This window comes from Psychrobacillus soli (genome assembly GCF_006861775.1).
Lineage (GTDB): Bacteria > Bacillota > Bacilli > Bacillales_A > Planococcaceae > Psychrobacillus > Psychrobacillus soli.
This window is the reverse complement of record NZ_VDGG01000008.1, coordinates 1-104,089: the sequence shown is the minus strand read 5'-3', so window position 1 is coordinate 104,089 and position 104,089 is coordinate 1. Positions and strand designations below refer to the sequence as shown.

General features: G+C 36.6%; 87 protein-coding genes and 5 pseudogenes. 80 read left to right on the top strand and 12 right to left on the bottom strand.

The window, feature by feature from the left end; translation table 11 throughout:
- The 5 genes and pseudogenes from FG383_RS05380 to FG383_RS05365 all read left to right on the top strand — a co-directional run.
- A pseudogene (locus tag FG383_RS05380) lies at nt 1-254 on the top strand (hypothetical protein); the annotation flags it as partial.
- Nucleotides 251-3,463, top strand: coding sequence for an AAA family ATPase (locus tag FG383_RS05375; RefSeq protein WP_142605827.1), 3,213 nt, complete (start codon nt 251-253; stop codon nt 3,461-3,463). The pseudogene FG383_RS05380 and the gene FG383_RS05375, both read left to right, overlap by 4 nt.
- A 36-nt stretch (nt 3,464-3,499) precedes the next feature.
- Nucleotides 3,500-4,051 (top strand): hypothetical protein, encoded by a 552-nt coding sequence (locus FG383_RS05370; protein ID WP_142605826.1) that lies wholly within the window; start codon nt 3,500-3,502, stop codon nt 4,049-4,051.
- Nucleotides 4,052-4,427: 376 nt separating this feature from the next.
- The gene (locus FG383_RS20840; RefSeq protein WP_185907856.1) at nt 4,428-4,598 is read left to right on the top strand and encodes a hypothetical protein; all 171 of its coding nucleotides are present in this window, start codon (nt 4,428-4,430) and stop codon (nt 4,596-4,598) included.
- 372 nt (nt 4,599-4,970) lie between these two features.
- A complete protein-coding gene (locus tag FG383_RS05365) occupies nt 4,971-5,519 on the top strand; it encodes a lysozyme inhibitor LprI family protein (protein WP_142605825.1) in 549 nt (182 codons plus the stop codon).
- A 280-nt stretch (nt 5,520-5,799) separates the two neighbouring features.
- Here FG383_RS05365 and FG383_RS05360 read toward each other — a convergent pair whose 3' ends face one another.
- A complete protein-coding gene (locus tag FG383_RS05360) occupies nt 5,800-6,102 on the bottom strand; it encodes a YciI family protein (RefSeq protein ID WP_142605824.1) in 303 nt (100 codons plus the stop codon).
- Nucleotides 6,103-6,372: 270 nt separating this feature from the next.
- On the opposite strand from FG383_RS05360, the gene FG383_RS05355 reads away from it, so the two are divergent.
- The gene (locus FG383_RS05355; protein ID WP_142605823.1) at nt 6,373-7,716 is read left to right on the top strand and encodes a cyclic 2,3-diphosphoglycerate synthase; all 1,344 of its coding nucleotides are present in this window, start codon (nt 6,373-6,375) and stop codon (nt 7,714-7,716) included.
- Between the two features lie 40 nt (nt 7,717-7,756).
- Here FG383_RS05355 and FG383_RS05350 read toward each other — a convergent pair whose 3' ends face one another.
- A complete protein-coding gene (locus FG383_RS05350; RefSeq protein ID WP_142605822.1) occupies nt 7,757-8,668 on the bottom strand; it encodes an EamA family transporter in 912 nt (303 codons plus the stop codon).
- Nucleotides 8,669-9,076: 408 nt separating this feature from the next.
- Here FG383_RS05350 and FG383_RS05345 point away from each other — a divergent pair, with 408 nt between their 5' ends.
- The 11 genes from FG383_RS05345 to FG383_RS05295 all read left to right on the top strand — a co-directional run bounded on the left by FG383_RS05345 (nt 9,077) and on the right by FG383_RS05295 (nt 24,356).
- On the top strand, nt 9,077-9,472 hold the full coding sequence (locus FG383_RS05345) for a hypothetical protein (RefSeq protein WP_142605821.1): 396 nt from the start codon (nt 9,077-9,079) through the stop codon (nt 9,470-9,472).
- Nucleotides 9,473-10,771: 1,299 nt separating this feature from the next.
- Nucleotides 10,772-11,800, top strand: a complete 1,029-nt coding sequence (locus FG383_RS05340; protein WP_142605820.1) for a Gfo/Idh/MocA family protein — start codon at nt 10,772-10,774, stop codon at nt 11,798-11,800.
- A 666-nt stretch (nt 11,801-12,466) separates the two neighbouring features.
- On the top strand, nt 12,467-12,964 hold the full coding sequence (locus FG383_RS05335) for a TRAP transporter small permease (protein ID WP_142605819.1): 498 nt from the start codon (nt 12,467-12,469) through the stop codon (nt 12,962-12,964).
- 1 nt (nt 12,965) lies between these two features.
- On the top strand, nt 12,966-14,261 hold the full coding sequence (locus FG383_RS05330; RefSeq protein ID WP_142605818.1) for a TRAP transporter large permease: 1,296 nt from the start codon (nt 12,966-12,968) through the stop codon (nt 14,259-14,261).
- A 50-nt stretch (nt 14,262-14,311) separates the two neighbouring features.
- Nucleotides 14,312-15,340 (top strand): TRAP transporter substrate-binding protein, encoded by a 1,029-nt coding sequence (locus tag FG383_RS05325; protein WP_342782128.1) that lies wholly within the window; start codon nt 14,312-14,314, stop codon nt 15,338-15,340.
- A 202-nt stretch (nt 15,341-15,542) separates the two neighbouring features.
- A complete protein-coding gene (locus FG383_RS05320) occupies nt 15,543-17,318 on the top strand; it encodes a sensor histidine kinase (protein ID WP_185907855.1) in 1,776 nt (591 codons plus the stop codon).
- Nucleotides 17,315-18,067, top strand: coding sequence for a response regulator transcription factor (locus FG383_RS05315; RefSeq protein WP_142605816.1), 753 nt, complete (start codon nt 17,315-17,317; stop codon nt 18,065-18,067). Before FG383_RS05320 ends, FG383_RS05315 begins: the two co-directional genes overlap by 4 nt.
- 53 nt (nt 18,068-18,120) lie before the next feature.
- Nucleotides 18,121-19,506: a glucuronate isomerase gene (gene uxaC, locus FG383_RS05310; RefSeq protein ID WP_185907858.1), complete on the top strand. Its 1,386-nt coding sequence runs from the start codon at nt 18,121-18,123 to the stop codon at nt 19,504-19,506.
- A 53-nt stretch (nt 19,507-19,559) separates the two neighbouring features.
- The gene (locus FG383_RS05305; protein ID WP_185907854.1) at nt 19,560-21,719 is read left to right on the top strand and encodes a glycoside hydrolase family 3 protein; all 2,160 of its coding nucleotides are present in this window, start codon (nt 19,560-19,562) and stop codon (nt 21,717-21,719) included.
- Nucleotides 21,720-22,016: 297 nt separating this feature from the next.
- Complete coding sequence (locus tag FG383_RS05300) at nt 22,017-22,982, top strand: Rpn family recombination-promoting nuclease/putative transposase (protein WP_185907853.1); 966 nt, start codon at nt 22,017-22,019, stop codon at nt 22,980-22,982.
- Nucleotides 22,983-23,135: 153 nt separating this feature from the next.
- Nucleotides 23,136-24,356, top strand: a complete 1,221-nt coding sequence (locus tag FG383_RS05295) for a multidrug effflux MFS transporter (protein WP_142605812.1) — start codon at nt 23,136-23,138, stop codon at nt 24,354-24,356.
- Nucleotides 24,357-24,553: 197 nt separating this feature from the next.
- Here the strand turns inward: FG383_RS05295 and FG383_RS05290 are convergent, their stop codons facing one another.
- The gene (locus tag FG383_RS05290; RefSeq protein WP_142605811.1) at nt 24,554-24,922 is read right to left on the bottom strand and encodes a cupin domain-containing protein; all 369 of its coding nucleotides are present in this window, start codon (nt 24,920-24,922) and stop codon (nt 24,554-24,556) included.
- Nucleotides 24,923-24,937: 15 nt separating this feature from the next.
- Entirely contained in the window at nt 24,938-26,503 is a 1,566-nt protein-coding gene (gene lsrK / locus FG383_RS05285) for an autoinducer-2 kinase (RefSeq protein WP_142605810.1), read from the bottom strand.
- A gap of 435 nt (nt 26,504-26,938) precedes the next feature.
- On the opposite strand from lsrK, the gene FG383_RS05280 reads away from it, so the two are divergent.
- The 6 genes from FG383_RS05280 to FG383_RS05255 are packed head-to-tail and all read left to right on the top strand — an operon-like array spanning nt 26,939 to nt 33,882.
- Nucleotides 26,939-28,474 (top strand): sugar ABC transporter ATP-binding protein, encoded by a 1,536-nt coding sequence (locus FG383_RS05280; RefSeq protein WP_142605809.1) that lies wholly within the window; start codon nt 26,939-26,941, stop codon nt 28,472-28,474.
- Complete coding sequence (locus tag FG383_RS05275; RefSeq protein ID WP_142605808.1) at nt 28,471-29,490, top strand: ABC transporter permease subunit; 1,020 nt, start codon at nt 28,471-28,473, stop codon at nt 29,488-29,490. Before FG383_RS05280 ends, FG383_RS05275 begins: the two co-directional genes overlap by 4 nt.
- Complete coding sequence (locus FG383_RS05270) at nt 29,462-30,466, top strand: ABC transporter permease (RefSeq protein ID WP_246096866.1); 1,005 nt, start codon at nt 29,462-29,464, stop codon at nt 30,464-30,466. The genes FG383_RS05275 and FG383_RS05270 overlap by 29 nt, the downstream gene beginning before the upstream one ends.
- A 32-nt stretch (nt 30,467-30,498) precedes the next feature.
- Entirely contained in the window at nt 30,499-31,572 is a 1,074-nt protein-coding gene (gene lsrB / locus FG383_RS05265) for an autoinducer 2 ABC transporter substrate-binding protein LsrB (protein ID WP_142605806.1), read from the top strand.
- Nucleotides 31,573-31,618: 46 nt separating this feature from the next.
- Nucleotides 31,619-33,319, top strand: a complete 1,701-nt coding sequence (locus FG383_RS05260) for a class II aldolase/adducin family protein (protein ID WP_142605805.1) — start codon at nt 31,619-31,621, stop codon at nt 33,317-33,319.
- A gap of 50 nt (nt 33,320-33,369) precedes the next feature.
- The gene (locus tag FG383_RS05255; RefSeq protein ID WP_142605804.1) at nt 33,370-33,882 is read left to right on the top strand and encodes a type 1 glutamine amidotransferase domain-containing protein; all 513 of its coding nucleotides are present in this window, start codon (nt 33,370-33,372) and stop codon (nt 33,880-33,882) included.
- A 288-nt stretch (nt 33,883-34,170) separates the two neighbouring features.
- Here FG383_RS05255 and FG383_RS20835 read toward each other — a convergent pair whose 3' ends face one another.
- The 3 genes from FG383_RS20835 to FG383_RS05245 form a co-directional block, all read right to left on the bottom strand.
- A complete protein-coding gene (locus FG383_RS20835) occupies nt 34,171-34,311 on the bottom strand; it encodes a hypothetical protein (RefSeq protein ID WP_185907852.1) in 141 nt (46 codons plus the stop codon).
- Nucleotides 34,312-35,473: 1,162 nt separating this feature from the next.
- Nucleotides 35,474-37,372 (bottom strand): BMQ_0737 family morphogenetic spore coat protein, encoded by a 1,899-nt coding sequence (locus FG383_RS05250; RefSeq protein ID WP_142605803.1) that lies wholly within the window; start codon nt 37,370-37,372, stop codon nt 35,474-35,476.
- Between the two features lie 546 nt (nt 37,373-37,918).
- Nucleotides 37,919-38,881: an aromatic acid exporter family protein gene (locus FG383_RS05245; protein WP_185907851.1), complete on the bottom strand. Its 963-nt coding sequence runs from the start codon at nt 38,879-38,881 to the stop codon at nt 37,919-37,921.
- A gap of 340 nt (nt 38,882-39,221) precedes the next feature.
- On the opposite strand from FG383_RS05245, the gene FG383_RS05240 reads away from it, so the two are divergent.
- From FG383_RS05240 to FG383_RS05225, 4 genes and pseudogenes are all read left to right on the top strand, one after another.
- The gene (locus FG383_RS05240; RefSeq protein ID WP_142605801.1) at nt 39,222-39,857 is read left to right on the top strand and encodes a YczE/YyaS/YitT family protein; all 636 of its coding nucleotides are present in this window, start codon (nt 39,222-39,224) and stop codon (nt 39,855-39,857) included.
- 386 nt (nt 39,858-40,243) lie between these two features.
- A pseudogene (locus FG383_RS05235) lies at nt 40,244-41,027 on the top strand (transporter substrate-binding domain-containing protein).
- Nucleotides 41,028-41,076: 49 nt separating this feature from the next.
- Nucleotides 41,077-41,598: pseudogene (locus FG383_RS05230) on the top strand (amino acid ABC transporter permease); the annotation flags it as partial.
- Between the two features lie 27 nt (nt 41,599-41,625).
- Nucleotides 41,626-42,354, top strand: a complete 729-nt coding sequence (locus FG383_RS05225; RefSeq protein WP_185907857.1) for an amino acid ABC transporter ATP-binding protein — start codon at nt 41,626-41,628, stop codon at nt 42,352-42,354.
- 215 nt (nt 42,355-42,569) lie between these two features.
- On the opposite strand, the gene FG383_RS05220 is transcribed toward FG383_RS05225, so the two are convergent.
- From FG383_RS05220 to FG383_RS21605, 3 genes and pseudogenes are all read right to left on the bottom strand, one after another.
- Entirely contained in the window at nt 42,570-42,737 is a 168-nt protein-coding gene (locus tag FG383_RS05220) for a DUF4188 domain-containing protein (protein ID WP_246096867.1), read from the bottom strand.
- Nucleotides 42,738-42,817: 80 nt separating this feature from the next.
- Complete coding sequence (locus FG383_RS21610) at nt 42,818-43,045, bottom strand: virulence activator alpha C-terminal domain-containing protein (protein WP_142605798.1); 228 nt, start codon at nt 43,043-43,045, stop codon at nt 42,818-42,820.
- Nucleotides 43,046-43,324: 279 nt separating this feature from the next.
- Nucleotides 43,325-44,542, bottom strand: a pseudogene (locus FG383_RS21605) (IS3 family transposase).
- A 352-nt stretch (nt 44,543-44,894) separates the two neighbouring features.
- On the opposite strand from FG383_RS21605, the pseudogene FG383_RS05205 reads away from it, so the two are divergent.
- The 6 genes and pseudogenes from FG383_RS05205 (at nt 44,895) to FG383_RS05180 (ending at nt 53,062) form a co-directional block, all read left to right on the top strand.
- Nucleotides 44,895-45,406: pseudogene (locus tag FG383_RS05205) on the top strand (type 1 glutamine amidotransferase domain-containing protein).
- Between the two features lie 752 nt (nt 45,407-46,158).
- Nucleotides 46,159-49,557: a hypothetical protein gene (locus FG383_RS05200; protein WP_142605797.1), complete on the top strand. Its 3,399-nt coding sequence runs from the start codon at nt 46,159-46,161 to the stop codon at nt 49,555-49,557.
- Nucleotides 49,558-49,568: 11 nt separating this feature from the next.
- Entirely contained in the window at nt 49,569-50,021 is a 453-nt protein-coding gene (locus tag FG383_RS05195; RefSeq protein WP_185907850.1) for a response regulator, read from the top strand.
- Nucleotides 50,022-51,239, top strand: coding sequence for a phosphorylase family protein (locus tag FG383_RS05190; RefSeq protein WP_142605795.1), 1,218 nt, complete (start codon nt 50,022-50,024; stop codon nt 51,237-51,239).
- A 171-nt stretch (nt 51,240-51,410) separates the two neighbouring features.
- Complete coding sequence (locus FG383_RS05185) at nt 51,411-52,001, top strand: protein kinase family protein (protein WP_142605794.1); 591 nt, start codon at nt 51,411-51,413, stop codon at nt 51,999-52,001.
- 446 nt (nt 52,002-52,447) lie between these two features.
- Complete coding sequence (locus FG383_RS05180) at nt 52,448-53,062, top strand: hypothetical protein (RefSeq protein WP_142605793.1); 615 nt, start codon at nt 52,448-52,450, stop codon at nt 53,060-53,062.
- A 395-nt stretch (nt 53,063-53,457) separates the two neighbouring features.
- Here the strand turns inward: FG383_RS05180 and FG383_RS05175 are convergent, their stop codons facing one another.
- Nucleotides 53,458-55,143: an Rqc2 family fibronectin-binding protein gene (locus tag FG383_RS05175; RefSeq protein ID WP_142605792.1), complete on the bottom strand. Its 1,686-nt coding sequence runs from the start codon at nt 55,141-55,143 to the stop codon at nt 53,458-53,460.
- A gap of 213 nt (nt 55,144-55,356) precedes the next feature.
- On the opposite strand from FG383_RS05175, the gene gmk reads away from it, so the two are divergent.
- The 13 genes from gmk (at nt 55,357) to spoVM (ending at nt 67,800) form a co-directional block, all read left to right on the top strand.
- Complete coding sequence (gmk, locus tag FG383_RS05170; RefSeq protein ID WP_142605791.1) at nt 55,357-55,977, top strand: guanylate kinase; 621 nt, start codon at nt 55,357-55,359, stop codon at nt 55,975-55,977.
- Entirely contained in the window at nt 55,978-56,202 is a 225-nt protein-coding gene (rpoZ, locus tag FG383_RS05165) for a DNA-directed RNA polymerase subunit omega (RefSeq protein ID WP_142605790.1), read from the top strand.
- A gap of 72 nt (nt 56,203-56,274) precedes the next feature.
- The gene (coaBC, locus tag FG383_RS05160; protein ID WP_142605789.1) at nt 56,275-57,483 is read left to right on the top strand and encodes a bifunctional phosphopantothenoylcysteine decarboxylase/phosphopantothenate--cysteine ligase CoaBC; all 1,209 of its coding nucleotides are present in this window, start codon (nt 56,275-56,277) and stop codon (nt 57,481-57,483) included.
- Nucleotides 57,480-59,891, top strand: a complete 2,412-nt coding sequence (gene priA, locus FG383_RS05155; protein ID WP_142605788.1) for a primosomal protein N' — start codon at nt 57,480-57,482, stop codon at nt 59,889-59,891. Before coaBC ends, priA begins: the two co-directional genes overlap by 4 nt.
- 23 nt (nt 59,892-59,914) lie before the next feature.
- On the top strand, nt 59,915-60,403 hold the full coding sequence (gene def, locus FG383_RS05150) for a peptide deformylase (RefSeq protein ID WP_142605787.1): 489 nt from the start codon (nt 59,915-59,917) through the stop codon (nt 60,401-60,403).
- Nucleotides 60,400-61,341 carry a methionyl-tRNA formyltransferase gene (fmt, locus tag FG383_RS05145; RefSeq protein WP_142605786.1) on the top strand — a complete coding sequence of 314 codons (942 nt, stop codon included), beginning with the start codon at nt 60,400-60,402 and terminating at the stop codon, nt 61,339-61,341. Before def ends, fmt begins: the two co-directional genes overlap by 4 nt.
- Nucleotides 61,338-62,687, top strand: a complete 1,350-nt coding sequence (gene rsmB, locus FG383_RS05140; protein WP_142605785.1) for a 16S rRNA (cytosine(967)-C(5))-methyltransferase RsmB — start codon at nt 61,338-61,340, stop codon at nt 62,685-62,687. Before fmt ends, rsmB begins: the two co-directional genes overlap by 4 nt.
- 56 nt (nt 62,688-62,743) lie before the next feature.
- Nucleotides 62,744-63,481: a Stp1/IreP family PP2C-type Ser/Thr phosphatase gene (locus FG383_RS05135; RefSeq protein ID WP_142605784.1), complete on the top strand. Its 738-nt coding sequence runs from the start codon at nt 62,744-62,746 to the stop codon at nt 63,479-63,481.
- A gap of 2 nt (nt 63,482-63,483) precedes the next feature.
- Nucleotides 63,484-65,475, top strand: a complete 1,992-nt coding sequence (pknB, locus tag FG383_RS05130) for a Stk1 family PASTA domain-containing Ser/Thr kinase (RefSeq protein ID WP_142605783.1) — start codon at nt 63,484-63,486, stop codon at nt 65,473-65,475.
- Nucleotides 65,476-65,487: 12 nt separating this feature from the next.
- A complete protein-coding gene (gene rsgA / locus FG383_RS05125; RefSeq protein WP_142605782.1) occupies nt 65,488-66,369 on the top strand; it encodes a ribosome small subunit-dependent GTPase A in 882 nt (293 codons plus the stop codon).
- Between the two features lie 2 nt (nt 66,370-66,371).
- The gene (rpe, locus tag FG383_RS05120) at nt 66,372-67,040 is read left to right on the top strand and encodes a ribulose-phosphate 3-epimerase (RefSeq protein WP_142605781.1); all 669 of its coding nucleotides are present in this window, start codon (nt 66,372-66,374) and stop codon (nt 67,038-67,040) included.
- A complete protein-coding gene (locus tag FG383_RS05115) occupies nt 67,037-67,693 on the top strand; it encodes a thiamine diphosphokinase (RefSeq protein WP_142605780.1) in 657 nt (218 codons plus the stop codon). Before rpe ends, FG383_RS05115 begins: the two co-directional genes overlap by 4 nt.
- Nucleotides 67,694-67,707: 14 nt before the next feature.
- Complete coding sequence (gene spoVM, locus FG383_RS05110; RefSeq protein ID WP_142537722.1) at nt 67,708-67,800, top strand: stage V sporulation protein SpoVM; 93 nt, start codon at nt 67,708-67,710, stop codon at nt 67,798-67,800.
- A gap of 99 nt (nt 67,801-67,899) precedes the next feature.
- Here the strand turns inward: spoVM and rpmB are convergent, their stop codons facing one another.
- Nucleotides 67,900-68,088, bottom strand: a complete 189-nt coding sequence (rpmB, locus tag FG383_RS05105; RefSeq protein ID WP_142605779.1) for a 50S ribosomal protein L28 — start codon at nt 68,086-68,088, stop codon at nt 67,900-67,902.
- A gap of 706 nt (nt 68,089-68,794) precedes the next feature.
- On the opposite strand from rpmB, the gene FG383_RS05100 reads away from it, so the two are divergent.
- The 34 genes from FG383_RS05100 to codY all read left to right on the top strand — a co-directional run bounded on the left by FG383_RS05100 (nt 68,795) and on the right by codY (nt 103,712).
- Complete coding sequence (locus tag FG383_RS05100; RefSeq protein ID WP_142605778.1) at nt 68,795-69,157, top strand: Asp23/Gls24 family envelope stress response protein; 363 nt, start codon at nt 68,795-68,797, stop codon at nt 69,155-69,157.
- 17 nt (nt 69,158-69,174) lie between these two features.
- Nucleotides 69,175-70,830, top strand: coding sequence for a DAK2 domain-containing protein (locus FG383_RS05095; protein ID WP_142605777.1), 1,656 nt, complete (start codon nt 69,175-69,177; stop codon nt 70,828-70,830).
- Between the two features lie 134 nt (nt 70,831-70,964).
- Nucleotides 70,965-71,627, top strand: coding sequence for an L-serine ammonia-lyase, iron-sulfur-dependent subunit beta (gene sdaAB / locus FG383_RS05090; RefSeq protein ID WP_142605776.1), 663 nt, complete (start codon nt 70,965-70,967; stop codon nt 71,625-71,627).
- Between the two features lie 12 nt (nt 71,628-71,639).
- Entirely contained in the window at nt 71,640-72,539 is a 900-nt protein-coding gene (gene sdaAA / locus FG383_RS05085) for an L-serine ammonia-lyase, iron-sulfur-dependent, subunit alpha (protein WP_142605775.1), read from the top strand.
- A complete protein-coding gene (gene recG, locus FG383_RS05080; protein ID WP_142605774.1) occupies nt 72,529-74,577 on the top strand; it encodes an ATP-dependent DNA helicase RecG in 2,049 nt (682 codons plus the stop codon). Before sdaAA ends, recG begins: the two co-directional genes overlap by 11 nt.
- Nucleotides 74,578-74,672: 95 nt before the next feature.
- The gene (gene fapR / locus FG383_RS05075; protein ID WP_142605773.1) at nt 74,673-75,239 is read left to right on the top strand and encodes a transcription factor FapR; all 567 of its coding nucleotides are present in this window, start codon (nt 74,673-74,675) and stop codon (nt 75,237-75,239) included.
- 16 nt (nt 75,240-75,255) lie between these two features.
- Entirely contained in the window at nt 75,256-76,251 is a 996-nt protein-coding gene (gene plsX, locus FG383_RS05070) for a phosphate acyltransferase PlsX (protein WP_142605772.1), read from the top strand.
- Nucleotides 76,244-77,194 carry an ACP S-malonyltransferase gene (fabD, locus tag FG383_RS05065; protein ID WP_142605771.1) on the top strand — a complete coding sequence of 317 codons (951 nt, stop codon included), beginning with the start codon at nt 76,244-76,246 and terminating at the stop codon, nt 77,192-77,194. Before plsX ends, fabD begins: the two co-directional genes overlap by 8 nt.
- Nucleotides 77,187-77,933 carry a 3-oxoacyl-[acyl-carrier-protein] reductase gene (gene fabG / locus FG383_RS05060; RefSeq protein ID WP_142605770.1) on the top strand — a complete coding sequence of 249 codons (747 nt, stop codon included), beginning with the start codon at nt 77,187-77,189 and terminating at the stop codon, nt 77,931-77,933. Before fabD ends, fabG begins: the two co-directional genes overlap by 8 nt.
- 57 nt (nt 77,934-77,990) lie before the next feature.
- Nucleotides 77,991-78,227 (top strand): acyl carrier protein, encoded by a 237-nt coding sequence (gene acpP / locus FG383_RS05055; protein ID WP_142605769.1) that lies wholly within the window; start codon nt 77,991-77,993, stop codon nt 78,225-78,227.
- A 144-nt stretch (nt 78,228-78,371) separates the two neighbouring features.
- The gene (rnc, locus tag FG383_RS05050; protein WP_142605768.1) at nt 78,372-79,130 is read left to right on the top strand and encodes a ribonuclease III; all 759 of its coding nucleotides are present in this window, start codon (nt 78,372-78,374) and stop codon (nt 79,128-79,130) included.
- 3 nt (nt 79,131-79,133) lie between these two features.
- Nucleotides 79,134-82,688 carry a chromosome segregation protein SMC gene (gene smc / locus FG383_RS05045; RefSeq protein ID WP_142605767.1) on the top strand — a complete coding sequence of 1,185 codons (3,555 nt, stop codon included), beginning with the start codon at nt 79,134-79,136 and terminating at the stop codon, nt 82,686-82,688.
- A 14-nt stretch (nt 82,689-82,702) separates the two neighbouring features.
- Nucleotides 82,703-83,725, top strand: a complete 1,023-nt coding sequence (ftsY, locus tag FG383_RS05040) for a signal recognition particle-docking protein FtsY (protein ID WP_142605766.1) — start codon at nt 82,703-82,705, stop codon at nt 83,723-83,725.
- Nucleotides 83,726-83,795: 70 nt separating this feature from the next.
- Nucleotides 83,796-84,125, top strand: a complete 330-nt coding sequence (locus FG383_RS05035; protein WP_425467626.1) for a putative DNA-binding protein — start codon at nt 83,796-83,798, stop codon at nt 84,123-84,125.
- Nucleotides 84,126-84,137: 12 nt separating this feature from the next.
- Nucleotides 84,138-85,493, top strand: a complete 1,356-nt coding sequence (gene ffh, locus FG383_RS05030) for a signal recognition particle protein (RefSeq protein WP_142605764.1) — start codon at nt 84,138-84,140, stop codon at nt 85,491-85,493.
- A 103-nt stretch (nt 85,494-85,596) separates the two neighbouring features.
- On the top strand, nt 85,597-85,869 hold the full coding sequence (gene rpsP / locus FG383_RS05025; protein ID WP_093263327.1) for a 30S ribosomal protein S16: 273 nt from the start codon (nt 85,597-85,599) through the stop codon (nt 85,867-85,869).
- A 14-nt stretch (nt 85,870-85,883) separates the two neighbouring features.
- A complete protein-coding gene (locus FG383_RS05020) occupies nt 85,884-86,117 on the top strand; it encodes a KH domain-containing protein (protein ID WP_142605763.1) in 234 nt (77 codons plus the stop codon).
- A gap of 44 nt (nt 86,118-86,161) precedes the next feature.
- Nucleotides 86,162-86,677 (top strand): ribosome maturation factor RimM, encoded by a 516-nt coding sequence (rimM, locus tag FG383_RS05015; protein ID WP_142605762.1) that lies wholly within the window; start codon nt 86,162-86,164, stop codon nt 86,675-86,677.
- Complete coding sequence (gene trmD, locus FG383_RS05010; RefSeq protein ID WP_142605829.1) at nt 86,677-87,411, top strand: tRNA (guanosine(37)-N1)-methyltransferase TrmD; 735 nt, start codon at nt 86,677-86,679, stop codon at nt 87,409-87,411. Before rimM ends, trmD begins: the two co-directional genes overlap by 1 nt.
- Nucleotides 87,412-87,532: 121 nt before the next feature.
- The gene (rplS, locus tag FG383_RS05005; protein ID WP_142605761.1) at nt 87,533-87,877 is read left to right on the top strand and encodes a 50S ribosomal protein L19; all 345 of its coding nucleotides are present in this window, start codon (nt 87,533-87,535) and stop codon (nt 87,875-87,877) included.
- Nucleotides 87,878-88,017: 140 nt separating this feature from the next.
- Nucleotides 88,018-88,578 carry a signal peptidase I gene (gene lepB, locus FG383_RS05000; protein WP_142605760.1) on the top strand — a complete coding sequence of 187 codons (561 nt, stop codon included), beginning with the start codon at nt 88,018-88,020 and terminating at the stop codon, nt 88,576-88,578.
- A 15-nt stretch (nt 88,579-88,593) separates the two neighbouring features.
- On the top strand, nt 88,594-89,445 hold the full coding sequence (gene ylqF, locus FG383_RS04995; protein ID WP_142605759.1) for a ribosome biogenesis GTPase YlqF: 852 nt from the start codon (nt 88,594-88,596) through the stop codon (nt 89,443-89,445).
- An 846-nt stretch (nt 89,446-90,291) separates the two neighbouring features.
- The gene (locus FG383_RS04990) at nt 90,292-91,059 is read left to right on the top strand and encodes a ribonuclease HII (RefSeq protein ID WP_142605828.1); all 768 of its coding nucleotides are present in this window, start codon (nt 90,292-90,294) and stop codon (nt 91,057-91,059) included.
- A 9-nt stretch (nt 91,060-91,068) separates the two neighbouring features.
- On the top strand, nt 91,069-92,916 hold the full coding sequence (locus FG383_RS04985) for a hypothetical protein (RefSeq protein ID WP_142605758.1): 1,848 nt from the start codon (nt 91,069-91,071) through the stop codon (nt 92,914-92,916).
- Entirely contained in the window at nt 92,913-93,206 is a 294-nt protein-coding gene (locus tag FG383_RS04980) for an EscU/YscU/HrcU family type III secretion system export apparatus switch protein (RefSeq protein WP_142605757.1), read from the top strand. Before FG383_RS04985 ends, FG383_RS04980 begins: the two co-directional genes overlap by 4 nt.
- A 132-nt stretch (nt 93,207-93,338) precedes the next feature.
- Nucleotides 93,339-94,499: an ADP-forming succinate--CoA ligase subunit beta gene (sucC, locus tag FG383_RS04975; protein ID WP_142605756.1), complete on the top strand. Its 1,161-nt coding sequence runs from the start codon at nt 93,339-93,341 to the stop codon at nt 94,497-94,499.
- A gap of 18 nt (nt 94,500-94,517) precedes the next feature.
- On the top strand, nt 94,518-95,420 hold the full coding sequence (gene sucD / locus FG383_RS04970) for a succinate--CoA ligase subunit alpha (RefSeq protein ID WP_142605755.1): 903 nt from the start codon (nt 94,518-94,520) through the stop codon (nt 95,418-95,420).
- Nucleotides 95,421-95,478: 58 nt separating this feature from the next.
- Nucleotides 95,479-96,360 carry a DNA-processing protein DprA gene (gene dprA / locus FG383_RS04965; RefSeq protein WP_142605754.1) on the top strand — a complete coding sequence of 294 codons (882 nt, stop codon included), beginning with the start codon at nt 95,479-95,481 and terminating at the stop codon, nt 96,358-96,360.
- A 122-nt stretch (nt 96,361-96,482) separates the two neighbouring features.
- Nucleotides 96,483-98,558, top strand: a complete 2,076-nt coding sequence (gene topA / locus FG383_RS04960; protein ID WP_142605753.1) for a type I DNA topoisomerase — start codon at nt 96,483-96,485, stop codon at nt 98,556-98,558.
- A gap of 18 nt (nt 98,559-98,576) precedes the next feature.
- Nucleotides 98,577-99,887: an FADH(2)-oxidizing methylenetetrahydrofolate--tRNA-(uracil(54)-C(5))-methyltransferase TrmFO gene (gene trmFO, locus FG383_RS04955; RefSeq protein ID WP_142605752.1), complete on the top strand. Its 1,311-nt coding sequence runs from the start codon at nt 98,577-98,579 to the stop codon at nt 99,885-99,887.
- A gap of 72 nt (nt 99,888-99,959) precedes the next feature.
- Entirely contained in the window at nt 99,960-100,853 is an 894-nt protein-coding gene (xerC, locus tag FG383_RS04950; protein ID WP_142605751.1) for a tyrosine recombinase XerC, read from the top strand.
- 49 nt (nt 100,854-100,902) lie between these two features.
- Nucleotides 100,903-101,451: an ATP-dependent protease subunit HslV gene (gene hslV / locus FG383_RS04945; protein WP_142605750.1), complete on the top strand. Its 549-nt coding sequence runs from the start codon at nt 100,903-100,905 to the stop codon at nt 101,449-101,451.
- On the top strand, nt 101,448-102,842 hold the full coding sequence (gene hslU, locus FG383_RS04940; protein WP_142605749.1) for an ATP-dependent protease ATPase subunit HslU: 1,395 nt from the start codon (nt 101,448-101,450) through the stop codon (nt 102,840-102,842). The genes hslV and hslU overlap by 4 nt, the downstream gene beginning before the upstream one ends.
- 90 nt (nt 102,843-102,932) lie before the next feature.
- A complete protein-coding gene (gene codY, locus FG383_RS04935) occupies nt 102,933-103,712 on the top strand; it encodes a GTP-sensing pleiotropic transcriptional regulator CodY (RefSeq protein ID WP_142605748.1) in 780 nt (259 codons plus the stop codon).
- The last annotated feature ends 377 nt before the right edge of the window (nt 103,713-104,089 follow it).

Below are 104,089 nucleotides of genomic sequence, written 5' to 3'. Positions count from 1 at the left end.
GTCATGAAATGTTAAAGGGAGGTCGACGTGTACAATTGGCGCTCGATTCCTTAAAGAAAATAGGAGCCATGGAAAGCCATCTAATATCTGACAAAGAAGATGCTTACCGTTTAACTGCAATTGGGGTTCATATGTTTTCAGATTCATTTTTACGAAGAACCGTAGAATTTAGTCATTCCAACCAATTGTCAAAAGAAGATGTGATGAAGTTTTTTAATCGGTACAACCTTTATGAACAGGAGGGAATGCTGTGATTCCTTGGCGTTTACAGTTTTCGGGTGTTCGAGATTACGGAGCAACAGAAATGAATTTAGAAAATGAAGATGATCATGTCCTCATTACTGGTCCAAATGGTGCAGGAAAATCGACTATTTCATTTTGTATGGGAGCTGTCTTGCGTTCGAGTAAAGTCGATATTGAAGGGTTGAAGTCTCAAAATCTACCGGAAGACCAAACTTGGAGAGCCGCGATACATTTTCTATTTAAAAATGATGGACCTTCCAGAATTGACGGGCCTCTCTATGTAGAATTTAGTTTATATTGTGAGCAGACCCCAAAGCAACCCTTGAAACTACGTTATGAAATTCGCGATGGCGATGAATTAGAAAATCTAGAACTTCGTCAAGCCTATCGCTCAGGAGATGCACAAAAAAATAACTTTACGGCGTATAGACGAGTGCTTCAATATAAATACAAAATTCATCCAGATCTCTATTATTTGATCTGGTACCAACAAGAAGTAAATCAATTCGCAGTGATGGCACCGGAAGAACGTTTCCGCATATTTAGTGAAATGCATGGAATTGACAAAATTCAAAAGGACTGGGAAACAAGTCTCGAGTCCGTCAAAGATGCACAGGATAATTTAGCGACAGCTACTATTCAACAAAAAGGATATGAATTTCAATTATCTTTAGCACGCAGTGAAAAAGAACGTTACGAGGAAAATAAAAGACGCCTAAATGAAAATGGCTACCAGTACGCATTTACGACCCATTTACTCCAATTGAATGCAGACAATGAACGGATAGAAATGGAAGCCTATATTGAAGCGCGTGAAATGGAGCTAGAAGTTCTAGCAGAAAAAGCAGAAAGTAACTCTGTACAGTTCGAAAAAGAGAACATAGAAAAAGAACAGCTTCAACAGCAAAATACTGCTAAAGAGCAACAGCACCAACAACTGGAACAACAACTAGTCGATAAGGAAAAGGACGCAAAAGAGCTAGAAGCAGAAGTAAGTGCACGCTCAAATGAATTAAGCGAACTGACAGAAGCGTATCGAAAATTGCCCTATCCAGAACAAGAGACGAAAGAAAAATGGATGCATGCCCAGAAGCAAGTCATCCATTTAAAAGAGAAAGAACAAGCGTTGGATACAAAGATAGAGCATACAGAAGCAGAACTGAATGACAATATGCGTAGTCAATCCAAAATAGAAGCCAGCATTGAGCTTTGGGAAGAACGAAGTAAAGGGGCACTTAAACTGATTACTCGTTATATATCTAGCTATGAGTTAAATGCTAAACTTATTTCGCTTAAGTTGTCACTACAATCTTGGGGAAATCAGCGAGATGAAAAGGCAAAACTGCTTCGTGTATACGAAGAAGAGCTAGAAATGCTCGAGCGTAATCAAATCGAATCACCACGGCAAAAAGAAGCCATTCGTCAGTTGAAAAAACAAAATATTCAAGCTTATCCACTTCGCCGTTTTATTCGGCTAATGGATAATGTAAGCATGGATAAGGAACGTCTCTTCGATGCTATTAAATATACTATTTTTTATAACGCATCCAAATGTCAGCCAGCAAATGATTTATACCATGTATCACTGAAAAAGATAATTCCTACACGCTCTCTAACAGAACTGCCGACGTTCGGACTGATGATGCGTGAAGGTCTCTCTACCGATGAACAAAACCAAGCTGCACGTGTTTTATGGTGGATTGAACAATTTTTCACCTCGGAGCAACCTCGAATCGTGGATGGCTTGCTAGTTGATAAACAAGGGGTAAGAGGTGCTCAAGAATCGAATGTGTATATTTTAAGTAAAAAGGCATTAGTAGAACAAAAGAAAATACTAGAAAAGCAAATTGGTATACTACGGGACAAAATAAAAGAACTAGACGGAAAATGGAAAAAGGAAAATGAAAAATACCATTTTTGGAACGCAGATGTTCAGAAAGTGGTTGAAGCAGAAGCATTTTTATCAACTAAAGGCGAGCAAGAATATCGAATTGAACAATTAGAAAACTTAAGAAGTACCTATCAGCAATTAAAAGATGTCAAAAAAGAACTAAAGCTAGAAGCAGGAGCGGTTTGGAAAGAAGCACATAGTTATGCCGAAGAAGAGAAAATGAGACAAGCAGACTTATTAATTTATGAACAATTTGGCTTACAAACAGAGAGAATACAGCTGCTACAACAATTGGAAAACGCATGGAAAGAGGCAAAGAATGACATCCTTCATCTTCGTCGTTCGATAAAAAGATTAGATGAAGAGTTGTACAATTTACAGCAACTGCTCCGAAAAAACCAACGAAATATGGATCATTTAGAAGAAGAAATCAACCGAAACGAGCGGGAAGTTCTACGTGTTTCGAACCAAAAGCGTGAAAAAGTAGAAGAACGTATTGCGATGGCTAACTTGGCAATGAAGTATAAAGAAGAATTAGACAATCTTCGGAAATTGGTACCACATCTTGTGGAAAAAGCATTGGAAGATCGGCAAAAAGATGAATCTAAGTATGACCTTCAACATAGACAAAACCAAGCAAAAGTGGAATTTACGAATGCACGAAACGAAAAAGATATCAATCCGAATGCCGTGGAGAATTTCCATACATTGGAGCAGGAAGTCACCCGTAAAAAGGATGAACTAGAAGCTGCCAAAAATCTATTAGAGGAAAACGAAGATCGTGCGATGCAAAACGAGCAACGATTAGAAACAGCTATTGCTATGCAAGTTCAAAAGATTAATCTTCTTTTTGAGCAATATATGGGGCTTTTTCAATTTGAAGGGCAAATCAATTATCAAAAACTAACGGACAAAAAAGGTCGTCCTGTGTTTAAGTTATTTATTCATGTCCGAAAAGAAGGACATCGAGGAAAATTAGAAGATGTCAGTTTAAAGGCAAGAGGGGGACGAGTCGGAAAAGGTGTTTCAGGTGGCGAGGAATCTTTAAGTTCTTTGCTATTTGCTTTAGCACTTCTGCAAAATTTAGAAAACCGAGCAGGCTTTATCGTCCTGGATGAATTTGATAGTGCTCTAGATGAATCGCGCAAAGCAAAAGTTTTTGAACTCTATGCAGAAGAGCTCGGGCGTAAATTGATCATCCTTTCTCCAAAAGGACATGAAGATGACTATTATAATCGATTCTCCAAAGCGTTTGTTGTAACGCATGATCCAATAGAATTGAAAAGTAAAGTAAGAGGATTGGCGATGAAAAAAAATGTGCATTCCTAGTGCGAGGCACAGAGAACAAATTTTAGGGGGATACCAATGGATCATAAAATACAAACGTATTTCGAAAACTTAGAAGCAAAGGACAAAGAACTTCAATACGAAGCTTTCGGGAACATTAAAGCAGCTACGAAAGAAAAAGTGGATTGGGCCTATGAAGTTTGGGATCAATTAATAGAATGGCTTACGGATCCAGACAATCACCGAAGATCTAGAGGTGCTCAGTTTCTGGCAAATTTAGCGATAAGTGATCCTGAAAAACGAATGTTAGGCGATTTTTCAGCGATATGGGAAGTGACAAAAGATCCGAAGTTTGTAACAGCTAGACATAGCTTACAATCTATTTGGAGAGTCGCATTAGCAGGTCAGAAACAAAAAGAAATGGTCATAAATAGCCTTGTAGATAGGTTCGAAAATGGTACTCATGAAAAAAATTATACATTAATTCGCTTTGATATTATTCAAGCACTTCGAAATTTATACGATGAAACAAAGGACGAGAAAGTAAAACAAATAGCATCAAATTTAATTGAAAAAGAAGTGGATCCAAAATATAAAAAGAAGTATGCAACTGTTTGGAAAAAGGCTTAATTTCAGGCTAATAACAAACGCTAGAGCGCTTTTTAAAAGAATAAAGTATAAAAATTAGTGTGCCATGAACCAAGTGTTCCTGGTATTTTACAAATTGGGTACTATGAAATGATCCCGTTTATAGGACACTAATAAAGTGATGTTCAAATAATTTTTTTGATAAGGTATCCGCTAATAGGATTCAGCTGGCCCTGTTCGCCTTCCCCATTAGCCTGTCTGTGCAGGAATAAGAGGTAATGTTTATTTTTAGTTACTTTGGCATATATATTCTAATGAGTAAATACAGTGGTATCGAGTTCCAATTGGTTTGTGCATGCATTCACGAAGAATAAAATCCTCTATCTAGAGCAAATTAGACTCTAGGAGGTGATGACTAATGAGTAAAAATAGTAATAAGAAAATGAATGTTCGAACGCATAATAGTTACGAACTGTATAAAAATCCTACGAATAATCCTGACGAGGAATTTGCCGAGGAATTTATTGCAATATCTAAAAACAAAGTAACGAAAGAAATGAATAAAAATAAACCTAAAAAAAGGGATTAAACCAGTACATGAAAGGTGAGTGTATAAATGCTCACCTCTTCCTAGTCCATCCATTTGTATATAACCCTTATTTTTTGTATTGGTAATATAACAATTACAAACTAATTGCAAAACGCTCAGATCAATCGAATGGAGAGATTATCCATAAATTCGATTGATCTGAGCTTGTTTTAATTAGGGAGTTTCTTCTATATCCCCTAGAGTTTAATATGCTCAGTATAGATAGTCTTATTCAAAATGATTAGTTTTTTGCAATGCTTAAATGAAATTGGAAACCGTTAGTCAAAAAGATAAATTAGCATTGTACTTTAAGCAATTTTTACTTGGATGATGTTAAAGTATTGTATGATTTTCAAAGAGGAGGCTTTAAAAATGAATAATAACAGAAAAATATTAACGGTAATATTTATCCAGGTACTATTCATATTGGCTGCTTGCGGAAACTCGTCTGATGAGCTAAGTACTAAATCGAAAACCAACTCGACGGAGAGTACAAATGACGATTTTTTGAAAGCAAATACAACAGAAAACTCTTCAGAAGGTGCTGACAACAGGGAACTAAACACTGAAAGTAAAAAGGAAGAATATCTCAAGAAACTTAATGAGATGGAAGAAGCAGATAGAAACACAGAAGCTGGAACAACAATGGTAGAGTTGAAGGAACAAGAGGCGGAGAGATATAGAAAATGGGATGTGGAGTTGAACGAAATCTACGGAGTGTTGAAAGAACAGCTTAGTACAGAACAGATGGATAAATTAAGAGAAGAACAGAGGAACTGGTTAATACGCAGAGATGAAATTGCCAAAGAAGCATCGCTAAAGTATAAAGGTGGTTCGATGGAATCATTAGAATATGTGGCTACACTAGCAAGTCTCACAAGAGAAAGATGCTATGAGTTAGTTGCAAAGTATATGAAGTAATAGAAGTTAGTTCATATCCATCGTCTGGATATGGCTACCATCCCATATTGTTTCGAGTTCTTTTACCAGTAAATATAATGTATAACAGCAGCCGAAATTGCATCTTCGGCTGCTTGCTTTATCTAAAGAATAGAATCTATTCTTTCATTCCCAACAAGAACTAAATCAATTTGGTTCATATTATTGTAAGAATGTGGTAAGTGGCTAATGGGTTTTAAAACAAGTATGAATTGTTTCAGAACCTAGTATCAAAAACAATTTGTATTTATTAAGCATCGCTTTACTTTTTGTATAAAGCAACCCGGTAAGGAAATAGTTGGGCTTCCATGATTCCTTCTTTTACTGCGGGATCATTATTCATCAGTTCAACTGCTTCTTCCTCCGTATCTACTTCTAAAATGACGATTCCCATTGGATCCATGTTCAAAGTTCTACCAGCTAAAAGGAGCTTTCCTTCTTCTTGCAAGTTTTGTAATACTTCAAAATGATGTTGAACAATTGAATTTTCTTTATCCGTCCGACTAGATTGATCTAACAGGGAAGGAATGAGTTTCAGTTGATATAAAAACTGCAATTTTTCCATTATGGGCCTCCTAACAAGGGCAATGTAGAGTTGTATTTCATCCTAATTGTATCAGAACATATAGAGTTAGTTAATTAGTAATCTATCAAATATTTAGATAGATTAGTGGGGGAAAGGCCTGTACAATACGAGTCAGGCAGTCGTTGCGTTATGAAGAGAAATCTAGTATTGATATTACTAAACTTCCAGTATCTTTGAAATTGCTATTGTATTAATATTCATTAGTAGGTATAATCATAATAATTTAATGTAATTATAGGAGTGAGTGCCATGAATAGAAAAAATATTATTATTATAGGTGCGGCAGGAAGAGATTTTCACAATTTTAATACGTATTATCGTAATAATGAATCATATAATGTTGTTGCTTTTACAGCAACACAAATTCCAGATATCGATGGACGTAAATATCCGAGTGAATTAGCAGGGGAACTATACCCAGAAGGGATTCATATTTATTCACAAGATCAACTACCAGAGTTGATTAAAGAGTTGCAAGTGGATGAATGTGTTTTTGCATATAGTGACATTGGTTATGAAGATCTAATGGGCGTAAGTGCAATCGTGAATGCAGCGGGTGCCAATTTTACATTGCTAGGTCCAAAGGGTACCATGTTAAAAAGTAATAAGCCTGTCATTTCTGTCTGTGCTGTACGAACTGGAACAGGAAAAAGTCAAACATCGAGAAAAATTATTGAAACGCTATTGGAGCATGATTTAAAAGTTATTGCAGTGAGACATCCAATGCCTTATGGCGATTTAAATGCACAGCGTGTTCAGCGGTTTGCAACAGTGGAAGATTTAAAGAAGCATAATTGTACAATTGAAGAGATGGAAGAATATGAACCACATGTAGCACGCGGTAACATTGTATATGCTGGTGTCGATTATGCAGATATTTTGGCAGCGGCTGAAAATGACCCAGACGGCTGTGATGTTATTTTATGGGACGGGGGAAATAATGATTTCTCTTTCTTCCAACCAGATCTAGCTGTTACTGTATTAGACCCACATCGCCCAGGTCATGAGCTTAAATATTATCCCGGCGAAGTTTGTTTAAGAACAACTGACGTGGCTATCATTAACAAAGTAGATAGCGCGACAGAGGAAGCTGTTCAAATCGTAGAAAATAATATCAAATTTGCAAATCCAAGTAGTACGATTATTAAAGCGGAGTCAACGATTACAGTCGATCATCCGGAGTATATTGTAGGGAAGCGTGTGTTAGTTGTTGAAGATGGTCCGACATTGACACATGGAGAGATGAAACTTGGTGCAGGTACAGTTGCAGCGGAACGTTTGGGTGCGAAGGAAATCATTGACCCACGTCCATTTGCAGTAGGAACACTAACCGAAACGTTAAACAAATACCAACACATTGGAAACGTCCTTCCAGCGATGGGGTATGGCGAACAGCAATTGAAAGATCTAGAAGAAACGATAAATAATTCTGACTGTGATGCAGTAATTATTGGAACACCAATCGATTTAACTCGTATCATTTCGATAAATAAACCGTCTACACGTGTACACTATGATTTAGATGAAATCGGCGATTCAAATTTAAGCAATATATTAAAAGATTTTATCCAAGAACATAAGCTTGTACGATAAGCAAACGGTGCCAATCAAATAAGTAGAAAAAGACTAGCCATCAGTGGCTAGTCTTTTTAAAATGCTCTCTAATTCGGAAAAAGTTAGTACCGAGTTCATTTAATCCAATTGCGACTAGTATAATAGCCGTACCTACCCACTGAAGAGGTGTTACTGCTTCTGCCAAAATGATGCTAGCGGAAAGAATCGCGATAGGTAATTCAATGGATGTTAATATATTTGCAATTCCCCCCGATACTAAAGGGGCGCCAACTGCGAAAAATAATGGTGGGAGGACTGCTCCAAATAACGAAACTCCAATGGCAGTCGTTAATAAGTCTTTCTCCAAAGGCAGTACAGTAGGGACGTCACGCATGAATAGGATAAACACCAGTATAGTTGATCCTGTTACCATCAAAGAGCTCCGTGTCCATGCATCCACATTTACAGCGACCTTTCCACTGAAAAAAATAAATCCAGCATAAGTGAATGCGGAAAGAATTCCATAAATGAAACCTTTAAGCGGAAGCCCCTGAATGTCTCCATTTAAAATATTCGAAGCAAAAAAGACGCCTATTAAGATTAAAATGATGGACAATACGGTTACAGGGGCAGGTTTTATTTTACTGAAAATCCATTCTAAAATGATCCCTATCCAAACGAATTGGAACATTAAAATAATGGCCAATGAGGCGGGTAGATATTGCATTGAACCATAATAAAAAATACTAGTTAAACCGATAAAACAACCGGTAATCATTATTTGAAGAACATTCTTCTTATTAAGCCCTTTGAAACTGGAGCGCTTAAGTAGAGTAAAAGACCATAATAAAAATAAGGATATTACCATTTGAACGATATTTATTTGTCCAAGTGAGTAGCCGTAGCTAAATCCCAATTTAGCAAATATCGGTGTAAAACCAAAAAATGATGCACCTAATAAAATAAATAAAATACCTTTATTAAATTTCAATATGAGACCTCCTTGCTGCTCAAAACGAACCTAACTATTATATCATAAATAAGCAGAAAATGGGGTGTCCCTATCCCAAATGATATAGGAGAAAACTCTTCAAGCAGTAAACAAACTCGAGTGGTAAGTCAATAATAAGAATAGATTGGAATCGACAACAAGCTGTAAGGAGTCAGTTTTATTCAAACAAATACAGACTAAATTTTTCTAAGATTGGGTAAACTGGAAGTGACTTGAATGTAGAGGAATTAATATCCAACAATAGGTGCCTGTCATTCAGCCCGTACTTGTCCATATTTCTGTATGGTGAAGTGTTATCTCTTTAATTTAATGAATATAGTAATGTTATGGAGACAGATGACCTGAAGGATTAGAAACATATCAATATAAAATGAGAGAGGTGAACAAATGAGTTTTAAGATTGGCATAATTGTTTGTTTAATCTTAATGAGTCTTATAGCATGTATTACTTACTATCTTGGTAAAAAGGTTTCCAAAAGCCTAATGAAATATATTCCAGTGTTTTCTTTAGCGATAGGTGTACTCTTCTTTTATATCAAACTCAATTTTATTCCTTATCCACCGAATTCCTACGATAGCATTTACGATATGATTATTCTTACTATACTAATTATTGGATGCAGTTTAGGATTTTTAGAAACAATCATCATTGATATTGTAGAAAATAGTAATCTATTTGGGAAAAGCTATATGGCTATAAGAAACAAATTAAAATTAGTAAAGGTGAATAAAGCGTTTAAGTTTAAAATGCCAAGTCGTATTGTCAAGAAACTTAGGAGCTGAATATATTTATTATTACGTGGGGTATATGTTAAAAGTAGCATTTTACTATAATAAAAAAGTCCGTTTAGTATTATAGCATCCCACGTCTGTTGATTAACCAATTTCCACCATTGAAATTTAACAAGAAACATTCAAAGATCCTAGTTTCAACTTGTACGTTTTCAGTTCGCTTTGGACTAAATAATCACTACATCATTACCGCGGAAGAAGTGAAGCAGGAAGTGACTGCTTCATCATTTTCGATAATCTTGTTGTGAATATTTAAAGGAGCGCAGTCTAAGTACGCGCTCGTCGTGTCGCAACGACTGTGTGACCTGCATCGTGCAGGCCTCCGTCACGTACCTACAACGTTCAAAAGAAAAAGGCAATTGCTTTTCAAAATGAAAGAATAGCTACCTTTCTATTCGTAGTGGAAGTGCCCGAAGATGCAATTTCGGGCACTCTATCGCTTTCTATCATGCATTCCTTGCTTATTTTTGCAAAGTTCATGCTGGTAATATGTTGATACTATATAGAAAAGAAAAGCTTCCTTCCAATCGAAAATGCGAAAATACTATAGAGAAGGACTGAGCAGCCAAAATTGCATCTTTGGCTACTTTTATCTAGATAGGAAAGTGGCTATTCTTTCATTACCAACAGCTTTGGCACTTTGATTACCCGTGCTTTTGGAGTGCGACGGACGAACGACGACCACACGATTATCGAAAAAATGCGTAGGGATGCGACAAAGTCGCATCCCTACGCATCAAGAAGTTTCGGTAATGGTGTAGAATTCGTTCAGTTCAAAGCAATCTAAAAGCACCTATACATAGAGTACCTTGTGTGTTATCACGCTCTTAACAATCAAATTAAGGGATACTTTTGGTTAATCAACACGTGTGATAGCATTCAATATAATAGGCGGTTCCCTTAAGGGCAACGGCTGATTGCTAATATTAACCCATCTGAGCCTTACCTCAATGGTGGGTTATTTTTTATGGATAAATGAGACATCATCCTAACCAATGGCGCGTAAGCTACTGCAAACAGAAATGCTTCGTAAATTAATATCGATACTATCTCCGGATTAATAGTAAGAGTATTCAAATAGTTATTGATTTCCAACTTTTAATATGTATAATTAATACAAATCATGCCTTCAACTATACACATGTATCCAAGGAAATCACCCCCTTTATTATCTTTCAAAAATCCCCACAGTATCAAAAACATGAACAACTATTCAAGCAAATAAACCTATTGTTAAACCCTTAGATACAAGTGCATCTTAAATTTAAATTCTCCTGGAGGTATAAGACGATGAAAAAAACGTTAAATTTCGGAATAATCGGTAGTGGAAATATTGTAGAAACACATATTAGAAGTATTCAAGACGTGCCGAATGCGGAAGTAACAGCTATTTTTTCTAGAAATAAGGCAACTTCTGAAAAATGGGGGAATCAATATGGCCTTCAAGTTTACAGCGATTATGAGGATTTTCTAAGAAACGATAAAATGGATATTGTCACGATCTTAACGCCAAGTGGGACACATGCTGATCTAGGGATATTGGCGGCGAGACAAGGGAAACATGTCGTTGTGGAAAAGCCAATCGATACATCACTAAACAAAACGAACGAACTTATTCATGCTTGTAGAGAAGCGAATGTTACGTTGAGCTGTATTTTTCAACATAGATTTGATGATGGAATAGTAGATATTAAAAATGCTATGAATCTAGGTGAATTTGGCCAACTGAATTTCGGAGCTGCACGTACTACTTGGTATCGTTCACAAGAATATTATGATAGTGGTGCATGGCGGGGAACTTGGGAACTTGATGGTGGTGGCGCATTAATGAATCAATCCATCCACTATATCGATCTTCTTCTTTACTTAATGGGTCCAGTCGAAGAAGTTCATGCGTATTGTGCAACTCGCGCGCATGAAAGAATAGAAGTAGAAGATATCGCGGTCGCCTCATTAAAATTCAAGTCAGGTGCCCTTGGACTGATTGAAGGGAACACAGCAGCCTTTCCAGGATATAGTGCAACGCTTGATATCTTCGGTAATAACGGAAGTGTAATCATTGAAAATGACCTAGTAAAAGAATGGAATTTTAAGAATGGAAATGAATATACAAAAGCTTCAAAAGAAGTAGTGAAAACAAGTGCATCATCAAACAAAATGTCTTCTTATGAGTCCCACAAAAGACAATATGACGATATTGTTCATGCAATTTTGGAGAAAAGAGATCCGCTAGTTACAGGGGAGGAAGCAAGAAAATCACTCGTATTAATTTTAGCGATTTATGAATCTGCTAGAAGTGGAAGTCCTGTTAAATTATAAAAACAAAAAACGTAGTGCCTTGATCATAAAAAGGACTACGTTTTTTATAAATGAAAGTATATAAAATTGATGTGCTATGAAAGATAGGAAATTTAGTGGATATTACATAAGGTAAGGAGGATAGACCTGTTAGCTAGTAAGAATCTTGAAGAAGAGCAATTCTGCTAATTATCTTCTACTCGTAAAAGAGTAGAAGATCAAAGAATAGTTAGCATCTATTGTATAGAGAAGTACTAGAGCACCCGAAATTGCATCTTCGGGTGCTTCTTTTATGAGTAGGAAAGCATCTCTTCACTCATTATCTAAAAAAATCTTAACCTTATTCGTATTGTTGAAGGAGGGCGACGGATAGACAAATGCCATAAGATTACCGAGAAAAGAGGGGTTGGTCGTGACGCTAGTCACGACCAACCCCTCAAAAATCAAACGGCAATAATATGGAAAAAAAGTCTGTCCAAAAGCCTCCTAAAACGATATAAAACAGGTTCTGTACTTAGAAGATGTTTGCACTTTACTTATTGATGAATAATAGAAATACACCTGATCGATTATAAAACCTAAAAAAAACACAAGTTTTTCATAAAAAATAAACATTCTAACAATTCTGAATAAAAAGTAATATGTAGAGAGTACGAAGAAGTAAACGCTTTCTTGAGGAGGGAAGATATGAATCTAATTAAAAAGCTGTATTCATTCATTGATAATATATTTGAAAATTTTACCCTTTTATCACTCATTTTTTTAGTATTCATCGTCACCATGCAAGTTATCACCAGATATTTTTTCAACTTTGTCTTCTTTTGGTCAGAAGAAATCACCTTACTTTTATTAGTATGGTTTGGATTTATGGGAATAGCGATTGGATTTCGTGAATACATCCATTTAGGAATTGATTCATTTACTAATCTGTTTCCAAAAGTATTTAATAAAGTGCTAGATAAAGTGATTCTTGCCATTGTCTTTTTATTTGGAATCTATCTAGTAGTCCAAGGTTGGCAATTTACGGTTCTTATGTTGGAATCTACTCTACCTGCAACAAAACTACCAAGCAGTATTACCTATATTGTCATGCCAATAACGGGAATCATGATTTGTTTATATGCACTTCTACAATTATTTAATATCGATACAGCTAAGTATAAAGACATAGAGGAGGGACATTAGCATGACAAGTACTAGCATAGCAGTCACCATTTTACTCGTAAGTTTTGTTGCTTTAATCATGCTACGTTTTCCGATAGCTTTAACACTTGTTATATCATCCTTGCTAACGATCATGTTTTTAGATATCCCGTTACCCATTATTGGACAGCAGATGATTCAAGGTGTGAATTCTTTTTCCCTTCTCGCAATACCATTTTTTATCCTAACTGGACAAATAATGAGTACAGGTGGTCTTGCTAATCGGATTGTAAATCTGGCAATTCTTTTAGTCGGCCGAATCCGTGGAGGTTTGGCTATGGTAAATAGCGTAGCCTCGCTATTTTTTGGCAATATTTCTGGCTCTGCGGTCGCAGACGTTTCATCTGTTGGTTCTGTTATGATTCCAATGATGAAAAAGAATGGCTATGAAGCAGATTATGCGGTTGGCGTTACGATTGCATCCGCTATACAAGGAGTTGTAGTACCGCCCAGTCATAATCTCGTATTGTATTCATTAGCAGCAGGTGGCGTTTCTATCGCTAGTTTGTTTATGGCTGGTATCGTACCAGGCGTTATTATGCTAGTCGCACTATGTATTACTGGTTATATCATTGCAAGAAAAAGAGGGTATGAAAAGGCAGCTCCCGTGCCAAAATCACAAATTGCAAGTACTCTTATACATGGAGTATTATCTCTAAGCCCAGCAGTTATTATATTGGGTGGGATTATGAGTGGAGTTTTTACGGCGACAGAATCAGGGGCATTAGCTTGTTTGTATTCTTTTGTTCTAGCATTCGTTATTTATAGAGAAGCACCACTTTCCAGTGTGTGGCCAATATTAAAACGTACGTTGAAAACGGTTTCGATGGTTTTTTTCCTAATCGCTGCTTCCGCTGCGTTTGGTTGGGTATTGGCATACTTACAAATTCCATCTATGATGACTAGCTTATTATTAAGTATTTCTGATAATCCACTTATTATATTATTAATTATTAATATATTATTACTTCTCCTTGGGGCGCCAATGGATATGGCACCAATGATTTTAATCATGACACCAATTCTTCTTCCAGTTGTCACAAGCTTTGGTATGGATCCAGTGCATTTCGGGATTGTGCTTATATTAAATGCTGGAATAGGCTTATTGACACCACCTGTAGGGACTGTTTTATTCGTCGGTTGTGCGATAGGAAAGATTTCCATTGCGCAAGGCACGAAAGCTATGATGCCATTTTTCTATGCACTACTAGTAGTTCTGTTAATTATCACCTATATACCTGAGGTAGTAATGTGGCTTCCAAATTTGATGGCTGACTAGCTTTGGTGATAGGTAGAAATTATAAAAAATATTTAAGGGGGTTTGCAATAGTGAAGAACAAAAAATTTATAGGGTTATTAACAGCTGTACTTTTTATCACAATAATTCTAGCAGCATGTGGTAAAAAGGAAGAGGTCGCAGTGGAGAAGGATGAAGGTACAAAATCAGAAGCACCTAAAATTACTTTACGTCTAGCAGACAACCAACCAGCTGATTATCCGACTGTAATTGGAGATCAAAAGTTTGCCGAGTTGGTTAGTGAAAAATCTGACGGTCGAATTACCATTGAAGTGTTTCCGTCTGGGCAGCTTGGCGATGAAAAATCCGTACTAGAACAGGTTCAGCTTGGAGCTATTGACTTTGCTAGAATCAATGCTAGCCCACTTGCAGAATTTAATGATGATTTTACTGTTTTCTCCGTTCCTTATTTATTTAATAGTGATGAACATCTGTGGAATTTTTTAAATGGGGAAAAAGGCACAGAGTTGCTAGATGGTCTGCAAGCAGCGAAAATGCAAGGTCTTGCATACTACGATTCAGGTTCTCGTAGTTTTTATTCTACTAAACCTTTAACAAGCATTGAAGATTTAAAAGGGCAAAAAATTCGCGTTCAGCAAAGTGAAATTAATATTAAATTGATGGAAGCATTAGGAGCAAGTGCTACTCCAATGCCATATGGAGAAGTATTTTCGGGTCTTCAAACTGGTATCATCGATGGAGCAGAAAACAACCTTCCGAGCTTTGACTCATCAAACCATTACCAAGAAGCAAAATATTTGATTATGGATCACCATACTAGAGTGCCAGAAGTATTGTTAATGAGTAAAACGGCTTGGGAAAAACTTTCAAATGAAGACAAAGCGTTAATCAAACAAGCTGCATTGGACTCAGTCGAGACCCAAAGACAAGCTTGGGCTGATTATGAAGAAAAATCTCTAAATACATTGAATGATGCTGGAGTAACTATTACAGAAGTGGAAGATATATCTCCTTGGCAAGCGGCAGTGCAACCTATTGTGGATGGGTTTTCTAAAGAGTATCCGGAGCTAGTAGAAGCAATCAATTCAGCAAGTCCGTAATAACTTAAAGACTATCTATGCTTTGTATTAGCATTTACCCTACCTAGTTGGGTTAAAATTTACTAGGTAGGTCTTTTCCATTAAGATTAAGTGGGATATAATACTCATCAATACTTATTGGAAAGGAACTTCGATGAAAAAGCTGTGGAGTAAAATTATACAATTTTTTAAGCGCTATATTCTTTTTGGAAATCAGACACTTATGGTAAAACTTTGTGTCTTTTCTAGTGTGTTAGTTATATTACCTGTACTTTCTGTTGGAATCATCACTTACACATATTCCTCTTATGAACTAGAAGAAGAGTTCAAGCAATCCAGTCAGAAAATAATAGAACAGGTAGAATTACATGTAGAATATTATTTGCAGGATTTTGAAATAGCGAGTTTAAAAATCATCAACTCACCTGAAATGGGAAGTTTATTAAGACTAGAGACAAATGGCAATGAATATGATCCTACACTTACAGAAAAGGCATTTAAAGTCCTTAAAAATTCAGAATATTCCAGAAATGATATTTCGAATATTACTGTTTCATTAGATAATGGCATTATTATAGATTCGTTGAGAGAGCGAAATTACTATCCTGCCAAAAATATTAAAGAGGAATATTGGTATTCATCGGTCCCACAAAACGGGATGGTTTTGCTTGTGAGTAGGACATTAAAATTGAAAGACAAGGAGCTACCGGTTATTTCCTTGGTTAGGCGTTTATACAATCCGCATACACTTAAGCCGGTTGGTATGCTCATTATTGATATCAATTTTAAGAGAATCGAAGAGATATCTAAAATGGTCACTTTTGATAAGAATGGTTATTTTTTTATTTTGGATTCTAGCGGTCATTATGTCTATCATCCTAATTATACAAAGCTTGGAGACAAGGTAGAATTCAAGCAGTTAACTAATCTTGAAAGTGAAAAAAGCGGTTCCGTGCTTATCGATAATAATCGCAAGGAGTTTGTTTCCTATTCTTTTTCTCCAAACGTTGGCTGGAGCTTTTTTACAGCTGCACCATATGAGGATTTGAGGGTCGGTATCGAACAAATAAGAACTGCCATAATATGGACAATTTTTATTTCTTTATTGTTTGCATACTTAGTAGGTTTTTATGGTATTTCCAAAAGTATCGTTCGTCCTATTCATCGACTTCGCTCTTTTATGAAAGAAGTGGAAATTGGTCATTTAAATGGAAGAGTAAAAGTGGAGTCCAATGATGAAATCGGACAACTGACAGCAGGATTTAATAAGACCGTAGAAAGACTATCTAATTTACTCGAAGAAGTGTATGTTTCCAAGCTGAAGGAAGCTGAAATGACGCTTAACAAAACAGAAACAGAATTAAAAATGCTCCAATCACAAATCAATCCTCATTTTTTATACAATTCACTTGAAACAATTAGAGGAATGGCTTTGGAAGAGGGCAGGGAGAACATCGCTAACATGTCATCTTCTCTAGGGAAACTGTTACGATATAACCTTAGGAATAGTATACCTACTGTTAGTTTGCGAGAAGAGATTAAGTTTTGTGAGATGTATCTACAAATTCAAATGTTTCGTTTTGAGGACCGTTTTGACTATTTATTTGATATACCAGATTACTTGATGGGCTTAGAGGTTGTTAAATTTTCTCTCCAACCAATTGTGGAAAATTGTTTTATGCATAGTATTGGTGAAAACTCGAAGAAAATAAAAATTACGATAACTGCACAACTTCTATCTGAATCTAAGTTTGTCATTCGAATTACTGATACAGGGATAGGAATTAAGGAAGATGTTTTAAAAGAATTAACGGAGAAATTAAAAGAGAATTCAACTTCCCTAGGTGGACAACATATTGGGATTATGAATGTTCATCAGAGAATTCGCTACTTGTTTGGCTCCGAGTATGGAATAACAATCACTAGTACAAGAGGTTTAGAAACAGAGGTTAGTATTCATTTGCCGATTGTAGATGTTAAGGAAGTGAAGAAAGCATGAAAAGAGTTTTACTAGTGGACGATGAGAGATGGGTAAGGAAAGCTCTTATGTGGTCGATTAAAAAGTTGAACTTATCCTTACAAATCGTACATGAATGCGCCAATGGATTAGAGGCTCTTGACTGGGTTAAACAAAATGAGGTTGATTTGGTTTTAACAGATATCCGTATGCCGGTTATGGATGGTATTTCTTTGGTGAAGGAACTTAACGAATTAGAGAGAAACGTGGATTGTATCGTCATTAGTGTTCATGATGAGTTTCAAATTGTTCAGCAAGCAATCCGGAGCGGGGTAACGGATTACCTCCTTAAACCAATTGAAGAAGAAGACTTAAAAAATTGTTTGGAAAAATGGCTTAATAAACGAAAAGGGATAGTGGAAGAAAGTAAAGTACCTACCATTTATGGTGAAGTAATTCCTACTTCCACAATAGATCAAGTGCTGGCTTATATTGAAAAAACACCATTAAAACAAGTAACGCTAACCGACGCTGCAAATAGTGTGCACTTGAATCCAAGTTACTTAAGTCAACTGTTCAAACAGCAACTAAATACTAAATTTGTGGATTACTTAACCGAACTTCGCATTCAAGAAGGGAAACGTTTATTGCTGAACACTACATTAAAGATGACCGAGATTGCCGAAAGAGTGGGGTACTCGGAAGTGGCATACTTCAGCAATAACTTCAAAAAAATGACTGGATATTCTCCATCTGAATTTCGTAAATCTACAAAATCCCAAAAAATATAGGAGTAAGCGTGCGTGAAATTTTCGGAAAGCAGGTGAAAGACTTGAAAAAATTTATGGACGAAACCTTTTTATTGTCAACCGATACGGCTATGTCTTTGTACAATACATTTGCAAAGGATTTACCAATCATCGATTATCACTGCCACTTAAGCCCAAAGGAAATCTATGAAAATAAAACGTTTCAAAACATTACAGAAGCGTGGCTATACGGTGACCATTATAAATGGAGAGCGATGAGAGCTAACGGAATTGATGAAGCGTTTATTACCGGGGATGCAACGGATTATGATAAGTTTTTGGCCTGGTCCAAAACGATTAAGATGACTATTGGTAACCCCTTATACAATTGGACTCACTTAGAACTTCAACGTTATTTCAATGTACATGACATTTTAAATGAAGAAACTGCGCCAGGCATATGGGAAGAAGTAAATAGAAAGCTTACAAGTGAGGGTTTTGGTGCAAGAGATTTAATGAAGATGTCAAAGGTTGAAGTAGTTTGTACAACGGATGATCCAATCGATACATTAGAATATCATGCGAAGATTAAAGACGAATCAGATTTTGACGTAAAGGTGCTTCCGAGCTTTCGACCGGATAAAGGGTTAGAAATTAATTTGGATGGCTATTTGCAATGGGTTCAGAAACTTGGAGAAGTGTCGGAAGTACAAATTTCCAACTATGATGACTTCCTAAATGCATTACAGACAAGAGTGGAGTATTTTCATTTAAATGGCTGTTGTGTGTCTGATCATGGGCTAAATATGTTGATGTATGAGGAAACTACAAAAAAAGAAGCAGAAACTATTTTTGCAAAAGCATTCACCGGAGAAAAAGTATCTCCAGATGAAGAAAAAAAGTATAAGTCTTACACATTATCTTTTTTAGGAAAACAATATGCGAAGCTTGGATGGGTGATGCAATTCCATATGCAAGCATTACGAAATGCGAATACAAAAATGTATAAACAATTAGGACCTGATACAGGTTTTGATAGCATTAATGATGGGCAAATAGCGGAACCTTTAAGTCAATTGCTAGACGGTTTGGAACGAGAAGATGCTCTTCCAAAAACGATATTATATTCTTTAAATCCGAAAGACAATTACGTGATTGGTAGTTTAATTGGTAGTTTTCAAGGAGAAGTGCCAGGAAAAATCCAGTTTGGTACTGCTTGGTGGTTTAATGATCAAAAAGATGGCATGCTCGAACAAATGAAAGCGCTAGCAAATCTTGGTCTATTTAGCCGTTTTATCGGAATGCTGACGGATTCGAGAAGTTTTCTTTCCTATACAAGACATGAGTATTTTAGAAGACTAGTATGTGAATTGATTGGAGGGTGGGTAGAAAATGGCGAAGTGCCAAATGATATGAACATGTTGGGGAGTATTGTGCAGGGGATCTGCTATCAAAATGCAAAAGAGTATTTTGATTTTTGATGAATAAAAGATATTGTATGCAAACATTTATTTATGGAAAAGGGAGGAAAAATATGGGCTCAATTTTGAAAAGTCTAATGAAAGACAAAAAAATGAAAAAGGCAATAACTGGTGTCCTTGCATTATCTCTTATTACATCAATCGGTATTCAACAAGTAGGGGCAAATGAAAACTTAGGGTATGTAGATCCAAGCACGAATACAAACCCTGGACATTCAGGGACTAACGTGGAGACTTATCGTATTCTAGCTAACAGTGAAACCGGGCAACCAGAAATCGAAGCAGCAAAAAAAGGCGTTCTTTCATTAGATGGGAAACAGTTCAAAGACTTAAATGGTAACAAGAGTCTAGACTTGTACGAGGATTGGAGAAAACCTGTTAATAAGCGGGTAGCCGATTTAGTATCAAAAATGACACTTGCTGAAAAAGCAGGATTAATGTTGATCAACACACATACTCCAATCGCGAATCCAACAGATGGAAAATATGTTAAGTCAGATGATCCACTAATTGTAGGAAAGAATATGCGATATGTCATTTTCCGTCAAACTCCTACTGTTGATGTAATTGCTAAATATACAAATCAGTTACAAGAATTAGGTGAGTCTTCAAGATTAGGAATCCCAGTAGTTGTTACTTCGAACCCGAGAAACCATGCTTCCACGGACTATACGAATATTGCTGCAACTAAAGGACAGCATTCGTTCTGGCCAGGACCATTAGGATTTGCAGCAGCGGGTGACACAAATGCTGTGAACGAGTTTTCTGAAATAGCGGCCAAAGAATGGAGAGCAGCAGGAATTCGTAAAGTTTACGGATATACTGCAGATATCGCTACAGATCCACTTTGGGCGAGAATTGAAGACACATTTGGTGAAAATCCGATTGTTGCTTCCAATATGATTTATAACGTCATCAAAGGATTTCAAGGTGAAAAGCTTGGTACAGAAAGTGTTGCCATAACGGTGAAACATTTTCCAGGAGGCGGAGCACGTGATAACGGGTTAGATCCTCACTTTGTCGAAGGTAAATTCAATCCATATCCAACGGAAGGAAGTTTGCTTAAGTATCATATTCCTCCATTTGCAGCAGCGATTAAAGCGAATGTATCGTCAATCATGCCATATTACGCGTACCCGAGTAATGATAGTGCTGATCAAGGATTGCCATGGTATAGTAAAGACCAGCAATTTGAAGAAGTTGGCTTCGCTTTAAACGAACCAATTTTAAATGGCTTCTTACGAGGAGAACTTGGTTTCAAAGGTTATGTAAACTCGGATACTGGTGCGATAGGAGATAATGCTTGGGGTGCAGAGAGTCTATCCCCGGAACAAAAAGTGGCAAAAGCAATCAATGCTGGCACCGATATTATTTCAGGATCATCTGAACCACAGTTAATTATCGATGCAGTAAAAAAAGGTTTTCTATTGGAAAAAACAGTGAATGAATCTATTACATTATTGTTAACAGAAATGATGCATTTAGGTCTATTTGAAGACCCATATGTAGATGCACAACATGCACTTGATGTAGTAGCAAATCCAAAAGTACAAGAACTAGCATATGAAGCACATCTTAAGTCACTAGTTCTTTTACGTAATGATCAAAATCTATTGCCTTTAAAGGATGCAAAATTAAAAGAAGTAAAACTGTATGTGGAGATGTTCCCTGGTGGTACAGATGGAGCAAGTACAAAGGGATTAATAGACACAATCAAAAAGCATGATCCTTCTATTACAATTACGAATAAACTAGAAGAGGCAACACATGCGTATATTTATGTAAAACCTGTTCAATCAAACTGGGATAATAATCCACGTATTACAGTAGGTCCTGAAACAGGAATTACTAATGTGGATCGAATTGTCACTATACAAAAAACGGTGCCTACTATTACGGCAGTAAACATGACCAATCCATGGGTACTGGATAAAATCGAGCCAAATGCGGCAGCATTAATCGGTACTTTTGGCACGAAGGCTGAAGCTATAGTAGATGTTATTCGTGGTAAATTTAATCCAACCGGAAAGCTCCCATTTGCACTACCAGCAAGTATAAAAGCCGTAGACGATGAAGTTGGAGATGTCCCTAGTTACGCACCAGAAGAAGATGCTTCGTATTCCTATGTAAATAAATCTGGTGATGCATATAAGTATGGTTTTGGTCTTTCGTATAATCAAGGGAAAGCAAAAGAGAAATCTAATAAGAAATAAAGAACTTTAAAAAATCGGCCGGAAGTGACAAAGTCAACTTCCAGCCGATTTTTTATTGTCACAGAAAATAGTACGTAGTTAGAAACAACTGGGCCACTATTTTGAATTGTTTTGATGCCTGTACACTATTTTCAAAATTTTATTTTGAAGCGGCAAAAGGTTCGAAAATTCCATTTTGGCTCTATTTTGCTTTCAAAATGGAATAGACATGTTTTATATCCAATTATGACAATTTACTTCCAATTTAAGTTGTTGTATCTTTGGCTGAAGCGGTATAATACAGCTAATGACGATGAGGTGAATACGATAAATTCAAAAGCATTAAGTAGAATTCCACTACCGGAGCTAATGGACTTAAAGGTTGATTTTGCTTTCAAGCAAATGTTTGGAAGCGAAAAAAACAAACAAATAACCCTCGTTTTTCTGAACGCCATTTTACAAAGAACAGGCAGAGGCACGATCAAAGAAGTAGAGTTTGTCAACCAAGAAGTTGGTGGAGAATACAAAGATTATAAGCAATCCCGATTAGATATCGTTGTGCGCACGCAGAGCAATGAGCTAATAAACATCGAAATACAGCTAACAGATGAACACGACATGATCAAACGAACGTTGTTTTACTGGTCAAGGCTTTACAATTCTCAATTAGAAAAAGGAAAAGGCTACCATACTCTGGTTCCAACAATTACGATTAATATTTGTAACTTCACATTATTTAAGAACAATACGTATTTTCATAGCACCTTTCATTTATACGAAGATTTCACAATGCAACGCATAGAGTCAACGGATGACGTATTAGAAGTCCATTTTATTGAAATGAATAAGTTTTTGGACTTATGGAAACAAAATGAACTGAATGTATTAGACGATATTCTCATCAGATGGTTATTACTACTAGGAATGGTCGATGTACGCAAAACCAAAGTATACAACGAAATCTACCAAGAGCTGGAGGACTTAGCGATGACAGACGAAAACTTATCCAAAGCATTTACCGCTTGGGAGGAATTAAGCAGATCCAAGGAAGATATCCTCGCCTATGAATCTCGATTGAAGTATATATTAGATGAAGAAGGAAAATTAGATGATGTGAAATATAAGGCGGAGAAAAAAGGGAGAGAAGAAGGATTAAAAGAAGGGAAACGAGAACTTGTTGAAAATTTACTTTCCATGAATATTGAAATAGAAGTCATTCAAAAGGCAACCGGATTATCTGCTAGCCAAATAGAAGAAATAAAAGCAAAGTTAGAAGCTAAATAAAGTTTCTATTTCAATTTGGTAAATTGCACCAGGTTATTTTGTATTATTACAGATAGTCCTCATTATGACATCGAGACTTTTATAAGGGGGATTCCAGATGATTAGAAACAATCAAGATGGAAAAAATGCGGTTGAAAGGAATTATATTACTTTATGAATAGATTAGAAGATGATAGTAAAGCTCCGAAATCCTTATCCAAAGTATGGATTGTGCTCCTATTAGGTTCACTCACTGCATTCGGGCCATTATCGATGGATATGTATTTGCCAGCACTACCGATTGTTGCTGGTGACTTACAAACGACAACCTCCCTGGCACAATTAAGTATAACCGCTTGTTTGTTGGGACTTGCAGTTGGTCAGCTAATATTTGGTCCGTTAAGTGATATTCGGGGAAGGCGCAGACCACTTGTATTTGCACTAATTGTTTACGTACTCGCCTCCATATTATGTGCGTTTAGTACGCATATTTGGGTCTTTATTGTTTTCCGTTTTGTGCAAGGGGTGACAGGGGCAGCAGGAATCGTGATTGCCCGTGCGTCGGCTCGTGATTTGTATTCGGGTAAAGATTTAACAAAATTTATCGCATTGCTTGCACTTGTAAATGGTGCCGCACCGATTCTAGCACCGCTTGCCGGTGGGATAGTTTTAAACTTTACCTCGTGGAATGCTGTGTTTATTATTTTAGGAATTATCGGGCTGATTATGTTTTTAAGTGTACTGATCTTTTTACCAGAGACGCTAACTACAGAAAAAAGGTCGGAAAGTAGTATGTTGGCAGTCGTTAAGACATTTCGTGGTTTATTGAAGGATCGTCTGTTTATGGGGATTGCATGTACACAAGCACTTATTATGGCGAGTATGTTTGCGTACATTGCAGGTTCACCGTTTGTCTTGCAAAATCTTTACAAAGTAACGCCGCAACAATTTTCTATGTTGTTTGCACTGAACGGGATTGGGATTATAATCGCAGCCCAAGTAACAGGAAGACTTTCTAGTACCATTGGGGAAGTGAAATTACTTTTCAGTGGTGTTCTATTGTCATTTATAGGAAGTCTTTTTTTGTTCGTAGTGATTATATACAAAATGCCTTTGTTCGCAATGGCTCTTGCTTTATTTTTAGTCGTATCAAGTGTTGGGATGGTTTCCACTTCCGCGTTTTCGCTTGGAATGCAAAGGCAAGGGAAATCGGCAGGAAGTGCTTCTGCGTTCCTTGGGTTACTTCCTTTTATCTGTGGAGCGATTGTTTCTCCGCTCGTTGGAATAGCAGGTGATCAAACGGCTTGGCCGATGGGAATCATCATTGTTTTTTGTAGTGGTATTGCTTTGGTGATTTTTATGTTATTTGTGAGAAAAAGTGAATTAAAAGATTAAAGAGTACTTAGGTAATTTCAGCTAAAAAGAAAAATATATCCTATCTATATAAGTGTCTTTATTACGGATAAAATAATAATTCTAGAACGAATGTTTACTGAATATAAAATAAGATAAAACCTTGAGCGATTAGGAACGTTCAAGGTTTATTTTAACTTTCAGCCTTGATAGATTGCCGGAACTCTTATGTGAAGAAGTTAATCTCTCGCATTTTGAATAATAGGATTATCTACGTTTACTACATCTCTTTCTAACATATGTGGGGATTTAACAAAAAGGGCTTTAAAGTCTTTATCCGAGGTGTTTGTCAAATAATGTGTATCTCTAGGTGCGCACTGGATCATATCACCAGGTCTAGCTTGTATTTTTTCAGTATTAATATAAAAGTCAATTTCACCTTCTAGAATATAAAAGATTTCTTCACATGTAGTATGATAATGGTTCTGAAAATCTTGACCAGGTTTTAAGACGACGATCCCTACATCTACATTAGGACCTTTTGTTAAATACTTTGGGCCGTGATCTTTAAAACGAAATTCAAAATCATTTTCATTTACTTTTTTCATCACAACTACCTCCTATCAAATAGTTAGACCTGGCGCTCGCCACATATGCTCGGTTATTTTTTTGTCTGCCAATTTTAACTGCTCTACATACACGCTACGCCAAGTTTTGTAGAGTTCCTGATACAATTGATGGTGCTCCATATTTGGTATAAAAACGCTTTCGAATTTGACAACCTTTTGAACGACATCCGAAATATTATCAAATATTCCTGCACCTACTCCGGCATATAATGCAGTTCCTAGAGCAGCTGCTTCCTTTATTTCTGGGACTTTCACGGGAATTCCCAACATGTCTGCTAGAATTTGAGTCCATAACTTACTATTAGATGCTCCACCTGCAAAAATGATTTCTTTCGGATAATGTCCAGTCACTTCTTCGATAATTTTAAAATTACCTAATGTCACCATCGCAGCATTTTCCTGTAGAGCCCTAAATAGCACATGCTTACCAGACTTTTCGGGATCTAAACTTAAGTTAATAAAGGAAGGGGCAGCGTGTCTCCATGAAATATAATTCATGACATCTGAAAAAATGGGAATGACCCCATATGATCCAGCAGGTACATCTTTCATTTTTTCTTCCATTAGTTCATAAAAATTTTTCCCTAATTTTTTAGATTCCTCTACCTCTTTGTCACAGAAACTATCTCTAAACCACTGGACTACAAGTCCTGGGAAAAAAGCAATTGTTTCTATTTGCCACAAGTCTTGTATTGCATGACAATTGATACGAATTCGACTGTTTACATCATAGATTGGCTTATCAATGTTTAATTCTTGTTGCCAAAAAGATCCACCAGACACAATAGCTTGACCATTTTCAATTGCACCTACGCCAACGGACGCTAATTGAGCATCACCACCACCAGCTACTACAAGTGTTTCCTCGCTTAATCCAGTTAGTTTTGCTACATTCCCATTAATATGGCCGATAACTGTACCTGCTTCATTCACCGTAGAGAACATCTCTTTATCTATGTCGTATAAATCGGTTATTTCGTCAGACCAATTTCTCCTCGTCAAATCAAACAATCCAGTTGTACATCCGTTAGAAGGATCTGCTTGCAGTACACCGGAGAGTTTATACAAAATCCAGTCATTGATCATGGTAATCGCGGAGACTTTCTCATATATCTCAGGCTGATTATTTTTCAACCACATTAATCGTGGTACTGCACCTAAAGCAAAAGTTTGACCGGATAATTTGTAACTCTTATATTCTAGGTCACTATTTTGTCTTTTGAGCGCTTCCACTTCTTGACCCGCACGTGCGTCTACATTTGCACACGCCCAAATTTCACGACCACTTTCATCGTATAGCACAAATCCTTCACGCATACTTGTTGCACTCACAGCTTTTATAGATGTTGGACTAATCGCTGCTTTTGTTAAAACTTCTCTAATACACTGTACGATTATTTTCCAGTTTTCGGTGTAGTCAAAATTCATTGATCCTGGATAATTGGAGTCGGGAAGATGGGTCCATGCTTGTTGAGCGACACAAACCTGCTCGCCGTTTTCATTAAATAAAACAGCTCTAATACTACCGGTCCCTGCGTCAAATGCTAGAAGAAAAGCCATCCAGTTTAATCCTCCTTGAAAGTCAGTAATTGTGACGCCGTTTCTTCAACAGTAATCAAGTAAGTTTGATTCATACCCTCCTTTTTTGTGCGCTATTTTGTTTTCCACAGCACCCTATTGGATCGTTTTAATAGTAAGTAGAAGAATTTCTTTGTCGGTCGCTTCAGGTAGAAGTGATAAAGGGGAGGGACATCGCATAAATTAGACCATTAAAAGCCCTGATGGCTCTCGCTATTAAGCATATTCAACTATCAAACTAAATATTTTATAAATGAAGTAATTCCAAAAAATAATTGTTTGGCTATCCATAAATGTAAGCGCTTTATATATTGTTGACTTAATACATACGTAGCATTTTCACGATTCAGAAATTGATCAAAAGTAGTGAGTATTTGATATTATACGATTTTTGGAATTCGGAGGAGGGAAGCTACCTTGTCGGAAGAGCATTTATTAGAAATTGAAAATTTGCATAAACGATTTAATGGGAATCATGTATTATCGGGGATTGACTTTACGCTGAAAAAAGGGGAAATATACGCAGTTGTTGGAGGAAATGGCGCTGGAAAATCAACCTTAATGAAAATTATCACAGGTTTATATAAAGCAGATAGTGGAGAAATGAAAATTAATGGGAAAAGAGTTCGCTTTGCAAATCCTAATGATGCTCATAAAAACGGGATCTATTTAGTCCCACAGGAGCCTTTAGTTTTTCCAAATATGACGATTGAAGAAAATATCACGATGGGGCTCAAAGGGAATGAGAAACAAAAAGAACTTAGAAAGAAAATACTACAAGTAATCGATCGGGTTGGATGGAGCATAGACATAAGCCGATTAGGGTTAACTCTGTCCATTGCTGAACAGCAACTTGTGGAAATTTTACGTGGACTTGTTCGAGAAGCGCAAATCTTAATACTAGATGAACCTACTTCCACCTTAACGCACAATGAAATCGAATCTCTCTTTGATACGATTAAGCAGCTTTCTGATAACGGAATTGGAATTATTTATATTACGCATCGATTCTCCGAAATTTTTGAGTTATGCCACTCAGTTGCAGTCCTTAGAGATGGAAAGGTATCTGCCCAAGGACTTATTTCAGAATTTTCCTACGAACGCTTGTTAGATGGTCTAGTGCCTACAAATGTGAAACAAAATTTACTTAAAAAAAATGAACAAAACAACGAGACTTACGAAGAAAATGCTATTCAATCCTCTATAGAACAAATGGGAGAGATCGTATTAGAAATAGATGCTCTTTGCGGAAATAAATTTCGGGATATTTCTTTTTCTATTCGCGAGGGGGAAATACTGGGGATTGCTGGTGTTGTTGGAGCAGGAAGAACAGAGCTAGCGGAAGCGATTTGTGGTATTGAAAAATTCGACTCTGGCACCATTAAATTGAACGGCAAAAAAACAAAAAATCTTCCCATTCGAAAAGTGATCGATCTTGGATTGGCATATGTTCCTGAAGATCGTCACGCACATGGAATTTTCAAAATTACTTCTGTACGAAAAAACATCACCTCTACGATATTAAATAGACTACATGGATTATTTATTCCTATTTCGAAAGAAAATTTAATTAGTGAAAAATACGTGAGTGATTTAAAAATTAAAACAGAAGGAACTAGTCAAGCGTTGGGCGATATATCTGGTGGCAACCAGCAAAAAGTAGTACTTGCAAAATACTTAGTAACCGAGCCAAAAGTAATCATTCTCGATGAACCTACACGAGGAATTGATGCAAGTGCAAGAGCAGATATTTACCGCATTATCAATCAACTGAAAAAAAGAGGATTAGCAGTTTTGCTCATTTCTTCAGATACAGAAGAAATTGTAGAACTTAGTGACAGAGTACTCGTTATGCATGAGGGGAAGATCAACAAGGAAATAGAGAAAGAAAAACTTACGGTTAATAACATTACTTCTGCAGCCTTTGGTGTTAAAAAGGATGTGATTTCATGAAATCATTACTATATAAAATGATTAAAGTAAGAGAATTATCCATTCTCATCTTAATGGTAGCTTACTTCCTTTTCGTTGGATCTATCAATAGCCAGTTTACTAACTTAGACACGATTGTATTGGTTGTAAATGGAAGCATCATATTACTTGTTATGGCTGTTGGACAGTCGTTTGTTCTTCTTACTTCCAATATTGATGTTTCTGTTGGTTCTATTATGGGATTGTCAGCAGCAGTTTGTGGAACGCTTCTCGCAAGTGGAGCTAATTTAGGAGTAGTGGTTTTTTCGGTTATATGTGTTGGGGCTGTCATTGGGTTCGTAAATGGAATTGGTGTGTCTTATTTGAAGATCCCTGCCATTATTATGACATTAGGAATGTTGGGAGTAGTTCGAGGTCTCATGCTCCTATATACAAAAGGAATGTGGATTGAAAATATTCCGAATTACTATAAAAAAATTGCAAGAATAGAAATTCTGAGTATTCCATTTCCTGTTTGGATTGGTGTAATTTTAGTTTTAATTGCGTACCTTTTTCTAACCAAAACAAAATTCGGTAGATACTTTTATGCAGTTGGGGATAATACAGACGGTGCACAATTACTAGGCTTGCCGGTTAACGTTGTAAAAGTTCTTGCTTTTATGTTGTCTGGTATATCTGCTGCCATCGCCGGTCTGATTTTTGTCATGAATATTGGATTCGTTTCAAACCAGACAGGTAGCGGAATGGAACTTCAAGTAATTGCAGCTGCTGTATTAGGAGGAGTTGCGCTAACTGGTGGAATAGGTAGTGTCATAGGAGCTGGATTAGGAGCTTTTTTCTTCACAGTTATTAATAGTTCTCTAGTATTCATGAAAATTCCAGCGTATTGGAATAGTGCTATTTCAGGTTTTTTACTCATTTTAATCGTTGTTGGCGATTCAAGGTTCCAAAAATATCTGAAAAAGCGATCACTTCAAAACCAGAAAAATAGTTTGGAGGAAAATGACCGTGAAAAGCAATCTAAAGCGATTCCTTAAATGGGAGCTTTTCCTGTTTATTTTTTTAGTAGGAGAATTAATCTTTTTCGGTCTACTGACACCAAGTTTTTTAAATGTACAAAATTTGTTATTTAGTATAAATGATTTCGCTTATATTGGGCTAGCTGCAATTCCAATGACCTTTGTTATCATTACTGGTGGCATTGATGTCTCCGTAGGATCTATTATGGGGCTTTCTTCCATTACTGTGGGTGTGCTATGGGCTGGTGGTCTCAATATTTGGGTTGCACTTATCATTGCTTTAATTGTCTGCGCATTAGCAGGCTTACTCAATGGTTTAATTGTAGCGTATACGGATGTGCAACCGCTCGTTGTAACATTGGGTACTATGTTTCTGTTCGCAGGAATCGCTCTTGTTATTTCAGGTGGTTCCAGTGCTACAGGATATGAAGGAATTAGTGGATTTCCGAATTCCTTTGTTCAAATTGCAAACGGAATTACGTTAGGACTTCCGAACTCCATTTGGTTAATTCTTTTTTTCTTACTCATTTTTGGCGTTTTACTTCACTTAACCAAATATGGACGTAATGTATATTTAGTTGGTATTAATATGAAAGCTGCTAAATATAGTGGTATTGCTACGAAATGGATTGTAATGAGCACCTATATGCTAGCGGGTTTAGGAGGTGGTATTAGTGGCATTATTTTAACATCTTATTTCAGTTCTGCTAGATCTGATTTAGGAGCACAAGCCATTTTGCCTGTCATAACGGCAGTCGTGCTTGGTGGAACCAGTATTTTAGGGGGAAGGGGTACAGTTTTAGGAACTGTAATTGCAAGCATAGTCGTTGGTATGATGAACTACGGTCTCCAACTTTCTGGTATGACCAGCGAACAAACAACCATTATTGTTGGAGGTATGCTAATTGTAGCAGTTGTCATGAGACGTTTTAATATAAATTATGTGAAGAAGTGGTTTGTTGCAAATGGAAGTACTACAACAAAGGGTAGTTGATAGGAGAGTATACTAGAGGAGGAATTTATAGGATGAAGAAAAATAAACTGTTTTTGGTATTCATCTTTGCTCTAATACTTGTCATTGCATCTGCTTGTAGTAATAAAGGAAATGAAAAAGTAACAACAAGTGGCACAGGAACAATGAATAAAGAAGATGTTAAATTAGCTTTTATCCCAAAATTGACTGGTGTAGGATTTTTCACTTCTGGAGGACTAGGCGCAGAAGAAATGGCAGATTCATTGGGGGTAGAATTCAAATACGATGGACCTAGTGAAGCATCGGTTGCCGAGCAAGTAAAGTATATTAATAACTTTGTGAATCAAGGATACAATGCAATAATGATTTCGTCGACTTCGGTGGATGGGTTGAATCAGGCATTGGATCGTGCTAAAGAACGTGGCGTCAAAATTCTTACATGGGATTCCGATGTAAGTCCAGAACATAGATCTTTTTATATCAATCAAGGAACTCCGAATCAACTAGGAGAATTACTCGTCAATATGGCTGCTGATCAATTAGACAAGGAAAATGCGAAAGTAGCCTTTTTCTATTCAAGTCCGACTGTTACAGACCAAAACCAGTGGGTGGAAAAAGCAAAAGAATACATTGCTGAAAAACATCCAGGGTGGGAAATTGTCACTACACAATATGGTGAAAATGATGCGCAAAAATCTTTAACAATAGGGGAAAGTATTTTGACAACATATCCTGATATCGATGTCATCTTAGCTCCAGACGCAACTGCCTTACCGGCGATGGCACAAGCAGCTGAAAATCTGGATAAAGCGGGAGAAGTAATTATTACAGGATTTTCTACTCCTAATGTTATGAGAGATTATGTAAAACGTGATACAGTGAAACAATTTGGTTTGTGGGATGTGAAACAACAAGGAGCCATTGCTACTTATGTTGCATACTTGATGACAGTGGAAGGAAAAGAACTAAAAGTTGGTGATTCCTTTGAAGTACCTGGAATTGGAGAAGTTACAATAGAGCCAAACTCCATTCAAGGGTATGAATATACATCCGACGATAGCGGAATCATTTTACTTCCGGAACGAGTTACATTTACAAAAGATAATATCGATAATTACGACTTTTAATTGAATTTATATCATAGGGTAGAAATAACGCACTTATTTTTACCCTATGAGTCGTTATTTTTGGTGGCAATACTGTGTTGATGATCATGTAGGAGGGGTTTTTATCGTAAATGAGCGTTTTACCATTCAAGGTGACAGTGAAATTAGTAAGTTAGTGAATAGGTCTAGATTACTCGGAAAAGATCCAAGCCTTGTTTTATATGGTGGAGGAAATACCTCTAGTAAAATGGAGGAAACAGACCACTTAGGGAGAAAGCGTACAATTCTTCGGATAAAAGGAAGCGGTTGTGATTTAAGGACAATTACTGAACAAGATTTTTCTGGTCTTTATTTGGAAGAATTACTCCCTTTAATAGATTTAGATAACATGTCTGATGAAGATATGGTGGATTATCTGGGTCGCTGTATGGTAAGTGCTGCAGAACGAAGACCTTCCATTGAAACATTACTCCATGCATTTATCGAGGCATTACATGTCGATCATGTGCACTCTGATGCAATTTGCACATTAACCAATTATGAAAATGCGGAAAAAATCATCTACGAAGTATTAGGGAAAGACGTTGCATTTGTTCCATATTGCAGACCGGGATTTAAACTTTCTAAAATAGTTCAACAGTTCTCAAAAAATTATGCTGTTGTATTGGAACATCATGGACTTGTTACGTGGGGAAATACACATGAAGAATCTTATTTAAAGACAATCGAATTAGAAGAGAAAGCAAAAGAATATATTAACAATCATAAGTTTAAAAAAGAAAAGAATCGTCTAGATACCTTAAAAATGGACTCACGCACAACACTCCTTCTTCGTTTACGTGGACAACTTTCTCAAAAACAGAAACAAATTTTGACGATTGATGAAAATCAGCTGGAGCTAGCGAATCGAAAAGATGTAGAAAAGATTGCCACTGGCGGAAGATCCACATTAGAACATATTTTAAGAATAGGTAAAGATTCACTTGTGGTTTCGGACAGCGCTGATTGTAAACAGGCCATTCAATCCTATCGAGAAAGCTATACAAATTTCTTCCATCAGTTCCAACATAGACTACCAAAAGGTTTCAACATGCATGAAAATATTGATCCAAAAGTAGGGTTAATACCTGGTGTAGGCTGCTTTGGAGCAGGAATCTCTCTTGCTACTGCAAAAAGAAATACAGAAATCGCAAGGCATACTCATGAAGCAATGGCAAATGTGCTCGACCTTTTTAACACGTCAAAAAACCTTACAGAAGAAGAAGCTTTCGATATTGATTATTGGCCATTAGAATTATACAAACTAAGTTTATCCCCCACAGTTCCAAATATGGCAGGGTACATTTTTGCTTTTTTTGGCATAAATAATGAGCATGAAGGATTAATTTTAGAAAAACTGTTGAAAAAAGGGGCACATGTAATAGTAGCTTCCCCATATACAGAAAGACTTGGCGATATGTTAGATACTTATAAAAACCAAGTAGTATTAACGGGTAATAACCATTTTGAAGAAGCTATTCAAAAAGCGATCTTGCATTTCGGTGGCTTAGACGGTGTATTCATGGGTGAAAAAGCAACGTTATCTAATGAGCAAGTGAATAAATTAAATGAGGTATTTGAAACACAAGCAATTACAGGGGTCATTATTAAAGCGAATGAGCGCTCATTGAATATGGATGGTAGTCATGAGTTGAACTCTACTAGTGTTATAAGTGCATCCGCAAATCAGACTGCATTAGCAGGTATTCTTTCGATTTTAGGAAATTGATATTTCATAGGAAGTTAATTGGCAAAACAGAAAAGGAGTGTATCAAGTAAATAGCGAAAATCGCGGCGTTGATTACAAATTTGTTCGAGGACTCAGAATTTACGGAACCAGCAAAAGCGTTTGAAGATGCTGGACACGAAGTTTTTACCATTGAAAAAGAAGAGGGAGTAGAAATAACAGGAAAGAAAGGTGGAACGCTCACAATCAATTATGGGATAGACGATGTGACACCTGAGGACTTCGATGCACTTCTTCTCCCAGGTGGTTTCTCACCAGATCTTTTGCGTGCAGATGACCGTTTTGTGGAATTCACAAAAGCATTTATGGATAATAAAAAACCGGTTTTTGCGATTTGTCATGGACAGCAATTGCTAATTTCTGCAAAAAGTTTAGCTGGTAGGGAAGCAACAGGCTATAAATCGATTATCGTTGATTTGGAAAACGCTGGTGTAAAGTTCCGAGATGAAGAAGTGGTTGTTTGTCAAAATCAGCTTGTGACAAGCCGAACACCTGCTGATATGATTGCGTTTAATCGTGAATCTCTAAGGTTGCTTGAAGAATAATTAAATAGAAGCAACAATGGGATAAGTCTATAAAACTAGTTTTTTTCTGCGTGGGAATTAAAAAGCTGCTAAAGGAATTTTTTTAGGATTCCTTTAGCAGCTTTAATATTTAAGGTGAAAGTAATATAGAAATTGCCTATTATCTGATTTAGGAATGCGTATCGTGAAATGATTTAACGTTATTTAATAGCAGCAAAAATGCTCAGATAAATCGAATTAGGAAATTACCCATAAATTAGATTCGTCTGAGCGTGTTTTAAATAATGGAGTTTCTTCTATAAAGTTATATTATTGATTCTGTTGATTATTTTGTTGTGCGTTATTTCGTTTAGCTTGATTTAAATTATGTTCTTCTGCAAATTCTTCACGAGTGTCTTTTCTTGAATTAGGTTCTTTTTTCTTAAAGTTTGGTTTATTTTTCTTTACCATTGTATCGTCACCTCCTAGAGTTTAATGTGCTCAGTAGAGATGGTCTTATTCATGTGATTTTTGTGGTTGGAAGATGTCCAGAGTGAAAAATAGTTCCGAGTCTTTCGGTAGGCTCAGGACGTGGTCAAGGGCCATTTTTGTCCGTTTTTTCTTATTCTCTGGTTAAAGATCTAGCAGATGTGTAAACCAAAACAAACATGAATTCACTTACTGACAAGGATAGTTCTATTCTTTGTATGTCAATTTTCCCTTCATTAGACGACATAAGCAACATAGACTCCTAGAATATACTTAGTGTGGAGTTGTGCCTGAATTTTTCGTTATTTTGAAAAAAAATAACCCATCCTTGAGTTAGAGCTAAGATGGATTAATCCTATTTGCTAGCCAATCCCTTTGAGGGAACCGCTATAATTGACCGTTTGATGTAGCAACATCTTGGGGTCTTTTTTATTGTATTCAAACCTTAGATCTAGTATACGCGTGAAATATTGGGGTTTCAACTGTTTACAACTATTCCAAATCAGTCCTTGTGTTAGAAAAAATTGATACTAGTTTGTAATGTTTGGAATCGTGTCTAACACAGGGAAGTTTTATTATGGAAGGTACAGGGCATATGCTTCAGTGGGATGAACCGGATCGAACAACTTATGAAATTAAGAAATGGATAGCAGTTAAACAAAGAAAATGAGGTGGGAATTATAAAAGTTTGCAATACTTCAAATAAAATTTTAAAGTAATCTGTTATAAGGGTTAATGGATTTTTCTTTTTTTCATCGTTAGGATGCGATACGGGGAGCCGTATCATAAGTAAGTGAGGTATAGATATAAAAAAATTCAGTAAAACGGTCTTATTATAATCATGTAAACTCACTAACATTGCATTAAAGTAAATTCAATTTCGTGAATTTCCAAAACGTCCAATAATTTTTCCTCTCACATAAAAAAAGTCCATAATATTGGATAAAGTCAGGTGGTAGCCCGTCTCAATCCACTAAAAAGGACCAAACTCATGGACAAGATTACCCGAAAAACAACATTTGAATATCAAAAGTCCTATGGCCAAAGCGAATGGGCCATTTATAATCAAGTGTACATCGCACTCATCGTTTATTAATTGAAGGTCATTCAATTTTTCATTGAAAGACCCATATTAAAACACCTATCATACAATAGGTGTTGAGACGTTACCCACAAGATTAAAAGCATTTAATGACATGGTTACTGGTGCAAAAGTTGTATTATAACCAACTGGATCACTTGGAAAAACGACGTCATAAACGGGTACGAGGGGTGCCACCAATCCCCAAGGTAAGGCGACATTAAAGATGTTGTTATGGACTTGTATTTGGCCATTTGCTGGGATGGATGTCGGGAGCCCAAGTGTGTAGGTGTAGTCCACATAAACGGATAGGTTACTTGATACATTAAATGGGTTTGGATCATCAATAGGTGGATTGGGATTCGTAATTTGATTATTTTCAATGAGAATAGGTGTAATTGTGGAAAAATTGAATGGTGTTGTAGGAGGAATAAATGTAATGGTCGGTCCTGGTCGATCTAATTGGTTAACGACATTGTTGGATACATTAATAGAAATATTTGTGTTAGCCGCTAGGTTAAATAATACAAAATGTGAAAATCGTGTCATGGTGTTATTTTGGATAATAAAAGAGGCATTGGTAAAAGTGTCTGTAGGTGTATTAACCTGAAATATAATGGCGTCTTGGCTACTTGGCCCACCTGAAAAAGTGTTGCCAGAGATATTCATTGTGCCTGTTCCGCTTCTTAATTCTATTGCGTGACGATTAAAAGTATGAATAAATGTTGAATTTAGTATAGAGAGGTTTGAAGCATTGATAATGGAGAGACGCTTTGTTCCTCCTTCAATAATTACGTTATCAAACGTAATATTATCATATAGACCATTTCCAGGAGCATGGTTGATTCTCAATAACGATACATCATCAGCACCTGTAATGGTCGGGCTATTAAAATGAAGATTTTTAATCGTTACATTATTTGCAGCAATATAGAAATTCGATTCTACCGGTGGATTTGGAAACTCAACCACTGTATTCAGTGCGGAAAGGCCTGTAATTGTTAGCGACTTATTCACAGTAATAGGAGAAGTTTCAGTAAAAGTCCCTGGAAAAACAATAAGAGTATTTCCTGAATTGGCGCCATCGATCGCTGGTTGAATGTCGTTATAAAAGACGCCTTTATTAACGTTAAGTACACGTCCACTTGGTGTGGTACGTACAAAGTCTGATGGGAGAGTAAGTCCACCTACAGGGCAAAACATACAGTCGGTAGAACTACTAGTTAAAAATAATGTACAACTTTGATTACTACAAATTAAAGTCTCTTCACACATACCTGTACAGGGTTCACAAATAATATCTCCTACGGCAATTCCATTACAAGTTCCAGTAGTGGCCGCCACTTCGTAAACACAAGAAAAAGGGACATTAATCTGTGGAATATTAATCGGCTTGGTTACCCAATCATATACTTTAGGGACTTTTATGCATAGATTTTCATTTTGCTGATGCGCAAATGTTTTTGGATTTTGATCGAATGAATTTGAGGGTTGCTGACCTGGAATAATACATTTTGATAGCGAAATATTTTGCCTGGGTTCACAAAACTGACTTTCCATACTAACAACAATGTCAAATGAAGATTGAACTGATAAACAAAAATCAATGGTAATTAATAATCCTTGGAATATGTCATCCGAAAAAACGGCCATAGAGAAACAATGAAAATCAGTAAATTTACAGGTTACTTGTGTCCTATTAGGTGCACATAATAAGATTTGTATTGTTTTGTCGAAAGGTTCTGTATGCTTTGTTCCGTTATCCAGTACGGTAGTCACATAACCCTCGATGAGAATCTTTACTCGTTGGAGTGTGGCACGTGATCCATTTGGAAGAACTACACTTTTTTCAGGTCGTGAGTTTTCTGAGGTTAACTCTTTACAATTGATGCTTCCTGGTAAATTTGGATCAAGTGGAAGCCCGTTTTCATCGGATAGAAAACAGGATACGACTCTCACCATGATTCTTCACTACTGGGTTTAATTTTCTTTACATGTTTCATAAAACCGCTCCTTTTTTCAATAATTCAATCTTAAATATTGTATGCAAGTTGCTAATATTTGATAGGTTATTAGCCTAGTTTATGCTCTATTTGCTTTAATACCCAAATAAAATCTAGATCCATAAAGAAAAGATGACTTGTGATACACGAAAGATCTATTCTTGATAGGTTAATTATAAAAATGGAGTAAATTAACAATAAAAGCAGCTACCTTAAAATTTTCGTACGGCGATAATAAGACAAAAAATGTTTATGTTTACCGCATTTATATGCGATACGGGGAACCTTATCATAAGTAAATGAGGTTGTTTAAAAAGTCATCTTTTGTATGAACAAATAGTGTTGCTGGCAATTCGTAAAGATAGTTTACTTCGATACATATCATCAATGCTATGTCTCAAAACAAGTTATTGTAGGGAAACGCAGCGGGGACAGATTCCTAGGCTTATTAAGGCGAGAAACCTGTCCCCGTGACCATTGTTAAGATAATGACTAGCCTCTAGACCTAATCTTTACTTCTTTTATATATATTTTTCTTAATAATTAAGTAGTTCTTAATCTCGAAATTTAAATAGAAAAGATTTGCTCTGACTTCAAATTCTTCCCTTGACTTCGGTAATTCTGTTTCACGTATGGACTCCTCGTATTCCTCTAATAATTTTAATGCAATGGTTGTATCTCCCGAATCCACATGTTGACTGATGTACTGAAAGATATTAGCAAGCATTCCTCTTTGTTTAACGTCTAACTCCGATGAAGAAACAATGCTTAGGATGTCTACCATCCGTTTGAGGATTTCAAGTTGATCCTCTCGCATTTCGAGATAATAATAATCTTTGTTTTCTTTTCTTAACAGATGATTTTCTACATCTTGTATAGTAATGTTTTTAGCTTGATTAAGAATATTTTCTACTTCGACTAACTCTTTACCGTCCCACTTTTGTTCACTTTCTTGTAAAAATGCAGAGAATTGGGAAAGAATAACACTGAATTTATTTTCGATTTCTGTTTTATATTTTTCAATTTCTTTTTTAAAGCTTGGCATAATGCTGTTTACGAGTACGGCGATTCCTATACCAATGAAAATAATATAGAGTTCATTCAATAAGTTTTCTAGGTTGGCTTCCTTGACTGTATAAATGTGTGAAATAATAACTATGCTTGTAACAAAACCTTCCTGAATACGTAACTTTATAAGGATTGGGACAAACAATAGGATAAATAGAGTTAAGACAATGGGATGATATCCTAATACTTCAAAACATATGGAACCAAGTATTAAAGATAATAGAGATGCGAAAAACTTTTTCTGGATGGAATGTAATGTCTTTTTCTTTGTCTTTTCAATACACATTATAACGATTATGGCTGCAAATGATCCAAACTCCAAGTCGAATAAACTAGCAATCCAAATTGCTAATCCTGCCCCTATTGCTGTTTTAATTGTCCGATATCCCATTCCGATCATATGCATCATCCTATTTTTTCTATATTTATTATTACCAGTAGTTATTAATTCTAACAGAAATTCATGGGGACGTGAAAGGAATGGGACAGGATTCTTGGCTCAATATGATTAAGTACCTGTCTCCGTGGTTTTTTGCATATACATTTATTTATAAAATTAGTGAGGAGAGGTCGTAAAAATGCTTCTCTATTTGCCTTAGTCAGCTTCTCCGTTATTCTCCTTTAATAAGAAAATGAAAGATATGATTTGGGATGACATTTTGGAAAATATAGATTATAAATTCTGTCCAAATTTAATGTTATATTAATAAAAAAGTATGATATAAGATTGAGGAGCAGTTATGAAAAAGGAATGGATTTTACGTTGGTCTTTTTTTGTTTTTGGATTAATGGTGTTAGCATTTGGTATATCTTTAACCATTGAAGGAAAGTATTTAGGGATTGGACCATGGGATGTTTTTCATTATGGTCTATTCACTAAATTTGGCTTTACTATTGGAACTTGGTCGATAATAAGTGGATTTTTCCTTTTGTTGATCAGTTCAATTTTCAATAAGGCATGGCCAAAAATAGGGGCTTTTCTGAATATGTTGTTATTAGGATTATTTATTGATCTTTTTAATTCGATTTTACCTAGCATTGATAGTTTAATAGGAGCAACAATTGCCTTTATCATAGGTGTTGTTTTAATTGGGTACGGTATTGGATTATATGTTTCCGCTGATTTTGGAGCAGGTCCTAGAGATAGCTTTATGTTTTTAATCATTGAAAGAACGGGATGGAGTATTCCGCTAGTTAGAAATGGAATAGAAGTACTCGTTTTTCTTCTTGGTTGGATGCTAGGGGGGCCAGTTGGAATTGGAACAGTGTTTATTGCGTTTGGATTAGGTCCAATTTTAGGATTTTCTATTCCTCAATGTAAGAAACTGATGGCATATTTCCTTGTTCAAAAGGATCGCCTGTTTACGCATATGTAGACAACTAAAAATAAATAAATACGATGTATAGGGATCCCTTTGTGGGGTCCCTTTCAATTTTCAAAAGTATTTGCTAGTCCTGCTATGAGAAACCTCATTTAGATATTCTATGGAGTACCGTATCATAAGTAAAAGAGGTATTATTACAATTTTTCTCCATGTAGCAGAAAAGAGGCAGAAGGTACACCCTCTGCGAAACAACCCCTTTTACATAAATGAAATGTGTATGGTATGTGTTATACAAAGTGTGTCAGGCACCATTATAGGTGCCTGACACTATTTGTTTATCTGGTAATAATGGGGTTATTTACCATTTATAAGCAAGCTACTTAGTTAGCTAGAAGTATTGTAGAAATAAATAAGAGTGAAAGGGATTGATAGCCAGCATGTGGTTAAATAAAAAGTTTATATTGGTTTTTGGTTTGATCGTGGTCTGCTTTTTATCTGCTTGTGCCGAGAAGGAGAAGCTTGCCGACGGATCCAAACTAATACATAAAGGTCAATTTGTTTTTGCTGCTTCTGGTGAGTTTAGGCCATTTAGTTATATGAATGATGATCTCACCATGTCAGGCTTTGATATTGAGGTTGGCGAAGCCATTGCAAAAGAAATGGGGTTTAAGCCAGTTCAGAAGCGAATTAAATTCAAAGGGATTGTAAGAAGGGGTAAAAACAGGGTGTGCGGATGCAGCTGTTGCTAGCCACACGATTAATCCGCAGCGGAGCAAACATGTTTCTTTTACTACTCCCTACTATTATTCTGGTCCGCAAATTTTTACTAGACCGGACAGTGAGATTAAGACTGTCGATGATTTAGCGGGAAAAGAAGTAGCTGTAGCAAAAGGTTCGACTTATGCTGATACAGCGGCTGAGTATACAGACAAAATAAAAGCATATGACAGCGATATTACAGCTTTACAAGCGTTAAACAGCGGACGTCATGATGCGGTAATCACCGATTTTTTTACCGGAAAAAATGCTGCAAAGGAAGGGTTTGAGATTAAAGAGCAGCAGTTAATTGAGCGTAGCGAACAAGCCATCGTGCTGCCTCAGGATAACCCAAAACTATTGAAGCGTGTAGATGAAGCACTGGAGCAGCTCCGGCAAGATGGAACACTAAGTGAGATCAGCATCAAATATTTTGGTGAGGACATTACCAAAAAACCGGAATGAGCCAACGCTATCGCAAGAAAGGAAGTAGATACATTGCCAAGTTTTTTACTCTAAAATAAAAGCATTAGAATTCATTTCAGATGCATATGTCTATTTAGTCCGCGGAACACCACTGATTGTTCAAATATTTATCCTTTACTTTGGAATTAGCGGGCTTTTCCTCCTTCCTGATTTCTGGGCCGCTTCCTTGGCCTTGGCGTTACATAATGGAGCATATATTTCGGAAATCCTTCGAGGAACGATACAGGGAGTCGATAAAGGGCAGATGGAGGCAGGGCGCTCTTTGGGGATGACAAAAGTACTGACATTAAGAAGGCTTATTCTTCCATAGGCATTCCGCCGAGCGCTGCCGCCTTTAGGCAACCAATTTATCATCGGTTTAAAGGATTCTTCGTTAGCCGCATTTATTTCCATGAATGAGCTGTTCAATGTGGCGACAACACTAGGGTCCAATAATTTTGACGAAATGACCTATTTACTCATTGTAGCAGTCTACTATTTATTGCTAGTGGCGCTGTTGACATTCGTAGTGAAACGAATTGAACTGAAATTAGCAGTAAGTGACAGATAGGAGATGAGATCATTGGATACAAAGGAAATGATCAAAATAAATCAATTGAATAAATCATTTGGAGATTTACATGTATTAAAAGGTATCGATTTGACCGTTTACGAGAGCGATGTTGTTTGTTTAATAGGAGCGAGCGGCTCAGGAAAAAGTACTCTCCTTCGCTGTTTGAATTTTTTAGAAAAAAAGGATAGCGGCAATATTATTATTAAAGGAAAAGAAGTCGACCCAAATACCGATAACCTCAATAAGATTAGGGAGAAGGTAGGAATGGTGTTTCAGCATTTCAACTTATTCACACACAAAACTGTTTTGGAAAATATTATCGAAGCTCCTATCATGGTAAAGGGTGTTGCCAAAGAGGAGGCTATCTCGAAAGCAAAACAATTACTAAATAAAGTAGGCTTGGAGGATAAGTTAGATGTCTATCCTAGTAAACTATCAGGCGGGCAAAAGCAACGGGTGGCGATTGCTAGAGCACTTGCGATGGAACCAGAAATTATGCTTTTTGATGAGCCAACATCGGCACTCGATCCTGAGCTTGTGGGAGAGGTTTTAACAACCATGAAAGAATTGGCTGAAGAAGGAATGACAATGGTTGTTGTTACCCATGAAATGGATTTTGCTAAAGAAGTCGCGGATTGGATCGTTTATATGCACGATGGAAAAATTGTCGAACGCGGCAACCCTGAGCAATTTTTCAGCCATCCGAAAGAGGAGCGAACGCAGGAATTTTTAAAAACAACCATTCTGAAATAAATATGCGAGGTCCTGTATGTATGTTAAGGCAGGACCTTGTGTTTTGATTAATTTGTGCCTGTACACTCGTGACTTCAGTAGTTGAGAATATGTCCCTGTGTTAGAAAAAACTCGGACGCTATTCTGAATTGTTTTGAATTGTGTCTAACACAGGGAAACTTCACTAATTATTTTGTCGGGTGCCAGGCACTATACAATATTTTTTTAGTCGTTTACTAGCAGAATTTTGTTCTACCGTAACGGGAGTATGGTTCAATGCCTTTCCTAAGCCATAGTGAGGCATATTGGTATAGTTCCTCTTTGTTCACATAAAGCTCTTTAATCATCCCAGGCATGGTGTTAAAAACGGGTAACCACTTCTGAATTGCAAGTCGCTTGTTCATCCTCATGCCAATTATGAAAACTACAATATCCTCCGTATTATCAACCGTGTAACTCCCAGTAAAAATTTGTTTGACCATCATTAATCCACCTTCGTAGAAAGCTTATCAAGAGTAAAATCGCACCATTCGATAGCAGCCTTTGTGGTTCTTTTTCCATAATCTAATGTAAACAACCTATACAATGATTCCTCACTATTATCTTTGTAATTGCTAATTGCCTGTTCAATAGAAACATAGGTATTATAACGTCCTTCCAGCTCTTGCTTATAATTCTGTAGAAAAATAAAGAATGTAAGAGAGGAATGCAAGTGGAATTATCTGAATAGGTAAAAATAATCTGGTTTTAGAGGATAATAGGGCAAAAGGAATAGTAAATTCTTTTTATCTACCGTTTATCAATCATTCATAGTTTTTCAAAAAAGGTTATCAAAGCGACTAACAAAGCCGTTTTGATAACCTTTTCACATTTCTTCATCTGTCTAATCTTCTCTTCATCCGGCGTAACAAACACCGTAGTCTGCTCAAAATAAATTACAAACCCCGGCTTAGTAAAGTGTACCCTTTGTAAAGGACATTTTAAAAAAACCTTAGGCAACTTGAAGAAGACGATGTCTGTATTGTGCAGGCGTCATCTTTTTTAAGTTCCACTGACCCCGATAATGATTGTAATAGGTCATATAACTCTTAATTTCTCGTATTACATCTTCTAATGTTTCGCATGACTTAATATGTATTTCATCCTTAAAATGTCCAAAGAATGATTCTTGTGGTGCGTTATCCCAACAGTTGCCACGACGTGACATGGATTGACCTAATCCCATTTTCTTTAGAAGCTTTTGGAATTGAGGATTTGTATAGTGAAAGCCTTGATCTGAATGGATGAATGCACCCTCAGCTAGTTTTCTACCATTCTTCTTTAATTTCTTTAATGTATTTAGGGCGATATCTAGTGTTATTTTCAATGACTCCTTGCTTAAACTGGCGATTTAATAGATTTGGTAATGTTCGATGTTCCTGTGTCGCCTTTGCCATTCTTCTATAAGGATTCGCTTTTCGAATTGGACAAACGATATCAAACTTTTTCATAATACGACGAATTCGTTTTAGGTTATATGTAATGGAATACTGATTTTCTAACGTCATTTTTATCTGACGTGCACCTTTTTTTCGACGGCGGAAATGAAACGCTTTTAGAATAATTTCTTTTATTTCTTCATCAGCTAACTTGCGCTCTTCACGGTTTTGTATTGCTTTTTCAGTGAAATAGTTGTAGTAGCCCGAGCGAGATACGCCAATTAATTCACACAGAAAACGGATCACTCGCTTTAATTGATATTTTTCAATCGTGTCGTGGATCAATTGAAATTTCTGCTCGGTTATGAGTTTTATCTCTTTTTTATCATCTGCCTTTCGAGTAGATCGAGCTTTTTTAGGAGTTCATTTTCTGCTTGTAATAATCGATTCTGCACCTCTAAGCGTGCATATTTTTCCTCTAAACTCAGTTCTCTCTCTAAAGGCCGACCATTATTCGTTTTCCTCGTATCTTCTAATCCGCCTATCCCTTTTTCACGATAGGCAGCTCGCCAACGCTTACCTGCAGATTTAATACGCTCCATACCAATTAACTCTACATCAAAGCCAGCTTCCTCAAAAATAGCACGAGGTAATTTCCCCATTTCATTCTCAGAAATAAATTTACGTTTAAATTCATCTGTATAGGTAATTCCTTTTTCACTAACTGCTTGTACATTAGGATTGCATTTCAGCAGGTCTATTTCATTTTTAGTAAATAATCTTATTGTCATGTTCATCCGCCCCAACTTGTTTTTACTCATTATAAACAAAAGTACCCCATAGGATAGACTTTTTTAAGTGTCTATTCTATAGGGTACACTTCAATAGCCCCACTAGGCTTTTTCACTTGCTTAATCATCGTATAATCCACAGGAATCGAAACAGACTCCCGAGCTTTACTAAAATAAGCTACAAAGTGTATGCTCCCTGCGTTAGAAGCTATTCAGAATTGTTTATAAGTTGTGTCTAACACAGGCAAGCTTTACTAACAAGACTGCATTTGAGGGTATTCTTTCTATTTTGGAAAATTAATGTTTTCATAACAAGTTAATTTGCAAAAAACAAAAGGAGTGTATCAAGTAAATGGCGAAAATCGCGATATTGATTACAAATTTGTTCGAGGACTCGAAATTTACAGAACCGGCAAAGCGTTTGAAGATGCTGGACACGAAGTTTATACCATTGAAAAAGAAGAGGGAGTAGAAATAATAGGAAAGAAAGGTCGAACGCTCACAATCAATTATAGAATAGACGATGTGTCACTCGCGCACTTCGATGCACTTCTTCTCCCAGGTGGATTCTCACCAGATCTTTTGCGTGAAGATGACCGTTTTGTGGAATTCACAAAAGCATTTATGGATGATAAAAAAACGGTTTTTGCAATTTGTCACGGACAGCAATTGCTTATTTCTGCAAAAAGCTTAGCTGGTAGAGAAGCAACAGGTTATAAATCGATTATCGTTGATTTGGAAAACGCTGGTGCAAAGTTCCGAGATGAAGAAATAGTTGTTTGCCAAAATCAACTTGTGACAAGCCGAACACCTGCTGATATGCTTGCTTTTAATCGTGTATCTCTAAATTTGCTTGGAAAATAATTATACAGTCAAAATAATGTTATAAGGAAGAAAAGAATAGGGAATTAGTTTTTTCTATAGTACGCTTTGTGGAGCTTTTTCAAATAGTAACGATAATTTACTACAACTTTAAACAGCTGCTAAAGGAATTTGTGATTCCTTTAGTAGCTGTATTTATACTAGGCTATGTTAAAGGAAAAGGAATTATCTTAAAATGATATGACTACACCTGCTCTCCATCTAATGTTTTTTAAGAATAAATTTATTTATATTGGATATATATGTTAAAATATCAACAAGATTGTGAAGTTTTTTAAACTAGAGTGCAGACTAGTAGAAAGAAAGGGAGAGATTGAGAATGTACACTTCAGAGGAACGAAACTTTTATTTTGATTCCTCTTTTGAGATCTTCGTCACGGCTTCTTTTATTTGATGGTATTATACACCTCATTATTTTTTCTTTTTGATCTTGTGTGCAACGTATTCCATTTTGTTTTATCATATCACTCGACCTCTGTGTAATTTACTTAATCATATTCACCTTAGTCACGTACGGCATCTATTCTGAATCGCTTCAGAGAATGTCTGAAATTGCATTTTCATATCATCTTCTTATATTTCTTAATATAATAAGTAAGAATATCCCGGTATTTTTTTGTGTGGAAAAGGTAAGTGGATTTTAATGATCTAAGGTAGAGCTTAAAATATTGCTAAGATAGATTTATCAAGATTGAAAGGTTTAAGCAATTATTAAAAAAGGAGATTGAAAATAGATGAATGTTATTAAACTTTATTTATCAGAAATGAAAAAAAATGGCCCACTATACGCTTTAGAATTCATAAAAGGAAAAACTAAGGTTAAAGATGTTAACAGTTCCGTAGATAAATTATTTAATAATCCGATTTCTAGAAAATCATTAGTTTATAAAGCATTTCCACCAACATTTGATAATATGAATAAAATGTTAAATTATTATTATCAACTTGATGACTTTAAAAAAGATTTATTATGGCATTCAAGAGTGTTCTCAAAAATCCATAAGGAAATTAATGAAATATTAGAGTATAAAGCTAAAATTTTTAATTTTTTATTCCATGGTGAAATTCAACCGGTATTAGAATTATTAGGGGAGTTTGAAGAAAAATACGGAATTAATTTGTGGGTTATAGAAACTAAATTAAAGGTTTATCAAGAATTTTATGGATTTGATAAACAAAAAGAATACAGTTCGAAAGTTCTAGAAAATAGTAATGTTCCCGACTTATACAAGCTTTTAGTAAAGCATTTTAGCGTTAAAGCAGAGGGTACTGTTACTCCTAGTAAATATGAGAGAGACGTATACAAAACAATCTATGAGCTAGCTGAAGGGGATTTAGAAACGGATATAGCAATATACTTATCGAACAAATTAAGTCTCAATTACATTCAATCCCAGAGCGTAGGAGTATTATTGGCAATAGATTCGAGGCTTCCAATGTTGGATAGATATGATTCTTTTGTGAAAGTGTTATTAAATTATTTAAAAAACGAAGAAATAGACGAAGTATTTATTAGTAATGTATATGAAAATATAAGAAACATTAATGATCCCGAGTTTAAAAATCTTTTTCTTCCGTATATAACAGATAGTCAACTAAACGACTATCAGCTAGATTTGAAAGCAATAGAAATTATCGATAGTTATACTCTTGGAGATTATGAAAAGACTATTCTTTTGTGTGAAGAGTTATTAAAAGAAAAGCCTTGGTGTGTTGATTTTTATGAAGTTTATGTGAAATCACTTGTATACATGAAAAAAGATACAGAACGCAAATTTACAGGCCTATTAGCTAGAATTATTGAATTGTTTTGTAATTTTTATAAACAAGAAAAAAATGAAATTGAATATTTGGATGATATCATAAAAATATCATATGATTATTCTCTTAATATATGGGCATGGAAATTAATTGCAATGGCATTCCAAACAAAAATAAATTTACAAGAAGTGAAAGAATATGGTCGGGTATCAGATGGATTTAAATTTTATTGGTTAGTGAAGCCTCAAATATTTAACGAGATATTTCCTGAGAATAAATTAGAAAAGATTTTGAATCGTAAATTTGCTAACGTAAAAAGTCTAACTAATGATTTACACAATGCTTTTTTATTTAAAAACATAGAAAAAATTAAAAAATTAAATATCTCTAATGAAAGAAAAAATAAATATACAGCGGTTATTAATCAACGAGTAGGAAACTATGAGGAAGCTTTAAGATTTTATGATATTATTCAGTTGGATAATACTAGATTATCAAAATTTGAAATATTGGTAGAGAAAATCAAGATATATCAACATTTAGGAGAATATGGAAAATCCACCAAAGTAATCATCGATAGTTTTATTGAAGGTTTTAACTTGATAGATGATGTAGATTTGAAAGAGATTCTTGATCACTTAGAGATTATCGATAAAGATAATAGCAATATCGACTATCCTATAGTTTATGAGTTGTTTACAAGATATGTAGGTTCAGAGAAAGAGGAACTACGCAGTGATATTTTGGAAGATTTTTTAAATAGTTTTGATGTCGAATTAGTTTCGGAGTTAAAAGAAATAGAATTGAATATATTTGATAAAAATAAATTGATATATTTTTTAAAAGAAGTTTGTGTTATTGATGTGCTTTCAAAGTTATGGAATATTGATACAGAACACGAAGCTGAGGAAGAAAGAATAGCTATTTGTAATTTGTTAGCTAAGATAGATTCTAATAATGTAGAAGTTTATACTGAAGAAATTAAAGAAATTACTAGAATTAAACGTATTAAAACCGTTAAAAGAGCAATTGAAACAAGTAAGATTTATATTGATGAAAATGGATTGAAAAATTTATTAAAAAGAAGTTTAAAAGAAACTTATGTTAGGTTTGAGAATTTTAAATACAAAGAAGGTGGACTACTAGATGAAGTTTACCAATTTTCGATGAACTCTTATATAATATCTATGCCTAAAAATGAAAAAATAGATATATTTGAAGGTATGGTAAAAGAAATAAGGGACCAATTTGTTTTCAGTAAAGAATATGGTTTAGATGGATATTTAAGTGTAGGTATTAGACATGGGACTTTAGTTGGTCAGTTAAGGGGAGCATTAGAAAGTTCAAAATTAATTACAATAAAAGATTCTATATCTAACCAGTATGTACCTAATGACTATTTGATTGAACTAGTCGATCCTATAGATGAATTAAATAAAGAAAAATTTATATCAGCGCTGAATAAATTCTCTGAAAATTTCGATGACATTGTTGGGAGTTTGAAAGAAGAAAAAGTCCAAATTACTACAGAATCGAATTATAAAGAAGATTCATATTTTAACTATACTATTACTAAAAGAATGATAAATAGCTTATATATTTCTTTAAACTTAAATAATGGAATGAGCTTAGATCAATTTATTGATCACATAATTAATTATATTTGGTTTAGAACAGAGCGAAATTTAGAAATGATAAAAAAGTATATAACTAGTGAATTTTTAAATTTAATAAATAGCTATTTTGATCAGCTATTAGTTGATATTGAAAATATTAAGGTTAGAGGTAGTCTGACAGATTTGAAGCGTAAAATTATTGAAACGAAAACAAATATGACTCATGAAATTGATGAAGTTTCTAGTTGGTTTAATAGAAGTGAAGGTCTGAATGTTAAAGAGTTTGATATAGATTTATCCTATGAAATCGGATTGGAAGTTTCTAATAAAATTAATATGAATAAAAGTATTAAATTTAAAGTGGAAAATTCACTGTCACAACCCATAGAAGGGAAAAAACTAAGAGGTTTCGTAGATATATTTGTAATTATCTTTGATAATATTTTTAAAAGAAGTGGACTGTTAAAAGAAATTCCTGTTCATTTGAAATTTATTGAAGAAGACGACCATTTTGTTTTAGAGTGTAAAAATAAAGTTTCCTTTGAAAATGAGTCATTGGAAGAACGTTTGACTAATATCGAAAAAAATAGAAAAGTAATTAGCGAATTAGATTATAGGTTAGTTAGTACAGAGGGCGGATCGGGATTATTAAAAATATTAAAGATATTGAAAATCGATTTAGGATTTGTTGATAGCTTTATAGATTATAAGATTATTGATGACGAATTTATACTTACTATAAAAATGAAATTTTAGGAGTGAATTTATTGAATGTCTTGATTATTGAAGACGATCCGAATAAGGCAAAGCAGTTAAATGAATTTTTTTCTAATATCAAAGACGTTAAATTGATTACTAGTAAAAAATCCTATAAGACCGGCCTAAAAGAGATTTTTAGAAGTAAGTATCATTTTCTGGTTTTAGATATGAGTATGCCTACCTTTGATATTTCAACAGAAGCTGGTGGAGGAAAGGTTATGCATTTTGGTGGGAAGGAAATATTGAGGCAATTAAGACGAAAAAAAGTTAGTATACCTACAGTAGTTGTTACTCAATTTGAATCTTTTGGAGAAGAAAAGAAAATGACTCTAGATAAATTAAAAGAAGAACTTCAACTAGAATTCTCTGATAATTATATAAAAACGATTTATTATAATCCCGCAGGTATCGAATGGAAACACGAGCTTCAGGATGTAGTGGATAATTTCGGGGTGAAGTAATTGCTCAAAGTATTAGTAATTGATGATGACGGACATAAAACTGGAACTATTAGAAGTGAACTTTCAAACTTTGATTTTTTAAATGACAGTGATATTGAAACAGTGCAATGCTCTGTTGCAGGATTAAAGGCACTTAGAGAGTCTCAGTTTGATGTAATTATTTTAGATATTAACTTACCTTATAGATTTGGAGATACTCCAGATCCCGAAGGTGGATTAAATTTATTAAAGCGTACAATGGGAAATAGGAAAAAATATAATCTCCCAAAAGAAGTTATTGGTCTAACAGAATATGATTCTAGCATGCAATTAGTCGAACAATATTTTGGTGATAATTTATTTTCGTTGATAAAATATGATAGAACAAGTTTAAAATGGGTTGAACAAATAAAAAATAAACTTTCGTATATAAAGAGTATTAAAGAAAGTTCTCAAACAAACCTTTATATATTCGATGTTGGTTTTGTTTGTGCATTATCATCTCCAGAATTAAGTGAAGTGTTAAAAATTGAAGCTAACTGGGTTAAACAAAGTTTTGAAGATGATAATTTAATTTATTATATTGGAAGCATATTTGCGGAAGAACAACATTTAAAGGTAGTCGTAGTAGCGGCTAATCAAATGGGATTAAGTGCGGCTGCAGTAACTACGATGAAAATGATAAATTTATTTAGGCCGAGATTAATGATTATGCCAGGTATTATGGGTGGAGTTAAATCTGAAGTGAATATAGGTGATGTAGTAATTTCTGACCCAAGTTGGGATTACGGGGATGGGAAATATGTAGTAGAGGAAGGAAAGACAGTATTTAAACAAAGTCCTCTACATATCAGATTGAACAAAACTTTAGAAACAAAAATAAATTTATTAATAACTGATCGAGACTTAATTATGAGTTTATACGATAGCTATTGTGAACAAAAACCAAGTAATATGTTTGATGTTCATATTGGTCCAGTTGCAAGTGGATCGGCAGTGGTTGCAGCCTCTGAAAAGATAAAAGCTATTAAACAACAACATCGTAAGTTGTTAGGTATAGATATGGAGATTTATGGTTTTATGTATGCAGTAGAAAATACAAATGGCATTAAACCTTTAGGTATAGGGATTAAAGGTGTTAGTGATTTATCAGATGAGGATAAAAATAGCGATTATGCTCAATATGCTGCTAGAAATAGCGTAATGATCTCATTGGAGTTAATGAAAAAATTTCTATAGCCGATAAATTGTTTAAATTCTTAGTTAAACGTTTTTGTTTCATTCAGGACACGTTCTTTCAATTTACAGGATAGAAACTTGACTAACTTGTGTCCATACAGCACAATAAATAAAATTTTTCTTTTGTAAAACATTTAAATAATAGGCTCTTAATGGACCGGAGGAAGTAATTTGCAATCTATGATAGATAATTTTTTAGCTCTTGAACCAAAAGATAAATTTACCTCACTTGGAGTAATATTCACAGCCATAATTGGTTTAGTGACTTTGTTTTTTTCTGTTTTGAATAATCAAAGGAATGTTTATGCTAGCACAATACTAAAAGAAAGGTTGGACTCTTTAAATAATCTCAAGAAAAATTCAGCGAGTTTTATAGCCTTAATTCTAGCAAGTACAAAGGGGAATTCTTTAGAGCATAGTTATAAAGAAATAAAGTATTTAAGTAATCTTATAGAATATCAATTCAATGTTTCTAAAGGGGAAGAAGTAATTGTATTAAATAAAATCAAATATTTATTGAGACTAATTCGACTTAGAATTGAAGAAAGAGACATTGTTCAGATAGGAGATTTCATCCAAAAATATGATATGGAATTTTTTAGAGGATTAAATCTTGCTCATTATAATGTTCAAACCCTAAGAAAGTTAATGGATAAAATAATATATGAAAGTACCGAAGAAATTGAAGTTTTATTGAAAAATCATATAAAATCAGAATGGGAAAAAATTAAATATAAACAAAGAAGCTTAAGATTTAAATAATTATTTCAATAAAAGTTGTTGAAATATATTTTTTGTTTATGTCTTTGGACTAGTCTAAAGTGATGGGACCTGCCCCTTCTAACCTACAAGTTTGCCGGTATTGTACCGACGACTGATTGATTAATTTGGTTTGAATGCGTGAATTGTTAGAATAATAAATATGTTATCTAGCGATGTGATCTACAATATTTCTAATTTACCTTATGAGTAAGCTATAAATATACTGTGTTTTTTCAAATTCCTAATCGATCATTCAAAGTAACCTAAATGTTCTTTGGTGTAGATACAATCTGTAAAATATAATGTATTAACAAAATACTAGGACTGGTTAAATGATCATGATTGGAAATTTATAGTGATTTTAAAATAAAATGTTAACTAAGTTATAACGTTCATCTGTCTGTAAACTCGTAAAAAAATATTACCATCAGGAAAGGGAGTCATAAATGATTGATAATATTATAGAGAATTATAAAAAATATCGAAAAAAAACACTAAAAAAGGGATATCAGATAGTTGGAATTCCATTAACGTTAAGTTTTTTTGGTCTATTGCTCATTACCATATTAAATTTCTTTTTGATTTTGGAATACAACAATTGGTTGATTCTAATAGAAATATTTTTAGTGATTATCCTGTGGAGAATTAATAAAAAAGTAGACAATTTACTTAGAATAAGTTGGTCAAATAATGAAGGAAAGCTAAAAGATTATATCGCCTGTTACTTAAAAGATGAGGGTTTTATTCGTTCTCAGCAATTTAAGGATTTCTCAGTTATTTTAAGAGAAAAAAGTAAACAAAAACATAAAAAATATGACTTAAACCCCTATATAGCAATGGTTGTAGCAATTATTATTTTTACATTAAGTCTCCTAACGAACGATAGTTTAAGACCTTTAATTGTTACAGTAGCAATTTGCTGTATTTTTATAGTTATTAGTATCAATCCTATGGTAAATACATTTACAAATATATTTTTAAATAGAGATAGCGAGATAATTTATGAACTAGCAAACATTGTAGATGAACTCTATTTTGAAGCTTCAATAAAGGAATTGTAAAAGAATCTTTATAGGGGTTTTGATTAGATGGCATTTGAAACCGGAGGAACCACCGGTAAATTATGCAATTGAAATGAGAGATGCTGGGTAGTTACGATTTTTAAGAATATTAAAAGAAAAATATCTTTGAGAATAATGGTACATTATTAATAAAAGCTAGCAGCATATGCTAGCAAGTACGTTGTACTGGAGCTGTAGAGTAGTCATGTACGGTGAAAATTGATAACTGATATTAGAAAATATGTAATATTAAAAAGCAAAGTAGCAGCCGAACTTGCATCTTCGGCTGCTTTCTTTATGAATAAAAAAGAATCTATTTTTTTATCCTCTCAGTAAAGGTATATTAGATTAGCAATCCTAAGCAAACTGGGAACCATATCGTCTCGAAGAAACTTCTATTTTTTCATCAACCGAATCTTCTCCTCATCCGGCGTTACAAACAGCGTAGTCTGCTCAAAATAAATAACAAACCCTGGCTTAGCCCCACTAGGCTTCTTCACCTGCTTAATCACCGTATAATCCACGGGCACAGAAGCAGATTCCCGAGCTTTACTAAAATAAGCGGCAAGATTCGCTGCTTCTAGCAGTGCTACTTCAGATGGATCATCAGAATGTATAACTACATGGGATCCAGGGATATCCTTAGTATGAAGCCATGTGTCTGACTTTTTGGCTAGCTTGAATGTGACGAAATCATTTTGTTTATTGTTTTTACCAACTGAAATTTCTGTTCCATCGGATGCGATGAATTTTTCTGGTGTTGGTTTCAACGGTTTTTTCTTCTTTTTTGATGCTCTTGCTTTTAATAAGCCTTGCTCCATTAGTTCTTCTCGAATTTCTTCGATGTCGGTTGGAGATGCTTGCATGACTTGTTGGAGTAGTAATTCGAAATAGGCAATATCATCTTTTGTTATTTCAAACTGTTGTTCAATTTTTAGTAATGCTGTTTTTGCTTTTGTGTAGCGATTGTAATAGCTTTGTGCATTTTGGGTTGGTGTTTTTCGGTTATCTAGCGGGATGATGACTGTTTTTTCATCCTCATCGTAGTAATTCACTAGCTCAACTTCTTTTAGCCCTTTTTCCATTGCGTATGCATTTGCCATTAATAGCTCTCCGTACAATTGGAATGTATCTAGTTTTTCGGCTTGTTCGAAGTCTTTTTGGAGTTTTTTCATTTTTAGCTTCAATTTATTTAATTCGTTTTGAAGCCATCTTTCTAAATCTCCTGCTTGTTGTTTTACACGGTCGCGCTCTGCTTTGGCGAAATATACTCTGTCAAGTAAATTTCCTAGCGTTTCTTCGCTAAATTTGTCGCCATCTAAATGAGTTAGTTCATTCGGTGAATAATACGTTTTTCCACCAAATTCGACAAGTTGTTTCGCGATACCACCTTGTTCAAATTCCTGCATATACGACTTGTAAATTTCGACACGATTCGCTCCACTTTGGAAGCGATGCAGTATTTCTTTCGCATGTAATGGAGAGAAGCCGGAAACTTGCTCGACGATTTCTTTCGATTCATTTACTGATTGAATCACATTTAACAGTTCCTCCGAATATGCTAAGGGATGGAGCTTATTTTGAGCAGGTGGTGCAATATAAGGTTGCCCAGGTAAGATCGTCCGGTAGCTATTCATGGAAGGAGACAAATGCTTAATACTTTCCAAAATTAGATTTCGACTTGGGTCAACTAATAGTAAGTTACTATGACGACCCATTATTTCCATATGGATTTCTCGCGTAATGTCATCGCCAATTTCGTTTTTACTATGAATTTGGAAGATAATAATTCGATCTGTTTCATGTTGTCGAACAGATGAGATGATTCCACCTTCTAAATGTTTACGTAATACCATGCAAAATAGTGGAGGTGTTGCAGGATTGTCAATTGTTTCATTCGTAATTTGCACGCGAGAATAGGAAGGGTGAACGGAAAATAATAATTTATAGTTTTGCCCCTGTGCCCGAATTTGCATTAAAATTTCTTGCGCGTTTGGTTGATGTATTTTAGAAATACGTCCTGAAACTAATTGTTGCAGTTCTGTTGTCATTGCTATTGTAAATAAACCATCAAAAGCCATATTAGTATCCTCTTTCAAAACAATTTTGGGCCCGCACGACTTGGGTCACGCAGTCCTTACGACACGATGTCGCGAATTTAGACTGTGCTCCTTTCAAATAGGCACCAATGCTTTTCTTTTTATCTTATCATTTTAAAGGAAACTTGTGTTATAATCAGTAAAGTATATAATGAAACAACGAAACGGAGTAAGCATATATTTGAAGGAGACGTTATGCGAAGAGAAAAAGGTATATTAATCGTTTTATCAGGTCCATCTGGAGTTGGTAAAGGGACAGTGAGAAAAGAATTATTTTCCGAGCCTGGCACAAATTACGAGTATTCCATTTCTATGACTACAAGACTTCCTAGAGAAGGCGAAGTAGACGGGGTGGATTATTTCTTTAAACAGAAAGAAGAATTTGAACAGTTAATCGGACAAGGGAAGTTATTAGAATATGCCTCGTATGTCGGCAATTATTATGGTACTCCTATTGATTATGTAAATGAAACGCTCGATTCTGGGCGAGATGTATTTTTAGAAATCGAAGTACAAGGAGCAGCCCTTGTACGAGAAAAAGCACCAGATGCACTTTTTATATTCCTTGCACCTCCAAGTCTGTCCGAGTTAGAGCAAAGACTAATAGGTAGAGGGACGGAAACAGAAGATGTGATCAATTCAAGAATCCAAGCTGCAAGACAAGAACTAGAAATGATGCATCTGTATGATTATGTAGTGGAAAATGACGAAGTTGCAAAAGCATGTGCGAAAATAAATGCCATCGTTGCTGCAGAGCATTGTCGACGTGAACGTGTTGAAAAAAGATATTTAGCAATGTTGGAAGGGGAATTTTAAATGTTATATCCATCAGTAGACCAATTAAAAAATAAAATCGATTCAAAATACTCGTTAGTAAGTGTGGCTTCTAAAAGAGCGCGACAGTTACAAGAAGAAGGCGGCGAACGTTTAACTTCATACGTATCTGCAAAACAAGTTGGGAGAGCGTTAGAAGAAGTTGCAGCTGGCGAACTAGCGATTGAGTCATCTAACGAAAACATAGTTTACGAAGACGAAGTGTAATAGGAAGAAGGAACACCTCCCAAAGAATGAACGGTTCTTTGGGAGGTTGTTATTTAGAGGGGAGAAATTAAGATGTTAACTTCTAAAAAAATTATTGTTTGTGTAACTGGTGGGATTGCCGTTTATAAAGCGGTTGCACTTGTAAGTAAACTTACGCAAGCGGGTGCGAATGTCAAAGTCATCATGACGAAATCCGCGATGGAATTTGTACAACCACTGACTTTTCAAGCGATGTCTCGAAATGATGTGTATTTCGATACATTCGATGAAAAAGATTCGAGCGTGATCGCTCATATTAATTTAGCGGATTGGGCAGATTTAGTCATTGTGGCTCCTGCAACAGCGAACGTTATTGGCAAACTGGCGAACGGAATTGCGGACGATATGGTGACAACAACCTTACTTGCAACAACAGCAAAAGTTTGGATTGCGCCAGCGATGAATGTACATATGTATGAAAATGCAGCGGTAATACGTAATATAGATCAACTTTCAAAAGACGGATATTCATTCGTAGAGCCTTCTGAAGGTTTTTTAGCATGTGGTTATGTTGGAAAAGGTCGCCTGGAAGAACCGGAAAAAATTGTCCAACTTGTAGAAGACTATTTTTCACCGAAGGATTTACTGCTTAAAGGAAAGAAGGTTGTTGTAACAGCTGGTCCTACGAGAGAAAGAATTGACCCTGTTCGCTTTTTGACGAACTTTTCCAGTGGGAAAATGGGCTATGCAATGGCGGAAGCAGCGGCTAGTTTAGGTGCAGAGACGATTCTTATTTCGGGACCTGTTTGTATTAATCCGCCATCTAATGTCACGCTTATTTCGGTAGAAAGTGCGAAAGAAATGTATGAAGCCGTCATAGAGCAGTTTGAAACAGCTTCTATCGTTATTAAAACCGCGGCAGTTGCGGATTATAAACCGAAAGAAATACATGACCAAAAGATGAAAAAGCAACCGGGTGAAGCGACGATTGTCCTGGAGCGAACAACGGATATTTTAGCAGCGATTGGTCAAAGAAAAACGACGCAATTATTAATAGGGTTTGCGGCAGAAACGAATGACGTTACTCATTATGCAAAAGGGAAACTAGCAAAGAAAAATGCGGATTATATTATTGCAAATGACGTAACAGAAGAGGGTTCAGGATTCGGTACGGATACGAATTCCGTAACGCTAGTTGGGAAAAATGATGTAGAAATTCATTTTGATCATTTACCGAAAAAAGAACTTGCTTTGCAATTACTACAAACGATTATGAAATTAGAAACAGCTGAGTCAAAATGATCGTAGAAGTAATTGTCGATGTTGCTGCCTATCCAATTGATCGTCCCTTTGACTATATAGTCCCGCAAAGATTGGAGACCCTCGTTGAACGAGGAAGTCGCGTGCATGTGCCTTTCGGGCCTCGTAAAGTGCAAGGCTTTATAACGAATATTAAAGAAGAAACAGATTTAGATAAGTCGAAGCTAAAAGAAGTGCACTCCCTTATGGACGTGGAACCTGTTGTAACAGAAGAGCTTTTGCAATTATCCAAATGGCTGACCAATAAAACACTATGTTATGAAATAGATGCCTTGCAAGTAATGCTTCCAGCGGCTTTGCGTGCTTCGTATAAGAAAAACATCAAGTTAATCGACTCGTCTGCACTGGAGGAAGATTTTTTAGCTTTGTTCGGTAAAAAAGATATCGTTTCCTATGAAGTTATTGAAAAAGCTGGTTTATTGCGTGCAATGAAAAAGTACTTAACAGATGGGGCTGTTCAACTAGAAACGGTTATCAAACAGCATGCTAAAGCAAAAACAATTGTGAAATATAAAGTAACAGCAGATAGAGAATTTCTTGTCGAACAGTTAAACAGTTTAACAAAACAAGCAGTGAAGCAAAAAGAGTTAATCGAATGGCTATTACAGCAAGAACAAACTACTTTTACGATGCAACAATTGATCGAACGAGCAAATGCAAGCAATAGTACAGTAAAAGCATTAATCGAAAAAGGTATTTTAGAAAAAGAAAAGGAAGAAGTTTATCGGGAGATTTCTTCTTTGGAATATCATGACAAAGATCAAAGATTCCAGCTTACAGAAGAACAAACGAATGCACTAACGGACATTAATCATGCACAAGAACATGCAGAAAATACGACATTTCTTCTACATGGAATTACTGGTAGTGGAAAAACAGAAATTTATTTAAATGCGATCGAAAATTCTATTTTAAAGGGAAAGCAAGCGATTATGCTAGTTCCAGAAATCTCGTTAACACCCCAAATGACTCGTCGTTTTAAGCTTCGTTTTGGTGATCAAGTGGCTGTCATGCATAGTGGTTTATCCACCGGTGAAAAATACGATGAATGGCGGAAAATATGGCGTGGGGAAGTAAAAGTCGTTGTTGGAGCTAGATCAGCTATATTTGCTCCATTTAAAGATTTAGGAATTATCATCTTAGATGAAGAACATGAATCAACTTATAAACAAGAGGACAATCCTAGATACCATGCAAGAGATGTAGCGATTTGGCGCAGTGAGTTTCATCAATGCCCGGTTATTTTAGGAAGTGCCACACCTTCTCTTGAATCTTACGCACGCGCATCTAAAGGAGTTTATTCTTTATTGACATTGAATATGCGTGCAAAAGAACAAGCGTTACCAACCGTAAATGTTGTAGATATGCGTGCAGAGTTGAAAAACGGAAATCGTTCCATGTTTAGTGTAGATCTTGCAGACGCTGTAAGAGAAAAACTAGATAAAAAAGAACAAATTGTCCTGTTTTTAAATAAACGAGGGTTTTCATCTTTCGTCTTATGTCGAGACTGTGGAACAGTAGTGGAGTGTAAACAATGTGATATTTCTCTAACGTATCACCGTGCAGGAGAACAACTAAAATGTCATTATTGTGGATATGAAGAACCAGTGCCGACAACATGTCCTGAATGTAGTAGTGAGCATATACGTTTTTTTGGTACCGGCACACAAAAAGTCGAAGAAGAAATTGCGAAGTTATTTCCGTATGCAAGAGTACTGCGAATGGATGTAGACACAACTAGAACGAAAGGTGCACATGAACGTATTTTAAAGCAGTTCGGAGACGGTGGGGCGGATATATTACTCGGTACGCAAATGATTGCCAAAGGGTTAGATTTTCCAAATATTACGCTAGTAGGCGTATTAAATGCGGATACAACGCTCCATTTAGCAGATTTTCGAGCAGCCGAAAAAACGTTTCAATTGATGACCCAAGTAAGCGGCAGAGCTGGTAGACATGATAAAGAAGGACAAGTATATATTCAAACATATACACCCGAGCATTATGCGATTGAATTATCCAAATCGCAACTTTATGAACCTTTTTATCATACAGAAATGCTCACTCGAAAACAGTATGGATATCCACCTTTCTATTTTCTAACATTAGTGCAAGTAACACATGAAGATGTCATGCTCGCTTCTGAATATGCAAAGCTTGCGACAGATTGGTTAAGGGCGAATTTATCGTCCACGACTATGGTCGTTGGTCCTACCGCAAGCGCTATTAGTAAAATACAAAATAGATATCGCTACCAATGTTTGATAAAATACAAAAAAGAACCATTATTAATCGAAAAACTACAGCAATTAATAAAAATATACCGTACGGAGTGGATAAAAAAAGGCGTTATTTTAACGATTGATTTAGACCCGTCTACGATTTTATGAGCTGTTTGAAATGAGGAAAAGACATGGCAATTAGACCAATTATTACACACCCCAATGAACTTCTAACGACGAAATGTCGTACAGTAGAAGTTTTTGACGAAAAGTTAGCGACACTACTAGATGATATGTATGACACAATGATTGCTTCTGATGGAATTGGCATCGCAGCACCACAAATTGGAGAAACGATTCAAGTGGCAATTGTTGACCTAGGAGAAGGTCAAGAAGTGATCGAAATGATTAATCCGGAAGTGGTTGAAATCGGAGGTTCTGAAATAGAAGTGGAAGGTTGTTTAAGCTTTCCAGATATTTATGGGGAAGTAGAACGCCCGTTTTATGTAAAAGTAGAAGCACAAGATCGTGATGGCGCTTTATATGAACTAGAAGCAGAGGATTATGAAGCAAGAGCTATTTTGCATGAAATCGATCACTTACATGGGGTTTTATTTACATCTAAAGTGATTCGTTATGTAGATTTAGAGGAATTGGAGAATGAGGAGGAAGAAGCATGACTAATATCGTTTTCATGGGGACACCTGCTTTTTCAGCGCCGATACTACGCATGCTTGTCGAAGAAGGCTATAACGTACTAGCGGTCGTGACGCAACCAGATCGCCCAGTAGGCAGAAAAAAAGTATTAACTGCTCCTCCTGTTAAGGAAGAAGCTGTGAAACTGGGACTACCAGTCATCCAACCGATAAAGCTAAAAGGTTCACCAGAACTAGATGAAATTATTGCACTAGCTCCTGATTTAATCGTGACGGCTGCATTTGGGCAACTGTTACCGAAAGAGTTACTCGATGCGCCAGCACTCGGTTGCATTAATGTGCACGCATCTCTATTACCAGCCTACCGCGGGGGAGCTCCGATTCATCAAGCAATTATCGACGGGCAAGACAAAACGGGCGTAACGATCATGTATATGGAAGAAAAGCTAGATGCTGGGGATATTATTTCTCAAAGTGAAATCCCGATTGCCCATTCCGATGATACAGGATTACTTTTTGATAAATTAAGTAAAGTTGGTTTGGATTTATTAAAAGAAACATTACCTTCGATTATTTCCAAAACAAATAACCGGGTAAAGCAAGATGAGTCTCAAGTAACTTTTGCCAGAAATATTTCACGTGAGCAAGAGCGAATCGATTGGAACAAATCGGCGTTAAATATACACAACCAAATTCGTGGTTTACATCCATGGCCCGTCGCATATACAACGCTTGCAGGGCAAACGGTGAAAGTGTGGCAAGCAGATACAATACAAGTAAAGTCAAAAGAATTACCAGGAACTGTTGTGAAAATTGAATCGGATTATTTTGTAGTTCAAACAGGTTTGGAAGAAGCAATTCGAATAAATGAATTACAGCCAGCTGGAAAAAAGAAAATGTCCGCAGAAGATTATTTGCGTGGCGTTGGTTCGAAATTGCGAATAGGGGATACATTTGAATGACAAAAAAACAAGAAAAAATTTGGACAGGTAATGTTCGAGATGCAGCACTCAATATACTAATGGCCGTAGAAAAGCAACAAGCGTATAGCAACTTATTATTACATCAAACGATTGAGAAATATGAAATCGACGATAAAGACCGCGCATTATTAACCGAATTAACATATGGGACACTACAATATAAAATGACATTAGACTATTATTTGGAACCATTCATTAAAGGGAAATTAGATGATTGGGTTAAACAATTACTTCGTCTTTCTTTATATCAAATTCATTATTTATCTCGAATTCCGGATCATGCTGCGGTAAATGAAGCGGTGAATATTGCCAAAAGAAGAGGCCATAAAGGAATTTCAGGGGCAGTAAATGGTATTCTTCGTTCTATTTTAAGAGAAGGTGTTCGTTCAACCGAAGAAATAAAAGACGAATTGGAACGTCTTTCGATTGAAACGAGTCATCCACTTTGGATGGTGAAACGATTCGAGTCGGAGTACGGTTTTGAAACAACTGCGAAAATGCTCAAGGAAAACAATGAGCAACCTGTGACGACGCTTCGTGTGAATTTATTTAAACGAACGGTGGATCAAGTGTTGCATTTGTTGACGCAAGAAGGGTATGTTGTAGCACGTAGTGAAGTTATTCCGGAATGTATTTATTTATTCAACGGTCAGGCAGCCAAAACGACGGCTTTCCAAAATGGGTTCGTCACGATTCAAGATGAAAGCTCGATGATACCAGCATATGCACTTCAAGCAGAGCCGGGTATGACGGTGCTAGATATGTGTTCCGCTCCAGGTGGAAAAACAACGCATATTGCAGAGAAAATGCGTAACACTGGAAAACTGATCGCGATGGATATTCATGAGCATAAGTTAAAACTTGTAAAAGAAAATGCAACTAGACTTGGTTTCGATTTTATCGAAACGGTGCAAATGGATGGTCGTAAATCATCTGAAGCATATGCTGCAGAATCATTTGATCGTATATTAGTGGATGCACCATGTAGTGGTCTTGGGGTAATGAAGCGTAAGCCGGATATTAAATATACGAAACATGAAAAGGATTTCGCATCTCTAAAGCCAATACAAATGAATCTACTAGACGAGGCGTATAAGCTATTAAAGCGAGATGGACTTTTAGTGTATAGCACTTGTACAGTAGACCGGGAAGAAAACGAAGGGACTACCAAGTTGTTTTTAGAGGCTCATCCAGATATGGAACTTCAATCGTTTCCGGACGTTATTAAAAATATAAAAGAACAAGAACAGGAAGGAATGCTCCAACTTTTCCCACAAGATCTAAGAAGTGATGGATTCTTTGTTGCAATTTTCAAGAAGAGGTAAGCTTCTAAAAGGAAAAATTGTATTTTCTTTTCATTTTAAACGAGGTGAAGGAAGAAATGAAGTTCGTTGTCGAAACTGATGTAGGGTTGAAAAGGACAGTAAATGAGGACCGGGTAGATGTGTTCGTCCGCGATGATCATCGATTGCTTGCGGTTGTTGCAGATGGTATGGGTGGGCATAATGCTGGAGATGTGGCGAGTGAACTTGCTATATCTGAGTTCAAAAAATATTTTACCACGTATAATCCTGCTGTTATTAAAGCAAAAGATTGGCTCACTTACACATTTCAATCGATCAACCAATCCATTGCTAGACATTCGTCTATAAATGCTGGTTGTGAAGGAATGGGGACGACATTAATTGCTGGACTATTTGACAAGCATAAAGGAATCATCGCTCATGTCGGCGATAGTCGGGTTTATCACATTACGAAAGAAAAAGTGGTTCAAATAACAAGGGACCATTCTTATGTAAATGTATTAATCGATTCAGGCGAAATTAGTGAAGAACAGGCGAAAACGCATCCAAAGAAAAATGTATTGATGAAAGCGATTGGTACAGAACAAACGATCCAACCTGATTTTTACGATGTAGAATTTATTCCAAACTCTTACTTTTTGTTTTGTACGGATGGATTAAGCAATAAATTAAGCGAAACCTTTATACAATCCCTCCTGTATTCGGATAAAACGCTCGAAGAAAAAGCGAAGAATTTAGTGGAGGAAGCTATTCAATCTGGTGGGGAAGATAATATTTCCTTAGTCTTGCTATCGAACAATGAAGAGGAGGTGTGAGGATGTTAATAGGCAAACGAATTAGCGGCAGATACAAGTTGCTTGAAATGATTGGTGGCGGCGGTATGTCCAATGTTTACTTGGCGCATGATATGATTTTAGACCGTGATGTTGCGATCAAAATTTTACGCTATGATTTTTCCAATGAAGAAGAATTGCGCCGCCGCTTTCAACGGGAAGCATTATCTGCAACAAGCCTTACACACCCAAATATAGTAAATATATATGATGTAGGAGAAGATGGTGATATTCACTATATTGTCATGGAGTATGTGAAAGGGGAAACATTAAAACAATACATACAACGGAATGCTCCCGTTTCACCTAGAAAATCAGTAACGATTATGAAACAGCTTACTTCCGCGATTGCAAATGCACATAATAATCATATTATTCATCGGGATGTTAAACCTCAAAATATTTTGCTGGATGAAGAAGAGAATATTAAAATAACGGACTTTGGAATAGCAATGGCCCTTAGTGCAACTTCCTATACACAAACGAATTCTGTCTTAGGAACAGTCCATTATTTATCACCAGAACAAGCGCGTGGTGGTACAGCTACGAACCAATCCGACATTTACGCCCTAGGGATTGTTTTGTTCGAACTACTAACTGGTAAGCTCCCATTTTCTGGTGAATCTGCTGTATCAATTGCATTAAAACATTTGCAAACTGAAACGCCTTCTATTCGTGCGATTAACCCATCTATTCCGCAAAGTCTAGAAAATGTTGTATTAAAAGCAACTGCAAAAGATCAAAAAAATCGATATCGTAGTGCAGAAGAAATGGAAGCAGATTTAGCAACGGCTTTATCACCAGAAAGAGCGGAAGAGGCGAAGTTTGTTGTTGCGGTGGATGATGATGCAACGAAAGTTCTGCCCGTTATTAAAGAACCCGTTTCTTTTGAAGAAGTTTCCGATACGAAAAAAATGGCTGTTCCAACCTCGGAAGTAGTAGAAGAGGTAAAGCCGAAAAGTAAAAAGAAAAAAAGAAAGATTATCGGTGCGATCATAGCAAGTATCGTAGTGCTCGCACTGCTAGTTATTATTGTTTTTCCTGGAATGTTTAGACCGAAAAAAATGGAAGTGCCAGATGTATCCAACCTAGAGCTTCGACTTGCAATTGAGGAATTAGAAGCGAATGGCTTTACTATTGGTGAGCAAACATTAGAGATTAACGAAGAAGTAGAAGAAGAACATGTCATTCGAACATCACCGGAAGCTGGAAAAATGAGAGATAAAAATACGGAGATCCACCTCTTTGTCTCATCTGGTAAAGAAACTTCTGCAATTGGAGATTATGTAGGACAAGATATTGAGCAGGTGAGAACACTACTTCAAAATCAAAATTTGCTGGATATTGATGAAGAAGAGAGATTCGATTCGAAACCCGCTGGGACAATTTTAGAACAATCACCAGTTGGTGGTACAGAAATTATTCCAGTTGAAACAGTATTAGAATTTGTCGTAAGTAAAGGTCCCGACTTAAGAACGGTAAATGATTTAACGAATTACAATGAAAAAGCATTAAAGGATACAGAAAAGTCTTCTGGATTTAATATAAGAATAGTGGGTAAAGAAAACCATGATACGATTCAAAAGGGCAATGTGATTAGGCAAGATCCAAAACCGAATGCTAAAGTAGCACCTGGTAGTACAATTGAAGTCGTGATCTCAGATGGACCAAAAGAAAAGCCAACTAAATTCTTTACCAAAACAATTACGATTCCATATACACAACCGAATCCAAGGGAAGAAGAATCTGAGGATGGACAGCAAGAAGAAGAAATAGAAGCGCAACCTCAAGTTGTACGTATTTATATACAAGATAAAACGAGGTCACTTGCAGAGCCGGTAGAGGAGTTTCTATTAACGGAAACAACAGAAAGACAACTAAAATTAGAAATTAGTGAAGGACAAAAAGCAGTCTATATTATTAGGGTGAATTCGAATGTAATCGTAGATGAAACAATCAATTATGACGACATATAAAGGAGGTTTCGGATGCCACAAGGTCAAATTAGAAAAGCATTAAGTGGATTTTATTATGTATATGATGATGGAAAGATCATTCAATGCCGTGCTAGAGGAGTTTTCAGGAATAGAGGAGAATCTCCTTTAGTAGGTGATTTCGTAGATTACACGGTGGAGGGAGCTAATGATGGGACGATTACCGTCATTCATGAGCGAAAAAACAACTTAGTTCGCCCTCCAATCGCCAATATTGACCAAGCAATTTTAGTATTTTCGATTAAAGAGCCAGATTTCAATACGATTTTATTGGATCGCTTTTTAGTAGTGCTTGAATCATTCTATATCGAACCAATCATTTGTTTAACGAAAAGTGATTTAATGGACGAACAAATGGAAAAAACGATGGATGCGTATATAAAAGATTACGAACAAATTGGTTATCCTATTTTGGTCACATTCAAAGATGATCCGGCGATAGATGAAAAAATAGCCCCACTATTAAAAGAAAAAACGACCGTACTAGCAGGCCAATCTGGTGTCGGGAAATCTACGTTATTAAATACCATTTTACCTTCCTTAGATTTAAAAACAGGCGTTATTTCCAATGCCTTAGGTCGAGGGAAACATACTACAAGGCATGTAGAGCTTATTGAAGTTTGCGGTGGATTACTTGCTGACACACCAGGTTTTAGCTCATTTGAGTTTGATTTAATGGAGAAAGAAGAACTATCCAAATGTTTTCCAGAGTTTGTTGAAAAACAAGATGCATGCAAGTTTAGAGAATGTATGCATGTGAAAGAACCAAAATGTGCTGTAAAGGATGCGGTAGAAACGGGCGATATTAAAGAATACCGTTATAAGCATTATTTACAGTTTTTAGATGAAATAGTAGAAAGAAAGCCGAGGTACTAATTATGGTGAAAATAGCCCCATCCATTTTAGCTGCAAATTTTGCGAAACTTGGAGAAGAAGTATTAGAAGTTGAAAAAGCAGGAGCAGATCTTATTCATATCGATGTGATGGATGGTCATTTTGTTCCAAATATTACAATGGGACCAATCGTTGTGGAAGCATTACGTCCACTTACAACTTTGCCACTTGATGTGCATTTAATGATTGAAAATGCAGATCAATATATCGAAGCATTTGCAAAAGCAGGTGCAGACTATATTACGGTACATGTGGAAGCTTGTCCTCATCTACATCGAACGATTCAATTGATCCGTTCTTTTGGTGTAAAGCCAGGTGTAGTTTTAAATCCGCATACACCAGTTGAGTCTATAGGGCATGTGTTAGAAGATATTGATATGGTCCTCTTTATGACGGTAAATCCGGGATTTGGCGGACAAAAGTTTATTCATTCAGTCGTTCCAAAAGTGAAGCAACTAGCGGATATTATTCGAGAAAGAAATCTTTCTATTGAGATTGAAATCGATGGCGGTATTAATGAAGAAACGATTAAACCTTGTGTAGAAGCTGGAGCTACTGTTCTAGTAGCAGGATCTGCTATTTACAATGCACCGGATAAGGGAAAAGCTTTGCAATCGATTAAAGAAGCAGGTTTAAGTGTACTCGCGAAATGAAACGAGTAATTGTTTGTTCTGGGGGTCCAGTAGAGGAAGTTGTTGATTTTGAACAGCTTCCTCTTTTGAAAGAAGAGACTGCGTTTATTGGCGCTGATAGAGGTGCTCTTCATTTATTGTCAAAAGGAATCGTGCCTACGGAAGTAATCGGTGATTTTGACTCGCTTACAAAGGATGAATTTCAGTTAGTAAAACAACAAGTAAGCAAAATGACCGTGCTGCAAGTAGAAAAAGACGAGACGGACACACATATAGCAATCGAAAAAGCGTTAACTTATCAACCAGATGAAATTATTTTGACTGCAGTAACTGGTGGAAGGTTAGACCATTATGAAGCGGTGTTACATGATTTATGCCGTTTTCAAATGGACTATCCGAAAATTCTTTTCTCCATTCAAAATAATCAAAATATCATCCAATTTTTGTTACCTGGAACTCATGAAATCGAGCAAGACGTCCATTATAAATACATTTCCTTTTTTTCTTTTGGTGAAAAAGTAGAGAAAATTTCTTTAAAAGGTTTTTTATATAATGTTACAGAAGAAACGATTGCGGTGGGCAATGCAAAGTTCACGAGTAATGAACTAAAAGACCGAACAAGTACTATCTCTTTTATAGCTGGCATATGTTTAATGATAAGAAGCAGTGACTAAAAGGGAGGAATTGTGTGAAGGTCTACACATTTAGATTGCCTAAATCCGTCAGTAGTTTGATGAAAGTTTGTATTCGTCTGTTTAAAAAAGAAGAAGTGAAGAAATGAAGTGCTTTAATGACTCCATATGTATTGGGGTCATTTTTTTATAAAAAATAAAAAATACCAAACCGACAATTGTCAGCTTGGCATTATTTACGAGAGCGATTAAACGCGCTCAATTTTTCCTGATTTTAAAGCTCTAGCAGAAACCCATACACGTTTAGGTTTACCGTCTACAAGAATACGGACCTTTTGAAGGTTTGCTCCCCACGTACGTTTGGTAGCGTTCATAGCGTGAGAACGAGCATTACCAGAACGAGCTTTACGCCCAGTGATTGCACATACTTTTGGCATTATATTTCCTCCTCTTAAAAGAAGCTGAAAGATTTTTCAGTTCGATATTTCACATACTTTAATAATTTACCACAGACTTTTATTATGCGCAAGCCTTATCAAGAAAAAAACCTTTACAGACAAAAAGTGTACACTATTGAAAAAGTGAGTATTTACGAGGTTCTATTAAGTGACCGCTTTGATTTTCGTTGCAGTCGGACGCTTTCCGCCGGGTGAGCGATGAACTATTCCCGCCGCTTGCGCGTACGTTGTGAAATCTCATTTGCCCACTTAGGAACAAAGGCTAAGAGCGCCACATCGTGTGGCAATGCCTTCGTAACCAACATCCTGTTGGCCTCGGATGGAGTCGCCGCGTGCAGCGAAAATCATAGGAAATTGCTTATTTATTCAGTATCGACTCCCAAAAAACAAAATCTTCTTCAGTATTTCGACTGTGTGAATCCAATAAATGGATTAGAGCAACCATTCGGTCATGGAAAGCANACCATTTCTATTTCGAAAGCAATCAAATCAACATGAGAGCAACCAAATTCCTGGTGAAAGCAACCAACGCTTAAAATAGTAAGTTTACTTGGATTGAGACGACAATGACTACGACTCATTATCCCTAAAAAGGGAATCTCTAGACGAAATGAAACGTTTCTTTTATAATTTCTAAGGGTGTAGTAGAATAAAGGGTAGTCAAAAAGACTTGGGAGGTTTCAACATGTCAATTGAATTGAAAAATGAATTCGGACAAATTGATATATCACAAGATGCAGTTGCTCAAATAGCTGGCGGTGCTGCAATAGAATGCTATGGAATTGTTGGTATGGCATCAAAGCACCAAATTAGAGACGGACTAACAGATATATTAAGAAAAGAAAACTTCACAAAAGGTGTAGTAGTTAGACAAGAGAAAGAGCATTTACATATTGATATGTATATTATTGTAAGTTACGGGACGAAAATTTCGGAAATAGCTTATCAAATACAATCGAAAGTGAAATACACACTGAACAAATCTCTTGGAATGTCCGTGGAATCCGTAAATGTTTATGTACAAGGAGTTCGCGTGGCAAACGTGTGAATAAGGGAGAGAACATAATGAAATTAATCAATGGAATACAATTTGCAGATATGGTCAAGATGGGAGCACATCATCTTTTTCAAAATGCAGATTATGTAGACGCACTAAACGTATTTCCAGTCCCAGATGGTGACACGGGAACAAATATGAATCTTTCCATGACTTCGGGTGCGAAAGAAACTGCGGCACATACAGGAGAACATATTGGGAAAACAGCACAAGCTCTATCTAAAGGACTACTTATGGGGGCACGTGGAAATTCAGGCGTTATTTTATCCCAATTATTTAGAGGTTTTGGAAAATCAGTTGAGCAATATGAAACTTTAACTGCCAACCAATTTGCACAAGCATTGAACTATGGTGTGGAAACTGCGTATAAAGCGGTAATGAAACCTGTCGAGGGCACCATTCTTACTGTGGCAAAAGATGCAGCGAAAAAAGCGGTTGAAGTGAGTGAAACAGAGGAAGACATTCCAACGTTAATGGCAGCAATTGTGGAAGAGGCGAAACTATCATTAAACCGAACGCCGGATTTATTGCCAGTGTTAAAAGAAGTAGGGGTAGTAGATAGTGGTGGGCAAGGGCTTGTTTTCGTCTATGAAGGCTTTTTAGCTAGCTTAAAAGGGGAAGCGCTTCCTGAAAAAACAGTAAGTAATTCGATGGACGATTTGGTAAGTGCAGAACATCACAAAAGTGTACAAGGATTTATGGATACGGCAGACATCGAATTTGGTTTCTGTACGGAGTTCATGGTTCGTTTAGAAGAAGGAAAAAAAGCGTTTGATGAAACACAATTCCGCAATGATTTAAGTGCTTACGGCGATTCTTTATTAGTCATTTCGGATGAGGAAGTAGCGAAAATCCATATTCACTCCGAAACACCGGGTGAAGTATTAACTTATGGTCAACAATATGGTGATTTGATCAAAATTAAAATCGAGAATATGCGCGAACAGCATTCGGAAATCGTTGGTGATAATTTCACTAAAGAAGTACCTTCGAAAAAAGCAGAAGTACATCCATATGCAGTAGTTACAGTTGCAATGGGAAGCGGCGTATCAGAACTACTGAAAAGTTTAGGTGCATCTGCTGTCATTGAAGGTGGTCAAACGATGAACCCATCTACAGAAGATATTGTAAAAGCGATTGAAGCTGTTGGTGCAGAACGCGTATTAATATTACCGAATAACAAAAATATTATTATGGCTGCTGAGCAAGCTGTTGAAGTGTTAGGAATCGAAGCTGCGGTTGTTCCGACAAAAACAATCCCACAAGGAATGGCAGCGATTTTAGCATTTAATGCACAAGCAACTGTCGAAGAAAATCAAAAAAATATGACGAACGCATTTGCACATGTTAAAACAGGACAAGTTACTTTTGCTGTTCGCGATACATCTATTGACGGTGTGGAAATTAAAAAAGATGATTTCATGGCAATTGCAGAAGGAAAAATTATTTTATCCAATCCTTCTAAAGAAGAATCTGCGACAAGCTTAGCAAAAGCATTGATTGATGAAGATGCAGAAATCGTTACCGTTATTTATGGGGAAGATGTGTCAGAAGAAGAAGCGAATGATCTTGCTGCGTTCATTGAAGCACAATTTGAAGATGTAGAAGTGGAAGTTTACAACGGTAAACAACCTCTTTATCCGTATATTTTATCTGTCGAATAATACAATGCCACGGGAAAAAACAGTTCCCGTGGTTTTTTAAGTCTTGTAATACTTTCCATGATAATATTTTTGTTTAATATAGCTATTAAGTGTAAAATAGAAAGAAAATATATAGTTAACTGGAGGTCTATGCATTGAAATTCAAATCTGTTTTTGACATAATTGGACCTGTTATGATTGGACCGTCTTCTTCCCATACGGCAGGAGCAGCACGAATTGGTCGAGTAGCAAGAGATTTATTTGGAAAACAACCTACATGGGCGAAAATACATTTATATGGTTCTTTTGCAGAAACGTATAAAGGACATGGTACGGATGTAGCAATAATTGGCGGATTGCTTGATTATGATACATTTGATGAACGCATTAAAACAGCATTTGAAGATGCGAAAAAAGCAGGACTTTCCTTTGAATTTATTCCTGAGACAGCTAATACAGAACATCCAAATACCGCGCGTATTGTTATTGGTGATGATAAGCAAGAAATGTCAATGGTCGGCATTTCGATCGGCGGCGGGAAGACGGAAATTACAGAGTTAAACGGATTTCCACTTCGACTTTCCGGTAATTTAGCAGCCATTTTAGTAGTGCACGAAGACCGATCTGGATGTATTGCAAATGTGGCTAATTGCTTGGCGAAGTACGATATTAATATAGGTCATATGGAAGTTTCTCGAAAAGAAAAAGGAAATATGGCGTTAATGGTTATAGAAGTGGATCAAACAGTAGAAGAGGATATACTTGAGGAAATTGGAAAACTACCGAATATTACGCAAGTAACGAGAATAGCAGATTAAGGGGGATTTCATATGGAAGTGTTATTTCATAATGTTCGAGAGTTAGTAGATAGAGCAAATAAAGAACAAAAATTAATTTCAGAAATCATGATTGAGCAAGAAATATTGATAACGGGTCGTTCCCGCGCGGAAATTATGGCGCAAATGGATCGTAATTTAACTGTGATGGAAGAAGCGGTTGAAAAAGGTCTAAATGGAGTACGCTCCACTTCTGGGTTAACTGGAGGAGATGCAGTACTGCTGCAAGCTTATATGAAAAAAGGAAACACATTGTCTGGTGAGTTAATGCTAGATGCTGTCAGTAAAGCAGTAGCTACAAACGAAGTAAATGCGGCAATGGGGACCATTTGTGCTACGCCAACAGCCGGTTCTGCGGGTGTCGTACCTGGTACGTTGTTTGCAGTGAAAAATAAATTAAATCCAACGCGAGAACAAATGATTCGTTACTTGTTTAATGCGGGTGCATTTGGATTTGTAGTTGCGAATAATGCTTCTATTTCTGGAGCTGCTGGTGGATGTCAAGCAGAAGTTGGCTCGGCAGCTGGTATGGCTGCAGCGGCAATTGTAGAAATGGCTGGTGGATCACCGGAACAAAGCTCCACTGCATTTGCGATTACGCTGAAAAATATGCTTGGTTTAGTTTGTGACCCTGTAGCGGGGTTAGTAGAAGTTCCTTGTGTGAAGCGAAATGCTATGGGTGCTTCGAATTCATTGGTAGCTGCTGATATGGCACTTGCTGGTGTTACTAGTCGAATTCCTTGTGATGAAGTCATCGATGCGATGTATAAAATTGGGCAAACAATGCCGACAGCTTTAAAAGAAACAGCTCAAGGTGGGCTTGCTGCAACTCCTACTGGAAAATGGTTAGAAGCGAAAATATTCGGCGGAGCAGTTGTGAGTAGTGGAAACTAAAAAAGAGGAGCTTGTAACTTCCTTAAAAGGAGTGGGAAGTGGGACGGCTACTGCCCTATCGGATTTAGGAATTGACACACTAGAAGATTTAGTGATGACATTTCCTTACCGACATGAAGATTTTCGTTTGAAAAATATCGCAGAAACCCCACATAATGAGCGCGTAACAGTTGAAGGAAGGGTTGAAAGCGAGCCTTCTCTTCTTTTTTTAGGGCCAAAAAAATCACGAATGCAAGTTCGTTTACTTGCAGGTCAGCATCTAATAAAAGCAGTATTCTTCAACCAAGCCTATTTAAAAAATAAAATTATTCCTGGATCAATCGTTACAGTGACTGGCAAATGGGACAGAGGTAGACAGGTTATTAATGTGACTACTTTTTCAGCTGGTCCCAAAACGGATCAACAAGACTTTGAACCGGTTTATTCTTTAAAAGGTTCTATTAGCCAGAAAGTTTTCCGTAAATTTATGCGTCAAGCGTTAGATGAAGTGAATGGGCATTTACTCGATCCTTTACCCGAATCGATTCGGGAAAATTATCGACTGCCACATATATCGGAAGCTTTAGAAGGGATTCATTTCCCGCAAAATGTAGATCATTCGAAAAATGCTCGCAGGCGTTTTGTATACGAGGAGCTGCTTATTTTTCAATTGAAAATGCAAGCAATCAAAAAGGTCCGGAAAGAACAAAACGTTGGAAATAGTATCGCATTTGATAATGAAAAACTAAAAAAATTGATAGAAACATTACCATATGAACTAACAAATGCGCAAAAAAGAGTGGTCAATGAAATTTGCCGTGATTTGAAAGAGCCGCATCGAATGAATCGTTTACTACAAGGTGATGTAGGTTCAGGAAAAACGATTGTTGCGGCTATTTGTTTGTATGCAGTTATTACTTCGGGATATCAAGGGGCATTAATGGCGCCTACCGAAATTTTAGCGGAGCAACATGCTAGTTCCTTAGATGAATGGCTTTCTCCACTTGGAGTAAGGATAGCTCTACTCACTGGTTCTACAAAAGCAAAAGCACGTCGGTCGGTATTGGAAAACTTGGAAGCTGGGAACATTGACTTATTAATCGGAACACATGCATTAATACAGCCAGACGTGTCCTTTAAAAAACTTGGACTAGTTATTACCGATGAACAACATCGGTTCGGCGTCGAACAACGACGAGTTTTAAAAGAAAAAGGTGGAAATCCAGATGTGCTATTTATGACTGCAACGCCGATACCGCGGACACTAGCGATTACCGCTTTTGGAGAGATGGACGTTTCGATTATTGACGAAATGCCTGCTGGGCGTAAGAAAATAGATACATATTGGATGAAGCAAGAACAGCTGCACAAGTTGATTGTTCGTCTAAAAAAAGAATTAGCAAATGGAAGACAAGCCTATATTATTTGCCCGCTTATTGAGGAGTCGGAAAAACTAGATGTTCAAAATGCGGTGGATGTGTACAATATGATGGCTTTCGAACTCGGTAATGACTATTCGGTTGGTTTAATGCATGGTCGTCTGCACCCAGATGAGAAAGAAGAAGTGATGAGAAACTTTTCCGACGGGGAAGTGAAAGTACTTGTTTCTACAACGGTTGTGGAAGTTGGAGTGAATGTACCAAATGCGACATTTATGATTATTTTCGATGCGGAGCGTTTTGGACTAGCGCAACTTCATCAGTTAAGAGGACGAGTAGGACGAGGAGAGCATCAGTCCTATTGTATTTTACTTGCTGATCCAAAATCGGAAGAAGGAAAAGAGCGAATGATGTCGATGACCGAGACGAATGATGGGTTCGTTCTTGCAGAAAAAGATTTAGAGCTAAGAGGACCTGGTGACTTTTTCGGCCGAAAACAAAGTGGTTTGCCGGAATTTAAAATGGCAGATCTTGTGCATGATTATCGAGCACTAAATACAGCGAAGGTAGATGCTGAAAGGCTTTTAAGCTCAGATGAATTTTGGAAATCGGGAGAAATGGAAGGTCTTCGAACAATTCTCATTAATTCAAAAGCATTGGACGGAGAACGTATTGATTAAGAGGAATGCAAGAAGGATGCAAATCTATTCTTGCATTCTTTTTTTAATATTTATATACTGATATTAGTACCAAGTGCTAAAATGGTGGTGATTGGATGAAATACACAAAAAAAGACAGACAACAACTTCTTCTAGAAACATTAGAGAAAAATCCATTTATCACAGATGAAAAATTAGCTTCGACATTCAACGTAAGCGTTCAAACGATTCGTCTTGATCGAATGGAGTTATCTATACCGGAATTACGTGAACGTATAAAATCAGTAGCAGCACATAATTTTGTGGAAGAAGTGAAATCACTTCCGCTAAATGAGATAATTGGTGAAATTATCGATATCGATTTGGATAAACAAGCTATCTCTATATTGGATATTACCCAAGACCATGTATTTGCAAGAAATGGCATTGCAAGAGGACATCACTTATTTGCCCAAGCAAATTCCTTAGCAGTAGCTGTCATAAATGATGAATTAGCACTTACTCGAAAATCTACGATTACGTTTGTGAAACCCGTCAAAGCGGGGGATAGAATAATTGCAAAAGCAGTCGTTCTATCTAGAGATACAGAAAAAAATAGCACGTTAATTGAAGTGACGAGCAAAGTAGAAAATGATACCGTTTTTATCGGTCAATTTAGTATGTACCGCGTGACAAAGTCTTAAAAAAAGGTGATGACAGATGAAAATTTCCATTGATGCAATGGGTGGAGATAATGCCCCACACGAAATTGTTAAAGGTGTATACGAAGCTCTACAAGCGTTTGATGATATAGAAATTCAGTTGTACGGAGATGAACAAAAGCTTGCTCCTCTTGTTACAGCACATGAGCGATTACAAGTGATTCATACAGATGAGATTATTGAAGGAACGGATGAACCAGTCCGTGCTATTCGAAGAAAGAAAAATTCCTCCTTGGTGAAAATGGCGGAAGCTGTAAAAAATGGGGAATCAGACGCATGTGTTTCTGCTGGTAATACAGGTGCTTTAATGGCTGCAGGATTATTTATTGTTGGACGTATTGACCAAGTAGATCGCCCTGCACTTGCTCCGACTTTGCCTACACTTGATGGGAAAGGCTTTGTGATGCTTGATTTAGGTGCAAATTCGGATGCAAAACCAGAGCATTTAGAGCAATTTGCAGTTATGGGTAGTGTCTATGCAGAAAAAGTGCGTGGCATTGCAAATCCTCGTGTTGGACTGTTAAATATAGGAACGGAAGAAATTAAAGGAAACGAACTAACAAAAGCGGCTTTCGAGTTATTGAAGCATGCTCCGATTAATTTTATCGGAAATGTGGAGTCTAGAGATTTGCTAACAGGTGTTGCGGATGTAGTCGTAACAGACGGCTTTACAGGGAATATGGTTTTAAAAACACTTGAAGGTACGGCATCAGGCATTTTTACTTTACTGAAAGAAGCTTTTAATACTTCTACGAAAACAAAAATTTCCGCGTTATTAGTAAAAGACCAGCTTCGTGGCTTGAAAAATAAGTTAGATTACTCCGAGTATGGTGGTGCGGGATTGTTTGGTTTAAAAGCGCCGGTTATTAAAGCACATGGTTCTTCCAATGCAAATGCTATTTTTCATGCTATCCGACAAGCAAGAACGATGGTAGAGTACGATGTATGTGGAATTATTCAAAGTACGTTAAGAAAGGAATTATCCAATGACTAAAATTGCATTTATCTTTCCAGGACAAGGTTCCCAATCAGTAGGCATGGGTCAGCAATTGATCGAAAGTAACGAAGAAAGTAAAAAGTTTTATGATCAAGCTGATGAAGTATTAGGTTTTTCTTTATCGAACATTATGTTAGAAGGTCCTGCGGAGGAATTAACAAAAACATACAACGCACAACCTGCTCTACTGACGACTAGTACAATGGTGGCTCAAAAGTTGCTTGCTGCGGGCATATCCCCAGATTATACAGCTGGCCATAGTTTAGGGGAGTATTCCGCGCTTGTTGCTTCAGGGGTACTGAGCTTTGAAGATGCGGTATTATTGGTTCATAAAAGAGGTTTGTTTATGAACGAAGCAGTACCTGCTGGAGAAGGGGCAATGGCTGCTATTTTAGGGCTAGATAAAGATTCCTTAATCGAAGTAACGAAAGATGTATCTGGAAACGGTGAAACAGTGCAAGTAGCTAACTTAAACTGTCCGGGTCAAATTGTTATTTCTGGAACTGCTGCTGGGGTGGAAGAGGCTTCTGCAAAAGCGAAAGAAGCAGGTGCGAAAAGAGCAATTCCACTAGTAGTAAGCGGGCCATTCCATTCCGAATTAATGCGACCAGCAGCACATAAATTAGATGCTACCATCTCTTCGCTTGACTTAAAAGAAGCCGATATACCAGTTATTTCGAATGTCACAGCACTACCAGTAACAGAAGCAGCATCTATAAAAGAATTATTAGTGGAGCAACTTTATTCTCCTGTTCGATGGGAAGAGTCTGTACAAAAAATGATCGAACTTGGCGTCACTACATTTATCGAATGTGGTCCAGGTAAAGTGTTAAGTGGATTAGTGAAAAAAATCGATCGTTCCGTTACAACATATTGCGTATATGATGAGGAATCATTGCAACAAGTAATGGACTTGTTAGGAGAGATTAATAATGGGTAAATTAGACGGAAAATCAGCAATTGTTACAGGTGCATCCCGAGGGATTGGGAAAGATATCGCACTTTACCTTGCAAAAGAAGGTGCAAAAGTAGCAGTAAACTACAGTGGAAGTAAAGAAAAAGCAGAAGCAGTAGTAGAAGAGATTAAAGCACTTGGTGGCGAAGCATTCGCGATTCAAGCAAATGTAGATCAATCAGAAGATATTAAAGAATTGGTAAGTGCTACACTAGAACAATTCGGTTCGATTGATATTTTAGTAAATAATGCAGGTATTACACGCGATAATCTACTAATGCGTATGAAAGAACAAGAATGGGACGATGTGCTAAATACGAACTTAAAAGGCGTATTCCTATGTACGAAAGCTGTCACAAGACAAATGATGAAACAACGTGCTGGTCGTATTATTAATATTACGTCAATCGTTGGTGTATCTGGAAATCCAGGACAAGCGAATTATGTAGCGGCAAAAGCGGGAGTTATTGGATTAACGAAAACATCGGCATTAGAGCTTGCAAGTCGTAATATTACAGTGAACTCAGTAGCACCAGGGTTTATCACTACAGATATGACAGATGCGCTTCCGGAAGAAGTGAAAACGCAAATGTTGAGCCAAATCCCACTGGCTAAGTTTGGTAACACGGAAGATATTGCAAAAGCAGTTGCGTTTTTAGCTTCGGATGATGCAAACTATATAACTGGACAAACACTTCATGTAAACGGTGGAATGTTCATGTAATCTCCTCTTTCATTAAGCGAGAGAATTTTGTATAATCATTGAGGGGAGGTGACTAATGTGTCAACAGTATTAGAACGCGTAACAAAAGTAATCGTGGATCGTCTAGGTGTAGACGAAACCGAAGTGAAACTAGAAGCATCTTTCCGTGATGATCTAGGTGCTGACTCCCTAGATGTAGTTGAATTAGTAATGGAACTGGAAGATGAGTTCGATATGGAAATTTCAGATGAAGACGCTGAAAACATTTCAACTGTAGGTAGTGCAGTTAGCTATATTGAAAGTAAACAAAGCTAATGACAAATAGCGAAAAGAGACGTTCTACTTATTCCAAGTGAATAAGGGTAGGACGTCTCTATTTCTTTTTGCACAATGCTTTATAAACAGGTAAACTTAAAAGCATACATGATAAAGCAGAAAAGTGAGGAAGGCAGATTATTCATGAAAGTAAATCGCAAAAATAATCATACAAGAAAGACCATTTTTTCAGAAAATGTGAAAGAGAAATTTGAACAGTTTCAACAGCATTTTCAAATTCAATTTAATAATCCAGCACTATTGTATCAAGCCTTTACACATTCATCCTATGTGAATGAGCATCGACGGAAATTTTTTGCCGATAATGAACGCCTAGAATTTCTTGGTGACGCCGTATTAGAATTATCCGTTTCCCAATATTTGTTTCAACAATATACGATGATGAGTGAAGGGGAGTTAACAAAGCTCCGTGCAGCAATCGTTTGTGAGCCTTCACTTGTGTTATTTGCCAATGAGTTAAACTTTGGTCAATATGTATTGTTAGGAAAAGGAGAAGAACTAACAGGCGGACGAGAAAGACCAGCGTTACTTGCAGACGTTTTTGAGGCGTTTGTAGGAGCATTATATTTGGATCAAGGGTTAGACGAAGTTGTCTCCTTTTTAGAAAAAATTGTTTTTCCGAAAATAGAGCTCGGTGCTTTTTCGCATGTGATGGATTATAAAAGTCAGTTACAAGAAGTTATTCAACAACATAATAATGGAACACTTAGCTATGAAATTGTAGAGGAAAAAGGACCTGCGCATAATCGAACATTTGTTTCTCGTGTCCTACTCAACGCAAAAGAATTAGGAATTGGAAAAGGTCGATCAAAAAAAGAAGCAGAGCAACAAGCAGCAAGACTTGCAATACTTGCAATAAAGGATCAAGAACAGGGGGAATAATCATTGTTCCTTAAACGATTAGAAATTATAGGTTTTAAATCATTTGCAGACCGAATTGGAATAGATTTTGTACCGGGAGTTACAGCGGTTGTAGGTCCTAATGGTAGTGGAAAAAGTAATGTAACCGATGCGATACGATGGGTATTAGGAGAACAATCTGCTAAATCTTTACGTGGAGCAAAAATGGAAGATGTTATTTTTGCAGGAAGTGATTCCAGAAAAGCATTAAACTTTGCGGAAGTTACATTAATACTAGATAACACGGATAACTTGGTGCCGCTTGATTTTACAGAAATTAGCGTCACAAGAAGAGTTTTTAGATCTGGCGATAGCGAATATTTATTGAACAAACAAACGTGTAGATTAAAGGATATTACCGATTTGTTTATGGATTCTGGTCTTGGAAAAGAAGCTTTTTCGATCATTTCGCAAGGTCGAGTGGATGAAATTCTAAATAGTCGTCCAGAAGATAGAAGAACTATTTTTGAGGAAACTGCTGGAGTACTAAAATATAAGCAACGTAAAAAGAAAGCAGAATTTAAACTAATTGAAACAGACGATAATTTGAATCGTGTATTAGATATATTACATGAATTAGACGGTCGTATGGAGCCTTTACAAATTCAGTCATCCCTTGCGTCCGACTATTTGCGAATGTCCGAGGAACTAAAAGGTATTGAGATTGCTGTAATTGCACATGATTTACGATTATATGTTCAAGAAAACGCTACATTACATAGTAAATTACAAGCAATGGAAGAAACAAAACAAGCACTTTTAGAGCAAATTCGTACGATGGAAGATTCTATCCAAAAAGATCGAAAAGCAATGTCTCAAATAGACGAAAAGTTAGATTCAGAACAAAGTGAATTAGTAGAGACAAGTTCTGAATTAGAACGTTTAGAAGGTCGTAAGCTTTTACTTGCAGAAAAGCAACATAATGCAAGTCAGCAAATTTCACAACTAAGAAATACACTACAAGAAGAACAAGAAAAACTTATTTCTTTTGAGCGACAATTAAAAGAAAATAATGTTTCCAAATCAGAAAAACAACTTCTGTTAAAAGAGCTTCGTGCTAAAAAGCATCAAATTGATCTTGTATTAAGTAAATCTGCCTCAGAAGTAGAAGACGAAATAGAAGAGTTAAAAAGCACATATATCGATTTATTAAACGAAGAAGCAACGATGAAAAATGAAATGAAGCATATGGAACAGCAATTACATTTTGAACATGTTTCTTCCGAAAAAATGATTGAAGACTACCGGGACATAAAAGAAGAGTTAGAAAAACTTACTTCTCGTAAACAAGAACTAGACAAATTACTTGCAACTTGTCAAAAAGAATTAGAACAAAAACTACGCGACTATGCGCAGAAGCGAGAAGCATCGGAACAACTGGATACGACATTTGAAGACCAACAAACTATGCTCCAAAAAGCGTATCAAATGAAGCATCAAATGCAAGCAAGAAAAGATTCGCTTGAAGAGTTGGAATCCGAGTTTTCAGGGTTTTTCCAAGGAGTAAAAGAAGTATTAAAAGCAAGGGATAAAAAAGAATTACAAGGAATTCATGGGGCAGTAGCAGAGCTAATTCAAATTCCTCATGCGTATATGAATGCAATTGATACGGCTATCGGTCAACAATCTCAACATATTATTACGGATACGAGTCAAGATGCGCGAATGGCGATTGAATGGTTGAAAAAGAAAAAGGTCGGTAGGGCAACATTTTTACCGCTACAAGTAATGAAGTCGCGTAAATTGAACGAGCATACATTAGCTTCGATTAGCGGGCATCCATCATTTGTTAATACAGCGGATAAGCTTGTTAATTATAGTGATGGCTATCAAATTATTGTGGAAAACTTGCTCGGGAGTATTATTATTGCAAAAGATTTAAAAGGCGCAAATGAAATGGCGTCTCGTTTGCAGTATAAATATCGATTTGTCACGTTAGATGGGGATGTAGTGAACGCAGGTGGTTCCCTAACTGGTGGTTCAGTGAAACAGCAATCTTCGCTATTTACACGGAAAGCGGAGCTGGATCAATTAAATGACAAGCTAATTGAACTAGAAAAGTCTGTTTACCAAGCAGAAAAAGCCGTTTCTTCTAGAAAACAAGAAGTTCAGCAGTTAAAAATTAAATTGGAGGAAACTCGACTTGCGGGCGAAACATTACGAGGAGAAGAGCATAGACTGCTTTCTGAAACGAGAGAATGTGCCGCAATCATTTCCCGACTTACCCATCAATTACTAGAATATGATGAGGAAAAAACGGAAAAGAATCATTTACAAGAGAACCTAGTCCGTAAAAAAGAACAAACTGCGATTAGAAATGCTGAGATTAAGGAATCATTAGCCACTATTCAGCAAACAATTGATCAACTACAACTGCTGAAACAACAATCCATTGAAGAAAAAGACAAGTTTCAAAATGAACTTGGGGAGCTACTATCTCATATTGCAGTAGTAAACGAACAAGTTTCCCAGCAAGAAAAAGAAAAAGTTCAGCTAGAAAGCTCTATTTTAACGAGTACCCAAAAAGTGGGGACATTACAAAAAGAAATTGCTTGGTACGAAAATGATGAACAAGGTGGGACTTCTGCTGAGGAGCTTGTAATACTTATTGGCCAACTGAAAGACAAAAAAGATCATTTAGTTGAACAAATCCAAGCTGGTAAAACAAATAGGATGGCACTTGTGGAACAAATAAGCAAGCTTGAACATTCCTTAAAGTTAGTGCAAAATGAGGCAAATCTTCATACGAATGTAGAACGAGATTTGGAAATCAAGTTAAGTAAGTTAGAAGTAGAGATGCATACATTACAAAATCATTTAGAAGAAACATATGAAATGACTTTAGAAGAAGCTGAGCGAGATTTCCCGTTTACGCTAGAAGAGGATTTGGCTCGTAAAAAAGTGAAGCTACTGAAACTTTCGATTGAGGAGCTTGGACCGATTAATTTAGGGTCTATTCAAGAATTCGAGCAAGTGAGTGAGCGCCATACGTTTTTGACCGAACAAAGGGAAGATTTACTATCTGCTCAAGAAACTTTGCATGAAGTGATCAAAGAGATGGACGAAGAAATGACGATTCGTTTTGAAACGACTTTCCGTGACATACAGAAGCATTTTAAAGTAGTGTTTCGTGAATTATTCGGTGGTGGTCAGGCAGATTTAATTTTGACAGATCCTACTTCTTTATTGGATACAGGTATTGATATTATTGCGCAACCTCCAGGAAAGAAATTGCAAAACCTTTCGTTATTATCGGGTGGGGAGCGTGCACTAACAGCTATCGCTTTACTATTTGCTATTCTTCATACTAGACCAGTTCCGTTTTGTATATTGGATGAAGTAGAAGCGGCGCTAGATGAAGCAAATGTCACTCGGTATAGCGACTATTTGAAAAAGTTTAGTCATAATACGCAGTTTATCGTTATTACGCACCGGAAGGGAACAATGGAAGGTGCGGATGTTTTATATGGTATAACGATGCAAGAGTCCGGAATTTCTAAATTAGTTTCTGTTAAACTAGAAGAACAATTAGTGACGTAAAGGAGTTTATACGAATGAGTTTTTTTAAAAAGTTAAAAGAGAAAATGCTTGGTACAACGGAAGAAGTCCAAGAAACGGTTACGATAACGAATAAGTTCAAAGAAGGATTAGCTAAAACGAGAAACCAGTTTACTTCTAAAGTAAATGATCTTGTTGCGAAGTACCGCAAAGTAGATGAAGACTTTTTCGAAGAATTAGAAGAAATTTTGCTGCAAGCGGACGTTGGCTTCGAAACAGTGGACGAGCTAATGGAAGCATTACGCTTTGAAGTACAGCGTAAAAATATAAAAGACACTGCGGGAATTCAGTCTGTTATTTCAGAAAAGTTAGTAGAAATTTATGAAGCGGGCGATGAAAATATAACGGAACTACAATTGGAAAATGAAGGATTATCTGTTGTTTTATTCGTTGGAGTTAATGGCGTGGGGAAAACAACTACCATTGGAAAACTTGCGCATCGTCTAAAAGGTGAAGGTAAAAAAGTGATGCTCGCTGCTGGAGACACATTCCGTGCAGGAGCTATTGACCAACTGCAAGTTTGGGGCGACCGAGTGGGTGTGGAAGTGATTAAACAAGCAGAAGGATCAGATCCTGCTGCAGTTATGTACGACGCTATTAGAGCAGCGAAAACGAGAAATGCAGATGTCTTAATATGCGATACTGCTGGTCGACTTCAAAACAAAGTAAATTTAATGAATGAATTAGAAAAAATTCATCGCGTTATTTCTCGGGAAATACCGAACGCTCCACATGAAGTATTACTTGCATTAGACGCTACGACAGGTCAAAATGCATTGGTGCAAGCGCAAACGTTTAAAGAAGCGACAAATGTTACAGGTATCGTATTAACGAAGTTAGACGGAACTGCAAAAGGCGGTATCGTATTAGCTATTCGTACTAAATTGCATATACCTGTAAAATTCGTTGGACTTGGGGAACAAATGGATGACCTGCAACCATTTGATGCAGAGAAATATGTATATGGACTTTTCGCAGAAGGTTTAGAGCATGAAAGTGAAAATGAAGAAGACAAGTAAAAATACTTGACAGTTGCCTCCTCTATTACTAAACTAGAGGAGACAATTGAATTGGTAAGGAGAGATGGGAATGATTGAAAAAACAACTCGTATGAATTTTCTCTTCGATTTTTACCAGGCTTTATTAACAGATAAACAAAGAAGCTATATGCAGCTTTATTATTTAGATGATTTATCACTTGGAGAAATAGCAGAAGAATATGATATTTCGAGACAAGCAGTTTATGATAATATTCGAAGAACAGAGGCAATGCTAGAAGAGTATGAAGAAAAGCTGAATCTGTTTACGAAATTTGAAAAACGGCAAGAAACAATTGACCAGCTACTGCTAGTAGTAAAGGATCAATCATCTGAACAAACACTGATTCAACTCATTAATCAATTAAAAGAATGGGATTAGGAGGCGGCATGTATGGCATTTGAAGGATTAGCTGAGCGACTCCAAGGGACGCTTCAGAAAATCAAAGGCAAAGGAAAAATTTCTGAAGCAGATGTAAAAGAAATGATGAAAGATGTAAGACGTGCGTTAATCGAAGCGGATGTTAACTTAAAAGTAGTAAAAGAATTCGTCAAAAATGTATCCGAACGAGCAGTTGGTCAAGAAGTGATGAAAAGTCTAACTCCTGGTCAACATGTCATTAAAATCGTTAAAGATGAATTGACAGAGTTAATGGGCGGAGAGCAAAGCCAAATTTCTTTTTCAACGAGACCACCGACTGTCATAATGATGGTTGGGCTTCAAGGTGCAGGTAAAACAACGACTACCGGTAAACTAGCGAGTGTACTGCGTAAAAAGTACAACAAAAAGCCTTTACTTGTTGCTGCCGATATTTATCGTCCAGCAGCCGTAAAACAGCTAGAAACACTAGGAAAGCAGTTATCTTTACCGGTCTTTGCATTAGGTACCGATATTTCCCCAGTTGAAATTGTTAAACAGGCGCTTGAGCATGCAAAAGAAGAGCATCATGATGTCGTAATTGTCGATACAGCAGGTCGACTTCATATTGACGAAACACTTATGCAAGAGTTAAAAGATATTCGTGGGATTAAAGAGCCAGATGAAATCTTCTTAGTTGTCGATGCGATGACAGGGCAAGATGCAGTCAATGTCGCAAATAATTTTAACGAAACAATAGGTATTACGGGTGTTGTCTTAACGAAACTGGACGGCGATACTCGTGGTGGTGCAGCTTTATCTATTCGTTCTGTCACGCAAAAACCGATTAAATTTGTCGGGATGGGCGAAAAAATGGATGCATTAGAAGCTTTCCATCCAGAACGCATGGCTTCCCGTATTTTAGGTATGGGAGATATGATGTCACTGATCGAAAAAGCCCAAGCAAATGTAGATGAAGAAAAAGCGAAGGAATTAGAAGAAAAATTCCGTACGCAATCTTTTACTTTTGATGACTTTTTAGATCAAATAAGTCAAGTAAAACAAATGGGACCATTAGATGAAATTTTAAAAATGCTTCCAGGGGCTGGTAAGATAAAAGGGTTAGAAAATGCAAAAGTCGATGAAAAGCAAATGGATCGTGTAGAAGCGATTATTTACTCGATGACTACGCAAGAAAAAACGACTCCTGATATTATTAATGGTCCAAGAAAAAAACGAATTGCTAAAGGGTCTGGAACGTCCATTCAAGATGTGAACAGATTATTAAAACAATTTGACGACATGAAAAAAATGATGAAACAAATGACGAACATGCAACAAAAAGGGAAGAAAAAGATGAAAATGCCTGGCTTAGACTCTCTTTTTAAGTAAAATTTCTAGAAAAAAATAAGGTGTTAAGAAAAAACACTTTACAAACAAATAAAAGCTTGATAATATACTATCTTGTGTGAAACTATTCGGAGGTGCAATAAAAATGGCAGTTAAAATTCGTTTAAAACGTATGGGAGCAAAAAAATCTCCTTTCTATCGTATTGTAGTAGCAGACTCTCGCGCTCCACGTGATGGTCGTCAAATTGAAACAGTAGGTACTTACAACCCACTTACAAAACCAGCAGAAGTTAAAATTAACGAGGAATTAGCGTTAAAATGGCTTCAAGACGGTGCGAAACCATCTGATACAGTACGTAACTTGTTCTCAGAACAAGGAATTATGGAAAAATTCCATAACGCAAAACTCGGCAAATAATCGGAGGGGACAATGTGAAGCAGCTGATCGAAGCAATCGTTAAACCATTAGTTGATTATCCTGAACAAGTTCAGATTGAAAAAGAGGAAAATGTAAACCGTATAGTTTATAAACTTTCTGTTCATCCTGAAGATATGGGAAAAGTAATTGGCAAACAAGGGCGAGTAGCGAAAGCAGTTCGTACTATTGTTTACTCAGCAGCAGGCAGTCACCAAAAGAAAAAAACATATGTCGACATTCAAGATTAAGGGAGAACACTTTGTTCTTCCTTTTTTGATAGGAGGTAATATACATGGAATGGTTTAATGTTGGGAAAATCGTGAACACGCATGGCATTTGGGGAGAAGTTCGTGTTATTTCAACTACTGACTTTGCAGATGAACGATATGAAGTTGGTAGTGAGCTTGGACTTTTTAAAGCGGATGGATCTAAGCCGATTATCGTCAAAGTCGCTAGTCATCGTAAGCATAAAAACTTTGATTTATTAACGTTTGAAGGATATGCATTATTAAAAGATGTAGAAGTTTTCCGGGATGCTGTATTAAAAGTATCCGAAAAGTATCTTTCCGATTTAGAAGATAATGAATTTTATTACCACGAGATTATCGGCTGTTCCGTTGAATCCTTAGAAGGCGAAGTAATTGGAACTGTTACGGAAATCATTCAAACGGGTGCAAATGACGTTTGGGCCGTTCAACCCGTAAAAGGAAAAACACATTATATTCCGTATATCGAAGATGTCGTTAAAACGGTTGATATTGAAAGTAAAAAAATTACGATTGACGCGCTGGATGGTTTGTTATCATGATGAACATTCATATTCTTTCGCTTTTTCCAGAAATGTTTACAGGGGTTTTTAATTCCTCTATTTTGAAAAAGGCGCAAGAAAAAGAAGAAGTTGCGATTAATGTGATCAACTTTCGAGATTTTTCCGGCAACAAACATCATCAAGTAGATGATTATCCATATGGTGGCGGCGCTGGTATGGTGTTGAAGCCAGAACCCATTTTTAATGCAGTAGAATCGCTTATGACGCATTCGGAACATAAACGTCGTATTATTCTTCTTTGTCCCCAGGGAGAGCGATTTACGCAACAAAAAGCAGAAGAACTTGCGAAAGAAGAAGAACTAATTTTCATTTGTGGACATTATGAAGGCTATGATGAACGTATCCGAGAACATTTAGTGACGGATGAGATTTCCATTGGAGATTTTGTTTTGACCGGTGGTGAGTTAGCTGCAATGACTGTTGTTGATAGTGTTGTTAGACTTTTACCAAATGTACTTGGAAAAGCTGAATCACATGAACAAGATTCTTTTTCGACAGGACTGTTGGAACATCCGCATTATACTCGTCCAGTAGAATTTCGCGGCTATAAAGTACCAGATGTTTTAATGTCAGGAAATCATGCTGCCATTGCTAAATGGAGAAAAGAGCAGTCGTTGAAACGAACGGTAGAAAGAAGACCTGATTTGTTAGACAAGGTTGAACTAAGTGAGACAGAAAAACAATTAATTAATGAATTAAAAAGCAATTTATAATTGCATGTAACAAATAGTTATGATATATTTTATTATGTACTTTTATGTAAAGTACTGATTTTGGGTGTTCCGCTGCAACAGCTAATGTGTGTAAGAGCATTCTAGAGAAGGAGAGAAAATGATGCAAAACATTATTTCAGAAATCACAAAAGAACAATTACGCTCAGATCTTCCTACTTTCCGTCCAGGTGACACAGTTCGTGTACACGTTAAGGTAGTAGAGGGAACTCGCGAACGTATCCAAATGTACGAAGGAGTTGTAATTAAACGTCGTGGAGGCGGAATTAGCGAAACTTTCACAGTTCGTAAAATTTCTTCCGGTGTTGGTGTTGAACGTACATTCCCTGTACACACACCAAAAATTGCAAACTTAGAAGTTGTTCGTCGTGGTAAAGTTCGTCGTGCTAAATTGTACTACTTACGTGACCTACGTGGTAAAGCAGCTCGTATTAAAGAGCGTCGCTAATAGTAAAAGTAAATGTTGTAGTGAAGGTGATGCCACTTTTGCTACAACATTTTTTCTTTTCAAAAGAAATGCTGTCATTCTTTTTGCTTGAAACTAATTTTCCTTGTACAATATAAGGAGTGAATGAAGGGGGCAAATTAATGGAACAAGTAAAAAAGGAAAAGAATGAATTATGGGAATGGTCGAAAGCTCTTTTGATCGCTTTTGGACTAGCAGCAATAATTCGGTTCTTTTTATTTACACCAATCGTAGTAGACGGAGAATCCATGATGCCTACTTTACAAAATGGGGACCGTATGGTCGTTAACAAAATTGGATATATGGTTGGCAAACCAGATCGTTACGATATAGTAGTATTTCATGCACCAGAACAAAAAAATTATATTAAACGAGTTATTGGTTTACCTGGTGATCATGTAGAATTTAATAATGATCAATTATTTATCAACGGAAAAAAACTACCAGAACCATATTTAGAGCAATATAAAAGCGAGATCAATGAAGGAACTCTGACAGATGACTTCACGTTAGAAGATATTACGCAAAAGCATGAAATCCCGGAAGGATACATATTCGTAATGGGAGATAACCGTAGATATAGTAAAGATAGTAGACATATTGGTCTTGTTGCGATCGATGAAGTAATTGGAAGTACGAACTTCGTATTCTGGCCAATGGATGATATTGGTTTTGTAAAGTAAAGAAGGTGGAACAAAATGACGATTCAATGGTTTCCTGGTCATATGGCCAAAGCAAGAAGAGAAGTAACGGAAAACTTAAAACTAGTTGACATCATATTTGAGTTAATAGATGCACGTTTGCCGTTGTCTTCTCGAAATCCGATGATTGATGAAGTTGTTCATCAAAAAACGAGATTACTCATCTTAAACAAAATGGATATGGCGGATGAAGCGCAGACGAAAAAATGGATAGCTTATTTTGAGTCAAAAGGGCATCCTGCTGTCGCGATAAACTCTTTAGAAGGAAAAGGATTACAAACTGTTTTCAAAGCCGCTAAAGAGCTTTTAAAGCCGAAATGGGACCGTATGAAAGACCGAGGTATTAAACCGCGTGCAATCCGAGCAATGATTGTTGGCATTCCGAACGTAGGAAAATCTACACTCATTAACCGATTTGCAAAGAAAAACATTGCGAGAACCGGTAATACACCTGGTGTAACCAAAAGACAACAATGGATCAAAGTGGAAAGGGAAATTGAATTACTCGATACACCTGGTATTCTTTGGCCAAAGTTTGAAGATCAGCAAGTTGGATATAAGTTGGCGCTCACTGGTGCGATAAAAGACGCAGTGATCAATATGGAAGATCTAGCTGTTTATGGGCTTCGTTTTCTACAAGAACATTATCCGAAGCGCATGGAAGAGCGTTATCAGCTAACAGAAGTTAGTGAAGACCTAGTAGAAACATTCGACCATATTGGCAAGCTACGGAGATGTTATGCGGGTGGCGGCGAAATTGATTACGATCAAGTCGCTGAGTTAATCGTTCGAGACGTTCGTAATCTACATCTTGGTAAATTGACGTTCGATTTTGTAGAAGAATATTAATGTAAAAATACACCCTTTTTGCCATATGGTAAAGAGGGTTTTCTCGTGGTTCAGACATAAAAAAGTTTATGGAATGGGACAGTTTAGGGATAGTGTGTCTTAGTGACCACTATGATTTTCGCTGCAGTCGTACGCTTTCCGCCGGGTGAGCGATGAGCCATCCCCGCCGCTTGCGCGTACGCCTGAGATGTCTCATTAGCCCAACGGAGGAACTAAGGCTAAGAGCGCCACATCGTGTGGCAACGCCTTCGTGACCAACATCCTGCAGGCCTCGGCTGGAGTCGACGCCTGCAGCGAAAATCAATGGAATTTGTTTACTTATTTAGCATCGTCTTGTTAAAAAAATATATAGGTTTTTCGACTAAGAGAATCCAGTAAATGGCTTATGGCAACCATTCGGTCATTGATAGCAACCAATTCTATTCCAAAAGCAATCAAATTAACATGAGAGCAACCAAATTGCTGGTGAAAGCAATCAATTCTTAAAATAACAAGTTGACTTGGGGGAAGACGACCAGGAATTGGACGCATTATTTATAAACGTTGCGAGTAACGCCTGTAACGTTGCGCATTTTTTTATTGGATAATCTTCTTTAAATAAATAGAGCGGTTATACTTGTCGTAGCGCGCCGGGCCGCATGAGCCGCAGTCATGAGACCCACTCGTGTGCAACACGAGTTGGCTCATGACTGCGGCAAGCGCGAAGGCTAGTGGTTACTTTAAAACGCAATATCACTACAATCTGAAATATAGATTCAAATCGTTAGAAAAAACTATGCAAGCATTTTTAATTAAACGAAAAAACGACCGATACATTATAATAAGCAAGAGAAAGTAGATGTGAATATGTTAAGTTTGAAAGAAATAAAAGAAAAGTTAGAGCATGCAACCGGTTCAGAAACTTGGTTTAAAGAGCTAGAAAATGATACTAGAGTAGGTGCTCAGAAACTACTAAACAGTTGGAAAAGAAAGCAGCAAAAGTTACTACTAGAAAAACAAGCACATGAAGAAAAAATATCATTTGATCGTAGTTTTTGTAATAACGAACATGATTTAGTAGCAGGGGTCGATGAAGCAGGTAGAGGACCATTGGCAGGACCTGTAGTGACAGCAGCAGTCGTATTAAATACTCATGCAGAAGAACTAATTGGGTTAAACGATTCTAAGCAACTTACCAAAGCGAAACGAAATGAACTAGCTAACATTATAAAAAACAATGCGATTAGTTATTTCATTCATTTTCAATCAGTCGAAAAAATAGACGAGCTAAATATTTATGAAGCAACAAAGCAATCCATGACAGAATCTGTCGTCAATTTACATAAACAACCTTCTGTAGTACTTGTAGATGCTATGAGGCTGCCGATTAATATAAAAACACACTCCATTATCAAAGGAGATGCACAAAGTTTAGCAATTGCAGCGGCATCTATACTTGCTAAAACAGCTCGTGATGAGTATATGGATCAATTACATGAAGCGTATCCTCAGTATTTATTCAACAAACATGCAGGATATGGAACGAAAGAACATGTGGAGATGATAAGAAAATACGGACCAACTGAACATCATCGAAAAACGTTTGAACCGATTAAGTCCATTTTAATAAAATGAGGTGAGTATATGACTTTTCCATCTTTTTCATCCATTGGGGCACAATCATCCCAAACCATTACAGCTAGTAAACAAATGCCAATGAAAGAGGGGCAAGTTGTACATGGAGTGATAAAAAAACTCTATCCCAATCAAATTGCAGAAGTGCAAATTGGCAATCAAAAAGTCATTGCAAAACTAGAAACACCTTTAAAAGCGGGAGACGCACACTTTTTTCAAGTAACGAACTCATCTCCGGAAGTACAACTAAAAGTAGTGACCGGCCCATTAACTGGAGGCAATACGATCCCACAACAAGCCACCCAGTTATTACAGGCGATGAGTTTAACGAAAACGAGAGAAATGCAAGCGGTAACCCAATTTTTTTTAAAAGAACAAATACCAATTTCGAAAGATTTATTAGTACAAGCAGAGCAATTATTAAAACAACTGCCACCAGGGGTATCGATAAAAGCTGCCCTAGAAGGTATACAAAAAATGACAGAATTAAAGCTACCGCTTACAACAAGCCTTTTGGAAGCAGTCTTAAGTGGGAAATCCACGAGTGGTTTGCAGTCATCTATCGAAAGCTTCAAATCGGCTTTACAACAAGATTCGACTATTTCGCAAGCTTTAAAAAATGATGTATTGCAAAGCTTACAAAAAATTGCAGAGCCTTTTCGTTTACCGACTGCAGGAGCGATTATTGGAAAGCAAATAGAGGCGCTCCAAAATCATGAAGCAAGTATTTCTGCGAGGTTACCTATTTTACAAGCCTTAAAGGAAGTGGGAGTTTTACCTCTAGCGGCTTCTTTATCGAACCCTACCCCTCTGCCTAGTCAACCTTCTTTACCTAACTCAGCGGGTCAATGGATGGCGCAATTAGTAGAAGCCGCTCCAACTGAAAAAGGGGCAATTGTAGAACAACTCCGTAACTGGATAAATATGCAGCCTTTATTGAATGCAGGACAAAAAGAACAACTGTTGTCCCTAATGAAAGAAAAAAGCCAAGCTCAACCAATCCATAACGCGCTTGTTAAAGTATTTGCGGGACAAAGCGGGCAGGCTATTTTCCAGAAAGATACAAATGGTTTAACTGCTAAAGAGCATTTAGTTACGCTACTTGGAAAAGGACAAACTTTGGAAACAGTTAACCAAATGTTACAACAAGTAAATACAATGATTAAAAGTAATTCCAATAGTTTTAACTCCCAGTTGATCACTCAGTCGGAGCAAGCTGTATTAAACCAATTGGATGGAAAAGCTTTTGAACATGCGATGAAAGAAGTATTGAAAACACTTGGGTTTAATTATGAAGCCAAACTAGGTAGTAACAGTGAAGAACTAAGACAAATAGCTTCACAGTTAAAACCACAACTAGTGGAATTATTACAAAATCAAGCAATATCTGCATCCGTTAGAGATGGAGCAGAAACCATATTAAATCGAATGAATGGTTTGCAAATCTTGTCGGGGGAGAACGGGCCGCAACATCAACTGCTTATGCAAGTGCCATTAGAATTTCTTGGGAAGAAAATGGATGCGACGCTAGAGTGGAATGGTCGGATGAAAGAAAATGGTAAAATAGACGCAGATTTTGCGAGAATTATGTTTTATTTACAATTAGAAACATTAGATGAAACGGTTGTGGATATGCAAGTACAAAATAGAATCGTCACAGTTACCGTATTCAATAATGATCCGCATTTGCAGCAGGTCGCTAATACATTTAAAAATGCTCTAAAAGATGGCTTATTATCAGTTGGATATACTTTATCCGGCGTATTTACGAAAACTTTTGAAGAACAACCACTTGCATCAAAGATCCTGCCAAGTATAGCTTCAAAAGAAACGCAAGGAGTAGATATTCGCATATGACAGAAGAGAAACAAGTTCGAAAAGAAGCGATTGCTTTAACGTATAAAGCAGGTAGCGTGGATGCGCCGACCGTAGTGGCAAAAGGAAAAGGAAAAATTGCAGAAAATATTTTAGCGAAAGCAAAAGAACATGATGTACCAATCCAACAAGATGCAAGTTTAGTAGGACTTCTTGGTCAGCTTGATATTAACCAATCCATCCCGGAAGAGCTATATCAAGCAGTGGCAGAGGTGTTTGCATTTATTTATAAAGTGGATCAGGAAAAGAGTAAAAGCCATCTACGATTCTAATTCTATCATTCAGAAATCCGAATATTCGCTAAATTATTTAAATACTAGACTTTTGTGGACAAGTTGTGACAGTTTTAATACAATGAGTAAGGTAGTAAATTACTTGACACAAGTTTGATTGGAGGATGCAAGATGAATATCCATGAATATCAAGGGAAACAACTCCTCAGACAATATGGCGTAGCAGTTTCAAACGGAATTGTTGCTTTTTCACCTGAAGAGGCAGTTAAAGCAGCAAAAGAGTTAAACTCAAGCGTTTATGTTGTTAAAGCTCAAATTCACGCGGGTGGTCGTGGTAAAGCTGGTGGGGTAAAAATCGCAAAAAGTTTAGATGAGGTACGTGAATACGCGAAGGAACTATTAGGTAAAGTGTTAGTAACACACCAAACAGGTCCAGAAGGTAAAGAAATTAAGCGTTTACTGATCGAAGAAGGTAGCGATATTAAGAAGGAGTATTATGTAGGTTTAGTACTAGACCGTGCAACTTCTCGTGTAACATTAATGGGCTCTGAAGAGGGCGGTATGGATATCGAGGAAGTAGCTGCAAATACACCAGAAAAGCTTTTCTATGAAGAGATTGATCCTGTTGTAGGCTTAACGGGCTTCCAAGCTCGCCGCATGGCTTTTAATATGAATATTCCAGCAAAACTTGTTAATAAAGCAGCTAAATTTATGCTTGGCTTATACCAAGTATATAAAGAAAAAGATGCATCTATCGTTGAGATCAACCCGTTAGTAGTAACTGCGGATGACAACGTTTTAGCACTTGATGCAAAATTTAACTTCGACGCAAACGCTTTATATCGCCATAGCGATATTTTAGAAATGCGCGATTTTGATGAAGAAGATGCAAAAGAAATCGAAGCTTCTAAATATGACTTAAGCTATATTTCATTAGATGGAAATATTGGTTGTATGGTTAATGGAGCAGGACTTGCAATGGCTACTATGGATACGATTAGCTATTACGGCGGTTCACCCGCAAACTTCCTGGACGTTGGGGGCGGTGCTACTGCAGAAAAAGTTACAGAAGCATTCAAAATCATCCTTTCTGATGCAAACGTAAAAGGTATTTTCGTTAATATCTTCGGTGGTATCATGAAATGTGACGTAATCGCAGAAGGTGTTATTATCGCTGCGAAAGAAGTAGGACTTTCTGTGCCATTAGTAGTTCGTTTAGAAGGAACAAATGTCGATTTAGGTAAAAAATTATTAAATGAATCCGGCTTAAATATTATCGCTGCTGACTCAATGGCAGACGGTGCTCAAAAAATCGTTAATCTTGTAGGATAAGAAAGGCAGGGACATATAGTGGGCGTATATATTAATAAAGATACGAAAGTAATCGTTCAAGGAATTACGGGCTCAACTGCTCTTTTCCATACAAAACAAATGCTTGAATACGGTACAAAAATCGTTGCTGGGGTTACTCCTGGTAAAGGTGGTACAGAAGTAGAAGGCGTTCCAGTTTTCAATACAGTAGAAGACGCTGTAAAAGCTACTGGTGCGAACGTTTCCGTAATTTATGTACCAGCTCCATTTGCTGCTGATGCGATTATGGAAGCAGTAGATGCTGAGTTAGATATGACAATCTGTATTACAGAACATATTCCAGTACTTGACATGGTAAACGTTAAACGTTACATGGAAGGAAAGAAAACTCGTTTAGTAGGACCAAACTGCCCTGGTGTTATTACAGCAGATGAATGTAAAATCGGTATTATGCCAGGATATATTCATACAAAAGGTCACGTAGGCGTTGTCTCACGTTCTGGTACATTAACGTATGAAGCAGTTCATCAGTTAACACAAGCTGGTATCGGTCAAACGACAGCTGTTGGTATTGGTGGAGACCCTGTAAATGGAACTAACTTTATCGATGCTTTAACTGCATTCAATGCAGATGAAGAAACATATGCGGTTGTTATGATTGGTGAGATCGGTGGTACTGCGGAAGAAGAAGCAGCAGCATGGATTAAAGCTAATATGACAAAACCAGTTGTAGGATTTATTGGTGGTCAAACTGCTCCTGAAGGTAAACGTATGGGACATGCTGGAGCAATTATTTCCGGCGGTCAAGGTACGGCAGAAGGAAAAATCCAAGCAATGAAAGATGCAGGAATGAAAGTTGCTGCAACTCCATCTGTTATTGGTGAAACTTTAATCGAAGCAATTAAAGAAGCAGGTCTTTACGACGCTTGTAAAACACATTAATATTAGTAGTACGGTGCATCGAATGATGCTACCGTACTATTTTTATAGGAGGGCAGAAATGAGTGATGAACTATTCCTAAAACGATTTTTAGCTTTGCATTATGTTTTTCCAGTTCCTTTAAACAAGATAAAACCTCTACTTGAGTACGACCCCCAATTAGCTCAAATAGAAAAGATGGAGCCTTCTTTACTTGCGAGTATATGTAAAATAACGCAGGATCGTGCGATCAATTTGCAACAAATGTATCGAAAATTTGTAGAAATCCCACTTCTACAAATGTATGAAAAACATACGATAACCCCTATTATTTACACTAATCCCAATTATCCTTCTAATCTATTAAACTTGTATGATCCACCAGCAGTGTTATATGCAAAAGGTGACATAAATTTACTGCTTAATGATAAAAAACTTGCAGTAATAGGTTCTAGAGAAGCATCCGAATACTCTAAAAGTAGTATTGAAAAAATTTTACCTCCATTAATACGAGAAAACTTTGTCATCGTAAGCGGACTAGCGAAAGGTGCCGATACATTAGCACATGAAATTACGATGGAATATGGAGGAAAAACAATTGCTGTATTAGGCACTGGATTTTTTCATATATATCCAAAACTAAATATCGATTTGGCGTATAAAATGTCGAAAACACAGTTGTTAATAACGGAATATCCCCCATATATAACACCTAAAAAGTGGAATTTTCCTATGCGTAACCGAATTATTAGTGGCTTGTCACAAGGTATCGTTATTACAGAAGCAAAAGCAAAAAGTGGTACAGTTTCGACCATGGAACATGCACTGGAAAATGGAAAAGAAATATTTGCGATTCCAGGATCTATCTTTTCTCCCCTTTCTGCAGGTCCACATCTCCTTATACAAGAAGGGGCCAAGCCTGTTTGGGATGGTCATCAAATACTGGAAGAATTACTAAAATAACAAATGAATAAAATAATTTAAAAATGAAAAGTCTTGCTTTTATTATGAAACTGTTATACATTTTGCAACAGGTATTTGTTTTGAAGAATAAAGCGAGTTACCTTCTATAAGGAGGCACATTTATGTCGGATTATTTAGTTATAGTAGAATCGCCAGCAAAAGCAAAAACGATTGAGCGATACCTTGGTAAGAAATATAAAGTAAAAGCATCGGTCGGGCATGTACGCGATTTACCTAGAAGTCAAATGGGTGTCGACGTTGAACATGACTACGAGCCAAAATATATTACGATACGGGGAAAAGGTCCTGTATTACAAGACTTAAAAAAAGCGGCCAAAAAAGCGAAAAAAGTTTATCTCGCGGCTGACCCCGACAGAGAAGGGGAAGCGATTGCATGGCATTTAGCTAACTCTTTAAATGTTGATATTCAATCAGATTGTCGCGTTGTTTTTAATGAAATTACAAAAGATGCCATTTTAGAATCATTTAAGCACCCTAGACCGATTAATATGGATTTGGTGGATGCGCAGCAAGCGAGAAGAATCTTGGATCGCCTTGTAGGTTATAATATTAGTCCTATACTATGGAAGAAAGTGAAAAAAGGTCTTTCGGCTGGCCGTGTTCAATCAGTTGCACTTCGTTTGATCATTGACCGTGAAAATGAAATTAATAGTTTTATCCCAGAAGAATACTGGTCGATCGAAGGGCAATTCGAAAAAGATAAAAAAGCGTTTGATGCACTTTACTTTGGAAATGAAAAAGAAAAAGTAAAACTATCAAATGAAAGTGACGTAAAAGCAGTATTAAATGTAATGAAAGGCAAAAAATTTGAAGTAACGAATGTAGTGAAAAAAGAACGCAAAAGAAATCCAGCACCTTCTTTTACTACTTCGTCACTTCAACAAGAAGCCGCTCGCAAGCTAAATTTTAGAGCTAGAAAAACGATGATGCTTGCGCAACAATTATACGAAGGTATTGATCTTGGCAAAAAAGAGGGTACTGTTGGTCTAATTACTTACATGCGAACAGACTCTACTCGTATATCGGACACTGCAAAAGCGGATGCACAAGAATTCATTACGCAGGAATATGGTTCAGAATTCATTGCAACGAAAAAAGCAGAAAAACAATCGAAAAAAGCCCAAGATGCCCATGAGGCAGTACGTCCTACAAGTGTTTTAAGAACCCCAAATGAGTTGAAGGCAATTTTGTCTCGTGACTTATTTCGTTTGTATAAGTTAATATGGGAACGATTTATCGCTAGTCAAATGGCTCCTGCAATTTTAGATACAGTTGCAGTAGATTTGAAAAGTGGGGAAGCTGTATTTCGTGCAAATGGTTCTCAAATAAAATTCCCTGGTTTTATGAAAGTGTATGTAGAAGGTTCGGATGATCAAACAGATGATAAAGACAAACTTTTACCTGTTTTAGCAGTAGGGGATAAAGTGAGTGCACTTGCCATTGAACCTAAGCAACATTTTACTCAACCGCCTCCAAGATATTCGGAAGCTAGACTCGTTAAAACACTTGAAGAGCTAGGTATAGGTAGACCGTCAACTTACGCACCGACGCTTGATACGATTCAAAAAAGAGGATACGTTGCATTAGAAACAAAACGTTTCGTTCCTACCGAACTTGGAACGATTGTCCATCAACTCGTCTTAGAATTTTTCCCAAATATCTTGGATATTGAATTTACCGTTCAAATGGAACAAGATTTAGATAGTGTCGAAGAAGGGCAAGTGAAATGGGTAGAAGTAATTGATGGTTTCTACAAAGACTTCGCGAAACACGTAGAGCATGCAGATGCTGAAATGGAGAAAATCGTCATTAAAGATGAACCTACTGGAGAAGATTGTGAAAATTGTGGTTCTCCAATGGTATATAAATTAGGGCGCTACGGTAAATTTATGGCTTGTAGCAATTTCCCGGATTGTAGAAATACAAAAGCGATTATAAAGGAAATTGGTGTACCATGTCCATCTTGTGAAAAAGGGCAAATCGTCGAACGAAAAAGTAAAACAAAACGATTGTTTTACGGTTGCGATCAATATCCAACATGTGAATTTGTTTCATGGGATAAGCCGATCAATCGACCATGTCCTAAATGTAATGCTATGCTAGTAGAGAAGAAATTGAAAAAAGGTATACAAATACAATGTGTTTCTTGCGATTATAAGGAAGATCCACAGAGTTAAAAGAAAGAAGGATACGACATGACTGAAATTGTAAACGTTATTGGTGGAGGACTTGCTGGGAGCGAGGCTGCTTGGCAAATTGCAAAAAGAGGCGTAAAAGTACGTCTTTATGAAATGCGCCCAGTGAAGCAAACACCAGCCCATCATACGGATAAATTTGCTGAGTTAGTATGCTCTAATTCCCTTAGAGCAAATAATTTAACTAATGCTGTAGGCGTTATTAAAGAAGAAATGCGTATGTTAGATTCGCTTATTATTGAGTCAGCAGATAATAGTAGCGTGCCAGCAGGTGGTGCACTTGCAGTAGATCGACATGATTTTGCTGGAAGAGTAACAGAAGCAATTCGAAATCATCCATTGATCGAAGTAGTAAATGAAGAAGTAACAGAAATCCCTGAAGGTATTACTGTTATTGCAACTGGACCTTTAACTTCTCCGGCACTAGCCGAAAAAGTAAAAGAAATGACAGGTCAAGAATACTTATACTTCTATGACGCTGCAGCTCCAATCGTGGAAAAAGACAGCATCGATATGGACAAAGTATATTTGAAATCTCGTTATGATAAAGGCGAAGCTGCGTATTTAAACTGTCCGATGACAGAAGAAGAGTTTAATCGCTTTTACGATGCTTTAGTAGCAGCAGAAGTAGTGCCTTTAAAAGAATTTGAAAAAGAAATTTATTTTGAAGGCTGTATGCCGGTAGAAATCATGGCAGAACGAGGACGTAAAACATTATTGTTCGGACCGATGAAACCGGTTGGTCTAGAAGATCCAAAAACAGGGAAACGTCCATATGCGGTTGTCCAACTAAGACAAGATGATGCAGCTGGCACACTTTATAATATCGTTGGATTCCAAACGCATTTAAAATGGGGTCCACAAAAAGAAGTATTAAAGTTAATACCTGGTCTTGAAAATGTGGAAATCGTTCGATATGGTGTAATGCATCGTAATACGTTCATCAATTCGCCATATGTTTTACAACCGACATATCAGTTAAAAGCAAATCCACATATCTTCTTTGCCGGTCAAATGACAGGGGTAGAAGGATATGTAGAATCAGCTGGAAGTGGACTACTCGCGGGTATTAATGCAGCGAAACTGGCAAAAGGGGAAGAGTTAGTCATATTCCCAAGTGAAACAGCACTCGGTAGTATGGCGCGATATATAACAGAAGCGGACCCAAAAAACTTCCAACCGATGAATATAAACTTTGGTTTATTCCCAGAATTACAGCCGAAAGTAAGGGACAAAAAAGCAAGAACAGAACAATTAGGGAATAGAGCGCTTACAACGATTCAAAATTTTATGAAAAATACAGCAATATAATTGCTTTCAGCCTCTTAAAAGTTGTATACTTTTAGAGGCTTTTACTATGGAAATATAACGGAGTTGCATAGCATGATTGCATTAGATAAATTACATTCTTTTATAGCGTATATTCAATTAGAAAAAAATTACTCAAACCTAACCATTCGAGAATATGAAAAAGATATAAAGCAATTTATACACTTTTTAGAAGTAGAAGGAGTAAATAATTTAAATGATGTAGAGTATGTTCATGCAAGATTGTATGTTACTAACTTATATGATGAGCAACTCGCAAGAACTTCTATTTCTCGGAAAATATCTTCTATACGATCTTTCTATAAATTTTTGCATAGAGAATACAATATTCGAGATGATGCTTTCCAATCGTTATACCATCCAAAGAAAGAAACGAAGTTGCCGCATTTCTTTTATGAAGAAGAAATGGAGAAATTATTTGAAGGAAATAAGGCGTCTGATCCGTTGTCCATTCGTAATATGGCAATACTTGAATTGTTATATGCAACCGGAATACGAGTAAGTGAACTTACATCGATCGAATTACGTCATATTGATAGTAATTACGGGGTCGTCCGTGTTATGGGAAAAGGTAGGAAAGAGCGGTATGTACCTGTAGGAGACTTTGCGCTATCTGCAGTGGAAGACTATGTGCTAAATAGTAGAACGAAATTGATGAAGAAAACATCTCATCCCTACCTATTCGTAAATAATAGGGGAGAACATTTAACGACAGAAGGAGTACGGTATATTTTAAATGGAATGATGGAAAAAGCATCCATGCATTCAACGATTTATCCTCATATGCTGCGCCATACTTTTGCCACGCATTTATTAAACAATGGGGCAGATTTAAGGAGCGTTCAAGAGTTATTAGGTCACTCGCATCTATCTTCTACTCAAGTATACACCCATGTAACGAAAGAACATTTACGAAAAACGTATATGAATGCTCATCCTCGAGCATAGCATGCAGGCAACAATAAGGTGAATTTGATCTATTGGAGGTAATGGTAAAATGTCTAGTATTCATGCAACAACGATTTTTGCGGTTAGTCATAAAGGTTCTCATGCAATGGCAGGAGACGGTCAAGTTACATTAGGCAATCAAGTAGTGATGAAACATACGGCTAAAAAAGTAAGAAGATTATTTAACGGTCAAGTTGTAGCTGGATTTGCTGGTTCCGTAGCAGATGCATTTACACTATTTGAAATGTTCGAAGGGAAGTTATTAGAATATAACGGAAATCTTCAACGTGCAGCGGTCGAGCTTGCTAAACAATGGCGAGGAGACAAAATGCTACGACAACTAGAGGCAATGCTGTTAGTAATGGATAGTAAAAATCTATTATTAGTATCTGGTACTGGTGAAGTAATCGAACCAGACGATGGAATTCTTGCAATCGGTTCTGGTGGGAATTATGCACTTGCTGCTGGAAGAGCATTAAAACAGTATGCTGGGGATAACATGACTGCAAAAGAAATCGCAGTCGCGTCTTTAACTACTGCCGCTGATATTTGCGTATTTACGAATCATCAAATTATTGTGGAGGTATTAGGTGAATGAAAGAAACAAACTTAACCCCAAAACAAATTACAGAGCATTTAAATAAGTATATTGTTGGCCAGGAAACAGCAAAAAAAGCAGTAGCAGTTGCACTTCGAAATCGTTATAGAAGACAATTGCTTGATGAAGAGATGAGAAATGAAGTAATACCGAAAAATATTTTAATGATTGGACCTACTGGTGTAGGGAAAACAGAAATTGCTAGACGAATTGCAAAACTGACAAAAGCTCCTTTCGTAAAAGTTGAAGCAACTAAATTTACAGAAGTCGGCTATGTCGGTAGAGATGTAGAATCGATGGTAAGAGATTTAGTAGAAGCTGCCATTCGAATTGTAAAAGAAGAAAAAATGGAAGAAGTAAAAGATCAGGCAGTTCGATTGGCGAATGATGCAATTGTGAAATTACTAGTTCCTTCATTAAAGAAAAAGAATGCGAATCAAAATCCATTTGAAGCTCTTTTTGGTGGAAAAGCCGAAGATGAAACTTCTGATATAGAAGATACAGATGTACGTTTAAAACGCTCGAAAATTGCCGAAGATTTAAGAGATGGAAAACTCGAAGAAGAAATTGTAACGGTTGAAGTAACGGAAGCTACACCATCCATTTTTGACGCATTGCAAGGCGGCGGAATGGAAAGCATGGGAATGAATATGCAGGACGCGTTTTCTAGTTTAATGCCAAAGAAAAAGAAAAAAAGAAAAATGAAAGTGAAAGATGCGCGTAAAGTTTTAATTCATGAAGAAGCGGGTAAGTTAATAGATAATGATGAAATTGCCCAAATTGCAATCGAGAAAACGGAACAATCCGGAATTATCTTTATCGATGAAATGGATAAGATTGCGAGTAGAAGTGGAAGTAATTCTTCTGCAGATGTTTCAAGAGAGGGTGTTCAACGAGATATTTTACCTATTGTTGAAGGTTCTACTGTTACGACGAAATACGGTGCTGTTAAAACAGATTATATTTTGTTCATCGCTGCTGGAGCTTTCCATATGTCGAAACCATCGGATCTTATTCCGGAATTGCAAGGCCGTTTCCCGATTCGCGTAGAATTGGAAAAGCTAACGAAAGATGATTTCGTTCGAATTTTAAGAGAGCCGCAGCATTCTTTAGTGAAGCAATACGAAGCATTACTTCAAACGGAAGGAGTAACGATTACATTTACGGATGAATCAATTGAACGTATTGGCGAAATCGCTTATGAAGTAAACCAAGAGACCGATAATATAGGAGCAAGAAGACTTCATACGATTTTGGAGAAAATTTTAGAAGAACTTTCTTATGAAGCTTCCGACATTTCACCAGCCCATATTCAAATTACTCCTGCTTATATCGATCAAAAACTTGACAATATTGTGAACAATAAAGATTTATCGCAGTTTATACTGTAGAATGGAATACTGGGTGTTTCAAGGAAACAATTGAAAAACTTTAGAAAATATAAATAAATAAATAAGTGAATTATAATGGAGGATACAACAATGAATTTATTAGATAAAACAAGAAAGATTAACTCGATGCTCCAAGCGTCTGCTGGGAAACCAGTTAACTTTAAAGAGATGGCAGCTACATTAAGTGAAGTAATCGAATGTAACGCGTTCATCGTAAGTAGAAAAGGAAAATTACTTGGCTTTGAAGTACACCAACAAATCGAAAACGACCGTATGATTAAAATGATGGAAGCGCGCCAATTCCCAGAAGATTATACAAAAAATTTGTTTGCAGTAAATGAAACATCTTCTAACTTAGACGTGTACAGTAAACATTCTGTATTCCCTGAGGAAAACCGTGAACTATTTAAAGAAGGCTTAACAACAATCGTTCCAATTATTGGAGGAGGCGAGCGTTTAGGTACTTTGATTTTAGGGCGCTTACAACAAGAATTTCATGATGACGATTTAATCCTAGGTGAATATGGTGCAACTGTAGTTGGTATGGAAATACTACGTGAAAAATCGGAAGAAATTGAAGAGGAAGCACGTAGCAAAGCAGTCGTTCAAATGGCGATCAATTCATTATCATATAGTGAATTAGAAGCAATTGAGCATATTTTTGAAGAACTAGATGGCAATGAAGGATTACTTGTTGCTTCTAAAATTGCAGACCGTGTAGGTATTACGCGTTCTGTAATCGTAAATGCACTTCGTAAACTTGAAAGTGCTGGCGTAATTGAATCAAGATCATTAGGAATGAAAGGGACTTATATTAAAGTTCTGAATGACAAATTCCTAGCTGAATTAGCACAACTTAAAATGAAATAATAAGTAAACAAGCAAACCTCTCCTACTTAATTGTAGGAGAGGTTTTTTGTGATCCAGATAATATGTAGATTTGGCAAGCTAATAATCTAGTGTTCATGAAATCCTGTAGATTCTACAAGTCGCATTATAGGTATAATGCGTGGTAGTAAGTTGAATAAAGTGTTCGCTGGGATTTCCGCTGCAGTCGAACGCTTTCCGCCGGGTGAGCGATGAGCCATCCCCGCCGCTTAGGCGTCGTAGGGATGTCTCATTTGCTCACTCATCCGGCAGGAGTCGTCTCCTACAGCGAAAATCAACGGAAATTGCTTACTTATCAGCTTCGGCTCGTAAAAAACGAAATTTTTTACAGTTTTTTCGAATGTGTAAATCCAGTAAAT

Excerpts from the sequence above, each read along its gene's own strand:
- FG383_RS05370 (WP_142605826.1), top strand. The coding sequence starts at position 3,500 with ATGGATCATAAAATACAAACGTATTTCGAAAACTTAGAAGCAAAGGAC.
- FG383_RS20840 (WP_185907856.1), top strand. The coding sequence starts at position 4,428 with ATGAGTAAAAATAGTAATAAGAAAATGAATGTTCGAACGCATAATAGT.
- FG383_RS05365 (WP_142605825.1), top strand. The coding sequence starts at position 4,971 with ATGAATAATAACAGAAAAATATTAACGGTAATATTTATCCAGGTACTA.
- FG383_RS05360 (WP_142605824.1), bottom strand. The coding sequence starts at position 6,102 with ATGGAAAAATTGCAGTTTTTATATCAACTGAAACTCATTCCTTCCCTG.
- FG383_RS05355 (WP_142605823.1), top strand. The coding sequence starts at position 6,373 with ATGAATAGAAAAAATATTATTATTATAGGTGCGGCAGGAAGAGATTTT.
- FG383_RS05345 (WP_142605821.1), top strand. The coding sequence starts at position 9,077 with ATGAGTTTTAAGATTGGCATAATTGTTTGTTTAATCTTAATGAGTCTT.
- FG383_RS05340 (WP_142605820.1), top strand. The coding sequence starts at position 10,772 with ATGAAAAAAACGTTAAATTTCGGAATAATCGGTAGTGGAAATATTGTA.
- FG383_RS05335 (WP_142605819.1), top strand. The coding sequence starts at position 12,467 with ATGAATCTAATTAAAAAGCTGTATTCATTCATTGATAATATATTTGAA.
- FG383_RS05330 (WP_142605818.1), top strand. The coding sequence starts at position 12,966 with ATGACAAGTACTAGCATAGCAGTCACCATTTTACTCGTAAGTTTTGTT.
- FG383_RS05320 (WP_185907855.1), top strand. The coding sequence starts at position 15,543 with ATGGTAAAACTTTGTGTCTTTTCTAGTGTGTTAGTTATATTACCTGTA.
- FG383_RS05315 (WP_142605816.1), top strand. The coding sequence starts at position 17,315 with ATGAAAAGAGTTTTACTAGTGGACGATGAGAGATGGGTAAGGAAAGCT.
- uxaC (WP_185907858.1), top strand. The coding sequence starts at position 18,121 with ATGGACGAAACCTTTTTATTGTCAACCGATACGGCTATGTCTTTGTAC.
- FG383_RS05305 (WP_185907854.1), top strand. The coding sequence starts at position 19,560 with ATGGGCTCAATTTTGAAAAGTCTAATGAAAGACAAAAAAATGAAAAAG.
- FG383_RS05295 (WP_142605812.1), top strand. The coding sequence starts at position 23,136 with ATGAATAGATTAGAAGATGATAGTAAAGCTCCGAAATCCTTATCCAAA.
- FG383_RS05290 (WP_142605811.1), bottom strand. The coding sequence starts at position 24,922 with ATGAAAAAAGTAAATGAAAATGATTTTGAATTTCGTTTTAAAGATCAC.
- lsrK (WP_142605810.1), bottom strand. The coding sequence starts at position 26,503 with ATGGCTTTTCTTCTAGCATTTGACGCAGGGACCGGTAGTATTAGAGCT.
- FG383_RS05275 (WP_142605808.1), top strand. The coding sequence starts at position 28,471 with ATGAAATCATTACTATATAAAATGATTAAAGTAAGAGAATTATCCATT.
- lsrB (WP_142605806.1), top strand. The coding sequence starts at position 30,499 with ATGAAGAAAAATAAACTGTTTTTGGTATTCATCTTTGCTCTAATACTT.
- FG383_RS05260 (WP_142605805.1), top strand. The coding sequence starts at position 31,619 with ATGAGTCGTTATTTTTGGTGGCAATACTGTGTTGATGATCATGTAGGA.
- FG383_RS20835 (WP_185907852.1), bottom strand. The coding sequence starts at position 34,311 with ATGGTAAAGAAAAATAAACCAAACTTTAAGAAAAAAGAACCTAATTCA.
- FG383_RS05250 (WP_142605803.1), bottom strand. The coding sequence starts at position 37,372 with ATGGTGAGAGTCGTATCCTGTTTTCTATCCGATGAAAACGGGCTTCCA.
- FG383_RS05245 (WP_185907851.1), bottom strand. The coding sequence starts at position 38,881 with ATGATCGGAATGGGATATCGGACAATTAAAACAGCAATAGGGGCAGGA.
- FG383_RS05240 (WP_142605801.1), top strand. The coding sequence starts at position 39,222 with ATGAAAAAGGAATGGATTTTACGTTGGTCTTTTTTTGTTTTTGGATTA.
- FG383_RS05225 (WP_185907857.1), top strand. The coding sequence starts at position 41,626 with ATGATCAAAATAAATCAATTGAATAAATCATTTGGAGATTTACATGTA.
- FG383_RS05220 (WP_246096867.1), bottom strand. The coding sequence starts at position 42,737 with ATGAACAAGCGACTTGCAATTCAGAAGTGGTTACCCGTTTTTAACACC.
- FG383_RS05200 (WP_142605797.1), top strand. The coding sequence starts at position 46,159 with ATGAATGTTATTAAACTTTATTTATCAGAAATGAAAAAAAATGGCCCA.
- FG383_RS05180 (WP_142605793.1), top strand. The coding sequence starts at position 52,448 with ATGATTGATAATATTATAGAGAATTATAAAAAATATCGAAAAAAAACA.
- FG383_RS05175 (WP_142605792.1), bottom strand. The coding sequence starts at position 55,143 with ATGGCTTTTGATGGTTTATTTACAATAGCAATGACAACAGAACTGCAA.
- gmk (WP_142605791.1), top strand. The coding sequence starts at position 55,357 with ATGCGAAGAGAAAAAGGTATATTAATCGTTTTATCAGGTCCATCTGGA.
- rpoZ (WP_142605790.1), top strand. The coding sequence starts at position 55,978 with ATGTTATATCCATCAGTAGACCAATTAAAAAATAAAATCGATTCAAAA.
- coaBC (WP_142605789.1), top strand. The coding sequence starts at position 56,275 with ATGTTAACTTCTAAAAAAATTATTGTTTGTGTAACTGGTGGGATTGCC.
- priA (WP_142605788.1), top strand. The coding sequence starts at position 57,480 with ATGATCGTAGAAGTAATTGTCGATGTTGCTGCCTATCCAATTGATCGT.
- def (WP_142605787.1), top strand. The coding sequence starts at position 59,915 with ATGGCAATTAGACCAATTATTACACACCCCAATGAACTTCTAACGACG.
- fmt (WP_142605786.1), top strand. The coding sequence starts at position 60,400 with ATGACTAATATCGTTTTCATGGGGACACCTGCTTTTTCAGCGCCGATA.
- rsmB (WP_142605785.1), top strand. The coding sequence starts at position 61,338 with ATGACAAAAAAACAAGAAAAAATTTGGACAGGTAATGTTCGAGATGCA.
- FG383_RS05135 (WP_142605784.1), top strand. The coding sequence starts at position 62,744 with ATGAAGTTCGTTGTCGAAACTGATGTAGGGTTGAAAAGGACAGTAAAT.
- pknB (WP_142605783.1), top strand. The coding sequence starts at position 63,484 with ATGTTAATAGGCAAACGAATTAGCGGCAGATACAAGTTGCTTGAAATG.
- rsgA (WP_142605782.1), top strand. The coding sequence starts at position 65,488 with ATGCCACAAGGTCAAATTAGAAAAGCATTAAGTGGATTTTATTATGTA.
- rpe (WP_142605781.1), top strand. The coding sequence starts at position 66,372 with ATGGTGAAAATAGCCCCATCCATTTTAGCTGCAAATTTTGCGAAACTT.
- FG383_RS05115 (WP_142605780.1), top strand. The coding sequence starts at position 67,037 with ATGAAACGAGTAATTGTTTGTTCTGGGGGTCCAGTAGAGGAAGTTGTT.
- rpmB (WP_142605779.1), bottom strand. The coding sequence starts at position 68,088 with ATGCCAAAAGTATGTGCAATCACTGGGCGTAAAGCTCGTTCTGGTAAT.
- FG383_RS05100 (WP_142605778.1), top strand. The coding sequence starts at position 68,795 with ATGTCAATTGAATTGAAAAATGAATTCGGACAAATTGATATATCACAA.
- FG383_RS05095 (WP_142605777.1), top strand. The coding sequence starts at position 69,175 with ATGAAATTAATCAATGGAATACAATTTGCAGATATGGTCAAGATGGGA.
- sdaAA (WP_142605775.1), top strand. The coding sequence starts at position 71,640 with ATGGAAGTGTTATTTCATAATGTTCGAGAGTTAGTAGATAGAGCAAAT.
- fapR (WP_142605773.1), top strand. The coding sequence starts at position 74,673 with ATGAAATACACAAAAAAAGACAGACAACAACTTCTTCTAGAAACATTA.
- plsX (WP_142605772.1), top strand. The coding sequence starts at position 75,256 with ATGAAAATTTCCATTGATGCAATGGGTGGAGATAATGCCCCACACGAA.
- fabD (WP_142605771.1), top strand. The coding sequence starts at position 76,244 with ATGACTAAAATTGCATTTATCTTTCCAGGACAAGGTTCCCAATCAGTA.
- fabG (WP_142605770.1), top strand. The coding sequence starts at position 77,187 with ATGGGTAAATTAGACGGAAAATCAGCAATTGTTACAGGTGCATCCCGA.
- rnc (WP_142605768.1), top strand. The coding sequence starts at position 78,372 with ATGAAAGTAAATCGCAAAAATAATCATACAAGAAAGACCATTTTTTCA.
- ftsY (WP_142605766.1), top strand. The coding sequence starts at position 82,703 with ATGAGTTTTTTTAAAAAGTTAAAAGAGAAAATGCTTGGTACAACGGAA.
- FG383_RS05035 (WP_425467626.1), top strand. The coding sequence starts at position 83,796 with ATGATTGAAAAAACAACTCGTATGAATTTTCTCTTCGATTTTTACCAG.
- ffh (WP_142605764.1), top strand. The coding sequence starts at position 84,138 with ATGGCATTTGAAGGATTAGCTGAGCGACTCCAAGGGACGCTTCAGAAA.
- rpsP (WP_093263327.1), top strand. The coding sequence starts at position 85,597 with ATGGCAGTTAAAATTCGTTTAAAACGTATGGGAGCAAAAAAATCTCCT.
- rimM (WP_142605762.1), top strand. The coding sequence starts at position 86,162 with ATGGAATGGTTTAATGTTGGGAAAATCGTGAACACGCATGGCATTTGG.
- trmD (WP_142605829.1), top strand. The coding sequence starts at position 86,677 with ATGAACATTCATATTCTTTCGCTTTTTCCAGAAATGTTTACAGGGGTT.
- rplS (WP_142605761.1), top strand. The coding sequence starts at position 87,533 with ATGCAAAACATTATTTCAGAAATCACAAAAGAACAATTACGCTCAGAT.
- lepB (WP_142605760.1), top strand. The coding sequence starts at position 88,018 with ATGGAACAAGTAAAAAAGGAAAAGAATGAATTATGGGAATGGTCGAAA.
- ylqF (WP_142605759.1), top strand. The coding sequence starts at position 88,594 with ATGACGATTCAATGGTTTCCTGGTCATATGGCCAAAGCAAGAAGAGAA.
- FG383_RS04990 (WP_142605828.1), top strand. The coding sequence starts at position 90,292 with ATGTTAAGTTTGAAAGAAATAAAAGAAAAGTTAGAGCATGCAACCGGT.
- FG383_RS04985 (WP_142605758.1), top strand. The coding sequence starts at position 91,069 with ATGACTTTTCCATCTTTTTCATCCATTGGGGCACAATCATCCCAAACC.
- FG383_RS04980 (WP_142605757.1), top strand. The coding sequence starts at position 92,913 with ATGACAGAAGAGAAACAAGTTCGAAAAGAAGCGATTGCTTTAACGTAT.
- sucC (WP_142605756.1), top strand. The coding sequence starts at position 93,339 with ATGAATATCCATGAATATCAAGGGAAACAACTCCTCAGACAATATGGC.
- dprA (WP_142605754.1), top strand. The coding sequence starts at position 95,479 with ATGAGTGATGAACTATTCCTAAAACGATTTTTAGCTTTGCATTATGTT.
- topA (WP_142605753.1), top strand. The coding sequence starts at position 96,483 with ATGTCGGATTATTTAGTTATAGTAGAATCGCCAGCAAAAGCAAAAACG.
- trmFO (WP_142605752.1), top strand. The coding sequence starts at position 98,577 with ATGACTGAAATTGTAAACGTTATTGGTGGAGGACTTGCTGGGAGCGAG.
- xerC (WP_142605751.1), top strand. The coding sequence starts at position 99,960 with ATGATTGCATTAGATAAATTACATTCTTTTATAGCGTATATTCAATTA.
- hslV (WP_142605750.1), top strand. The coding sequence starts at position 100,903 with ATGTCTAGTATTCATGCAACAACGATTTTTGCGGTTAGTCATAAAGGT.
- hslU (WP_142605749.1), top strand. The coding sequence starts at position 101,448 with ATGAAAGAAACAAACTTAACCCCAAAACAAATTACAGAGCATTTAAAT.
- codY (WP_142605748.1), top strand. The coding sequence starts at position 102,933 with ATGAATTTATTAGATAAAACAAGAAAGATTAACTCGATGCTCCAAGCG.